This window comes from Alkalibaculum sporogenes, from assembly GCF_009362815.1.
Taxonomy (GTDB): Bacteria; Bacillota; Clostridia; order Eubacteriales; family Alkalibacteraceae; genus Alkalibaculum_A; species Alkalibaculum_A sporogenes.
Genome location: NZ_WHNX01000015.1, coordinates 1 through 83576 on the forward strand (window position 1 = coordinate 1; position 83576 = coordinate 83576).

Consider the following 83576-nt stretch of genomic DNA (forward strand, 5'->3'; position numbering starts at 1 on the left):
TTCGCTTCGCTCTGGATGACTCAGATATGTGTCTTGGGGCGAAGATCCTTCGCTTCGCTCTGGATGACTCAGATATGTGTCTTGGGGCGAAGATCCTTCGCTTCGCTCTGGATGACTCAGATATGTGTCTTGGGGCGAAGATCCTTCCCCGATAAACGGGGCACCGCGCTTCTTCGCTCTGGATGACTTGGTCATGGGCTAAGGTTGAAAAACCTCTACTGAATTAAGTTTCGCTTTTTTGTCATCCAGAGGAACGAAGTGACGAAGGATCTTGTGTCTGGATTTTCATTTAATAGATCACTATATTATACCATGCACCATACGAGCTTGCCTCTAGGGAGAAGATCCCACCCCGATAAACGGGGCATCGCGCTTCTTCGCTCTGGATGACTTGGGTAGTGGCTTGGGTAGAAAAAAACACTGAATTAAGTCACTTTTTTTGTCATCCAGAGGAGCTAGCGACGAAGGATCTTAGTCTCTAGATAATCCTTTACCAGCTATTAATAACTACCAATGTCTTTCAAAGAGCTTTTGATAACAGTATACCACATATTATCCCAAATATTATTGCAAAACCTGAGGTCCTCCCTTTCCATAGGACATTGGATTTAGGTATAATCTCTTGGCAGGTAATAAACAACATAGACCCTCCTGCGAATCCTAAACAAATACCTATAAAAGACTCTGAAATATTGCCGAAATATCCTCCGATTAATGCACCAACACCCATTGGTAGGCCTGCATATATTGTGTATAGTAACACTTTGAATTTTGATATACCACTAAGAGATAGAGGCGCTGCCATTGCCATACCTTCTGGAATATTATGCAGTAGTATGATAACGCTTAAGCTGATGCCTAAAGTTGAATTTGCAGCTAATCCTGAACCTATAGCTAATCCTTCAGGAAAATTATGTAGTGCTATGCTTACTCCCATTAAAGTACCTGTCTTTAAATAATTATTTTTTGAATGGTTAGCTGATAAATGAAAGGATAGCATTTGATCAAAAATAGTGATCATCACTACTCCAATAATAATTCCTATTAATGGCCAAAATAACCCTGTATTAAAGGCTTCTGGCAATAAATCAAAACACACTATTGCAATCATTAATCCCCCAGAAAACCCCAATATAAAACTAAAGAGATGATTTGATGGCTTGTTAAATATAAAAGTAGAAATTCCTCCTATACCTGTACCTACTGTACCCGCGAAAAAACCTAATAGTGTAACTCCTAATAATGTATCTATAATCATAGCAAAACCTCCGTATTTCTTCTGTTTAAATATATTCTCTTTGAATCTGAATTATGCAATTATTCAGTATTAAGCATGAAATGCACGTAGGTATTTACCATAAATAAAGTGAAACTTTATTCAGTAGGGGGTTTTCTTCATCCCTACTGAATATTAGTTTTCGTGAAACAACGAGCCAAGCGAAAATATGTTTTCGTAGTACCTTAATGACGGAGCAGTTAAATAGCTTGCTATTTTAACTGTATAGTATTAGGGTACGCAAATGAATGTTTGCTTTCATTTGGCGAGTGTCGCGACTTTTACAGGCACTTAACTCCCACATCTTGAAGTGGGAGTCTTAGTGCCTTTTAATGCGGGATAAACCACAAAAAACTTCCGATTTTACGGAAGTTTTCTTATATATTAGCGTTATAGATTTCTCTTAGTATTTATTCGCTTTGCATCTTAAGTTTTTCAGCTTGGTCTGTTGTAGTTAGAGATTCTACCATTTCTTCTATGTCTCCATCTAAAAATTGGTCTAATTTATACAAGGTCAAGCCTATGCGATGGTCAGTAATTCTACCTTGTGGAAAGTTATAAGTTCGTATTCTTTCACTTCTGTCTCCAGTACCTACTTGACTCTTCCTATCTTGCGCTACTTCAGCATTTTGCTTACTTTGTTCTAGTTCATATAGTTTAGCTTTTAAGATTGTCATAGCTTTATCTTTGTTTTTTAACTGTGACTTTCCATCTTGACACGTAACTACTAAACCAGTAGGTACATGGGTCACCCTAACTGCTGAATCAGTGGTATTAACACTTTGACCCCCATTACCTGAAGAACGATATACGTCTGTTCTTATATCGTTAGCTTTAATGTCAATTTCTACATCTTCTACTTCTGCTAATACAGCTACTGTAACTGTAGAAGTGTGAATACGTCCACCCGATTCTGTTGTGGGTATTCTTTGAACTCTATGAACTCCACTTTCATACTTTAACTTACTGTACGCACCATCTGCGTTAATCGAAAATACTATCTCCTTTATCCCTCCAATATCTGGAATATTTGAGCTCATTACTTCGTATTTCCATTTTTGTCTTTCTGCATACCGAGTATACATCCTAAATAAAGACCCAGCAAAAAGTGCTGCTTCACTTCCACCAGCTCCAGCTCTTATTTCTACAATTACGCTTTTATCATCATTAGGGTCTTGTGGTAAAAGCAATACTGTAAGTTCATCTTTTATTTTTTGTTCTTTTTCGTTCAATTCTTCTAATTCTAGCTCAACCATCTCTTTAAAATCTTTTTCAATTTTATCTTTAAGCATTTCTTTCGCTTCATCAATACCTTGAATAACAATTTTATACTCTCTGTATTTTTTAACTAATGTTTCTAGCTTTGAATGCTCTTTTACTAATTTTCTCCACTCATTTTGATTAGCAATGACTTCTGGATCGCTAACCTTTTCTTCTAGATCTATATATCTACTTTCAACTGATTCTAATTTATCTAACATAAAGTTTCCCTCCATAAATCTCACCACAGCACCTATGCTCATAGAATTCATGAGATTTTCTGTGTCTGCTAATTAAGGTAGTATATCATATTTACGTAAAAATTTAAATGTAAAGCTCTATTGGTAATTAATATATCAAAATTCCAGCTAATGCCGATCCTAATAATAGTAATATTGGATTTGTTCTCTTTTTTATTATTAGGAAAGTGACAATCAGAAGAATAATTACACTCTTATAATCTATTATTGCACCTTTAAAGAGAGTATAGGCTGCTGTAGCAATTATACCTGGTACTCCTTGCCTTATAAATGTCAGTATCTTTTGGATATAAATATTGTCTTTGAACTTCTTAAAATAATGGGATATTAAATATACTATTATTGATGATGGCAATACTACTCCAAGGGTAGCTACTATTCCGCCTATTATAGTTCCACTTGCTCTAGTTCCTAGAAATGTAGCCATATTAACTGCAATTACACCTGGTGTCATTTCTGATATAGCGATAATATCAATAAATTCTGCATGGCTTAACCATTGATATGTATCTATTACAGCTTCCTCCAGTATCGGAATCATGGCATATCCTCCACCAAATGTAAATAAGCCAACTCTAAAAAACACAATAAAAAGCAACATTATTATACCCATTATAACTTTTCCTTATCTATTATACTTTTAAAGAAACCTAATATACCTAGTGCAATAATTACGAAAACTGGACCTATATTGAATACTACAATTATGCAAAATGAAATAATAGGAACGATTAGCCAATATCCTTTTATCTTACTTTTTTTAACCATGTTATATACTGCCCCAATTATAAGACCTACCACTGCAGGTCTTATTCCCTGAAATACTTTATCTATGATCTCTAAGTCTCTAAACTGGGTATAGAATGGAATAATGCACAGTATAATCACAATAGGTGGTATGATAACACCTAAAACAGAAAATATGCTTCCCAGTAATCCAGCAACATGGTAGCCAGTATAGACAGCACTGTTTACTGCAAGCGGACCAGGTGCTGAAGTAATTATTGTAATCATATTCATATAGTCTTCATCTGTAAACCATTTTTTCTTGTGTACAAATTCAGTTTCAAATAATGGCAACATAGCATAACCTCCTCCCATTGTAAATGCACCTATGACAAAGAAGGTTTTAAATAATTCAAATATTTTATTAATAGAATTTCACCTCTCCTTATCTTGCTTATAAGTTCTTAAGTTTGGGTATAATTTATGTATAATGGTAAACATAATTTTACTCATATCCACTCAAATTTTCAATAAATAATCTTGATATAAATTTGTCAATATCGTTTTTATAGGTTATAATTATTATTATACTAAAGATTTTAATAAATAAAGTTTTTTTAAGTTATTTTTAATAATTTTCATCTATACTATAGTAGTAATAATATAATATTAAGAGGTGAATATTTATTTGAAAAATATTTTATTTTTTCTTCTACCCAAAAGAGATGTAGTCTTCTTAAATGTAAATTGTTCATTAAAGTTTGCTTTAGAAGTAATGGAAAAAAACGGCTATAGTGCTATTCCCTTAATTAGTGATAAAGGAAAATACGTTGGAACACTGACAGAAGGTGATCTGCTCTGGGGATTTAAAAACAATCCGGATATAAATTTTGATAACTGCTCTAGATTTGATTTAAAAGATTTAAAGTTAAGCCGAAGAATAAAGTCTGCTAAAATTGGTGAACCTCACGAAACTATTTTACATATGGCAAAGTACCAAAACTTTATTCCCGTAACAGACGATAATGGTGTTTTTATTGGGATTATAAGAAGACAAGAAATATTAGATTATTTACTCGGTGATGATTTACAATATGCCCTACATGATTCAGAATATAAAGTATAAAAATTAATTTAACACATAGCAGTTTTAGAAAAATCTCGTCCTTATTTGGTCGAGATTTTTGCTTACTATCTAGTGAAGTTTGAGAGCCTTTATATTACACCCCAATAAACAGGGCACCCTGATTGTTGGCTCTGGATGACTGGGGTAGTGAGTTAGGGTCTTAAGATCCCGCGCTTTGCTCTGGATGACTCGGGTGGTGAGCTTGGGTCTTAGATCCTTCCCCGATAAACGTGGCACCGGGTTTCTTCGCTCTGGATGACTGGGGTTGTGATTGGCATCTAATAATGTACCCTCACAAACCAATATTTAATTCCTTCTCTATTCCATCCTAAATCCCACGGAACTCTGTGTCGATCTACATTGTGGCAGTTTACTAAGGGGTATCCTTTTGAATCATATCCTGTTATTACAGATACGTGTTTAATATCACCTTTTTCCTCATAGGCAACAATGTCGCCTGGCTGTAATTTGTAGGCTGCTTGGTATACTGATTCATAACCACCTACAGCTATCCTCGAACCTCTACCACTGTTTAGTAAGTAGTGTGTTAAATTGTATGCTTTTATCCATGCTAAGCTACCACCTTTATCGTAGTTCCAAACACTGTTTTTCTTAAAACCTCCTCCTTCATGTAAAACTTGGGAAGCAAAATTAGCACAATCTCCTCCTACTGGGTTATAGTTTCTATATTTATCGTTATAACTATTATTTATAAGGGCACTGCTATATTTATCTGCGTATTTCACTGCATCTTTACGACGTCCTTCTAATTTATAATTATCATATTGGTAAGTATTTATATACTCTTTAATCTCTGGTTTCTTTTCTTCCTCTATTCCTAATGAATCACTCATGGGATCTGAGAACCAGTCTTTAGTTATGACCCATTTATCTTTTTTCATCTCAATTCTCATATAATGATATACCGCAATACTATAACTATTTGCCACTGTATCTCCATCTTTGTATTTATAATCGTATTGATCTATTGATTTAACAGTTAGATCAAAGGCTTGGTCAGACCCTGATACTTTAGTAAACTTGTAATCACTTTTGATATCTGTATATTCTATACCTTGTTTTTCACTCCATGTTTTTATATACTCCATTTTCTTTAATGCATATTCAAATGCCCATTTACCATAAAGTGTATCAACATCATATTGTTCCTTTAGCAGTTCTTCATCTCCATTTAAATAAGCTATATTCATATCATTTAGTAATTGCTTAGCCACTTTTTCTATCTCATCGCTCTTAAATAGTTTTGATGTCATACCTAATGCTATTGTAATAAAAGCAACAACTAGGAGCAAAGCTATTATCCGCCTTCTAATTGGCCACTTCAACATATTTTCCACACCATAATAAAATCACCTCATAAAGATTTATTCTATATAATTATTCTTTATCGAATGATTTCATTCATTTTTTTAAAGTATATGGATTGAATTCCAATCTAAATATGTTGACTTAAAACAAGATAATTACACCCTTGTATGTATAAAAAAGCTTTTAGCAGAGCTAAAAGCTTTTTTATACTAAATTAAGTTTTCTGGGTTTAGGGACTCTAGTTCGGGGATTACAAATTTACCATCTTTTCTAATTAATACATCGTCAAAATATATTTCTCCTCCACCGTATTCGGGAGTTTGAATACAAACTAAATCCCAATGTACTGATGATACGTTCCCATTGAATGCATCTTCATATGACATTCCCGGTGTAAAGTGAAAACTTCCCATTATTTTTTCATCAAATAACGTGTCTTTCATTGGATTTAATATATATGGGTTTACTCCAATGGCAAATTCACCTATATACCTAGCTCCATCGTCAGTATCTAAAACTTTGTTTAATCGTTCGCTATTGTTTGATGTAGCATTAATTATTTTTCCATTTTTAAATTCAAACTTAACATCTTGATAAGTGAAGCCTTGATATTCTGATAAAGTATTATAAGATAATACTCCATTAATTGAATCTTTTACTGGGGCTGTATACACTTCTCCATCAGGGATATTCATCTTACCATCACACTTTATTGCAGGTATATCTTTTATTGAAAAGGTGAGATCCGTATCTTGTCCTAGGATTCTTACTTTATCAGTTTTATTCATTAAATCAACTAATGAATTCATGGCTTTAGACATTTTTTCGTAATCCAAATTACATACATTAAAATAGAAATCTTCAAATGCTTCTAAACTAGTTGTAGCTAATTGCGCCATGGCGTTATTTGGATATCGTAATACTACCCATTTTGTTTTGTTAACTCTATAATCTGTAATAGGCCTTAAGACTTTTCCATTTAATACTATTTTATCAGTAGGTACATCTGACATTTCTGACGTGTTTTCGCTAGCCCTTATTGATATAAATGCGTCCATATGTTTCATTTGGTTTAATCCGTAGTCTAACATAACCTTTAATTGTTCCTCATCACAATCCATTAATATCTCTCTATTGATAGAGCTATCGCTAATATCAACAAATGGATAAGCACCTACTTTATATACTTCTTTGACTATCTGCCTTACCAATGGTTTTGCTGATTCACCAGATAATGCTATTAGAACTCTCTCGCCTTTTTTAACTTCGCAGGAATAATTTACTAAATTTGATGCCAATGTTTTAATTCTACTATCCATAGTTCCTCTCCTTTTCCAATATTTATTGCTTTAAATTAGTTTTATTATTAAACAAGCATAGCACTTAAGTCGTTAACTGGGGTCTAAGATCCTGCGCTTCGCTCTGGATGACTTGGGTGGGCACATAGTTATTCTAGGTTAGCGTGTCTTAAGTACATATTACTTCCATTTTTTTTCATTTTGTCCATTAGTGTTAATATAATTGCATCAAATAATATTAGTGAACTCTGTTCAAAAAGGGATCCCATAGGTTGAACTGTGGATTTGCTTTCGTCACCTTTAGATTGTGCATTTAATTCTATAACTATAGTTGAGTTTTGAGCTATACTAGATTCATTATTTGTTGTTATCATACTTACGGTAGCTCCAATATTTTTTGCTTTGTTTGAAGTATTGACTAAACTTGGTGTCTCTCCTGAACCAGATGCTATTATAAGTAGATCATCTTTATCTATACTAGGTGTTATTGTCTCTCCTACTACATATGAATCTATTCCTATATGCATAAGTCTCATAGCAAAACTCTTTATCATAAATCCTGATCGTCCCTGTCCCGATACGAATACTCTTTTGCTTTTCCCTATAGCTTCTACTAGTAAATTTACTTCTTCTTGCTTAACTTGTTTGATTACATCTGTAATTTCTGTAATTATTCTTTGTGCATTATTCATCGGTACACCTCATGTTTTCATTATTGTCTAACGTAACCACAAGAAACACGCTTTGCAAGTTTCTCGCAGTTACGCGGTAGTCGCCAAATGTCTGCAAGCAGCCACTTGGCTCATTACTTCGCGACGACCACAAGAAACACGCTTCGCGAATTTCTCGTGGTTACGCGGACAGTCGCCAAATGTCTGCAAGCAGACGCTTGGCTCATTACTTCGCGACGACCACAAGAAACACGCTTTGCAAATTTCTCGTGGTTACGCGGACAGTCGCCAAATGTCTGCAAGCAGACGCTTGGCTCATTACTTCGCGACGACCACAAGAAACACGCTTCGCGAATTTCTCGTAGTTACGCGGACAGTCGCCAAATGTCTGCAAGCAGACGCTTGGCTCATTGTCTTCGCGATAATTAGTATACAAAATAGGCACGTTAGCGTGCCTACTTTGTTTGTTTTTTTGATACATAATTATTTAATAAATTTTAATTCTTGATCTTCGACAGTTACTTTTAATACATTTCCTTTTTCTACATTGCCTTTCAGCATCTCTTCTGATAATTTATCTTCTACCTCTTTTTGAATTGTCCTTCTTAAAGGTCTTGCTCCGTATTCTAGATTGGTGCCCTTCTTAGCTATAAAATCTGTAGCACTTTCATCAAAGCTTATATGGATATCTAGTTCTTGTAATCTCTTTGCTAGTTGTTTAAACATTATATCTATTATAAAATGTATATCCTTATCTTCCAACTTATGGAATACTATTACTTCATCTAAACGATTTAAAAATTCTGGTTTAAATGTATTTCTTAGTTCTACCATAACATTGTCTTTCATTTTTTCGTACTCATTCTCAGCTGCATTATCACTTACTGTAAAGCCCAAATTCTTTTGTTTTTTTATAGTATGTGCCCCTACATTTGAAGTCATAATGATCACAGTATTTTTGAAATTAACTGTTCTCCCTTTTCCATCTGTAAGCCTTCCATCCTCTAATATTTGTAACAATATATTAAATACATCAGGATGTGCTTTTTCGATTTCGTCTAATAGGATTACTGAATATGGTTTTCTTCTAACTTTTTCAGTTAATTGACCACCTTCATCGTATCCTACATAACCTGGAGGTGAACCTATTAGTCTTGATACTGTATGCTTTTCCATATACTCTGACATATCTATACGTATCATAGAATCTTCTTCACCAAACATAATCTCTGCTAAAGCTTTGCTCAGTTCTGTTTTCCCTACTCCTGTTGGTCCTAAGAATACGAATGAACCAATAGGACGTTTTGGGTCTTTAAGCCCTACTCTAGCTCTTCTAATAGCTCTTGAGACTGCCTTTACTGCTTCTTCTTGCCCTATAACTCTTTTATGCAGTACATCTTCCATATCTAATAATTTCTGAGATTCTTCTTGGGCTAATTTCTTAACTGGAACACCTGTCCAACTAGCTACAATTCCCGCGATTTCTTCTGGTCCTACTTCTCCTCCAGTACCAATATGGTTTTTTTGTTGCCATGACTCTTTAATAGTCTTTAATTTTGTTTTAGCTTTATTTTCTTTATCTCGAATTTCTGCTGCTTTCTCAAAATCTTGAGAAGAAACTGCTTCTTCTTTCTCTTGTTCAAATTTTTCTATAGTTGTTTCTATTTCTTTAATATCAGGTGGCATAGTTAATATTCCTAATCTTACTTTTGAAGCTGCTTCGTCTATTAAATCTATTGCCTTATCAGGTAAGTAACGATCACTTATATAACGGTCTGATAATTCTACTGCTGCCACAAGGGCTTCATCTGTAATCTTAACTTTATGGTGGGCTTCATACCTATCTCTAAGACCTTTTAAAATTTCTATAGCTTCTTCTTTACTAGGTTCTCCTACATTAACTGGCTGAAATCTTCTTTCTAATGCCGCATCTTTTTCCACGTGTTTTTTATATTCATCAAGAGTCGTCGCTCCTATTGCTTGTAATTCTCCTCTTGCTAATGCAGGCTTCAATATATTTGATGCATCTATAGCACCTTCTGCTGCACCTGCTCCAATAATAGTGTGCATCTCATCTATAAATAATATAATATTATCTGCACTTCGTATCTCTTCCATTACGTTTTTTAATCTATCTTCAAATTCACCTCTATATTTTGCGCCTGCTACCATTGACGATAAATCTAGAGATACGACTCTTTTATCTTTAAGATTTTCTGATATATTACCGTCCACTATTTTTTGTGCTAAACCTTCTGCAATCGCAGTTTTACCTACTCCTGGTTCACCAATTAGACAAGGATTGTTTTTTGTCCTACGGCTTAATATCTGGATAACTCTTTCTATTTCTTTATCTCTCCCTATAACTGGGTCTAATTCTCCTTGTGCCGCCATTTGTGTCAGGTCACGTCCAAATTTATCGAGGTTCTTAGTATTAGTATTTTTAATCGCATTTGCTTTACTCGCTGAGCTAGGAGTACTATTCATAAGTTTTATAATTTCCTCACGAACTCTCTCAAAGTCAATCTTTATGTCTATAAGTATTTTAGCACCTACACCTTCACCTTCTCTTATAAGTCCAAGCAATATATGTTCTGTACCTATATAACTTTGATTTAGAGCCCTAGCTTCCATTAAGCTGAGTTCTAATATTTTTTTAGTTCTAGGAGTATAACCTATTATCTCGCTAACCTCTTCTTCTCCTTTACCTACTAATTCTTGAATCTCTTTTATTACACTTTCATACTTCACCCCTAATTCTTTAAGGGCAATAGCAGCTACTCCTTCTCCTTCTTGAATAAGCCCCAACAATAAATGTTCTGAACCAATATAATTATGATTCATTTTTTTTGCTTCATCTTGGGATAGTACCAACACTTTTTGTGATTTTTCAGTAAATCTTCCAAATATAGGCATTCTCTGCACCTCCTATGTATTTTTTATTAAACTCTTTCTTATAAAATTTGCACGTAGTTTATCTACGTCAAAACTTTGTAAATCTGCAGTATCGTATAAACTCAAAAGTATCCCTGGTTGAATAGTAATCATTAAATCGTTTATTTTTTTTATATCTTGATCTATTAACTCAAGGTCTGTACCTAACCTAACTAAAGATATTAACTTCATACTTTCTTCTACACTTATAGTTCTAGCATTTGTCAAGGTTCCTAATGCTCTAAATATCTTATCTTCTAAATAAGTTTTATTATTGTTTAACACTTCATACCTTAAATCTCTTTCTCTCTTAATTATCTCTTTTGCTACGCTATGGATATTTGATATAATATCTTGTTCTTTAATTCCTAAGGTAGTTTGGTTTGATATTTGATATAAGTCTCCCATAGCTTGTGTTCCTTCTCCATAAATTCCCCTTATGGTTATCCCAAACCTTGCTAAAGTCTGCATTAAATTATTCATTTGGTTACTGAGTGTTAAAGATGGTAAATGCAACATTACTGAAGCTCTCATACCAGTTCCTACATTACTTGGGCAAGCTGTTAAGTAGCCGTATTTTTCATCAAAAGCATATCTTATTTCTTCTTCTAATAAATCATCAATTTCATTTGCAATATCATAAGCATAATTTAATTGAAATCCATCTAAAATACATTGAATTCGAATATGATCTTCTTCATTTACCATTATACTTACTCTTTCATCTTCTCTGATAAATACTGCTGCATGATCATTTCTACCCCATTCTGGGCTAGTTAAGTGCTTTTCAACTAACATTTTTTTGTTGTTAGCAGTTATATCTTCAACTTTTATTTTATTAAAGGGTGTCAAGTTATTATTTTTATCATTTATAGATTTTTCTACTACCTCTACAATATCCTTAGCGCTGTCACTTTGTAGGTAAATAGGAAATGGCAAATTTCTTATATTCCTAGCTAACCGAACACGACTACTAATTACTATATCTTTTTCTTTATATTCATTTTTAGACATATTACACCCCATGTAATTAACTTTTTATATTGTCTTTTATTTGTTCTTTTAAGATTTTTATTTGATCTCTTAACAATGCGGCTTTTTCATATTCTTCTTTTTCAATGGCAAGTGATAAATTTCCATGTAATGATGTAAGTTCTCTTTTTAGCCTTATATTTTCTCCACCATATTTTACGATTTTCCCAATATGTTGTTCTTTACCATGCATTCTTTGTATCATTGGGTTAATTAACAATGAAAATGTTTCATAACACTTTTCACAACCAAATTTACCATGTTTTTTAAATGTGTCATAGTCCATACCACATTGTGGACAGTGATACTCCATGCTATGAGAATAATCTACTGCATGTGTATTCTCTTCTAAATCTAGTAGATTTGCAATAAAACCTTGAAAATTAAATGAACTGTTGAACATTTCATGTAAGGCACTGCATTGATCGCAAAGATGTATTTCTCGCTTTTCACCACTCATAATTTTAGTAATGTGGATTGACGCTGCTCTTTCGTTACAATTTTGGCAAAGCATACAATTCCCTCCTATCCATTCCAGAAAATAATTCTTATGTGTAATTACTCTTCTCCCTCATTATTATATTCTCTAAGAATGTTATATATAATACCTCTATTTAATTTTAATAAACTTCCAATCTTTCTTATAGATAATTTTCCTGTATTTTTTATCATTAAAACAAGATTAATCCTATGAACCTTATTTTTCTTATACCCAAGATCTTTTAATTCAATATTATTTTTACACAAATATCTTCGAATCATATTATTAATTTTATTTTCGATACCTTCTTCAATATCTAAAAAAATATCATCATTCTCAATCTTAGTATAATTAATAAAGTTATGAATTGACTCAGTCTCTTCATTACCAAATTCCGAAAAAGCAGATAAATTATATGACAAAAATTTTTCCATACTATCTTCTATATATTCGTTATAGCTACTCCACTTATATAATAATTGGTTACCTGATGGATTATTGTGTATGTATCTAATTATAGGTAATAGATACTGAGTATCTCTTATGCATTCACTTTTAAATCTATCATAAAATACATGGCCTTTACTATTATATTTAAAATTATAATAATTGGCATAAGAAATATTTATCTTTTTCATTATTGTTGAAATATCGTATTTATGAATCTCAATTAAAAAATGTGCATGGGTATCTAATACACAGTACGCGAGAAGGCTCAAAATATTATCTTCACTATATTTTTTTACTATAAGAAGGATTTTCTTTTTATCCATGTCTTCAATAAAAATATTCTTATTATCATTACCTACTACCATTACATGATAATAATTAGATTCACTAACTTCTCTTGGCATTCTTGACAAGTTATCACCTACTTACAGCATATTCCTATTTTGATTTTATCATCATTATATATAAAAGTAAATAAAAAGTTGACAAAAAGAACCGTCCCTTTTGTCAACTTTTTATTGTGTAGTTTATAACTTTTATTTAAGTTATAATTAGTTACTTCTGTTATTGTTGTTGTTGTTGCTTCTATTTGTTTCGTTATTATTGTTGTTATTGGTGTTGTTGTTGTTTCTGTTTTGTGTTCCTCTGTTATTTGTGTTGTTTGTGTTATTGTTGTTATTGTTGTTTGTGTTATTAGTGTTATTGTTATTGTTATTGTTATTCATTTTCATTCTCCTTTTCTTTCTTTATTTTAATTTCGTTTATTAGTATTAGCCTTTAATCCAGTAATTATTATTATTTTTTGTTTTTATTTGAACTATTTGTTTGTGTGTTATACATTGAGAGCATATCTCCCGTATCGGTCATTCCTGTTTCTTTTAATTGATCGTTTAAAAATTGACCTGTAGTTTTATCTCTCATCTGTTCTCGGAAAGTTTTATTGTTTTTACTTTTTTTCTTACTCATATTAATTAACTCCTTTCATAAAGACTATCTATATTTTTCGTAGTTAAGCATTTTTTATGCTAAAAAAATAAAAAAAAATCTGAATTTATTTCAGATTTTTCTTTATCTCAACTACAAGGAGCAAAGTAGTTACTTGCAAAAATTTTTACTTATTTTTTATTATTTGTCTCTTCTATTACTTTCTCTGCTAATATAGAAGGTACTTCTTCGTATCTTACAAATTCCATACTAAATTCACCTTTTGCATGTGTCATAGACCTAAGTTCTGTGGCATATTTAAACATTTCTGATAAAGGTGCTTCTGCTATAATCTTCTGACTTTCACCTTTTCCTTGTTCCATACCTATAATACGACCTCTTTTTTTATTTAAATCTCCGAGTATATCTCCCATAAAGTTTTCTGGCACATTTATCTCTATCTTATAAACTGGTTCTAGTAAAACAGGGTTTGCATTTTTCATTCCTTTTCTGTAAGCTAATGAAGCAGCCATTTTAAACGACATTTCATCAGAATCAACTGCATGATAAGAGCCATCAGTTAACGTAGCCTTTATGCCTACAACTGGAAATCCTGCTAATACTCCCTCTTTAGTACAATCAGCTAATCCTTTTTCAACGGCAGGTATAAAATTCCTAGGTACCGATCCACCTACTACTTTATCTACAAACAAAAATCCTTGGTCTGTTTCTCCTATTGGTTCAAAATCTATATACACGTGTCCATATTGCCCACGTCCACCAGATTGTTTTTTATGTTTTCCTTCTGATGATGCCTTGCTTTTAATAGTTTCTCTATATGGTATTTGTGGATCAATTAATTCTACTTCAACGCCAAACTTGGATTGCAATTTATCATGTAGAACCTCTATATGCATTTCACCCATTCCAGATATGAGAGTTTGTTTGGTCTCGTGATTTCGCTCAACTTTAAGGGTAGGATCTTCTTCTTGTAATCTTTGCAAACCATGACCTATTTTATCTTCATCGCCTTTTGTCTTAGGTTGTATAGCCATAGATATAATAGGTTTTGGAAATTCTATGTCATCGTATACAATTGGATTTTTGATATCACACAATGTATCTCCCGTAAATGTATCAGATAGCTTTGAAAAAGCACCAATATCTCCTGCTTCTAGTTTTTCAACTTCTATTTGTTTTTTTCCACGAAGTACATATATATGGTTTATTTTTTCTTTTTTATCCTTTTTTGAGTTTAAAAGCTCTTGACCACTTTGCAATGTTCCAGACATGATTCTAAATTGAGACAATCTTCCTACATAAGGATCTACAATAGTTTTAAATACAAAAACAGATAAAGGCTCTTGTGCCGAGATTTTTCTTTCGATAATTTTGTCGGATTTAACATCTTTTCCAACTACTACTTTTTTTTCATCAGGTGCTGGAAAAAACTCGATTATCATATTTGCTAAGGTTTCAATACCAATATTATTTACTCCAGATGTACATAAGACAGGAATTAGATCTCCCTCTAAAACACCTTTTCTGAGACCTTTGTGTATCTCATCATTGCTTATTTCTTCTCCATTGAAGAATTTTTCCATTAGTTCTTCTGTGCTTTGGGCTACTGATTCTATAATCATCTCTCTATATGGTGTTATATCGTCTTTTAATTCTTCAGGAAGTTCAATATCAATACATTTATCTCCTAAACGTTCTCTACCAGTCATATCTACCACATTTAAAACACCTTTAAAGTCAAGTGCTTCTCCGTATGGCATTTCAAAAGGCACCACTTTATTACCTAGTTGGTTTTTCAAGTTTTCCATTACTACATTAAATCTAACATTTTCTCTATCCATTTTATTTACAACAATTATTGAGGGTATCTTTCTCTCTTTAACATATTCCCATGCTTTTTGAGCACCAACTTCTAATCCTGCAAGTGCATCTATTACAATCACTGCACTGTCAGCTACTCTCAAAGCACTAAATGTCTCACCAGAAAAATCAAAGTAGCCTGGAACATCCATAATATTTAATTTATGGCCATCAAGCTCAATAGGTACTATAGAAGAACTTATGGAAATACCTCTTTTAATTTCTTCCTGATTGTAGTCAGATATGGTATTGCCGTCTTCTATTTTACCCATTCTATCAATTATATCCACATTGTATGCCATTGCTTCTACTATTGATGTCTTTCCACTTCCACCATGTCCTAATAATACTACATTTCTAATTTTGTTAGTTGGATATGTTTTCATTTAACTTCCCCCTCATAATTTTGTGGTTGTATCAATGAAAAAATCTGTATTACAATATCAAAACATACTACTATTTTATAATATTTTTTTAGTTTAATCTATATTTTAGAAAATAAAAAAAATGACTTGGCAATCAAATCATTTTTTGTCATTATTACAAAGCAGTCGAAGTTATACGTTGATTTTTTCCCTTAACCTACTTAATATTTTCTTTTCTAATCTAGAAACTGTCATTTGTGAAACTCCTAAATCAGTAGCAATTTCATTTTGACTTTTATTATTATAAAATCTATCTACTATAATTTTTTTATCATACTCAGACAAGTTAGTAAAAATAGTACGAAGAAAATCTTTATCTTCTACTTCTTTAATGTGATTATCTTCTATACCTAATATTTCAAATAGCGATATATCACTGTCATCACTGGAGTTAGTTATTTTTACGTCTAAGGAAGATGGTGCATAGGCATAACTTCCTTCCATAGCCTCTATTACTTCTTCAGTAGAGAGGTCAAGATACTTGGCAATATCATCTACATTAGGCACTCTCATTAATTTATGTTGTAAAGCTTCTTTTGCTTGGTTTATCTTTCTATATGAATCTTGAATTCGTCTAGGAACTTTTATAATCCACTCTTTATCTCTAAAATACTTTTTTATCTCACCTAATATGGTTGGAGTGGCGAAACTAGAAAACTCATATCCTTTACTCGGATCGAATCTCTCAATAGCATAAATCAAACCTAAGCTAGCTACTTGATAAATATCTTCAAAGTCTACACCCTTATTGACGTACTTCTTTGATAATATCTCTGCTATATACATATATTCTTCGAATATTTGATTTCTTAAATTTGTGTCTTTTTTATCTATGTACTCTTTGAATAATAATTCAATACGTTTTTTTCGCTTTGCGGCTTTGTTCTCTTGAGTAATCGATAAATTTTTATTCATTTTTACTCCCCTAATCTTTTTGTCATACGTATGGTAGTTCCATTATTGTCTCCCTTAAAAATTTTCACTTCATCCATAAGAGTTTCAATAATGTATAAACCTAATCCGCTTTCCTTAGGATTATCTAGATCGGGAGTTTTTAGTTTTTCAAATTCTATTCCCTTACCATCGTCACATACATCAATTATAAGGTTTTTTTCGTCAATTGTATAGTGTACAAAATACTTGCTACAATCATTTCCACCTCCATATTTTAAGGCGTTTGTACACGCTTCAGATATTGCAACTTTCAAATCCTCAATATCGTCGATATTGAATCCCATTCTATTTGCAACACCAGACAAGGTAAGTCTTGCGACACTTACGTATTCAGGTATATTCGGCAATGTGAGGCTTATAGTAACTTTATTGTTTTCCATATTATGATTCCTCCACTTATTTAACTAGAAAGATTTTAGTCAACCCAGTAATATCAAATAATCTTTTAACATTTGATTTTAAATTAACTATTTCTATTTCTATGTCTTTATATTTACCTCGTATACCAATTAACGCACCTAATCCAGTACTGTCAATATACTCTAATTCTATAAAGTCAAACAAAATATTTTTAATTTCTTTATCCATTAATTCATTTACTGATTTTTTTAAATTGTCAACTGTATAAATATCTACTTCTCCAATTAACTTTACGTCGTACGATCCGTTTATGCTTTTAGTTATTATTGATAACAAAAATGTCTCCCCCTTGTTTCTTTAAAAATTTATAACAAGCTTAAGAAGGAAAACTTCTGTTCTCCTCCGCCTTTGTTTACCTAAGGAATTTATTAGTTCCCCTTAATCTTATACTTTGCTCTTAGACTTTTTAGTAAATTTTTTTATTATTTTTAATATAAAATGAGAATAATTTAATGTTTTTAGAACTGGTTTTAACATAAAATTTTTAGTTGTTGTAACTGTCTTTTCAACGTTTAAAACAGAATGTTTTAAAGATCCTACGGATTCTTGAACATCTTCCATTACCCCTGAAGAACTCTTAGTTATTACTTCGATATCTGCTATAATGGCATCAATATTTTGCTTATTGCTTAACATTAATTCATCCATGTCTTCTATAGTCTTTGCAAGGTTTTTCATTGTCTTTGCAATATAGATTGCTCCCACAATAAATGCTATACCTATAAAGAGTATTCCTACTTCCCATAAATGTATCTGTGCAAACACTTCTTCACCTTCTTGTCTTGTGTATATTATTTATATTTGAGTATCTTGTGGATCCGGGTCTTGATCTAAATCTGTTTCAAGATCATCTATCGCATCTTCGACAGAATCCTTGATTTCCTCTAACTTGCTTTCTAATTCACTTCTATAAGACTTCACTTTATCGGAAACTTTACTGCTTAAACTTTCTACTTTTTCATTTATATCTTCTTTATATTCCGTCATTTGTTCCATAGCGTCGCTACTTAAGTCTTTTACATTGTCAACTAAATCTTCACTTGCATCTTTCAATTTTTTCATTGTATCTTTTCCGGATTCAGGAGCTAATAATATTCCTGCTATTCCACCAATAATAGTACCTAATAATACTCCACTCATAAAGTCTGAACTTTTAGACATAATCATTCCTCCTACTGTTTATTGTAATTAATTATACCCCATAACAATTCTATTAATCACTTTTTTTCAAAAAAAACTATTCAAAATAGATTTACTCTACTTTTGAATAGCTTTTTTAAAGTTATTATTATTACTCTTCTCCAAATTTACTTTCTACTAATCCTACTAAAGCATCTAGTGCCGCTTGTTCATCGTCACCGTCAGTTTCAATAGTAATTACTGTATCTTTTGAAAGTCCACCAGCCATAATACCCATAATACTTTTAGCATTAATCCTTTTATCGCCTTTTATGATATTGATTTCTGATTTGTATTTTCCTGCCTCTTGCACAAACATAGAAGCTGGTCTTGCGTGTAATCCTGTAGCGTTTAATATTGTTATCTCTTTACTTATCATTTTAATTTCCTCCTAGACTATTTCAATATTTAATTTATTTAATTCTAATTGTACCATTTGTTTAACTTCGTCTGCCGTAGCAAGATCTAAAGCTTTTTTAGCGATTTCTTGAGCTTCTTTTAGCGTAACACTTCTAATTATTTTTTTAATCTGTGGTATTGATGAGGCACTCATGCTAAATTCATCTAATCCAAGTCCTAATAGTATTAATGCTGCAAGAGGTTCTCCGGCCATTTCGCCACACATCCCTGTGAATTTTCCTTTATGAGCATGAGATGCATCGATTACATTTTTTACCAACCTAAGTATTGCAGGATTGAATGGTTGATATAAATAAGACACATTTTCATTCATTCTATCAACAGCAAGTGTATACTGACATAAATCATTAGTACCTATACTAAAAAAGTCTACTTCTTTAGCTATAATGTCTGCACATACTGCTGCTGATGGTATTTCTACCATAATACCTACTTTAATTTCTTTGTCATATGCAATTTGTTCTGTATCTAATTCGCTTTTACATTCTTCTAATATTACTTTAGCTTGTCTTACTTCTTCAATATTAGATATCATGGGAAACATAATTAAAGCTTTTCCATGTGCACTTGCTCTTAATATGGCTCTTAATTGAGTTTTGAATAAATCTTTTTCAGCAAAGCATAATCTAATTGCACGTAATCCTAAGAATGGGTTTAATTCATCATCTAACTGTAGATATGGAAGTTTTTTGTCTCCACCTATATCTAAAGTTCTTATTATAATTGGCATATTCTCCATGCCTTCTACTACTTTTTTATAAGCGTCATATTGTTTTTCTTCACTTGGCATTTCGTGACTATCCATGTATAGGAATTCTGTTCTATATAAACCTACACCCTGTCCACCATTTCTATGAACACCTTCTATGTCATTTGGAGTACCGATGTTTCCAACAAGTTCAACTAAGTGACCATCTTTAGTTTCGGCATGTAAATCTTTTAACTCTTCTAGTTCTTTTCTAAAGTTTTCGTATTCATTTTTTTTATCTTCGTATTGTTTTAGAGTTGTTTTATCTGGATTTACTATAACTTCCCCAGTTAAACCATCTAAAATAATAATGTCGCCCTCTTGAGCCTTTGATGTGATATCTTTTAATCCAAGTACAGCCGGTATTTCTAGACTTCTAGCCATAATCGCAGTATGAGACGTTCTTCCACCGATATCAGTGGCAAAACCTTGTACTCTCTCTTTATTCATTTGTGCAGTATCAGAAGGAGTTAAATCCTTTGCAATAATTATTACATCTTCATTTATTTCACTTAGATTTTGACTTTTCACACCTAGAATATTTCTTATTAATCTACTACCAACATCTGATATATCTGCTGCTCTTTCTTTCATGTATTCATCATCCATGGAACCAAATATAGCCACAAATTGTTCTGTTACTTGATTAGTCGCGTTATCTGCAGCAATTTTGTCATTATTGATTATCTGTTCTATTTGTCCTGTATATTCAGGATCATCAAGAATCATTAGATGTGCATCGAAAATCTTTGCCTCTTCTTCACCTAATTCTTTAATTGCCTTTTCTTTTATTTCCCCTATTTGTATACTTGATACTTTAATAGCTTCTTTTAATCTTGATACCTCACTTTGTATATCTTGTATCTCCTTAGTGCTTATCTCAATATTCTGATGTTTCAATACATATGCCTTACTTATCGCTATGCCAGGAGATGCACCTATACCCTTCATACTTGTTCCTCCTCAGTAAATAATTACATTGTATATTATACTAATGCATAATATTTTTTTAATTCTATCACACTTCATATACCATTACTAGATGTAATGGTATGTAATGGTTTGCATTTTATGTTTGCATTTTTTTTGTATAAAGAAAAAACTTTACTAATTATTTAAGTAAAGTTTTAGCTATGACCATCATCAAAGTATCATCTTCAATATTATTAGCATTATTAATCCAGGTATACCTAATACTCCTATTGTCAAAGCGTTAAGAGGGTTAATTCCGATCTGGAAGTTGTATGCTTGACCAAATATGTTTAGTATAAACAATATTAGTCCACCTAAAATACTATTAATAAAAATTGTCATAATAATCTTAACTGGAACCTTGAATATTTTCATCAAAGAACTTCCCAGTAAATACAATAATAATAAACCAATGGAATATGCTAATACTGCATCAGTTTCTAATCCTATCCCCATTTTAATAATCACCATCCTAAGTTTCTTATATATAAGATATTTAAGACATGTGATAATTATTCTAAATTATACGTGAAAAGTTATATTTTCTGCCTTGGCTTTCTTTAACAGATATGCATAAAATGATTGATTTGCTAAAATTTTATGCGCTGCATAATCAACTAAATCCGGATCTGTTACATTAGCAAAATAATTTTTTGACTGTTCTAGATCTTTTTTAGCTTTCTGTATTAGTCTAATGGCACTATCATCGTGTAGTTTTGTTTTCATATTTATTTTTACACTTTGTCTATTTACATAAAAAATGTCTATTAGTCTTTTAACCCTACTCAACATAGATAGCTTAATTTTAATTGCTATTGTTATTAATGATTTGTACATAAAACAAACCCCCAACAAGTTTCTTTGATTGTATTATTAACCTATTAAGGGGAATTTTATTCACTACTTAAATAAAATTAATTATTCACAATAGCAAGTTAGATTTATTGATGTGTTCTGCCACCATCTAATAAAATTATTTGTCCATGTAGATATTTTGATTTATCTGATGCTAAAAATGACGCCAAATATGCAATGTCTTCCGGTTGTCCTATTTTTCTGATTGGTATTTTATTTAGCAATTCTTTTCTGCTTTGTTCATCAGGATATAAGTGATCTAATATATCTGTTTGAATTACTCTTGGAGCTATTGCATTTACATTTATACCTTTGGGTCCTAATTCTTTAGCAAGATTTAGAACCATAGCGTTTTGTCCTGCCTTAGACGCTGCATAATGTATGCCTCCACCAGTACCCGTTAGGGCAGAACCTGAAGATATTACTACAATTTTTCCATATTTACTTTCTTTTATATGGTTTAAAAAAGCCTTTACTGTTAAAAAGGATCCTTTTAAATTAATATCCAAAACCTTATCCCAAAGGGCTTCATCTATTTCTTCAAAAGACTTTTTAATTGATATGCCAGCGTTAACTACTAATATATCTATTTTCCCTAATTCTTTAGAAATTTCGTCGGCAGCTATATTTAAGGATTCATAATCAACTACATTTATTTGTTTAAATAAAGCTGTGCCACCCATTTTTTTTATTTCATCAACTGTTTTTTGTCCAGCCTCTTTAGAAATATCCGCTATAATTACTTTAGCACCTTCTTTACACATATCAATAGCGATAGCTTTTCCTATACCCATTGCACCACCAGTTACTAAAGCAATACGATCTTTCAATAACATTTTTGAATTCACTCCTTTTACATATTTATCCCGTATTTACAGGCACTAAGATTCCCGCTTCAAACCCCTACTGAATAAAGTTTCACTTTATCCCGCATTAACAGGCACTAAGATTCCCACTTGAAGATTTGAAGATGAAAAAAATGATAAGTGGGAGATTAACTGCCTGTAAAAGCCCGATTGGTTCAACTAATCTTCAATAGGGTAAACCCCTACTGAATAAAGTTTCACTTTATTTTAAGATTTTATACTATCACATTTATTAAAACAATGTTTTTTAGATAAAACGTATATATCTCATCTGCTAATGAGAATAAGCTCAATTACACTTGTTACTTGGGCTCTTTGTTTATATGCAATTATATCAATAGTTTCTTCGCAATTAGGAATATTACTTATAATCTTTTTCTTTATAATACAAAAGGATAATTTTTCTTAAAAAAAATAGCCCTCTTCTTCAAGGGGGCTGGGGAAATAATCACAAACACTTATTTAAACGTATGAAGGGCGTTTTAAGTGATGTCTATGATATACTCTATTTTACTATGCATTGCTTTTTTTGTCTATACTATTAGTTGCATTTAATCAATATTTTTTATATTAATTTGTATATTGTTACTCATACTACCTCTTTTATATTAATATAGTATGTCATAATTACAAGTTACATCTTATCTAAATAAATACTATTAGTACATTTATCATTGACAATAATCATACTATTTAGTACATCTTTACATAGTTCATTAGCAAATTGGATTGCTAATTCTCTACTTTGGAAATTCCCCATAATTTTATAGGTATTTCGATTTGTAACAGTCCAGACATTTCCCTTTCTATCTGCGGATTCAACATAATACTTTGTATACATAGAACACCTCCATTATTGCGAATACATCTATTATATGTAGTTGCTAGTAAAAAAAGACCAACTTTTTATACTTAAATAATTTTAAATATTAATTGTAAAATATGGGTGTATCACATCCGATGTTTTTTACATATACTACATATTAAGTTAGGGAATAAATATAGAGGTGATCTTTTTGTGTGGTATTGTTGGATGGATAGATACAATGGAAGATATTTCTTCTTATAATTTAGCAGTCAAGAAAATGATGGATACTTTGTCTTACAGAGGTCCTGATTCTTACGGTACTTATATACATGAAAATGCTCTTTTAGGTCACAGAAGACTCATAGTTATTGACCCTTCTGGTGGTCAACAGCCTATGACAAAAGTCGTAGACAATACACATTATACTATTGTGTATAATGGAGAGTTGTACAATACAGAAGACATACGTTCAGAATTAATAACTCATGGTTACTCATTTAATTCATATTCTGATACTGAAGTACTCCTTACTTCTTATATTCATTGGAAAGAAGAATGTGTTAATCACTTAAATGGTATTTTTGCTTTTTGCATATTTGATGAAAAGAATAAATCTGCTTTTTTAGCTCGTGATCACCTTGGAGTTAAGCCTTTATTTTATACCCAGTTAGGATCGTCATTAATATTTGCTTCTGAAATTAAAGGCCTTCTGTCTCACCCTGATGTGCATCCTATATTGGATGAACAAGGATTAATGGAAATTTTTGGGCTTGGTCCTGCAACAGATTTGGGCTCCGGTATTTTTAAAAACATTAATGAAATTCCTCCTGCACATGGGATGGTTTTTTCAAATGGGAATATAGATCTTAAAGAATACTGGGAATTAAAGGCTATAGAAAACAACGAGTCTCTTGAAGAAATTTTAGAACATACTCGATATCTTTTAGAAGATGCTATAACGAGGCAATTAATTAGCGATGTACCTATATGTACATTTTTATCAGGTGGATTAGATTCTAGTATCATATCTGCCGTAGCCTCTAAAAATGTGAACCATCTTAAAACTTTTTCTGTAGATTATACTGATAATGAATTGTATTTTAAATCTAGTTTATATCAACCAAATTCTGATAGTTACTATATCAAAGTTATGTCTGATTACTTAGGTACTAACCACAATAATATAATCCTTACCCAAGAGGCATTGGCTGAAGCCCTAAATGAATCAGTCCTTGCAAAGGATACTCCTGGCATGGCTGATGTGGATTCATCTTTACTTCTGTTTTGCAAAGAGATAAAGAAGCATGTCACTGTAGGATTATCTGGAGAGTGTGCAGATGAAATTTTTGGTGGATATCCATGGTTTACTAGAAATGAAGATCTATATGCAGATACTTTTCCTTGGGCAAAATCTGTAAATTATAGAAGTCGTATTTTAAATGATTCTCTCAAGAAGTTACCATTAGAAGAATACGTTCGAGGTAAGTTTAAAGACACTTTGTCTAAAGTTCCAAAACTAGATGGTGAACCTATTGAAGATACAAAAATAAGAGAAATGACTTACCTTAACATCAAGTGGTTTATGATTACCTTGTTAAATAGAAAAGATAGAATGAGCATGAGAAATAGTCTAGAAGTTAGAGTTCCTTTTGCCGATCATAGATTAGTTGAGTACGCTTATAATATCCCGGCAAAATATAAATTATTAGGTGGTAGAGAAAAAGGTCTACTACGTGAATCTGTAAAAGATTTACTTCCGGATGAGATAATTCATAGAAAAAAAAGTCCTTACCCTAAGACCCACAATCCAATTTACACAAATATTGTAAGAGATAATCTTTCTAAAATACTTAAAGATAAATCTTCACCTATTTTAGATATTATCGATACTAAGTACGTTAAAGAAATTGTAGATACTAATGGGTCAAACTTTGAAGTTCCTTGGTATGGCCAGCTTATGACCGGACCACAAGTAATGGCTCTATTAACTCAAATAGATTTTTGGTTAAAATCATATAATGTAAAAATCCTATAACCAGCATCCATTATATGTGGTGCTGTTCATATAGATATAGCCGGGTTCTAGTAACCCGGCTTATATATTATATGCTAGTTATCCAACTAAAGGAGTCTTCTAATTGACCATTTTGAATCTTGGTAATACTATTGTATAATCGTTGAGACAATTGACCTATTTCATTATTATTTATTGTTATCTCGTTGTCTTGCCAAGATAACGCACCAATCGGAGAAATTACTGCCGCTGTTCCTGTAGCAAACACTTCTTGCAACTCACCTTTTCTATGCCATTCAAATAACTGTTCAATAGTAAACCTCTCTTCTATAACTTCAATATCCCAACTTCTTAAAAGTTTTATCGCAGAATCACGCGTGATTCCTGAGAGAATACTGCCTTGTAAAGGAGGTGTATATATCTTATTACCTACTCTACAAAATACATTACTTGTGCCTACCTCTTCAACATACTTTCTTTCTATGCCATCTAACCACAAAACTTGTGAGTAACCTTTTTTACCTGCTTCCACTTGAGCCATAAGGCTTGCTGCATAATTGCCACCAGTTTTAGCAAAGCCTATACCTCCTGGTACTGCTCTTACATATTTATCTTCTACGTAAATCTTCACAGGGCTTATTCCTTCTTTATAATACGCTCCTACTGGGCTTAATATAATCATGAACAAGTAAGTTGACGAAGCTTTAACTCCTACAAATGGATCTGTTGCAATCACAAAAGGCCTTATGTATAAAGATGTGCCTTCAGCTTTAGGTATCCAATCTTGATCTACTTTTACAAGAGTAGCAATTGCTTGAATAACATCTTCTTCGTCCAATGTAGGAATACACATCCTTTCATTGGATTGGTTTAATCTAGCTGCATTGTCCTTGGCTCTAAATAACTGTATATCTCCACTATCTGTTTTATAAGCCTTTAATCCTTCAAAGGTTTCTTGAGCATAGTGAAAAACCATGGTAGATGGATCTAACTGTAATGGTCCATATGGTTCCACACGAGGATCATGCCAACCTTCTCCTTGTGTATAATTCATAATAAACATATGATCTGTAAAATCATGACCAAAGACTAAACTATTCTCGTCTGGTTTTTTCTTTGGATTACGTGTTCTAGTTATTCTTATCTCCATATTACCATCTCCCGATAAATTATCTTTTCATTATAACCTAATTATTTTTATTAGGTCAATTTTTTTTGCAATACTACACACTTGCTGCTATCAAATATGCACATTTAATTCCATCTATAGCTGCACTCATAATTCCTCCAGCATATCCTGCTCCTTCTCCTACAGGAAATAATCCTTTTACATTTATAGATTCTTTTGTTTCTTTATTTCTTACGATCCTCATTGGAGATGATGTTCTTGTTTCTACTCCTGTTAATACAGTCTCATAATCTGCAAAACCTTTTATTTTTTTATCAAAATACGGTAATGCATTTCTAATAGAACTAGATACGTACTCTGGTAATACTTGAGCTAAATCTGTGGGAGTTGTACCTGGTTTATAAGATGGTTTTATAGATGATGTATGTGTTGAAACTTTTCCCTTTAAAAAGTCACCTACAAGTTGAACTGGCGCATTGTAGTTCTTTCCACCTATTTCAAAAGCAAATTTTTCATATTTTCTCTGGAATGCAATTCCTTCAAGTGGATCGTTATTGAAATCTTGTGGATTAATATTTACCACCAAAGCACTATTTGCGTTTGTAAGGTTCCTAGCGTAGTAGCTCATCCCATTAGTAACCACACTTCCCTTTTCTGAAGAAGACGCAACTACTAAACCTCCTGGACACATACAAAAACTATAAACTCCTCTTTTACTTACATCATCTCTATAAGCTAGCTGATAATCAGCTGCTTTTAACTTAGGATGATCGTAATACTTTCCATATTGTATTTTATTTAGGTATTTTTGGTCATGTTCTATTCTAAGACCTATAGCAAAACCCTTTGCATCAACACTTATATCTCTTTTTATTATCATTTCATAAGTGTCTCTAGCGCTATGTCCTGTTGCTAAAATAAGTTGATTCGTGAAATAATTTTCTTTATTGTTTACTTCTACTCCTACTACTTGCCCTTTTTCTATCAGAATATCAGTTACACAGCTATTGAATAGGACTTGACCACCTAAATCTATAATCTGATTTCTCATGTTTTTAATTACTCCTCTGAGTTTATCTGTTCCAACATGAGGCTTATTTAGATACATGATTTCTTCTGGAGCTCCAGCATCTACAAATTTCCTTAATATTTCCTTGCAAGTGTAATCCTTAACCCTTGTAGTTAGCTTCCCATCAGAGAAAGCTCCTGCCCCACCTTCTCCAAATTGGACATTACTATCCTCATCGAGGTTCCTATCTTGCCAAAATTTGTTTATGTCTACCGTTCTTGCGTCAACATCTTTTCCACGCTCTAGAACTATGGGATTAAGTCCATATTCTGCTAATTTTAAAGCAGCAAAAATACCTGCAGGTCCAAATCCTACGATAATCGGAGCTTTATCAGAAAATTTTCTTTCTTTACTTTGAATTTGACTGCTTACATTAGCTATTTCGTCTTCTTTTCTAATCGTCCATTTTGTCTTGCCTTTTTTTATATCTTTCGAATAATTAAAAACAACAGAAAATATTATATTAATCTCATCTTGATGACTTTTCCTTGCATCTATGGACTTACTAGTAATATTAAATGCACTAATTTCATCTAATTTTATTTTTAAATTGTGACAGATATATTGAGCAAGATCATCTTTTAATTCTTCAATTGGTATTTTTATATTTTTAATTTCGTATCTCATTTGTTATCTCCTTCATAAAGTGAAACTCAGGGTTGGCGAGGCTTGTAGCAACCGAAAGGCGCTAGAAGCCCGCAACCTACGACGGGAATTTTAGTGCCTGTTAATGCGGGATAAAACCTAGACAATATTGTCTAGGTTTTCGTTAAGCAACTATCTCTTGATATATTATTAATATTACTACGGCATACTCTAATACCCTAAGGGCTAGTTTCTGTAGCAATTACTTGAATTGTTCCTGGTATTATTGACTGTATTGTCACGTCATCAATATCTTCCATCAATAATTTAACATCATTTTCTCCAATATCTATATCTTCTAAATCTAGAATCAACTTTAACTCTTGATTTTTAATACTATCCAATACTTCTGTTATTGCTCTAAGAGTTACAGTTATTGTTTGTTCTTCAAATGTTATATCTATGTCTTCTGGTTTATTTACCAGCTCTATATTATCAATACTATACTCTCGACTCTCAACCCTTTGTACAACCACCTTTACTAAAACAGTGGAATCGCCTTCTATTATCTTGATGTCACTTGGTAGAATCAACGACACTTCTTCTTCAAAACTATCGTTAATACCATCAAGATTAATCGCTTCTGTTACTATTTCTTCAATATTATCCAGCAAATTCTTTCTTGCCCCTACTACTATGCTCTTTGGCTCTATCACTATTTCTGAAACTACATACCCATCTGCAATTTTACCCTTTATTTCTGGCTTGATTTCTAGCTCTTTCGTTCCACCAATTTGTACAGTTACATTTGCTGTTTGAGTGTTTATAGAAACTCCTTCGACTTTCCTATCCTCTGAGTCAACTGGATACAACTCAACACTTTGATTTAAATTATCTTTAGCATCTTTAACATTTATATCACCTTTTATTTTACTTACATTATTTAATATGTCCTCCGGTCCGTCGATGGATACTATATCTGGATCTATCGAGTATCCTAGGATTACTAAACCCGACGCAGGCTCTCCTACAATATTTAGTTCCACTCGCCTCTCGTCTTCTGCTAACCGATCAACCTCTATAGCAATGCTATTCGGGTGTGTTTCTTGTAATTCAATATTATCAGGAATGCCGCTAATTTCAATATATAAATCGTATGTTCCTTTTTCAGTAATATCAGTAGCATCAATTGATGCTGTTATTCTATTACGCAATCCATACATGGTACTCGTTCTACCATATAGCGTTATATCAACAGTAAGATCTTCTTCTTTTGAGATAACAAGTCCATTTTCTTCAAGAACTTGTAGATTTTCTATTGTTACGGGTATATTATTGAATCTTTGCTTTACATTTGGATCTACTTCTCCAATTACGTATATCCATATTACAAAAGCAATTAATATCGAGCCAATTATACTTATATTTGTTTCTTTCTTCTTTAGCTTATTCACAATTATTATTCCCCCAAAATTTGAATTTCTTTGGTGTTTCTTCTTTTGGTAAGAACTCTTCATTTAAAAACTCAGTCATGCTTTTTATATCTAAGTACCGATACAGTCTACCTGCACTTGCGTATGAAATAACACCAGATTCTTCTGATACTATTATAACAATAGCATCAGAATTTTCAGACATACCAAGCCCTGCCCTGTGTCTAGTACCTAAGGTTTTACTCACATTCTTATTTTCTGTTAAAGGCAATAGGCATGAAGCTGCCTTTAACTTATTCTCGCTTATACGTATTATTACAGCTCCGTCATGAAGCGGTGTATTCGGTGTAAAAATATTTAGCAATAACTCACTAGTCACTTGTGCTTCTAAATAAGTACCGGTAGTAATTATATCATCTAGTCCCGTATCTTTTTCCATAACAATAAGAGCCCCAACCTTGGCATTGGACATTTCACTTATGGCTTCAATAGTTTCATCAATTATTTTCTTTGTCTCTTTAATATCTTGTACGTATTTTGTCCTAAAGAAACTAGTCCTTCCTATATGTTCAAGGGCTCTTCGCATCTCTGGTTGAAACACAATAATTAGTGCAATAAGTCCAACTGTCATTATATTCCTAAGTAAAAAATTTACTGCATGAAGCCCAAACCAGTCACTTATTTGAGTAGCAAGTAATAAAAAAACTATCCCCTTAGCTACTTGTTCTGCTTGGGTATACCTAATCCATCCAATCATTTTATACACAACAAATGCTACAATTAATATGTCAATTATACTTGCTGGTCTAATTAGTATTAAAATATTATCGAATATATCATATATCTGAGGCATCAATTCTTTCCCTACCTTCTTTACTACATATTCAGTATTATACACCATGTTTTTATCCCTATATACTATATATCGGATAATGTTATAATTTTTTTACTCTATTGTTACTTTATCAAGATGAAAAAAATGATTAGCGGGAGATTAACTGCCTGTAAAAGTCCGATTAGGTTCTACTAATACTTATTTCACCTAAATAATATGTGTTTGTACTTATGTTTTTTTAGGAAAACACCCACCTATTTGGTGGGTGTTTTCCTAAGTGGTTTATTAATTGGGATCCTTCTTATTCTTTTAAGGTGATAATTAGTTCACCTGATTGTACACTTTGACCAGCAGAAATGGATACATCATCTACAGTTCCTTTTATAGTGCTTACAACCTCTGTTTCCATTTTCATAGCTTCAATTATAGCGAGTGGCTGATTAATTTCAACACTATCGCCTTCTTTCACCATAACTTCTAATACTGTTCCAGGTATACTAGATCCAATATGAAGGGGATTGTTTTTATCAGCTTTAGTCAGAGTTTGTTTATTCTGAGCAGCAAATGATTTTTTATCTTCTATATATACGTCTCTTCTAAAACCATCTACTTCAAATACGACACATCTTTGTCCATTATCGTCAACATTGCCAATTTGCACTAACTTCACGACATAGCTCTTTCCTGTATCAATTTCAATCTGTGCTGTTTCTCCAACTTTTAGTCCAAAGAAGAACACATGACTTTCCATCCTCATATACTCGTCAAACTGCCCAAAATATTCTACATATTCTTTAAATACTTTAGGGTAGAGAGCTGCTGACACTGCATCCTTATCACTAATTTCTAGCCCATATTTTTCTTTGTACTCTTTTTTAATTAGTTCTAAATCCATATCTTCTAATAGAGTTCCTGGGCGAACCGTAATTGGATCTTCACCTTTTAATACTAATTTTTGTAGTTCAGGATTAAATCCACCTTCTGGCTGACCTATCATACCTTTAAAGAAATCTACTACAGAATCAGGGAAAGCCAAGCTTTTGCCTTTTTCAAATATATTTTCTGCGTCCATATCATTTTGCACCATAAATATTGCCATATCACCAATTGATTTAGATGATGGTGTAACTTTTACTATATCTCCAAATAGTCCATTCGATTCCATATATTTCTCTTTTACTTCTGTGAATTTATGCCCAAGTCCAAAACTTTCGACCTGTGCCTTCATATTTGAATATTGTCCTCCTGGTATTTCGTACTTATATATCTCTGCCGTACCAGATTTTAAACCAGATTCAAACTCTGTATATACGTCTCTAGCACTACTCCAGTAATCGGAAATCAACTGAAGCTCAGATAAATCCATATTTGTATCCCTAGGGGTATTTTCCATTGCAGCTACTATAGAATTTAATGCAGGTTGACTCGTTAGTCCACTCAAACCATTAAATGCCGTATCTACTATATCGACTCCTGCCATTGAAGCCATTAAAACTGTAGCTACTCCATTACCAGTAGTATCATGAGTATGGAGATGAATTGGTATATTAATTTCTTCTTTCAATGTTGTGATTAGCTTATACGCAGCAGCAGGCTTTAATAAAGCTGACATATCTTTTATGGCTAAAATATGCGCTCCCGTCTTTTCTATTTCTCTTGCCATTTTTACATAGTAGTCAAGATTATATTTTGTTTTAGATTCATCTAATATGTCGCCAGTATAACACATACACACTTCAGCAATTTTATTATACTTTTGCACTTCATCTATAGAGACCTTCATAGCTTCTAACCAATTTAGGGAATCAAATATTCTAAACACGTCTATGCCAGAATGTGCGGCTTGTTTAACGAATTCTTTAACTACATTATCAGGATAATTTTTATATCCTACAGCATTAGAACCCCTAAATAACATCTGCAACATAATATTTGGTATTCGCTCTCTAATTTCTTCTAATCTTTTCCAAGGTGATTCTCTTAAGTACCTATAGCTAACATCAAATGTTGCACCACCCCACATTTCTAGTGAGAATAAATCCTTTGCTAGTACAGATGTCGCCCTTGCTATCTTTATCATGTCTCTGCTCCTTACTCTCGTTGCGAGTAAAGATTGATGGGCATCTCTCATAGTTGTATCCGTAAGAAGTAATTTATCTTGACCTTTTATCCATTCTACTATTCCTTGTGGTCCTTTTTCATCGAGTATCTGTTTTGTACCATACAATTTTTGAGTGGCATCTACTACAGGTACAACTGCATCATCGTAATCTCTTTTATTTCCTAATGTTTCGTTTACAATTTTTTCACCTAGGAAATTTAATAATCGCTTCTCTTCATTAGCTCTAAATTGCAATTTAAAAAGTTCAGGATGGTTATCTATAAAGTTTGTATCACATTTTCCTTCTATAAAAGTAGGATGTTCTAAAACATTTATTAAGAAATCCTTGTTAGTTTTTACACCTTCTATTTCCATCTCTTTAATTGCTCTAACTGCTTTTTGTCTTGCATCTTGAAAGTTTCTTGCAAATGCAGTACTTTTAACTAACAAACTATCATAGTAAGGAGATATTTCAGCACCTGTAAAGCCATTACCTGAATCTAATCTGACTCCATAACCACCACCAGTTCTGTATACTTCTAGTTTTCCTGTGTCAGGCATAAAGTTATTATGTGGATCTTCTGTAGTTATTCTGCATTGTATCGCAGCACCAACCATCTTTATTGATTCTTGACTGTCAATACCAACTTCTGTAGAATTCAATGCATAACCTTGCGCTACTAGAATTTGACTTTGTACTAAGTCTATGCCCGTAACCATTTCTGTAACTGTATGTTCTACCTGTATTCTTGGATTCATCTCTATAAAAAAGTGATTTTCATTTTTATCTACTAAAAATTCTATAGTTCCAGCGTTTTTATACTTAACTGATTTTGCTATTTTAATTGCATCCATACATATTGCTTCTCTTTGTTCTTGAGTTATACTTAGTGACGGAGTGAATTCAATTAACTTTTGATGTCTCCTTTGTATGGAGCAGTCTCTCTCAAACAAATGTACGATATTACCGTAGTTATCACCTAACACTTGTACCTCGATATGTCTTGGCTCTTCTAGATATTTTTCTATAAAAATGTCGCCATTTCCAAAAGCTTTTAACGCCTCATTTTGAGCTGATTTAAACTCTTTGAGTATGCTATCTTCTGTTTTAACAATTCTCATGCCTCTTCCGCCACCACCTGCAGCAGCTTTCAACATAATAGGGTATCCTGCTATTTTAGCAAATTCAATTGCTTCCTCATCGGATCCTATGGGTTTTTCCACCCCTGGGATAGTAGGTACACCTACCTTATGTGCTACAATTTTAGACTGTATCTTGTCTCCTAATTGTCTCATCATAACATGTGATGGTCCAATGAATACGATTCCTTCTTTTTCGCACTTTTTTGCAAACTCTGCATTTTCAGACAAAAAACCATATCCTGGGTGAATGGCATCGACATTTTTCTTTTTGGCTAAACTTATAATTTTATCCATATTTAAGTATGCATCTACTGGACCTCTATGATCCTCTATTAGGTAAGCTTCATCTGCTTTCCTTCTAAATAATGATAGTTTATCTTCTTCTGCATAAATTGCTACTGTAGTTATTCCTAGTTCTTTACAAGCACGAATAATCCTAATAGCAATCTCGCCTCTATTAGCAATAAGTACTTTATTAAACTTTTGCATTTAAATGCCTCCTTTGAAAAAAGTGTTATTCCAAATATTTTATCAAATGTTTAGGTTAAATAAAAGATATTTCTGTAAAAGGTAAGTTCTTTTATTTAACATTTGTCGATTTAGACTGGATTTTTTTACTTATACGCATTATACACTGTACAAATTCTTCTACATATACTTTAAGCTCATCACTGACATGACTAATGTTATTCTCGATTACCTTCTTTTCTCTATCTTGATCGTAAATAGAAAGCCCGTTTTTTTCCTTGAATTCGGCAATTTCCCGGGAAATATTCATTCTTTCTTCAAATAACTTGATTAGTTCGGCATCAATACTGTCGATTTTAACCCTCAAATCATTTAGACTTTGCATTATTTATACCCTCCATCTGTATCAAGTAATCAAATATGTTTAAAGCAGCACAAGCTTCTACTACTGGAAGAGCCCTAGGTACGATACATGGATCATGCCTTCCCTTAATACTTAATATTTCGTCCTTGCACTGTTCAATATTTATAGTTCGTTGTGGAATTGCAATAGAGGGTGTCGGTTTTATGGCTACTCTGAAAACTATAGGCATGCCATTTGTAATACCCCCTGTAATACCACCATTGTTATTTGTGTAATTCTTGACCGTATTTCCATCGTAGCTCATTTCATCATTTGCTTGAGAACCTGATAGCTTCGTTATATCAAATCCTCTGCCAAATTCTATCCCTTTTACCGATGGAATTGAAAAAATTAGATGTGATAGGGAACTTTCAAATGATTCAAAAAAAGGAGAGCCTAGACCTGTGGGAACATTTATACATGTGCATTCTATTACTCCTCCTGTTGAATCTCCATTTTTTTTCATTTGTAAAATATACTCTTCCATTTCTAAAGATTTCTGTTCATTTATCGTTGGAAGTTTTTTAGTTCTTAGATTTTTAAGTAATATGGAGTCATTTATAAGGCCAAAATCAATTTGATCATCTACGATATCACCAATACTCTTTACTCTACTAAATATATAGATACCTTTTTTTTGCATTATATACTGTTTTGCAACAGATCCCATAAACACTAATGGAGCTGTCAATCGTCCAGAAAAATGTCCTCCACCTCTATAGTCGTTATACCCTCTATATCTCACATTTCCACTATAGTCTCCATGTCCAGGACGCATTAAGTTTTTCAGCTCATCATAATCAGATGATTTAGTGTTAGAATTTTTGATTATAAATGCCAAAGGTGTCCCTGTAGTGTAACCATTAAAATATCCACTTAGTATTTCTGGAATATCTCCTTCTTTTCTAGTCGTAGATAGATTACTTTTTCCTGGGGCTCTTCTATCCATATCTACCATAATTTCATCAAAATCAATTTTAATTCCAGCAGGTAGGCCGTCTAAAACTCCACCAATAGCATTGCTATGGGATTCTCCAAATATAGAGATCTTTATCCTATTCCCCCATATCGAGCTCATCTAATTTACCTCCTAAACCCACAAAATCCTCCCAAAAATTCGGATATGATTTTTCTATGCTCTGAGAGTTCGTTATTATTACCTTTTCTTCACATTTTATTGATGCAATAGCAACAGCCATGGCTATTCTATGATCATTATGACTATCTACTTCTCCACCAATTAATTTTTCTTTCCCTCTAATTATTAATCCATCTGTATACTCAACAATATCTGCACCTAATGTAGTCAGTACTTGTGTTATAGCTTGTAATCTATCTGATTCTTTTATCCTAAGTCTTTTGGCATTTACAATCTCTGTAATGCCTCCACTAGTTGCTCCGATAACACTTAATATTGGTACTAAATCTGGACACTGTGATGCATCAATCGTTACACCCTTCGTACTAGACATAGAGGTTTTGTATCCTAAAAGAAAACTTTCTATCTTTCCGCCCATCTCTTCTATTATGTCGACTATAACTTTATCGCCTTGTAGTGATTCCGCTTTTATATCATTACTATAGAGTTCGCCTCCTAGTATCCCCGCAGTTAGCCAGAATGCAGCCTGTGAGTAGTCTCCTTCTACAGTATAATCTGATGCTATATATTCTTGACTGCCCTTTATATAAAAATTTTGATAATCTTCATTTACAATATTAACTCCAAATTTCTTTAGCATTTCTATAGTCATATCTACATATGGTTTTGATTCTAACTCAGTAGTAATAATCAATTTAGAGTTCCCTTTTAGTAAAGGTAGTGCAAATAACATACCTGTTATAAATTGAGAGCTAACATCTCCTTGCATTGAATATTCTCCTGCAGTTAATCTCCCATTTATAGTGAGTGGTAATTCACCGTATTTATTAGTATAGTATATTTTATGTTCATCAAATATATGATAATAAGTATCTAATGGTCTAGATACTAATCTACCTTTCCCTGTAACTGTTACTTGATTGTTTAGAGTAGCTAAGAGTGGAATAATAAATCTTAGAGTAGAGCCTGATTCTTCACAATCAATTACTTCATTTATAAGCTTCATTTGTGGTCTACCTTGAATTCTAAGATTATATAATTCCTTATTTTCGTCGGCTTTCTTATATTTTATTTTACATCCGATTGCCTCTACAGCCTTGCATGTAGCTATAATATCTTTTGACATTAACACGTTCTTAATATTACTAATGCCATCAGAAAGTGCCGCGCAAAAAATCGCTCTATGGGACATACTCTTAGATGGAGGAATATTAACAGTTCCTCTTAAAATTGTTGGTGTTATCTCTACTTTTTTCATCAATTTATTCCCCCCTATTCAAAATATACTCTTCTATCTGGTAATTCTCTATAGTTTGTATTTTAGTTTTCCCAATACATTCTAATAAGACTAAATGTATATGAGATCCTTCGAATTTTTTATCCTTACTTACAATATCTAATACCTTATCTCTATCTAATTTAGGAAAATCAGTTGGTAATCCATACTTTTTTAAAATGGATTTAATAGAACTACTAGTCCCTACTTTTGTAATGCCCTTCTTTTCTCCTAGTTGGGCAAAAGCATACATTCCTAATGCAACACTCTCACCATGTGTATACTTTTCTAAATGAAAATAACTTTCTACAACATGTCCTAATGTATGACCAAAATTTAGAATCCTTCGCAGGTTTTTTTCCATTTCATCTTTCTCTACAACTTCTTTTTTAATATTACAACAAGTTTCGATTACTTCATCGATTATTTCCATCAAATTATTTTTATTAATTTTTAATAGTTTTTCAAACAATACGTCATCGTATATGCATCCATACTTGATAACTTCAGCCATCCCATCTGCAAAAACTCTCTCGGGTAATGTTTGTAGTGTATTAGAATCTATAATTACTAATTTAGGTTGATAAAAACTACCTATTAAATTTTTACCTTGCTTTAAATTAACACCAACTTTACCACCAACACTGCTATCTACCTGTGCCAATAGGCTAGTTGGTATTTGAATAAAGTCTAACCCTCTTAAATAAGTTGAAGCGCAGTATCCAGTTAAATCTCCAACTACACCACCGCCAAGAGCAATCATTAAATCGCCCCTAGTTGCGTTGTATTGTAATAATTTTTCGTATATGTCATAGGCTTTATCTAGAGTTTTACTTTTTTCACCAGAATCAATTATTATTTCATGGATCACACAACCCATAGATTTGATAGATTCCATGACATCATTTAAATATAGCTTAGCGACATTGGTATCCGATATTATTATAACCTTACCATAGTTATCAAATATGTCTTTAAAACAATCTAAGTTTTGAAGTAAACCTTTTTGAATTACGATATTATAGTTATAATCTCTATTTACATTCACTGTTATATCTTTGATAAAAATCACCTCCATTGTAATGATTGATTATTTTATCGTTCTTCTCTAAAGTAGGCATGACCTAATTCACTTGGGGCTTTATTTTCTTTGCTTTTTTTAATAGACATAATAATCAATACTATTATTGTAGATATATATGGCAACATATCTAGCAAGTATATTGATATGGGTAAATTAAAAGCTTGAAGTCTAAATCCGACTATGCTTAAACCTCCAAAAAAATAGGCTCCGAATATAGCTCTGTAGGGATTCCATACGGAGAAAATAACTAGTGCTACTGCAATCCATCCAACTCCAGAAGTAATATTTTCTTGCCATACTGGTACATATACTAAAGATAAATAGGCTCCACCTAAACCACATAGTGCACCACCTAATGTAATGAAAGTATATTTATACTTGACAATATTTATTCCATTAGCATCAGCAGCCGCAGCATTCTCACCTATCATTCTAATATTTAAACCTAAATTAGTTTTATACAAAAGAACACCTAATAATACTACTGCAAGATATCCAAAATATATAAAGATATTTTGATTAAATAATATCTCTCCTATAAACGGAATATCTTTTAGTAAAGGTATTGGTATTCTTAAAAAGAAATTATTTATCGCATCTGGTAATCTATATCCTACCACATTGTGTCCAAGGAAACTAGCAAAACCTGTGCCAAATATGGTTAAGGTAAGACCTGTAACTTCTTGATTTGCCTTTAATGTTACTGTAAGAAATGCATATATCAATGCACCTAATGCACCTGCTGCTGCCGCAGCTAATAGAGCTAGCATTGGATCTCCAGTATTGTATCCTACTATAAACCCCATTACTGAACCCATTATCATCATACCTTCTACTCCTAAATTTAAATTGCCTACCTTTTGTGATAAGATTTCACCCAATGTGGCAAATAAAAGTGGAGTTCCTGCTTGCACTGTTGCATGGAGAAAGGATACTAACATCAAATCCCCCCCTTACTTTTTTTAGTTGGTACTAATTTGTATTTTATATTAAATTCACTACCTAATACGAAAAATAGTATTAATGCTTGTAATATTTGAGCTACTGAAGATGGTATTTGATAAACAGTTTGTATAAATGAGCCACCTTGCTCCAAAATCGCAAATAATAATGAAGCGATAACTACTACTGGAGCACTTAATCCCGAAAGCCAAGTAGTAATAATAGCTGTAAATCCAACACCTCTACTTAATTCTACAGAGAGAGTCCCACTAATTCCAGCAACTTGAATCATACCAGCAAGTCCACAAATTCCGCCACCTATAAACATAGTTCTAATTATTGTCTTTTTTATATTGATACCTGCATACCTTGCAGTATCTTCACTTTCGCCAATGACTGATACTTCATAACCCGTCTTTGTATGGTTCATAAAAACGTATATAAATCCTACTAGGATAAGTGCAACAACCCATCCTATATGCACACCAAATAATTTTGGTAGCATTGCATTTTCAGTAAAATTTGCCATTCTAGGAAAGCCCATAGCATTAGGATCCTTCCATAAGCTAAATTGAAGAAATGTTATCCACTTAATTGCAACGTAGTTTAACATCAAAGTAAAAAGCGTTTCATTAGTACCGAATTTTGCTTTGAAAAGTGCAGGTATAAGCAGCCAAATCCCTCCCATTATCATTGCACCAAGAGCCATTAAAATTAGTAAAATTGGTTTTGGCAGATAAGAAAAATTCAGAGCAAAATATGTAGCACCAAATGCCCCCATATATATTTGCCCCTCAGCACCGATGTTCCAAAATTTCATCTTAAATGCTATCATAATACCTAATGATGTTACAAGAAGTGGAATAGTAGTATGTATGGTTTCTCTTATTCTAAATCCTGACCCCAAAGCTCCATCCACCATAGATATATATATTTGAAGTGGGTTTTCACCTACAATAATTAAAAATATACCACTTATAACTAGTGCTGCCAAAATTGCTAGTATTCGAATAATTGCTACACTCTTGCCTGTGAGTTCATCTCTTTTAGCTATTCTCATCCAAGTTATCCTCCACTACGCCTGACATAAGTAAACCCAATTGTTCTCTTGTAGATGTTTTTGCATCTACAATGCCAGTTATCGTTCCATTGTACAACACCATTATTCGATCACAAAGTTCCATTAGTACATCTAAATCTTCACCAATATACAGAATTGCTACTTCTTTTTGCTTTTGTTCATTTAGTAAATCGTAAACCAGCATAGAAGAACCTATATCTAATCCCCTCGATGGATATGCCGTAATAATTACCTCTGGATTAGCAGCAATCTCCCTACCTAACAATACCTTCTGAATATTTCCTCCAGAAAGCAACTTAACTGGATGTTTATCAGTACTAGGCGTAGAAATATTTAACGCATCTACAATGGTTTGAGCTTTTTCTTTCGATGTTCTTTTCTTTAACATAAATCCAATAGTCTTTTGATATTCTTTAAGTAGTACATTGTCAACTATATCCATAGATCCAACTAAACCCATTCCAAGTCTGTCCTCTGGAACAAAACTCATGCTTATACCCATCCTTATAATGTCTGCAGGATTTTTACCTTTTAAGCTATTTCCTCTGTAAATAACATCGCCACTGTGAATATGCATAAGTCCTGCTAAAGATTCACACAGTTCTTTTTGACCGCTTCCAGCAATGCCTGCTACTCCAAGTATTTCTCCACTTAACATATCAAAACTTATATTATCAACTGCTTTGGTTTTATCGAAATTTAATACAGTCATGTTTTTTATTTCCATAACTTTTTTTCTCTTACCTAATGGTGCTCTTTGTATGGATAAATCTACAGCTCTACCTACCATTAATTCAGTGAGTTCATTTACATCAGTTTCTTCTTTCAATACTGTTCTTATTGATTCACCTTTTCTTAATATAGTGATTTTATCACTTATTTCCATTACTTCATTTAACTTATGAGTGATAATAACTACAGCACATCCGTGTTTAGTCATATTCCTTACTATATCAAACAATCCTTCTGTTTCCTGAGGAGTAAGCACTGCTGTAGGTTCATCTAAAATTAATATATCTGCTCCTCTATATAGAACTTTTAGAATTTCAACTCTTTGTTTTTCTGCTACTGACATGTTATACACTTTTTTATCTGGGTCAATCTCTAATCCATACTTTGCAGATGTCTCTTTTATTTTTTTAGACAGTTCTTCGTGTTTAACAAAAATTCCTTTATTATACCCTGCGATAATATTTTCTTTAGCTGTTAACACTTCAACCAATTTGAAATGTTGATGTATCATCCCTATTCCTAAATCAATGGCATCCTTAGGTGAGCGTAATACTAAATCTTTTCCTTTAATACTTAGTTCGCCTTCATCAGGCATGTATATTCCAGAAAGAATATTCATAAGGGAACTCTTGCCTGCACCATTTTCACCCAATAACGAGTGGACTTCACCTTTGAACAATTCTAAATTAACCTTGTTTAAGGCTTTTACACTTCCAAAAGATTTTGATATATGATTCATTTTCACTATTATGTTTTCCATTGTCTCACCTTCGTCCACTATTGATGACATCTAATTTTAGTTTTAACTATTTAATTAATCTATACAAGTGAGGACAAGGTTAACCTTGTCCTCACTTGTATAATGATTTGCATTTTAAAGCTCTTTATATTCTACCTTAGTAGATTTATATTTAAAATGTTTCTCATTTAGGTCTATGAGCGACGTTAATTAATTTGAAGGTATTCTACCTACTACACCTTCTACAAACCAGTCAAAACTTAGTAATTCTTCATCAGAGAGTTCGTCTCCGTCTTTTACTCTTACTTCTCCATCTTGATCTTTTATCTCACCAGCAAATACTTTAAAATTCCCTGATATAATTTCTTGTTGAGCTTTTCCTACTTCATCTGATGCATTTTCAGGAGCCAATCCTGTCAATTCATCTAAGTATACAATACCAGAATCCATACCTTCCCAGTAAGGTGTATTAGTCCAAGTTCCATCAATTACATCTTGTACTGCATCTGCGTAATAGATTCCCCAGTTCCACATTGGCGCTGTAATATACGCGTCTGGCACTGATTCAGCTGCACTTACATTATATCCAATAGAAAATACTCCATTTTCTTGTGCCGCAATCATTGTCGCTGTTGAATCTTGATGTTGTGATGTCACGTCACTGCCTTCTGCAAGCAATGCATCAGCTGCAGCTTTTTCAGCAGCTGGATCATACCAAGTATTTGTCCATCTAACGTGAACTTCTGCATCAGGATTAACTGATTTAACTCCTAAAGTAAAAGCATTAATACCTCTAATAACTTCCGGTATTGGGAATGCTCCAACATATGCTATTTTGTTGCTTTCTGTTTTTAATCCTGCTACTATACCAGATAAATATCGTGCTTCATACATTCTTCCAAAATAGTTTGTCATATTTTCAGCTGTTTGATAGCCTGAACAGTGTGCAAACTGAACCTTTGGAAATTCTTTTGCTGCTTCTAATGTACCATCCATATGTCCAAAACTAGTAGTGAAAATGATATTAGCACCTTGATCTACCATTTCTCTAATAACTTTTACTACTTCACCTTTTTCTTCTGGAACATTTTCTTTATATATAGTCTTTACTTTATCACCTAGACGTTCTTCTAAGTAAATTCTTCCGTTATCATGGGCAGTAGTATAACCCCCATCATTTACTGGTCCTACATAAATAAATCCTGCTACAACTTCTTCTGCATCACTTCCTGCAGAATCTTGAGTACATCCTAATGAAGTAGCCGCTAATAGTGCTGCTATTAATAATAAAATACTAAATCTTTTCATTTTCTTCCCCCTTGTTTTAACTTATACGTCCCATATAATCACGTACATTTTTTAAGTATTGCATCTTAATATTCGACATTTCTATTATATGAGGTTTCTAATCATTTTTCAACTATTTTTTTCTAAGGTATTATATACAAAAGTTGGCAAAGTAACTCCCTGATTTATTCCAGATATTACCGCTTTTTGTCCTGCCCGGGATAAAATCCCTTTCATTTTGCCATTGTATACATACACACCCGTTATATTTTTAAATTCTTCGAGATACATTTTCCCATCTTTAAAAACAGGAAACTCCGACATATAAGGCGAATAATACTCTTGTATTAAATAATCTTTACCTATGCATTCTTTTATTTTTTTCTCCCAATCTAATGTCTGAAAATCTAGCCCTGCATAAACGCCTTTCGAACCATATAAATCTATAGGTTTTATAATCCACTTGTCCTTTTCTTTTATTACTTCTTCTACATCGACCTCATTATCACAAAGTATTTTAGTTAAAGGAATGTGCTTTTTAATGAAATTTATCTCTTTCTCATCTAAAAATTCAAAAGTTTCATTCATGTGCAGAATCTTAAAAATCATCTTATTATGAACAACTTGTGTTTTTATAGGCCCAACAATACAAACCTCACCACTTTTACACGCATTAATAAAACTACTAACTTGGGCATAATTTGTATTTATCTCTGTAGTCACAGCCCTACGATATACAAGATCAATAGCTTGTCCATTATGACTTAATTTTTTGCCATCAAAATCAACTTCTCTTATATCTGCAATTATCGCAGTAATTCCTCTTTTCTCAATGAATTCTTTAAATACGATAAATTCCTCTAAAGTTGCTTTATCTAAAAAATCTATAATAGCTATTACTGGTTTTTCTTTAGGATCTTTCGAAGTCTTATATATAGCTAACAGCTCGTCAATCCAACTATCGATAAGTTCAAATGGCTTTATACTATATGAGTTAGATAATTTCTCTAAAATAGTTGTTTCAGCAAATATCTCTGTTAATTCCCTATCTTCGTTCATAGCAGATGCACCGTCTGTGTTAAACTCACAAAACTTAAATTCTTCATTGTTTTCATTATAAAAAAAATCTATCCTAGATATAGGCACAGTACTAGTAAACCCATGTTCTATTAAAATTAACTCTTCTATTTGTTGTGTAAAAGGAAATAGTTTTCTATACATAGCATTATTTATATATTCTACAATAACTTTTTCTATTATCTCGATCATTTGAATTGTCAATATACGAAACTTTTCAATTTGATATTCACTAAAAAACTTGGGCATAAACAATGTATCGATTGGTACTCCATTGTATATAGCTGTAGAATTCTTTACTTTTTTTATTACTTCATCAAACTCTTTTTCGTATAAAGAAGGGTCTGTTTTTAATTCTTCTTTATATGCAATGTTTATATTCATATAATTCCTCTTCCATTAATATTCTTGATTGACAATGCATTTATCTCTAGTGCTGTAGGTATTCCATTTTTTAGTTCGCTTTTTATATAGGTAGCTAAATTATAATGATTTTTGTTGAGTTTTAATAATGGCTTTAAATACGCTTTATCTTCATCATCTAATGCATTCATGGACTTACTTAAAATATCGTTTATCATGTCATCTAATGTAACTAAGGCAATATCGTCGTTTTTAATCATACAATCTTTCAAACACTCTACTTGATGATCCGAGTAGTCTTTTGCCTGATTATAGAAATAGTTTAAATTCGTATCATCATATAATATTCCCTTCCATAAGGCTGCTGCTGCAATATTATATGGATAAGGTACACTATCTGTCATTCTAATTTCAATATACCTTTTAGTTCTAACATCTGGGAAGAACATCGATAATAAGTGCTCAATTTGTCTCTCATCTAGTTCTATATCCTTATAGACATCTTTTATTAGCTTTTCTCCTGTATATACATAATTTCCACCTAATAAAGATATAATACTTGGGCGGTTTAGAACATACTCTGCATAATCTTTATATCCAAATTCTTTTTCAAACACACCTGGAGCAATTCTACTACGATCATTATCCATGTTATTCCATATTTCTACCCTTGGTGTATTCCCATCGAATACTTCTCCTTCAAATATTGGCGTGTTATCAAACAACAACGATATAGCTGGCGAAAGATAGTTTGCCACCTTATTTTTTTTGATATAGTCTTCTTCATCAGTATAATCCACAGATAATTGAAGACTGGCAGACCCTTTCATCATATTTAGTGCATATTTCCCCTTTTGACTTAAATATTCAGACATATGTTTATAACGCAATTTTGGTATTATGGAAATATCTTTTATTTTTTCAATTGGTCGATAGCCAATGGACAACAAATAGTAATTGCTTTCGTCTAATATTGGAAGAATGTCATTAACAAAAGAAAAGTATCTCTCTTTGATTTCTTTTATTGTAGTACAATTTTTCATACTTAATTCAAACTGAGCACCTGGTTCTAATGAAATATTATCTTCATTTTTTACTAGATTTAACAACCATGGTTCATTATCTGATTTCTTCCATCCATGTAGCAATAACTTCTCCATAATAAATATAATGCCATCTTCAAAACTGATAGATTTAAAACTCTCTTTATCTACGATAATATGCTCGAATTCTAAACCAATAGTTAAATTATCTTTAGATTTTTCACCTTTTTTTATATATTCTACTATATTATGTAGATTGACTTCATAAAAGTTCATAGCAAGAACTCCCTTCAAAATATAATGCATTTCCACTTACAGCCTTCGTTTTACTATAATTTTCTCTTCTCTAGTTAAATCATACCATATTTTTTGTATAAGTAAATTTAGTTTAATATTATTCCCATATTTATTTTTCTTATAGTAAAGGTTATAATAATAGAATCGTATGTACTCTTATACTGTATATACATAATAAGGAGGAAAAAATGAACTTACTCAAACAAAAAATTCTTAAGGATGGTTGTGTATTTGGAGATGACATCATAAAGGTAGATTCTTTTCTTAATCATCAGATAGACGTTACTTTATATAATGAAATAGGAAAAGCATTTAAAGAGAGATTTTCTCAATATGATATTACAAAAATACTAACTATTGAAGCCTCTGGCATAGGTTTAGCTGCTATTACTGCACAGTATTTTAATAATATACCCGTTGTGTTTGCAAAAAAGACAGAATCCTTAAATTTAGATTCAGATATATATTCTAGTGAGGTCTTTTCCTTTACTAAAAACAAAAGCTATAAAATTATGGTATCAAAAAAGTACATAAATCCAAATGACAAATTGTTAATTATAGATGACTTCTTGGCAAATGGTAAAGCAATTCTCGGCATGAAGGAGATTATAGATCAGGCTAACGCCACTTTAGTGGGAGCAGGAATTGTAATAGAAAAAGGTTTTCAAGAAGGTGGTAGCATTCTTAGGAGCATGGGAATACAAGTTGAATCCCTTGCAAGCATTAAATCTATTAAAGATGGTATTATCACTTTTAATAATTGATTTTTATTCTATAATCCTATATAAATACTTGCTTATACTTTACTATTTAGGATAAATTTCATTTTTATGTACAACCTATTCATATCGTAATATGGTAGGTGATCTAGTGCATTATTATAATATTGCTATAGAATTAGTTGTCAGTTTTATCGCTCTATTCGCTATAACAAAAATCTTAGGCAAGACTTTAATTACTCAAATTACGCCTTTCGATTTTATATCAGCTATTGTATTAAGCGAACTAGTAGGTAACGCACTTTATGATAGTGAAGTAGGAGTTTCTAGCATCTTATTTGCACTGACATTATGGGGTTTGCTAATTTATATTACCGAGTGGATAACTCAAAAGTTTATAACTACTAGAGGTTTTCTAGAGGGCAAACCTTCTATACTCATAAATAAAGGAAAAATTTCCTTTAAAGAACTAAAAAAAAACCATCTTGATCTGAATCAATTACAGCACTTACTAAGGTCAAGAGACGTCTTTACTATGAGAGAAGTAGAATATGCAATTTTAGAAACAGATGGCACATTAAATGTTCTAAAAAAATATATATATGATACGCCTCGTAGACAAGATAAAAATGATGTTACTGATAAGGAAATTTATCTGCCACTTACACTCATATCAGATGGTGAAATTGTTTGGAAAAACTTAACTCTACTAGGTCATAGTAAATCGTGGCTTACCCTTGAGATAAATAAACAAGGTTACTCCTCAGTAGAAGAAGTTTTATTTGGAGAATGGCTAGAAGGAGAAGGTCTATATCTACAAGGATATTAGACCTTCTCTTTGTAAACTAATTAGGCTGATAGCATTTTAGAAAGTAGCCCGCCCTCTATTATAATATCTTGTATTGCATAGATTGGTATAATAGCATATGGAAAACCAACGTAATAGGGAGCTATTTCATATAACTGAAAATAGATTATTAAACTTTTATCTGCTATATAATAATCTTGATTAGAACTAATACCTGGATAATCGTCAAACAACGGTATCTCTTGAATTTCTAATTGTTCCAGTACCATTCTCGACAAAACTTCAATATAATTGCTATCGGGTTTAAAAAGCTCTCCTAGTTTATAGTTCTTCCCTGTATCAATATCAAAATTCAGAGAATTTATAATCGTCATAGGATGAGCTCCTCTAAAGTCTCCAAGTCCAATCAACGATAAACTAAGTACACCCTTTTGATTATTCTTGATTTCAAATGATCCATCAATATAAGTAGGTATGTCAGGAACAATAAGGTCTAGACTTAATCTTCTCATATTTTCATAAACAGCAAAATTCATACGATTTTGAGCTACAATATTCACATTATTAAATACGCTTGGATAATAGAAATTAATGTTATATGTAGTAAACAATTGATTTCTTATTCCAACAGGAAACTTTATTAACAACATTTTACTCACCACCTGAATATATTTAATTTAATATATTCTATAAAATCATGAATTGTTAAATATATTTGAATATTATTTTTTTTATGGTATAATATTATTTGCACTATAAAAATTACGCGCCCTTGGCTCAGCTGGATAGAGCATTCGGCTACGAACCGGGAGACCGCAGGTTCGAATCCTGCAGGGCGCACCATATCAATACATACAAGCATTTTTTACATAGTGGAATTTAAGTATTCCCACATTATTCCCACATCGAGATTACTAAGGCCAATTAGTAGTCTTTTTATTTTGCCTTTACGAACAAATCATTCATCCTATTTATTGCTTGTCCTGCATCTTCAATTGATACGTGAAGGTAAGTGTCTACTGTTGTTCTATACGTTTTATGCCCTATTAATTTAGATATCGTTTCTAGCGGAACACCTCTTGACTGCATTACACTTACAAAAGTATGACGGTAGGCGTGAAACTTCTTATGATCTACACCTGATTTTTTCAATATTTTTCTGTGAGCCTTCCCTACATTGCTTTCATCCATTAAGGTACCCGCGAGAGATGGAAACACTAGGTTGTTTTCTACGTACCCCTCCCCTTCTTTTAACTTCTCAATATTATTATTTATTCTTTGTTTCTTAATATCCCCTAATAATTCTGACGGAAATGGTATCTTTCTGTTAGAAGAGTAAGTTTTAGGATCATCAACTTTGATTTCGTATTCCCACTCATTTTCGTTCTTGAATATTTTATTCATTTTTGCACTTTTATTTATAACAACATTCGTATTATCTAAATCTAAGTCATCCCATGTAAGCGCCAACAATTCACCTAGCCTGGCGCCTGTTCCTAACGCTAATTTTGTTAGTACACCAATACGATCAGTCTCAAGTTTTTCCATAATATTTTTGATTTCTCCATTAGTAAATATCTCAATCTCAGATTCTACTTTTCTAACTGGAATATTCGTGCTCCTGCAGGGATTACCGATTAGGTATTTTTCATTGACGGCATAATTAAAGAATTTACTTAAGAACTTATTCAAGTTATTGATTTGAGAATAAGTCTTGTCCAATTCAGCAAGCTTATTATAATATCTTTGTAATGATAAGGCTCTAATATCTCCTACTTTCAAAGTAGCTATATCAGAACCTTTAATGTAATTTCTATAGATGCCTTCATATCTTTGAAATGTTGACGCTTTATGCCCGCTACTTTTCTCTATTTCCCATAACCAGGTATGCATCGCTTCATTTAAAGAGTGGTTTGCTAGATTTGGATCAATTCCTAATTCCTTCATTTTAATATACTCATTTCTTTTACTTTCAGCATCCCTCTTTGATGATCCGTAAAACTCTTTTCTGATAGGCTTGCCTTCTTCATTTCTTCCCGTGGTGAGAGTCACCCTAAAGTAGTCGTTTCCATTTTTAGTATAGTTAGTTTTTTTAGCCATCCATTCCACCTCTTATCTTTTTAATTACATGCAGCGGCTCAAACATTATAGTGTATTCCCCCATGTTGATATACAAACCATACTTTCCTTTATAATGCTCTAACGCTTCATTAATAAAGTCTTCAGTAACATCTAATAATTCCGCTAATTCATGCCTTCCTTGTAGTCTTCTTTCATACGCATTTATAAAGGAAGAAATCGGTACGAGTTTTTCATACGCCCATGCCCTAGCTCTCCTTTCTTGCCTGCGGTTATCCAAGATAGATTGATCTATTATTTCACCACACGTTGTATAGTAATGACCAAGTTCCTCTGCTAGAATACAAACTTTTTCATGAGATGTTTGGATAGCTTTGCTAATGCCTACTTTTCTGCCTTTGCAAAGCCCTTTAGCATCTGATTTAAAATACTTCTCTATTACAATTACTTTATTCTCTGCTTCATTAAGAAGTTTCTCGTATTTCCCCATAAGCTCCCCTTTCTATAATTCGTCAAGATCTTGTTTCATTAATTCTATTTGCTCTTCCGATTCGTTGTCGTTATGCGCAGCTATAGGTGTTAGGTGATTATGTTTTAGTAATTCTAAATCTTTTAAGTACTTTTGCTCCTCTCTAGTCACCCAATAAGGTAGAGCGTTTACCCAATTAGTTAAATTTTCAATACCTTTTTGCAATTCTTGTTTTAAAAATAATTCTTTAATCTCTTCGTCGCTTAGCGGGGCATCTTTTTCTTTATAAAATTTACTAAAACTTTCATTATCTCTATCCCAGCTCCGTTGAGCGTAGACATATTTCTCTATTAATTGTTTATATCTTAAAAACAGATCTGCCATATGACCTCTCATGATTGCCACTTCATGCTTTTTTAATAATTTATCTTCGCTCCAATTCATCAAACTCCTATAATGAGTATCAATTAAATTAGTTGAAAAGTCGCAATCTTCATCTATTTGATCCCACCCCATTAAATATGTTGGGGTAGCCTGCAGTGCGCTTGCTATCTTTTCAATTTTATCTGAAGGAATATTGGTTACTATATTATTTTCATATTTATATATATTTTGTTTGGTGGAATCTATATACTTAGCTAATTCCTCTTGGGTCATTCCTTTATCAGTTCTCATTTTTTTTATTCTATCGCCAACAGTCATACGAATCTCTCCTTCGGATTTGGTTTAAAGTAACTTAATTATATCACAAAAATGTTATTTGTAAATAGAAAAATGTCTTGACAAGTTACTTTTGGGTGGTATAATTAAAGTAACTTAATAAGTTACTGATAATAAGGAGGTGGAATAATTGATTAAAACAAATGAACTAAAAGGAATTATAACTAAAAATGGTCTCACCCAGAAACAGATTGCAGGAAAGATCGGAATCACGCCAAAAACATTTTATGAAAAGATGAAGAAAGGTGTATTTGGTAGTGATGAAATTCAAATAATGATTGATTTCCTTGGAATTGAAAACCCGAGTGAAATTTTTTTTACAAAACAAGTAACTTTAAAAGATACTAAAAATAATTAATGGAGTGTGGCTATGAATGAATTATTAATTAAAGACTATGGACTGACAGAAAGAAAAGGTGTTCCAGTAGTAAGCAGTAGAGTTGTAGCTGAAAAGTTCAATAAACGTCATGATCACTTATTAAGGGATATTTCAAGAGTTACTGCCCCTGATTCTGGGGTGAGCAAAGAGTTTTCATCCGCCAATTTTGGCGAGTCAAAATATAAAGATTCTACTGGAAGAAAATTGCCAGAGTATCTATTGACGAGAGATGGATTCACTATCTTGGCTATGGGATTCACAGGGAAAAAGGCAATGAGATTTAAAGAATCATACATTAACGCATTTAACCAAATGGCTAACTTTATCTACTCCTTACATACTGCCAAATTAGAACACCCTGCCTTTACCCAAGCGATTATGGAGGCACACGAAGAACCTAAGCATTACCACTTTAGCAATGAAGCTGACATGATCAATAGAATTGTGCTAGGAATGTCCGCAAGTAAGTACAGAAAAGAAAACAATATTCCAAAAGGCAAAAGTATAAGACCGCATCTGAATGGTGAACAAATTAAAGCTATAGAGACATTGCAAAGAGCAGATATAGGGTTAATACTTGCAATTCCAGAGTTTGAACAAAGAAAGAAAGTGCTTATAAGGTATTTTGATAAGGTGAGTGTTATACGAATCCCTGCGTAAGAAAGGAGATCTATCAATGAAACAACTATTATCTGTATCAGAGACCGCAAAAGTTTTTGGTATCAGTAGGAACAGATTGTATGAGTTAGTGCACAGCGATCCTACTCTCCCAGCATTACAAATTGGAGTATATAAAAAAATCAATACGGTCCTGTTTGCAGAGTGGTTAAATCAAGCAACAAGAGAAGGTAGAAAACTATAAGGAGGAAAAACAAATGAGTAAAGATTTACAAGTAACCGAATTTAACGAAATTAGAATTTTAACGACGCAACAATTATCAGAAAGTTATGTAACATCTACAGACACAATTACAAAGAATTTTAATCGTAATAAAGAAAGGTATCAAGAAGGTAAACATTATATTGCTTTAGAAGGCGAAGAAAAGAACACTTTCATCAACCAGGGACAATTTGACCGAGGTTTAAAAAATTCTAAAACTCTCTATCTCTGGACAGAAAAAGGAGCATTCCTCCATGCAAAATCATTAAATACTGATAAAGCGTGGGAAGTATACGACGAGTTAGTAGAAACTTATTTCAGAGGAAAAAAACTTGTAAGTGACTTAAACAATCTCAGTCCCCAATTACAGCTACTTATCAATATTGAACTTAAGCAAAAACAGCAAGACACTTTAATTGCAGAAAATAAACAAGAAATTCAAAATATGCGTGACGTGATTACATTGAGTCCTGCAAGTTGGAGGAAAGATACAACCGCATTAATCAATAAAATTGCAATGTCTATTGGCGGTTTTGACCACATCAAGGATGTAAGAGAAGAAAGTTACAAACTGCTAAATGAACGTTTTGGCGTAGACATAAAAACTAGATTAACTAACAAAAGGCGTAGAATGGCCGACGAGGGTGTTTGTAAGTCAAAGAGAGACAAGCTTACTCTACTTGATGTAATAGCCGATGATAAGAAGTTAATTGAGGGGTACATCGCCATAGTAAAAGAGATGTCAATTAAAAATAATGTAGCATAGGAGGGAAAACATGATTCATTTTAGGACAAGTACTAATCAAATAGGTATTGTTCTGACACATCGCACGAAAGAAGAAACAAAAATTAATCTTGCAATACAACTTGATCTACAACCAGAGGACGTAACAATCATTTCTAGACGGGAATACAATAAACTCGTAAAAGAAGTGACGTCATGAAAGCTAAAAACAAAGACAAGCTCCTTAAACATTTAACTGCTGATCAAAAACGTGTATTAAGATTTTATCGTTTAGACCCTCGACACTTCAAAGCTATAGAGCAAGGGGCGCGGTACATAAGATTTAAGAATATTCAAAACGGTATGGTTAGAGACATTGAATACTAAAAAGGAGGAATAGTAATGGCTGATATCTACACAAACACACCAAATAATCAAAAGAAGTTTGAAGAGTTTTGGGACGAGCCCCAACCGTTAGAGCCACCGCTTAGTTGCGACCAGATGGTTAGGCGAATATTAAAAGAACTTGATACTTTTAATCCGGATGATACATTCTCACTGGTTTTAGTAAAGGAGATGTTAATGGAATGTTTAAGAGGCTGCTGATGAAAATTTTATTAGGTGGAGGGATGAAGTACATATGAGCATTAATGATCTGGATTTAACTAATGAAGAACAATTAGAAATTATTAGAGACATGAAAACATCTTACCAAAGACTTTGCGCATTAGATGAAGATATCGCCCAGGATATCGAAGATGCTTTAGACCGGGCAGAACAATATTACGAAGAACAAGTTGAGTGTGGACCATCAAATTAAGAAGGAGTGAAGATATTGAAACACGGTAAAAAATTAACTCTAAAGGAAAAAGAATTACTTAAGGAGAAAGGGTATGATCCAGCTAAATTTTTAAGAATTAAACGAACAACTGAAAAACTCGAGTTTTTAAATATTGACACTAAACAGATTTTACCTGTGAGGTGCTGACAGATGGATTCAATATTTATCTTAGTAGTAATCGTACTAATGGGATCTCTAGTAAATGATTGGTACCAGGAGGAGATAGATAATGCAAGCAGTACACGAAAATGATTTGAACTTTGCAGCCTTTGCATTGGCTATATTTAAGCCACTTACTCCTGAACAGGCATTTGAATCCTTAGAATCTGGAAAAGTATATAACTATGTTTCCCTTTCAGATGATGATTTTGAGGAAATATTAAAAATGAGATCACAAGGAGAAAAATGGAAAGATATTAATTCTATGTATGGAGTCAGCAATGAATCATCAATGCTCCATAGGATTAAAAGATATAAAGAAAAAAAGTCCAGTCAGTTGGAGCTGAACAGGACCACTAAAAATATCACTTAATAGTATTATACCACAAAATAAAAGGAGGTACCTAAAAAATGAAACTAAGTGAAATTGCTAAAGGAGCACTAGAAGAACAATTTGAAGTAGAATTTCAAAGTCTGCTTGAAAATATCGCAGATCTTAACACAGAACCGAAAGCCGCAAGGAAGATAACGATCACGTTGACAGTAAAACCAGCCGAAAGTCGAAACATTGCTGATATAACCTTTCAGACAAAAGCATCACTCGTTCCAAGCAAATCAATAAGTACAAATGTATATATCGACAAGGACAAATCAGGAAAAATAATTGTAGGCGAGCTTGGCGGTCAAATACGTGGACAAGTATCAGTTGAAGAAGTTAATAATTTAAGAAAAATTGAAGGAGGAAAATAAAATGATTAAAGAAGCTATTAAGTACATAGTAGATCTAGGAAAAACGGAAATATTTGATATTGGAGATTTCAAATTTACTAATGATCAACTAAAGGTAATCTGTGATCCCCAAGCGGATTCATTAAGCATTAATACCCTTAACGGAGTTGTAGATTATGTTAATAACCAGGTAGACAATGAAAGCATAGTAACACGAATAGTAATTAATGTGCTGTCTTATAAAGAGGTTCATGTAATGTCGGAACTATTTGGAGCACAACAAAGGGAAACATACCTAAAAGCTATTCCCTGTAATCCTAATATAATATTAGACAAATTTATGGACATAGAATCTTTCAACATTCAACTGCAGTCCGGATTTGTAACCACCCCATTCATCGAAACTATATTAAAGGTAACAGGAAATATTACAGATTCACAAGTAACTAATTTTAGCGATGATGGTGTTTCTCAATCAGTTACAGCTAAAGCAGGTATTGCAAGAGTAGGAGAAGTAGTCGTACCAAATCCAGTAATACTTAGACCTTATAGAACCTTCCCGGAAATCGAACAACCTGAAAGCCCTTTTATCCTTCGTATGGCCGATGGTCCAAGAGCCGCACTCTTTTGTGCCGATGGTGGAGCATGGAAATTGCAAGCTATTAGAAGTATAAAAGAATATTTATCTGAGAAACTCGAGAAAGAAATAGCAGCTGAAGAAGTAATTATCATCGCATAAATATAAAAAAGGCTCCTGCTCTAACAGGGGCCGAATACTAAAATACTTACGTAAATTATAACACAAGGAGGCGGCGTTGTGAATACAGAAACAATTGTTAAGCGTAATATAGGAGAATTTTTAGAATACAGAGAAAAAAACAAGCAGTTAGTACAAGAAATTGAAGACAATAAGGCATCTATGCGCGATCTCGCACGTCAGATTGTAGAATTAAAGGAGGAACCAACATGCAAATAAAATTATTAGAACTTAGCCTAAGTAATTTTAAGGGGTTAAAAGACTTTAGACTAAAGTGCAATGGCAATGATATAGAAGTCCATGGAGACAATGCCACGGGTAAAACAACAATTTACGATGGGTTCCTATGGCTTATGTTTGACAAGGACAGTGAGGGTAAAAAAGACTTTGAAATCAAGACTCTTGATATTAATAACAATCCTATCCATAAGTTAGAACACACGGTAGAAACCAAACTAGAAATAGATGGTACAGTGACAAGTTTTAAAAAAGTCTACAAGGAAAATTGGGTTAAAAAGCGTGGATCATTGGAACCAGAGCTCACTGGACACACTACAGATTATTGGATTGATGATGTGCCTACCAAGAAAAAAGACTATGACGCTTACATAAATAACACTATAGATGAAACCACATTTAAGTTACTAACTGATGTTAGATACTTTACCGAAAAAATCAATTGGAAAGACCGCAGAACTATCCTTACAAGTATTGCGTCAGATTATATGGTTCCAGTAGAGGTACCTCCAACATTATTACAACTAATCGGAAATAAATCCTTAGAAGATTTTAAGAAGATCATTGCAGAGAAGAAGAAAAAGCTTAATAAAGAAAAAGAAGCAATCCCGATTAGGATTGATGAACTAAATAAAAACCTTCCTGACATCCAGGGAATAGATTTTGAAGGATTAAAAAAATATATAAAGACCGCAGAAAATGCCTTAGAGAATCTAAATAACGAAGGTAGACAGATTATTGAACACAACAATAAACTCTTTGATTTTAAGTCCCAACTGAGACAGAAAGAATCGTTTAAGCGAGAACTAGAAGAGCAGTTGAGCGAAGATGCTAATAAGGAGTATGAACAAGCTTTAAAGGATAAAACAGATACTACGAACGATTTAGATAGACAAAAAAACCTTTTAGCTATACACAAAACATCACTTGTAGAAGATAAGAAAAGCTATGAATCTCTTCATAAAAGAGTTTTGGCTCTTAGAGAAGAATGGAACAGTGTTAATGTAAAACAATTTGAAGTTAATGTTGATGGTAACTGCCCTACTTGTAATCAAAAGCTACCTGGAGAGGAAATTGAAAAGCTTGTAGAGGATGCAAAAAATAAGTTCGATGATAGTAAAAAATCAGAATTAGAAGCTATTAGTTCAACTGGAAAATCTTTTGCAAATATGCTTGAAAAAACTAAATTATCAATAAACACTACTGAAAAAGATATAGAAAATGTTGAAAGGAATATTCAAGAATATGAATCCAAACTCAAAGATCTTGAGGATATTTTATCCCAAGATCAACAAACTGTTAATTTTGCAGACTCCAAAGCATGGACGACCCTAGAATCTGAAATCAACGACTTAAACATCCAAATAACTGACTTTAAAGAATTAGATAATAGTAGCTTAGACTCCAAGAAAAACAGCTTGAAACTAGAGATACAGTCCCACAACGAGACATTAAGCAAGCGAACTCAATTTGATATAGCTATGGATAGACAAAAGGAACTCTTAAAAGAAGAAAAGACCCTTGCAAACAGTTTAAATGAGTTAGAGAATCAAGAATTTAAGATACAAGAATTCACTACAAATAAAATTAATGCTCTTGAATCCACGGTAAATGGAATGTTCAATAATGTGAAATTCAAAATGTTTAAAGATCAAATGAATGAGGGTGTTAAAGAGGATTGTATAATCTTAATAAATGGAGTCCCATACCCCTCTGCAAACTACGCAGGACGCATCAATGCAGGACTGGACATTATAAACACACTATCAAAGGAATATGACATCATGGCACCAGTATTTGTGGATAATTCAGAAAGTGTTACAAACTTAATGGACTTAGAACAACAGATGATCAAGTTAATAGTAGATAAGAACTATAAAAAATTAACCATAATGGAGGAAATATAGATGAGTAATGAAATAACAACACAAAATCAAACGCCAGTAACACAAAGTGAGAGGTTTACAAATAAAGTACTAACAGAGTTCGGAAGCGCTGCAGGACAAATTGAAGTTAGTAATTATCAAAAACAACTCATCCAAGGTTATTTTATATCCATAGATCGAGCTTTAAAAATTGCCGAAGAAAACAGGATTAGAAAGAATTCAAATAATAAAGACCATAAATATGATAACAACCTCCCTACCACTTGGGAAAATGTCAATCTCAATGATTTGGCTCTTGATGTAGTCCATAATGCAAGACTAGGACTAGATATGATGCAGCCTAATCATATAAGCGCAATCCCTTTTAGAAATAAAAAAACAAATAAATATGACATTGCCTTGATGATGGGTTATGTCGGGAAACAGTACATTGCTGAGAAGTACGCTCTTAATAAGCCAATAGCAGTTACAACTGAGTTAGTTTATGATACAGATTCATTCAAACCCTTTAAAAAATCAAGAGAAAATCAAGTTGAAAGTTACGAATTTGAGATAGTGAATGCCTTTGACAGAGGCAAAGTAGTTGGTGGATTTGGATATCTAGAATTTGAGGACCCTAAGCAAAATAAACTCATCATCATGACTATGAAAGATATTGAAAAAAGAAAACCTAAATTTGCAGCTGCTGAATTTTGGGGTGGTACGAAAAAAGAGTGGGTTAATGGTAAGCAACAAGAAGTTGAAACAGATGGATGGTTTGAAGAAATGTGTTTAAAGACTATCAAACGTGAAGTTTACAGCACTAAGCATATTACCTTAGATCCTAAAAAGATTGATGATGATTACCAAAGGATGAAAAAGAGAGAAACGCAACTCAATAGTCCCGAGGTTCAATATGACCTCCTAGATGAAGAGATAGAAAAACACCAAGCTACCGTGCTTATAGATGTTGATGTAGAGACTGGTGAGGTTAGTGGACCAATAGAGATGGATAATCCAGAAGTCACAAATGGTCCAGACTTTTAAGTATTGCAGATTCTGAATATTATGCGTAATAACAATTTTGAGAGGGGATTAAATAATGAGAGTTAAATTTGGAAGTAGCATTTATTTATGCACATCCGTTTCGCATATTAAAGAAAGTAAACTATTATTATGTACCACTTCTAATGGTGTGTACACTGTAGAGATGCTCACTTGCGAACAAGCGGACAAGGCATATGGCGATTTATTGATAAATGGTTATTGTGATGCTTCAGGCTGTAAATACTGTAATTAAGTATAAACATTTATTTAATGTGTAATCCAAACAAAGTACGCAACAAATAAGAGGTGATAAAAATTAAACTAAAAGTATTAGCGAGTGGGTCAAGCGGAAACGCTTACCTCCTCACTTCCTCCGGGAGGTCTATACTGCTCGAGTGCGGTATAAGATTTGAAGAAATAAAAAAGAAACTCAACTTTAATTTTGATAATATTCTAGGCTGTTTACTAACTCATGAACATATGGACCATGCAAAGTCTGTAACAAACGTACTCGCGCATGGCATCGACTGTTACATGAGCCAAGGAACCGCTGATGCCCTACAACTAAATCACCACAGATTACATATAGCAAACGAACAATTTACACTAGATAATTTTACAATAATGCCTTTTAAGGTAGAGCATGACGTAAAAGAACCATTAGGATTTCTGATCTATGACAATATTACTAAGGAAAAATTAGTCTTTGCAACAGATACTCCCTACCTCATATATAGATTTAATAACGTTAACTACTACATGATTGAGTGCAACTACGATAGGGATAAATTAGAAGAAAACATAGAGACAGGCGTAATTAATCACTCAATGAGAAACAGGCTCTTAAACTCCCATTTTGAGATTAACAGCTTGATTGAATATTTTAGGTTTACAGATTTAAAGAGCTGTAGGAAGATCGTTTTGATTCATCTTTCTAGTAATAATTCTAGTGATGATTTTCAAGCTAGGATACAAAATGCAACAGGAATCGATACAGAAATTGCATGGAATCAAAATATTGAATTAAGGTTATATCCTTTTTAAGGGTAGGTGGTAAGGATTGAATGAAGGTTGGATAAAACTTCATAGGAAAACATTAGAGAACCCAATTGTATGCAAAGATTCAGATCATCTCGCTTTATGGATATATCTTCTGGCTAATGCTACTCATACAGAGTACGGCAGTATGTTTAAGGGTGAGAGGATTACTTTGCAACCAGGTCAACTTTTAGCAGGCAGAAAGTCAATAGCTTCGTTTTTAAAGGTTAATGAAAATAAAGTGCAAAGAATGTTAAAGTCATTCGAAATTGAACAACAGATTAAACAACAAACAAGTAACCAAAATAGGTTAATATCAATACTTAATTGGACTTTATATCAATCAAGTGAACAACAAAGTGAACAACAAGTGAACAACAAGCGAACAACGAGTGAACAACAAGTGAACACAAACAAGAATGTAAAGAATATAGAGAATGTAAAGAATGATAAGAATTATAAATACATAGTCGAGTATCTGAATCAGAAAACCGGTAAAAGCTTTTCCACCAAGACAAAGTCAACGACGGCTAAGATACATGCAAGATTAGAAGAGGGGTTCACTGTAGATGATTTTAAAAAAGTCATCGATATCAAAACAAGTGAATGGCTCAGTGACGCTAATATGCAGAAATATCTAAGACCAGAGACGTTGTTCGGGAACAAGTTTGAAAGTTACTTAAACCAGAAACTAAAAACTCAACAACAATCTAGTAACCCTTTTCTAGAAATGCTTAAAGACGAGATGGTGAAAGGAGAGCATGATGAATAAAACTGAGACTATAGGTATAATGGCAATCTTAAAAGAGGCCTATCCCATGTACTACAAAAACAAAACAAAAGAAGAACTTAATACAGCAGTAAATCTATGGGTTGAAATGTTTTCAGACGAAGATATTAATTTAGTAAAAGCGGCAGTTAAAGCTTACCTAGCAAACGACATAAAGGGATTTCCGCCAGTAATAGGTCAGATTAAAAATAGTGTATATAATCTGACGAACCCAGGGCAAATGACTGAGCAAGAAGCATGGGGGTTAGTTTATAAAGCAGTTGGCAATGGTTATTACAATTCAGTCGAAGAATTTAAAAAATTACCGTTAACGATTCAAAATGTTTTAGGCAGTCATACACAACTAATTCAATGGTCACAGATGGACTCGACAACGCTTCAATCGGTAGTGGCTTCAAATTTTATGAGAAGTTATAAGGCGAGATCACAAACCGAGCGAGAGTATCAAAAATTACCTAACGATATTAAAAATTTAATAGATAGCACATTGTTAAAGATTGAGGGGTGATTAATTCATGGACGGCTTCACTGAGATAAAAACATGTGACATTTGTGAAGGCAAAGGATGGATCATGGTAGAAAAAAGGCATTATAAAAAAATAACACTACGTGACGAAGCGCCTAAAAGTGTATTCGCCGGAGCTTGCAACACTGTTTATAACTGCACATGCAAAAATGAATATATCCCAAATGCTAAAAATTACCGAGAAGCAGGCATCAATCTTGGGACATACGAAAAGGATTACGCAGGAAAATACATGGCTAGGAGGTCAGCGTGATGGAATTAGTATTAAGCGACAAGTATCAAATATCGACAGATCAATTTAACTACATACTCCAGGAGAAATCCGTTGTTAAAGACGGGAATAATGCTGGACAGGAATACACTAAAAATATAGGCTACTATGGCAAATTGGAACAAGCATTAAAAGTTGTTTTAGACCTCAAGATAAAGGACGTCGATAAAGCAAATATAAAGCAGCTACATGATCACCTGGCGCTTATAAATGACGTTATGAAGGATATGGTTAAGAGGCTAGAGACGCAAATGGAGGGATTGAAGTGAGTAATAAAGAAGTTGATATAAGTGTCTATAAGTTTAAGATTGATGATATTCCTAAGAGTTTAAATCATTACGCAGGTAGGGCTAACTCATGGGAGTATCGAGAGGATAAAAAGAACTGGACAGCACTTGTATATTATAACTGTATAGGGAAAAGACCTAAGAATCCTATAACAAAAGCTCTCGTAACTATTACATACTTCTTCCCTACACAAAGTAGACGTGACCCGGATAACTATAGCGGTAAGATGATCATGGACGGACTAGTCACTGCTGGAGTGTTGGAAGATGATTCATTTGGATGCATTGAACTAAGGTTGAGGGGTGAATATGACAAGGTTGAACCCAGGACTGAGATAGTAGTGGAGGTTATGTGATGATTAAAGTTATACATAAAACAGGCTATAAAGCCACAGCAGACGATGTTAGACGTGATCAAAACGGAAAGGTAATTGCAGTACACATACCAATTATGGGATGGAAAGATGTTAAAATATTTATTCCTGAAATACCAAAAGAGTGGGAACAACGAACACGTAGTGGTCACACAAATATCTGGAATGACAATTTTCACAAAAATGGATTACCTGAAATTAGATTAGAACCACCTATGCGAGGCTTATATGCTGAAAGATTTGAGGATGGTTGGTATTGGGTTTGTGGATGCAATAAATGCTTAAAGAACAATGAGCCATATTCTTATATTGTTTGCGAGGAACATGACCGATGCACTACGTGTGGAACTCACAGAAAAGAACTCACTGAAACACCTTGGGGGCATCGGGATGGTTTTCAATGCAAACCTTGTTACGAAAGAGAACATGAAGAGAAAAAAGAAAAAGCATTAAGAGTAGCGAAAGAGAGAAAACATTCTAAATATGACTGTTGTAATACGAGTGAAATTATATGCCCAATATGTGCTTCAGAATGCTCGAGTGACGACATGTATGAGCAAGGAGAACACGAAGTAGAATGTTATGTGTGTGACACTGAATTTATTGTGGAAATCGAGTACGATGTGAACTATACGTCTAAACTTAAAAAAAATACTGCGTAATTCCAAGAATAATCCGTAATAGATCTTAATATACAAAACGAACATAAGGAGGGTTGCCTTTGACTAAAGATATCCTACTACAATACCGAGATCAGAAAGAAGAAATAAAAGATTTACGATGCCGAATCGAAAGGTTACAAAAGCAAATAGAAAAAATCGAGCAAGAAGGTAGTGTTATTGACAGCGTAAAAGGCGGAGCAGGAGGAACTAGACGCTACGTAATCGAAGGTTTCCCCTATCCCGAATATAGTAAGAAAAAATCTAGATTAAGGTTAAATAAAGCACAGTTAGAGCTTGCAGAACTTGAATTGCTTGAAGTAACAGTGGAAGTCGAGGAATACATACAGTCCGTAAAAGATAGCAGGATTAGGCGGATACTAAGGTTAAAGTATATAGACAATTTAACCTGGTTGCAAGTTGCTAGGAGTATGAGAGGAACAGCGACAGCAGATAGCGTAAGAATGGAACATAATCGTTTTTTAGGAATATAGAAAGTTTGTTCGTTTTGTTCGTTTTGAATGTGCTACACTTGTATTATGAAGAACTGCGATTATAGCCCTTGAAAGACATACAGAGGGAGACGCAGTTCTTTTTTCTCACCCTCCTTTGCCCTGGGCGACTCGCGCCTGGGGATTTATAATTATTTTACAGAAAATAAAGGTATTTGGAATATTTTGTAGAATTAGATTAGTATCAAAGAAGAAAAAGGAGCGATAGTTTGAAATGGATAATTATATACAGATGATTCTCGAGTATTTTGACACACATGAAAAGAGTTTAATAGACAATGAGAAGTATGAAGAACTCAAAGAGAAAATAAAAAAAGATATAGCATTAGGGAAAAAGGAAATATTTGAAGTTGTTAAAGGGTTAAAGACTGAAGACATTGAAGATAGTGTAAAGTTGACTTCAACTATTAATAAAGTATCAAATTTAAAAGTGAAATTAAACTATTTAAGCTTTATAATGAGAAAGAAGAAATTACCTTGTGGTATTTCAAAACTAAAGAATGTATTTTACGGCGACGATGAGGAAGAAATAACATTTGATTATGCTCATCTTAGGGTAGAGGATGATGAAGATGGGGAACACTGGTATGTGCTTTTTGGAAATGCAGAAAATAAGGAGCTATTATTTTCACTAACGTATCATAAGCCGTTAAAAATAATATTGGTACTTGGAGAAAATGAAAAATACCAAGGGAAAGCCATCTTGAGATCATCGAACTTAACTGAGGTAGAATTGTCAGGTAGTAGCAAGTTAGAAAAAATATAAAACTTAAATGCATCCATAAGGGTGCTTTTTTAATACCGCAAAACAAACGACAAGTAGGTGGTGGTGTGGAAGATCAACTAAAAGAAGTTAGAAATAAAGCAAAGATCGAGTACATAAAAGGCACTAAGCAGAAAGACATATGTAATCTGCTTGATATACCATTCAACACCCTACAAAGCTGGATAAAGCGTGGAGGTTGGAAGGAAGAAAAGAAATTAAAAAATAGTGCACAAAAAAAAGAAAATAGTGCACTAAAAAAAATAGGTGCGCCAATTGGAAATATGAACGCTAAAGGTAATAAAGGCGGCTCCCCTGCTCCTGGTAATAAGAATGCAGAGAAACATGGATTCTTTTCTAAGTACCTCCCCCAGGACACTCTTGATCTCATAAATGGGATTGAAACTATGAATCCTTTGGACATTCTTTGGGGGAATATACAGATTCAGTATGCTGCTATTATTCGGGCGCAGAAGATCATGTATGTTGAGGACCAGGAAGATGTAACCACTACACAAATAGCAAAAGGCTACAGTGATTCTGGCAGTAGTGAAAAATGGGAAGTGCAGCAAGCCTGGGATAAGCATGCGACTTTCTTAAATGCACAGTCTCGAGCAATGAAAACAATAGAAGGCATGATTAAGCAATATGACGGGCTTTGTAAGTCCGATTTAGCTACTGAGGAACAAAGATTAAGGATTGATAAGTTGAAAGTAGAGATAGACGCATTGAAGGGTGAAAAGAAAGATACATCACTCATGGACGCATTAATAGAGGGGCGAAAGAAATATGAAGAAGGTAATTAGTTTTTCGCCTAAACAATTAGAATGCATATATCGCCCTTACGATTACACCTTTGACGTACTAGAGGGGACACCCAGATCTGGGAAGACAACCGCTGCACACTTTAGGTATGCCGACTACCTAATTGGGTCTAGAGACCAAAATCATTTAGTGAGTGCCTATAACCAAGAACAAGCCTTTCGGCTTTTTATAGATGGTGACGGCACAGGACTAATGCATATATTCGATGGTTATTGTGATGTTAAGCATGATGAGCACGGCGATCACTTGCTAATACATACTCCCCTTGGAAAAAAGAAAGTGTACTACAAAGGTGGAGCAAAGGTAAATAGTGTTGGAGCTATCACAGGAATGTCCTTAGGATCAGTAATGTTTTGTGAAATCAACTTATTACATATGGATTTTATCCAGGAATGTTTCAGAAGGACCTTTGCCGCGCAGGATAGGTACTTCTTAGCAGATCTTAACCCTCCCTCCCCTAATCATCCAGTCATCAAGGATGTATTTGGCATTCAGAATACAAGATGGACGCATTGGACAATGAAAGACAATCCAATTATCACAGAAGAAAGAAAGTTAGAAATCTATAATACGTTAAAAAACTCAAAGTATCTCCTTGAACGAGACTGGCATGGTAACAGAGTATTGCCGGCAGGTGTTATATATTCAATGCTTGATATGAATAAGCATGTTAAGCAAACTCTTTTAGGAAATCCTTACGAAATGTATTTTTCTGCTGATGGCGGTCAATCTGATGCGACATCTTGCAGCTGCAATATCGTTACTAACTACGAAAAGAAATTCAGACTAAACCGTGTAGCAAATTATTATCATTCGGGTAAAGACACAGGTCAAACAAAGGCGATGAGCGTATATGCAAGAGAAATAAAAATATTTGTGCAATGGTGCAGAGATAAATACGAAATGAACTTTAGTGAATTCTTCGTTGATCCAGCTTGCAAGTCTTTACGCGAGGAACTGCATTTAGTCGGGATACAAACAAGACCTGCAGACAATAACGGACATGACATAAAGGGCAGTTTAAAAGGCATTGAAGTCGGGATTGAAAGGTTACAAAATTCAATCGATAGCGAACAATTTTTATTAGTGGATAATGACAAATATAGCCACTACGATTTTATACAAGAGGTCGGCATGTATTGCAGAGACGATAATGGTAAACCGGTCGATGCTTACAATCATAGTCTTGATGAAGCACGCTATGCAAACAATTATTTTTATCGAAGATATGTACTATAAGGCGGTGAATTCATGTTTAAAAATATAATCTCTAAGGTAAGGGGGTTGCTCTATAAAATGGGTCTAATTAAAGGGATTAAGAAAATAACTCAACATAAAAATATAATTGCCGATGATGAGTTTTATGATCGCATGAATATTTGGCATGTATTGTATAAAGGATATTATGAAGAATGGCATAAAGTAAAATATCATACAATTGAGAGCGGTGAGCAGACTAGGCGAATGCACACGCTTAATATGCCTAAAGTCTTATCTGAGGAAATGGCCAAACTTATATTTAACGAAAAATGCGAGATCAATATATCTGATGGAGGGCTCAAGGAAAAGATAGACAAAGTTTTAAAAGATAATAAGTTTTATCATCAATTCCAGAGGTATTTAGAGTACATGTTTGCTCTAGGTGGCATGGCTATAAAAGTTTATGCTGATGAAAATGATAAAATTTGCATTGGTTTTGTCTCAGCAGATTGTTTTATCCCGATAAGACAAAACAACTCAGATATCCAAGAGGGCTTATTTGTGAATCAATCTAAAAAAGCCATGAACGGTAAAAATATATATTACACTCTTTTAGAGTGGCACACATGGGAGAATGGAGATTACGTTATCTCTAATGAGCTTTATAAAAGTGAGATGTGCGGAGAAATAGGATATAAAACAAGTCTCGCTGAGTTATATCCTAGCTTGGCTGAGACCGTAACTATTAAGGATATAAAACGACCTTTGTTTATCTATTCTAAGCCTAATGTTGCGAATAACTTTGATACCCAATCACCGCTTGGTATCTCTATATATGCAAATTGTCTTGATACCATAAAGGCGTTGGACGTAGCTTTTGATAGTTTTATGCGTGAATTTAAATTAGGGAAAAAGAGAATAATAGTCCCCCAGTCAGCAGTTAAAACTGTTATTGACCCGATTACTGGTTCACCACGAAGGTATTTTGACGCAAACGATGAGGTATATGAGGCTCTTAACTTTGAAATGGATTCAACAGCTAAAAATATTCAAGATATATCAGTGGAATTAAGAGTAGAAGAACATATATCTGCAATACAAGCCTTTTTAGATATTTTGTCTATGCAAGTAGGCTTTAGCGCTGGCACCTTTACATTTGACGGTAAAGGAGTTAAAACAGCAACAGAAGTTATAAGTGAAAATTCTAAAACATTTAGAACGATGACTAGCCATGAGTCTCTCGTAGAAGAAGCTATAAGAGATTTAGTCCGTGCAATAGTTGATGTAGCAGCTCTTTATAAGATATTCACAGTAACCGAGGATTTTGAAGTAAACGTTGATTTTGACGATAGTATTATTGAGGACACAGAAGCCGTTGCTAAGAGAGCTATGCTTGAACTAAACAGTGGGATTATTGATAAGGTAATATACTATCAAAGAGTTTATAAATACACAAAAGAGCAAGCAGTCGACCTAGTAGCAGAAATTGAAGCACGCTCCCCTCCTCCTGACGAAGGTGATTTTATACCCGGAGGTGACGGTGATGAATAGTGCTTAGTAATAAAGAAATCCAATCCTTAAGTGAAGACATTATACGGTTATACGTGGCCATAGAAGATGATCTCCTGGTTAACGTGGCTAAACGCTTTGAGTTAGCCGATGAGGTAACACCTGAAACTGTAGGCGCCTGGCAAGTGAAAAAGCTAGAACAACTAGGAGCATTACGCAAAGAGAACTTAAAGGCATTATCAAAGAGAAGTAAGTTAACCTTAAAGCAAATAACACGCATTATCACAGATGCAGGATTTAAGGCATTACAATTTGACGAACAAATATATAATGCTGCTTACTCTGCAGGTCTTTTAGTTAGCATGCCGGTACCAATGAAGACATCTCCGGCTTTAAACCAAATACTTAAAGGTGCAATTGATAATACCAGGAAGTACTTTAACCTCATCAATACTACAGCCTTAGAGAGTGCTCAAGATGGCTTTTTAGAGATTATCAACCAGGTATATCTAGAAACTTCCTTGGGAATTACAGACTACAATGCGGCAATCAAAAAAGGGGTTAGGAACTTATCTGACAAAGGCATCACCGGAGCAACTTACAAGAGTGCTGCAGGTAGAAAAACACGTAATCATATTGACACAGCTATTAGACGTTGTATTGTGACAAGCACATCTCAAGCTGCAGGACAAATGCAAATCCAGCGTGCAAAAGAATGGGGATCTAATTTAGTTGAGGCTACAAGCCATATGGGATCTCGCCCTGATCATGCAAAGTGGCAAGGCAAGATTTACAGTTTAGTTGGCGAGACAAAAGAATATCCTAATCTAGTTAAAGTAACAGGCTATGGTACTGTTACTGGCTTAAAGGGTGCTAACTGTGATCATGACTTCTATCCGTTTTTTGAAGGCATAAGTGAACAGACCTACAAGCCTTACAATCTCAGAGAAAACGAAAAGGTATATAAGCAAAGTCAACAACAAGGAAAGCTTGAAAGAGATGTAAGAAAGCAGAAACGACGCATCTTAACAGCTGAACAAATTGGAGATACAGATAATAAACTTAAAGCGCAGTTGAAACTCAAAGAAAAAGAAGCTCAACTTAAAGCGTTTACCAAGAAGACTGGCAGAACTCAAAGGACAAATAGGCAACAGGTTCAGGACTTTGGCCATAGCGAAGCTGGTAAGGCAGTATGGGCTGGAAGGAAAGTTGATTTTCTTAAGAATGATGCTATAATAAAAGCACAAAGTAATTTACCAAAACGTGTATATCTACCTGATGAAAAATTAAAACATACTATTGATGTAAGCATTGAAAAAGGCAAAGCATTATTAAGCAATGGACTCTCCGGTGTGGTTCCCATGAATTCCACATTATCGGATGTCTATGTAATGGCTGGTAAGAATACAAGCGTACCAATTAGAGACCTAAAACGCCTATATAGTACCTATGGATATAGTCCGCAAAACTGGCAAAAAAAATCTGGAAAATCCAAGGGTGCAAATTACGAATATGTTGTTCATTGGTATGAAAATAATGGATTTGTTCCTGTAGATGAAATGAAATTGAAAGGAGTTGGAACCGCAAAATGAAAGTTAAATATATAGGACCCGATATTGGGATTGATGGCTTGTTTAATGATAATATTTATGAAGTTTTAGGAATTGACGAATTAACTGGAATGTTACGAATTATTGATGAAAGCGGTGAAGACTACTTATACTCACCTAAAGAACCGAAATCAATAGCCAGTGAATATAAAGGCGGTAAATTTGAGATCGTTGAAGATAAAAGCGAACAACTGAAACAAGCAATATTTAATTAAGCCACTCTTAACTGTAAATGTGAGGGTGGTTTTTTAATGCTTATTATTAATAACTTGGAGGTGATCTCTTATCTTCCTCAAGACTTGGGTTAAAGTCTTATTTTTATGCCCTAAGCAAGGCTTTAAAAGGTTTATTTTTATTGGCTCTGATTTAGTATTTACGGAGCATAAACGTAAAGAACCCTAACAGGTACAAACCTGTATAAAAATGTATGGAGGTTATAGAAAATGGAATGGATAAAAGCAATAATGAAGAAACACATAAAGGCAGATGGTACAGTCGACATGGAAGCGGCAATGAAAGAGATTGATATAGAATCTCCAAAACATGCTGTGCCAAAGACAGCGTTCTTAGACATTGACAAGCAACTAAAAGAAGCATCAACAACAATCAAAGAAAGAGATGTACAAATTAGTGAGCTGACAAAAGTGGACCCTGAGAAACTTCAAGAAACCATCAACACTTTGCAAGCTGATAACAAGAAAAAAGACGATGACTACAAATCACAATTAAAAGAGTTAAAAATTTCAAATGCAATCAAACTGGCCATTGCTGACAAAGCACAAGATGCAGATCTAGTAGCAGGATTATTTGACAAAGAAAAACTTGTGCTTGATGGTGACAAAATTGTGGGACTAGATGATCAATTGAAAGGCCTTCAGGAATCAAAGAGCTTTCTATTCAAACAAGATGATACACAAACAGAAAGTAAACCTACATTTTCACAGGCTAATTTTCAAAAGCAACCGGCTGCTGATCAAGACGTATGGAATGCTGCGTTTGCACCGCCAAGCGTAGGTAATGAAAAATAATAATAAAATAGGAGATGATTTAATTGGCAACTTTAAATTACGCACAACAATATTTACAAGCACTACAACAAAGATTCGCAACGGGATTAAGATTTAATGATCTATACAATACCCCAAACAATCAAACTATCAAATTCGTAAATGCAAAAACAATTCAGATTCCACGTATTGACGTATCTGGAATGGTAGACGTTAATAGGGATGCTGTAGGGTCATTTACAAGAGCGGTAGACAACGATTATGAGACTAAGACACTAGGACATGATCGTGAGTTTAGGACTTTAGTAGACCCTGTGGACATTGACGAAGCAAACATGGCTATCTCAATAGCTAACATCACAAGAGTATTCAATGACGAGCAAAAGATCCCTGAAATTGATAAATACATGGCATCTAAGCTTTTTTCTGAATTTGTTGATTTTGGAGGAACCGTTGATGAAACCGTACCATCGGAAGCTAACATTTTGGCTATCTATGACTCCATGATGGAAGAGATGGACGACGCGGAAGTACCTCAAGAAGGTAGGATCCTTTACGTGACATCAGGAATAAATAAAATCTTAAAAAATGCGCAGGAAATGTCCAGGTATATAAGGGTAGATCAAAACACCAACAACATTAATAGAAACGTAAGGTCACTTGATGATGTAAAAATTGAACTTGTTCCATCTGTTCGAATGAAATCAGTGTATGATTTTACAGTAGGCGCTGTAGCAGATGCATCTGCCGTACAAGTCAACATGATTTTAGTACACCCAATGTCCTTGATCGCTCCAATGAAGTATGAATTTGTGTCGCTAGACCCGCCATCTGCTACCACTGGTGGTAAATACTTGTACTACGAAAGATCATACTGGGACGTATTCTTGATCGAGAGAAAGGTCAATGGTGTGAAAATTAATGCCGCAGCAGCAGTTATTTAAGGGAGAGAATTATTTTTCTCTCTTTAATTTATTTTAGGAGGTAACAAATTATGATAAAAGTAAAAAAAGGCAATAAGGTTGTGCAGGTACAAGAATCTGTATTGCCTTATTATTTGAAAAATGGATTTGATCAAATCGACAAAGAAGGCAAGATTATTGAACGTGCTACCGGGGGAAAGAACGTATCTGTAGCAGAATATAATAAGGCACTAGATGCAATTAAACAGCTTAATGTAGAAAACAAAAGTTTAAAATCTGACAATAAATTGAAAGATATGAAGTCTAAAGTCAAAGAACTTGAAAATATCAAGAAAGAACTTGTTGATGAAAATAAAAAAATAAGTGAAGAGCTAGAAAAAACAAAGATAGAAGCCAAGTAGGACGGTGGTATAAATGACTTATATAGATAAAGCCTACTTCGAAGAATACTCAGATATGGTCATTGACGATGACGAATTTGGCGTCTTATCAAAACGATCTGAGGATATTATAAATAGTCTGACTGGAGATTTGCAGGGGGTAGAGTTTATTTCCCTCCCCTCTTCCTTTCAAGAGAAAGTAAAAAAAGCTACAGCTGCACAAGTTGAGACATTGTACCTGCAGGGCGGTACTGAATCAATGGTAGGTGGAAACATTTCAGGCGCATCAATAGGTAAGTTTAGCTATAATACAGGTGGTTCTCAAAGTAATATGCCTGTCTCCCCTCTTATCTCTATGTATTTAGGGCGCACAGGACTCTTATACCAAGGAGTGACTGTAATATGAGACCAATACCCAAGAAAGTACTAATTCATGATGCTTCCCACAAATATGACGGAACAAAAGATACTTGGGGAAATATAACTTACCCTAATACAAGAGATCTAAAGAGAGTAAGAATCGAACCTACCTCAAAACGTGTACTAAGCAAAGACAATACAGAGGTACAGCTTAATAGCCTTATGTTTTATGATTGTGTGAATAGCAAGCCTGTAGGCGTGACATTTGAAATTGGAGATGCGATTGTCTTTGGAGGTGCCACTTACATAGTTGTGTCACCAGATCCGTTATATGACAACTCGAAAATTCATCACTATGAGATAGGACTGGTGTAGATGGGAGTTACGGTTACTTTTAACAAGCAAGCGGTAAAGGCAAGAATAAGTACCGCAACTGAAAAAGGTACTTACATCTTAGCGAATGAACTACTTAAAGACTCAAATTACTATGCCCGGGAAGACTCGGGTGAATTAATCAGATCTAGTATTAGAGCGAGCAATATAAAAAAAGGTACTCTTATATGGGATACTCCCTACGCAAAAAAAATGTATTACGTTGGGAGCCCTTCACGAGATAAGAATCCTAATGCTAGCACTCTATGGGCGCAAAAGGCAGCGGATGAAAACAAAGAAAAGTACTTAAGAATAGTACAAAAAGTAATGGATAACGAGGTGTAATTATGTATGAAGATATTTTAAACTCTGTATTAAGTCTATTGAGTGATTATACGATTTCCATAGGGTCATTGCCTCCCAATAACGGAATAGCAATGTACATTGGTTCAGGTGCTCAAGATACTATGTTTCTAAATAAAGGATCTGAAAACAATATATCCTTAGTGGTCAATGCTAAAAACTCTAATCATTCAATATGCCTTGAAAGTTTATCAAACATACATAGCCACCTCACTAAGCTAAAGGACTATCCTAATAGTGATACATTCCAGATTTTAAACATTAGAACGAGTTCGGCACCTAGCTGGATAGGGAAAGAACAAAATAGTCAACACCTTTATGGATCAATCCTAGAGGTATCATTTTATGTTAAGGGAGTGAATTAGATGAAACTTGGATTAAATTATAAAAACGTATTAGAAATGAACATAACTCCAAAAGAGGCTTCTCCTACATGGGCACGAGTGGGCGAAGGATTTGCTAATGTAACAGAGGCGTTAAACGAGGTACTTTATCAAGCTAGCTATTTGAACAACGCTGGATGGGGATCAACGGAAGTTACCGGCGGTCAATATATCGCAACCTTAACAGGCGTTAGAGCATATGGAGACCTAGCTCAGGATTATATCTTTAGCCATGCAGTTATGTTTGCGTTTGGTGAAGCAAGAAAAACAACTTTTAGAGTTACGAGAGATAATCAAACAGTATTGGAGTGGGACGTTACTCTTGCTAATATTACCGATGGCGGTGGCGACAGCCAACAGCCAAGTGCAATTACAGTAGCCATCCACGGAAATGGAGAACCTAGAGTGCTTACTGATGCATTATTAGGTAGCCTTACTGTAGTATCTGTAGCCGGGGCTATTGCAGGCGATACTGCAATTTATGTAAACCCAGTTAAAGGAGCTTCAAACAGTTACAAATACAAGAGTGCTCCTGGTGTAGCCTTACCATTGTTTGATGAAGTACTTACCACAGGCTGGACTGAATGGAACGGTGCAGATGAGATTACGTCAACTACAGGATATCAAATTGTAATAGTAGAGGTTGAAACATCTACAAATAAAGCTAAAAAAGCAGGTATTGCAACTATAACTACCGCTTAGGAGGAATAAAAATGAGAGAACTCAAAAGAAGTTCCAAAGTCGTTGAAGAAATCAAGTTAGGGGATAAGACATTAAAAATCAATCTTAATTTTGATGATATTTTAAACAATTACCGAAAAACACAACTTGAGATAGTAAAAGCTGAGCAAGAGGTTAGAAGATTGCAAACAGAAGGTGTGCAGAAAGAAAAACTTAGCGAGTCAATTACCATATATGGTGAATCGATCATTGCTATGTTTAAACTGGTATTTGGCGAAGAGAACACAGCTGACATACTTGAATTTTACGAAGACAACTATACAGAGATGGCCCAAGAGGTCATCCCATTTATAACAGAAGTAATATCTCCTAAAATTCAAGAGGTTGCAAAAGAGAGAAAGAGCAAATTGAAGCAGAAATATAAACCTAATAGGAAGTTTGGAAGATGATCGCCTACCCTACTGTAAGTGGTTTCAAAGCTTATGGTAAAAATATTAAGCTCAATCTTTCATTCGATAGAGTCCTCCGGGTGTTTGATCTATTAAAAGAGGATATAGACGAAATAGACAAGTTAGAACTATCACTAGATATTTTAATTAAAAACTATTGGAATATAAAAAGTCTGTCATATCCAAAGAAGGTTAAGATACGAGAGATCATATTCAATGAGTATATCTCCCCTGGTAAAAAGTCCTCTTCTAAAGACGAAAAAGTATTAGATTTTAAGCAAGATGCTAGTTATATCTACTCATCATTTATGCTTGATTATGGGATAGACCTTACAGAGCAACAAGGGAAACTTGATTGGCGAAAGTTTATCGCTTTATTCCAAGGCTTGTCTCCAAACACTAAAATAGTTGAAGTTATCGGTATTAGATCTAGAGAGATACCGGCACCTAACAAGCATAACCAAAAGGAAATTGAAGCCTTACTTAAAGCAAAAGCTTATTACGCTTTAGAAATGACAGAAGAAGAAAGAGAAGATCAATTCCAACGAGGTTTAGACAAATTAGTAAATGCCTTAGAACAGAGGGCGGTGAGTCAAAATGCAAAAGGTTAAATGTCCTTATTGTGGGCAGACCTTATTATTTGCAAGGACAGCAGATATCGAAGTAAAGTGCCAAAGATGTAAGAAAGTAATAGAAATCAAAATCAAGGAACAGAGCGAGCCACACGTCAAGTAGTGAGCCAATGCCTGTCTTTTTTTTATAAAAGGCAGGTGAAATAATTGTCTGACGGTAAAGTAATAGTTGAAGCAAGAGTTGTCGATGATAAAGTTGACAAGGACCTCAATCAAATTGAAAAGAAATTAAAAGACAGTGGCAAAGACATGAGTGAAGAAGCCAAGAAATCCGGTGGTAAAATTGGCGAGTCTTTGTCAGGTGCTATTGCTGATAAATTTGGAGCTGGCGCAAGTAAAATTGAGTCCGTGGCTAGTAGTATGGGCCTAAAAGTTGGCGCTGGTGCTTTAGTAGCAGGTGCAGCTGTAGCAGGAATTGGTATAGCCGCTGTTAATGTCGCAGCTGATATGGATAAAGCCATGGGCGGTTATATTGCTGCAACTGGTAAAGGTGTGGAAGAAACTGAAAGGTACCAAGACGTATTAGAAGATATATATGGTAATAACTATGGTGACAGTTTTGAAGATATAGCAGGATCAATGGCACTTGTTACTCAACAAATGGGTGATATGGATGATGCTAGCCTACAGAAAATAACCGAAAGTGCCTACCTGCTTAGAGACACTTTTGATATGGATATACAAGAATCTTTACGTGGTGCTAACTCTATGATGAAAGAGTTTGGTCTAGGTGGAGAGGAAGCATATAACCTTATCGCTCAAGGTGCTCAAAACGGATTAAACCAAAATCAAGATCTAGCAGATCAATTAGCTGAATACAGTGTTTACTATGCTGATATGGGATTTAGTGCTGAGGAAATGTTTAACGCTATGGCCAATGGTATTGAGACTGGTGCTTATCAAGTTGATTATCTGAATGATGCAATGAAAGAGTTTGGTATCAGGTCAAAAGACGGCAGTAAAGCAAGCATGGAAGCGTTTGACGCTCTAGGGCTAAATGCCGATGATATGACAAAGAAATTTGCACAAGGTGGCGAAGGAGCAAAAGAAGCTTTTAACCAGGTATCTGAAGCTCTTATTGGTGTAGATGATCAGGTTCTCCAGAATCAGATAGGAGTATCTTTATTTGGTACAAAATGGGAAGACTTAGGTGTTGACGCAATAAAAGCTTTAACTGATACAGATGGAGCGATTGATAGTACAAAAGATAAATTAGGCGAAATGGAAGAGGTTAAGTACGATAATTTAGGAGATATGTTCCAAGCCTTAAAAAGAAGCGTAGAATTACTCCTATTGCCTTTAGGTGAGGCTTTGATGCCTATATTACTAGATTTAATCGACGTAGTACTCCCTTTGTTCCAGGACGTCCTTGCTCCTATCATTGAAGCTTTTTCTATGCTACTAGAACCTATTATGCTATTAGTGGATGCTTTATTGCCTCCTCTGATTGAGATGTTCACGTCGCTCATGGAACCGTTAATGTTATTACTAGAGGAGATCATAACTCCATTAATTGACGTTTTAATGCTGTTGCTAGAACCTATTTTTGTCCTTGTTGATGAGCTATTGCCGATATTAAATGAACTGTTCACTGCACTAATAGAACCACTAACCGAACTGTTTAGCTCAATAATCCCTCCGGTTATGGAAGTATTGACAGCTCTGATTGATAACGCTATATCCCCTTTAATAGATATCATTAAAGGTAATTTAATACCGATCATAAAAACTTTACTGAATGTATTTACAGCCGTATTTGGAGGGGTCGCAGACGTCGTAGGAATTGCAATCGACACAGTAATGGACATCATGGGTGAGATTATAGAGTTTATCGTAAATGTATTTACTGGCAACTGGAAGGGTGCTTGGAAGAACATTGCTAATATATTCAAGAGTTATTTCGGCGGGATCGGTAATATATTCAAAGGAATTATAAACACTGTTATAGACGCCATAAATGCTTTTACGAAAAGTCTTGGTAAGATAGATATACCTGACTGGGTACCAAGCATTGGCGGTAAAACTCTTGCAATCCCGGCTATCCCCCGTTTAAAAGTAGGTATGGATTATGTACCTAGCGACGACTTCCCGGCTTTTTTACATAAAGGTGAAGCAGTCTTAACGGCCAGTGAAGCGGAAATATACAGGTCACTCGGTGGTAATCTAGGTAATTTATCAGGTATGAGCAACAATAACAGTGTATATGACAATAGTTCCGTAACCACTAATGATTTTAGTGGTATTTTTGACGGTGCAAATTTTTACGTACGAGATGATCAGGATATAACAAAAATAGCAAGAGAGTTAAATGACTTATTAAAAACAACGGCTAGAGGCAAGGGGGTTAAGCGGTGATAACGTTAGATGATACATATAGATTTGAAGAAGACTTTGGATTACAGGCCTTAATAGAACATCAAAATCCAATTATCCCAGAGATTTCACCTAAGACGATAAAGATACCAAGCGTTCCAGGGTTACAAGATTTTGGTGTAGAGCTAGGTACCAAACCTTTTTTAATTACCTTAGATGTAATTGAATCCGATCCTATAGAGTTGCAACGGAAACTAACTGATTTTGTTGCTTTTTTATTTGATCAATACGGACAACCTCGAAGCATTAAAGCTGTATTAGATTATGAACCTGATAAATTTTTCATGATAAAGGTTAATTCAACCGTTACACCACAAAGAATGATTAGTGTTAGTCAGTTTACACTCCCCTTTATTGCCTATGATCCTCTTAAGTATTCAACTGTTTATGCGGATGAAATTATGTGGGGCAGTGAAGTTTTGACATTTGAGTCTCATTATTTATTAGGACATGAGGGTACTGCAGGCGCAGTAAACATAACAGAGCCACAAATAATTGATGTAACTGTAGTCGGTTTAGCTGTAAAACCTGTCATTGAAATTACAGGAAGTGCTACTAGTCTTGTTATAAGTGCAAATAGCTATTCTATAACCTTCCCTACCTTCAACAATGTTAGTTGGATTATAGATTGTGAAAAGTATTCAGTTCTCAAAAATAGTATTAATGCTTTTGACGAAGTTGATTTAAAAGATTTCATATTGTTTCGTGGAATTAATCACGTATCAATAACAGGGAGTGAAATAGATGTTGATCTACGGATTAAATACAGAGATAAATACATGTAAAGAGGTGCAGGATGGCAAATTTAATAGACGTAAACGATAGTCTTAATCAAGGTAGGGTTAAACTAAATACAGCGATAGTGCAGTCTGAGGATGCAATTAATAAGTCTACGACTGCTTTATCAAACTCAGAAAGCACACAAGAGCAACTAAATCAAGTTGTCATCGACGGCGATTCCTCAGTAGAAGCAGCACAAGCAAGAGTCAATTCAGATAATACTGTTTCATATTCTACTTTAAAAGAAAGATTAGATACTGAACATGATGCAGTCACGTCGAATTTGACACAAATTTCAACGAATTTGGTAGAGATTACAACAAAAATAATTGGGGAAGTAAATGTTAAATCATATGAACATTTAAAAGTTGGTGATGATTGGACACTAGCTTTTGACCAATTGATTTTAGATACTCCTGAAGGGTATAAAGTTAGATTCCCTACAGACACATATCATGGACACTTTATATCTAATAAATCTTTTTACTTAGACCTTCAAGACTCAATCATAATACCTACTGATATATTGAAACCTGTAATTAAATTTGAAGGGGCAGTTGAAAGTTTACCTAGGAATGTAACAGGTAACCCAGTATACGGAGACACAAGTTTTATTATAAATGATGTAACAGGGTTAGCTATTGATGATATTGGTTACATTGTTGACGCAACTGTTCGACCTAGTGATGGGACAACAGATATTAATGTTGAATTGGTAAAAATTAAATCAATAAATACTACAACAAAATCAATCACAGTTTATGACATGATTCGTTCCCACCAAACTACAGGACCTGTTCGGTTTTACAAAGTAGATAGTGTTATTAAAAATCCAAAAGTAAAAAATTTGCATGGTGTAATAGAAATGAATCACAATTTACCTTTTGTTTGGTTTTATGGTTGTGAAAATGCTATTGCTGACAACATATTAGGAACAAATACATTAGGACATTGTGTTAGATTCGAGAACTGTTACAATTTTATTTCCAATAATATAAGAATTGAACATCCACAAGGTATTGGGAGTGGCGAAGGTTATGGAATTTGTGCATTAGATTCTCGAAATGGTTACATAGAGAAATCTTATGGTAACGGTAGTAGACATGTCGTTGATATTAATTCGGCGTATACTGTTACAATAAAAGATGTGAAAGAAGTGGACAGTAAAAGCACCCCCGTTGTACTAGCTCACAATGGGTTTGGGGGTAATATTAGCCTTGATACTCTTGACTGTGTTTGTGATACTTATGCTGTTGTATATTCTGGACAAGGTATTACCGATTTTGACACACAAATTGCACATGATATAAAAATTAAAAATATCACACAAATAGTTCCAACTAAGAAAGCAAACGAATTTAATATTTCAGTTTATATCCAAGCTGATTATGATAATGTAATAATCGATAATGTTAAAACAAAATACATCGATACAAGTGTTGCCCCAACGGGTAACTCTAAGGTTGTAAGGCTTACAGGTAATCAACGTGGAACACTTGAAATAACAAATATAAAAGCAAATCATATAGGTATATTAGTTGAATTTGCTAGGAGAAGTACGTTTGGCTTACAAGATTATTTATTTAAGTTAAATGGTTTGCAGGCAGAAACAGTTCACACCATAGCATTATTACGGGGTATCAATAGTGTAGATATTGATAATGTGTCATCAATAAATGCACCAATTAATGCTATGTTTGAGATATCAGATTTAGCTAATGTTGTTCCATTTAGGGTAACAATTGGAAGAAATATTCATACACAAGGTAAAATAATGACTTACAGTGGCTTACCGTTAGCCGGTTTAAGAGGGATGGCAGATAAATTGAACAATGGATCAACCTCCGGTGTCATGATTACAGATGGAACAACATTAACTATGGATAAAATTCTTACATCTGGTGAGTATATAACATTAATTGCTCCTGTGGGCGCAGATGCTACATTAAACAGTTTAATCCCTTTTGAAGCTCCTGTTTGGTTAGGGCAAGAAATGGTTTTAATCGTTAATAATTTAGGCGACATAGGGACAAGAGGGAATGTAATTATTCCTAGTGGTTCAACCACTTATGCTGACACGGGGGTTACCACTACTTTAACAAAAGGCAATGCTTACAAGTTTAAAGGTTACAATGGCAAATGGAGAAAAATATTATAGTATTAAAACTCAAAGAGACTTCTCACGAGGTCTTTTTTTAAATACCAAAAGGAGGGTTATGATATATGATACTAGTAAAAAATAAAACCTTAAACAACATAGGCATCCTAGAAAATGCCTATGATCAATCAGTAAAGAGGACAGTCAACGAGCTTTGGCAAGCCTCTTTTTCTTTACCCAAAAGCGACCCAAAGAATGAGTTATGCAGCCACTTAAACTTTATAGACATCACAGGAGATAGTGGCAGGTATTACGGTCTATACCGCATCATGCCAACAAGCACAACAAAGAACGAATCTACCGATAGTATTACATACACTTGTGAACACGTATTAGCAACACTCCTGGACGACGTCATGGATGGATACCACCAATACACGAATTACACAACTAGACAAGTTTTGGAGTACATTTTAAGTCTCCAGGAAGCACCCCACTGGGTATTAGGTCAAGTAGATTTTACCAGGTACTTTCATTATAGTTTTGAAAATGAAAATGGCTTACTCGCTCCCCTACTCTCAATACCTAAACCGTTCAATGAGGCGTATGAGTTTACCTTTGACACTCAAGTTTATCCTTGGGTACTTAATCTGAAAAGTGTTAGTGATAAAGTTAAATCAGAGATTCGCTGGGGCAAGGATATGATTGATTTTAGCGAGGTATCTGACCCAACCGATATAGTTAACTACATAATCCCAAAAGGCTCAGGAGAAGGCGTTAATCAAGTTACAATAGCGAGTGTCAATGGTGGGCTCAAGTACTTGAAGGATGATGAGTCAATCGCCAAATGGGGCAAGATGTCATACATTTGGATTGATCAAAGGTTCGAAGATGCCGAAAGCTTAAAAGCAAATGCACAATCCTTACTAGATCAGTGGAAAGAACCTAAAGTGTCATTTGAAATTGATAGTGCTGATCTATCTATTAAGCCTGAGTATTCACACGAAAGAAAAGTACTAAACGGAATTACTAGAATCATAGTTGAGGATAAGGAATACCTGGCCAGAATTGTTGGCGATAACATTGCAGATCTATCCAGGGAGTTTGAGGTTAAGTATCAGATTAATAATAAACTAGACGATATTGCAACAACGCAAGCTGATCTAGAACGTAAGCAACAGGTCAATGAAGCTTATTCACAAGGGGCAACTAATATAATGAACTTTGGATACCAGGATAATTGCGATAGCGACCACCCTGCAATCTTGCCGATTTACGTTGATGATGACGTAGTAAATATTAATACGTGCGAGTTGACTTTTAGGACTAAAAAATTTAGAGCATATTCAAAATCAATAGAAGGCGGAGGTGCTACGGTAAAATCAACAAGTGCAGGCGGAGGTACAAATACAAGTACAGAAAGCGGTGGAGGTGCAACAGAAACAACTACAGTCAAAAATTTTACTAGCTTAACCCTAGTAAGTGACATTCCAAGCGTTCCCGATTACAACACTCACAAGCACGAGTCAATTCTATATGGAGACCGGATTGAACATGACCACAATGTAATAATTCCGTCTCATTCTCATAATTTTACGGTGGCGACTCACTCTCACGAATTTACATTAGAAGATCATACCCACGGTATTTTGTATGGGATATACGAGCTCGACGAATTGCCCGAAATTGTTACTGTCAAGGTTGACGGGAATACAGTAACAATTAACAGTACCTCTGAGAATAGATTGAATTTAATAGATTATCTAGACAAAGATTCTAATGGAAAAGTTACGAGGGGTAGACATGAAGTTGAAATTTTACCTAGTGATTTGGCTAGAATTGAAGCAGATGTTATATTGAGAGTGTTTATACAAAGCAGACTTGGGGGAAATTATTAATAACCGTTTAATTTATCCTTATTATGGTATATTATATATCTATAGGAGGGATGAATTTGAAACGTATATTATTAATCATCTTCTTTGTAGTACTATTTACAAGTGGATGTGGCGTGTCCGAATCGGAGAAAGAAAAAATAAAAGAAGAAGTTAAAGCAGAAATAAAACAGGAAGAGCAAGCAGAAATAGAGAGTGCTAAAGAACTAGGAGACATTATCATAGAGAGAGGTAGAAAGGAAGATACAGACGGAAACTTTATACCTACAATTATAACTGAAAATAGCGAAGGGGCACAAAAAAGAATAATTGTTGACGAAGAGACCTATGAAAAAGCATTTGACATCGAGTATATTGACTCATCGAAATACGAAGAATTTAAAGAGTAGACCGCCTACTCTTTTTTTATTACAGAAATACAGAAGCAATAGCACCTTAAAGGGTGCTTTTTTAATACAAAATATAAATGAGAGGAGAAATTTATGGATTATTTACTTAATATAAAAGCAGGAGTTTTGACAACAATTGGTATAGCAGGAAGCATGTTTTTACAGAAGTTAGGGGGATGGGATATGGCTTTGCAAACATTAGTTTTTTTCATGGTCATTGATTATCTCACCGGATTAGTTGTTGCAGGAGTTTTCAATAATAGCACAAAAACAGTTAATGGAAAACTTGAATCAAGAGCAGGATTTAAAGGGTTATTTCGTAAAGGTATGACTCTTTTAATCGTCTTTGTAGCAGCTCAACTTGACCTATTAACAGGCACGCAATTTATACGGAACGCAGTAATAATTGCATATGTAGTCAATGAGGCGATAAGTATCGTCGAAAATGCCGGTTATATGGGGATAGATATACCTGCACCACTATCTAAGGCGATTGAATCCCTAAATAATAAAGAAGTTAAAGGTACAGGAATAATAGAAACAGAGGATGCATTATCGAAAGTTATAGATGCTATTAATAAGCCGGAGGGAGAATAATAATGGGATATATAATAGATATTAGTCACCACCAGGTACCAAGTAAAATTAATTACGATAAGTTGGCCAAAGAAGTAGTGCTTGCTATTATCCGTACTCAGTATGGATCTAGAACTTTAGATAGACACTATAAAACGCACCATGCAGAATTTAAAAAACGTGAGATACCTACTGCTGCTTATGCCTGGGTAAGAGGATTTAACATAAAAGATATGGAAAAGGAAGCAACGGATTTCTATAACAGGACCAAAGATTTAGATCCTGTGTTCTGGTTTCTTGACGTAGAAGAAAAATCAATGTCAGACATGAGGTCTGGTATTTCTGCTTATATAAAAAAACTTAGATCCCTAGGTGCTAAAAAAGTTGGAATTTACATTGCTCATCACTTATATAAATCCTTCAATCTTAATCTAGATGAAGCAGATGCCGTTTGGATTCCTCGTTATGGAATCAATAATGGTAAAGTTAATGTTGCTCCTGCTTATGCATGTGACTTACATCAATACACTAGTGTTGGTAAATTGAACGGTTATAGTGGCAATCTAGACCTTAATAGACTTATGAATGGTAAATCATTAGATTATTTCACAGGTAAAAAAGCCGAACCATCAGGAGCAACAGTTACGCCTAAACCTGCACAAACGTCAACCGTGACGATTTATACAGTTAAAAAAGGTGATACATTATCTGAAATCGCGACAAAATATAAAACTACTGTTGCCAAGCTTGCAGATCTTAATGATATTAAGAATGTTAATAAGATATATGTAGGAGAAAAACTAAAGGTACCTGGTAGTAGTACAAACTCCAAACAATCTATTTTGTACATAGTCAAAAGAGGTGATACATTATCTGAAATTGCAACTAAGTATAATACTACTGTATATAAACTTGTTAAGGATAATAATATTAAGAATAGAAATCTTATTTATCCAGGACAAAAAATTAAGATACTTTAAAATGTAGAGGGCGTACTCGAAAATGAGTATACCCTCTTATTTTTTATTTATATTAATGCAGCTGAAACAAAAAAGCAGGTGACACAAACATAGCGTTAGAAAATAAAAACGATACATAGCTAGTATATGGAGTTTCAATAAAAGTGTGCACTAAAAAAGCACAAGTCTTTCAACCCATGCTTTCGTTAATTTTAATCATTCCCACACTATTCCCACTTTAGTTTTGCATTAGGTAGAAAATCATAGGTAAGCATAGGTAAACTGACCTCTTTAAACCCATTGGCACAAGTGAGTTTCGGGAATCATGGGTAAACTTAAGTAAATTTTCTTATGTGCTTTATACGAACCGGGAGATCGCAGGTTCGAATCCTGCAGGGCGCACCAAAAAAAGCTTCCTCTGTTTAAGAGGGAGTTTTTTTTGATGTGTTCTGCGTTTAGGATTCGAACCTCGAGGAGGACGAGGAACGGTGCATTGCATTGTAATATGCTAAATGCATATTACAAAGTGACGAGATTGCGAAGGAGACTATGCGACTGAGCAACTGTCGCCCCGGCGACAACTGCAGGGCGCACCAAAAAAAGCTTCCTCTGTTTAAGAGGGAGTTTTTTTTGATGTGTTCTGCGTTTAGGATTCGAACCTCGAGGAGGACGAGGAACGGTGCA

At 33.8% G+C, this 83576-nt stretch carries 94 protein-coding genes and 1 tRNA gene; 52 read left to right on the plus strand and 43 right to left on the minus strand.

Annotated elements, in window-relative coordinates; translation table 11 throughout:
- Positions 1-520: 520 nt before the first annotated feature.
- From GC105_RS10315 to GC105_RS10330, 4 genes are all read right to left on the minus strand, one after another.
- Complete coding sequence (locus tag GC105_RS10315; protein WP_152804444.1) at positions 521-1258, minus strand: ZIP family metal transporter; 738 nt, start codon at positions 1256-1258, stop codon at positions 521-523.
- A 428-nt stretch (positions 1259-1686) separates the two neighbouring features.
- Positions 1687-2757, minus strand: a complete 1071-nt coding sequence (prfA, locus tag GC105_RS10320) for a peptide chain release factor 1 (protein WP_152804446.1) — start codon at positions 2755-2757, stop codon at positions 1687-1689.
- A gap of 127 nt (positions 2758-2884) precedes the next feature.
- A complete protein-coding gene (locus tag GC105_RS10325) occupies positions 2885-3409 on the minus strand; it encodes a chromate transporter (protein WP_152804447.1) in 525 nt (174 codons plus the stop codon).
- On the minus strand, positions 3409-3951 hold the full coding sequence (locus tag GC105_RS10330; RefSeq protein WP_343030013.1) for a chromate transporter: 543 nt from the start codon (positions 3949-3951) through the stop codon (positions 3409-3411). Before GC105_RS10330 ends, GC105_RS10325 begins: the two co-directional genes overlap by 1 nt.
- Before the next feature lie 259 nt (positions 3952-4210).
- Between GC105_RS10330 and GC105_RS10335 the strand changes: the two genes are divergently transcribed.
- On the plus strand, positions 4211-4648 hold the full coding sequence (locus GC105_RS10335) for a CBS domain-containing protein (protein ID WP_246169821.1): 438 nt from the start codon (positions 4211-4213) through the stop codon (positions 4646-4648).
- Between the two features lie 278 nt (positions 4649-4926).
- On the opposite strand, the gene GC105_RS10340 is transcribed toward GC105_RS10335, so the two are convergent.
- The 20 genes from GC105_RS10340 to GC105_RS10435 all read right to left on the minus strand — a co-directional run bounded on the left by GC105_RS10340 (position 4927) and on the right by GC105_RS10435 (position 23328).
- Complete coding sequence (locus tag GC105_RS10340) at positions 4927-5997, minus strand: amidase domain-containing protein (RefSeq protein WP_152804451.1); 1071 nt, start codon at positions 5995-5997, stop codon at positions 4927-4929.
- A 189-nt stretch (positions 5998-6186) separates the two neighbouring features.
- The gene (locus GC105_RS10345) at positions 6187-7296 is read right to left on the minus strand and encodes an aminopeptidase (protein ID WP_152804453.1); all 1110 of its coding nucleotides are present in this window, start codon (positions 7294-7296) and stop codon (positions 6187-6189) included.
- Between the two features lie 128 nt (positions 7297-7424).
- Positions 7425-7967: a 6-phospho-3-hexuloisomerase gene (gene hxlB, locus GC105_RS10350; protein WP_152804456.1), complete on the minus strand. Its 543-nt coding sequence runs from the start codon at positions 7965-7967 to the stop codon at positions 7425-7427.
- A gap of 462 nt (positions 7968-8429) precedes the next feature.
- A complete protein-coding gene (locus tag GC105_RS10355; RefSeq protein WP_152804458.1) occupies positions 8430-10862 on the minus strand; it encodes an ATP-dependent Clp protease ATP-binding subunit in 2433 nt (810 codons plus the stop codon).
- A 12-nt stretch (positions 10863-10874) separates the two neighbouring features.
- Positions 10875-11894: a protein arginine kinase gene (locus GC105_RS10360; protein ID WP_193708373.1), complete on the minus strand. Its 1020-nt coding sequence runs from the start codon at positions 11892-11894 to the stop codon at positions 10875-10877.
- 16 nt (positions 11895-11910) lie between these two features.
- On the minus strand, positions 11911-12426 hold the full coding sequence (locus GC105_RS10365) for a UvrB/UvrC motif-containing protein (protein ID WP_152804462.1): 516 nt from the start codon (positions 12424-12426) through the stop codon (positions 11911-11913).
- Between the two features lie 44 nt (positions 12427-12470).
- A complete protein-coding gene (locus tag GC105_RS10370; RefSeq protein WP_246169825.1) occupies positions 12471-13247 on the minus strand; it encodes a transposase in 777 nt (258 codons plus the stop codon).
- A 391-nt stretch (positions 13248-13638) separates the two neighbouring features.
- A complete protein-coding gene (locus GC105_RS16900; protein WP_193708375.1) occupies positions 13639-13809 on the minus strand; it encodes a hypothetical protein in 171 nt (56 codons plus the stop codon).
- A 149-nt stretch (positions 13810-13958) separates the two neighbouring features.
- Positions 13959-16034: an elongation factor G gene (gene fusA, locus GC105_RS10380; RefSeq protein WP_152804468.1), complete on the minus strand. Its 2076-nt coding sequence runs from the start codon at positions 16032-16034 to the stop codon at positions 13959-13961.
- A 171-nt stretch (positions 16035-16205) separates the two neighbouring features.
- Positions 16206-16988: a SigB/SigF/SigG family RNA polymerase sigma factor gene (locus tag GC105_RS10385; protein WP_152804470.1), complete on the minus strand. Its 783-nt coding sequence runs from the start codon at positions 16986-16988 to the stop codon at positions 16206-16208.
- A gap of 2 nt (positions 16989-16990) precedes the next feature.
- On the minus strand, positions 16991-17407 hold the full coding sequence (locus GC105_RS10390; RefSeq protein WP_152804472.1) for an ATP-binding protein: 417 nt from the start codon (positions 17405-17407) through the stop codon (positions 16991-16993).
- 16 nt (positions 17408-17423) lie between these two features.
- Positions 17424-17723 (minus strand): STAS domain-containing protein, encoded by a 300-nt coding sequence (locus GC105_RS10395; protein ID WP_152804480.1) that lies wholly within the window; start codon positions 17721-17723, stop codon positions 17424-17426.
- 108 nt (positions 17724-17831) lie between these two features.
- Complete coding sequence (locus GC105_RS10400) at positions 17832-18212, minus strand: DUF948 domain-containing protein (RefSeq protein WP_152804482.1); 381 nt, start codon at positions 18210-18212, stop codon at positions 17832-17834.
- Between the two features lie 30 nt (positions 18213-18242).
- A complete protein-coding gene (locus tag GC105_RS10405; protein ID WP_193708376.1) occupies positions 18243-18608 on the minus strand; it encodes a YtxH domain-containing protein in 366 nt (121 codons plus the stop codon).
- Between the two features lie 130 nt (positions 18609-18738).
- Positions 18739-19005: an HPr family phosphocarrier protein gene (locus GC105_RS10410; protein ID WP_152804486.1), complete on the minus strand. Its 267-nt coding sequence runs from the start codon at positions 19003-19005 to the stop codon at positions 18739-18741.
- A gap of 12 nt (positions 19006-19017) precedes the next feature.
- Positions 19018-20745, minus strand: a complete 1728-nt coding sequence (ptsP, locus tag GC105_RS10415) for a phosphoenolpyruvate--protein phosphotransferase (RefSeq protein WP_152804487.1) — start codon at positions 20743-20745, stop codon at positions 19018-19020.
- Positions 20746-20937: 192 nt separating this feature from the next.
- Positions 20938-21222: a pro-sigmaK processing inhibitor BofA family protein gene (locus GC105_RS10420; protein ID WP_152804489.1), complete on the minus strand. Its 285-nt coding sequence runs from the start codon at positions 21220-21222 to the stop codon at positions 20938-20940.
- 66 nt (positions 21223-21288) lie between these two features.
- A complete protein-coding gene (locus GC105_RS10425) occupies positions 21289-21603 on the minus strand; it encodes a DUF2508 family protein (protein WP_152804491.1) in 315 nt (104 codons plus the stop codon).
- A 104-nt stretch (positions 21604-21707) separates the two neighbouring features.
- Positions 21708-22457 (minus strand): SDR family NAD(P)-dependent oxidoreductase, encoded by a 750-nt coding sequence (locus GC105_RS10430; protein WP_207706972.1) that lies wholly within the window; start codon positions 22455-22457, stop codon positions 21708-21710.
- Positions 22458-23121: 664 nt separating this feature from the next.
- Entirely contained in the window at positions 23122-23328 is a 207-nt protein-coding gene (locus GC105_RS10435) for a hypothetical protein (protein ID WP_152804493.1), read from the minus strand.
- Between the two features lie 175 nt (positions 23329-23503).
- Between GC105_RS10435 and asnB the strand changes: the two genes are divergently transcribed.
- Positions 23504-25330 carry an asparagine synthase (glutamine-hydrolyzing) gene (gene asnB / locus GC105_RS10440; RefSeq protein WP_152804495.1) on the plus strand — a complete coding sequence of 609 codons (1827 nt, stop codon included), beginning with the start codon at positions 23504-23506 and terminating at the stop codon, positions 25328-25330.
- Positions 25331-25397: 67 nt separating this feature from the next.
- Here asnB and GC105_RS10445 read toward each other — a convergent pair whose 3' ends face one another.
- The 15 genes from GC105_RS10445 to GC105_RS10515 all read right to left on the minus strand — a co-directional run bounded on the left by GC105_RS10445 (position 25398) and on the right by GC105_RS10515 (position 45474).
- Entirely contained in the window at positions 25398-26459 is a 1062-nt protein-coding gene (locus tag GC105_RS10445; protein WP_152804496.1) for a branched-chain amino acid aminotransferase, read from the minus strand.
- Positions 26460-26532: 73 nt separating this feature from the next.
- On the minus strand, positions 26533-28134 hold the full coding sequence (locus GC105_RS10450) for an NAD(P)/FAD-dependent oxidoreductase (RefSeq protein ID WP_152804498.1): 1602 nt from the start codon (positions 28132-28134) through the stop codon (positions 26533-26535).
- A 197-nt stretch (positions 28135-28331) separates the two neighbouring features.
- The gene (locus GC105_RS10455) at positions 28332-29546 is read right to left on the minus strand and encodes a CdaR family protein (RefSeq protein ID WP_193708377.1); all 1215 of its coding nucleotides are present in this window, start codon (positions 29544-29546) and stop codon (positions 28332-28334) included.
- Complete coding sequence (gene cdaA, locus GC105_RS10460) at positions 29539-30426, minus strand: diadenylate cyclase CdaA (RefSeq protein ID WP_246169822.1); 888 nt, start codon at positions 30424-30426, stop codon at positions 29539-29541. Before cdaA ends, GC105_RS10455 begins: the two co-directional genes overlap by 8 nt.
- A 235-nt stretch (positions 30427-30661) precedes the next feature.
- Positions 30662-34093 carry a pyruvate carboxylase gene (locus tag GC105_RS10465; RefSeq protein ID WP_152804502.1) on the minus strand — a complete coding sequence of 1144 codons (3432 nt, stop codon included), beginning with the start codon at positions 34091-34093 and terminating at the stop codon, positions 30662-30664.
- Between the two features lie 91 nt (positions 34094-34184).
- Complete coding sequence (locus GC105_RS10470) at positions 34185-34457, minus strand: chorismate mutase (RefSeq protein ID WP_152804504.1); 273 nt, start codon at positions 34455-34457, stop codon at positions 34185-34187.
- Positions 34441-35553 (minus strand): chorismate synthase, encoded by a 1113-nt coding sequence (gene aroC / locus GC105_RS10475; RefSeq protein WP_152804506.1) that lies wholly within the window; start codon positions 35551-35553, stop codon positions 34441-34443. The genes GC105_RS10470 and aroC overlap by 17 nt, the downstream gene beginning before the upstream one ends.
- The gene (aroA, locus tag GC105_RS10480; RefSeq protein ID WP_152804614.1) at positions 35531-36832 is read right to left on the minus strand and encodes a 3-phosphoshikimate 1-carboxyvinyltransferase; all 1302 of its coding nucleotides are present in this window, start codon (positions 36830-36832) and stop codon (positions 35531-35533) included. The genes aroC and aroA overlap by 23 nt, the downstream gene beginning before the upstream one ends.
- A 4-nt stretch (positions 36833-36836) precedes the next feature.
- Positions 36837-37928 (minus strand): 3-dehydroquinate synthase, encoded by a 1092-nt coding sequence (gene aroB, locus GC105_RS10485; protein WP_152804508.1) that lies wholly within the window; start codon positions 37926-37928, stop codon positions 36837-36839.
- Positions 37929-37945: 17 nt separating this feature from the next.
- Positions 37946-38875 (minus strand): ABC transporter permease, encoded by a 930-nt coding sequence (locus GC105_RS10490; RefSeq protein WP_152804510.1) that lies wholly within the window; start codon positions 38873-38875, stop codon positions 37946-37948.
- Positions 38875-39936 carry an ABC transporter permease gene (locus tag GC105_RS10495; protein ID WP_152804512.1) on the minus strand — a complete coding sequence of 354 codons (1062 nt, stop codon included), beginning with the start codon at positions 39934-39936 and terminating at the stop codon, positions 38875-38877. The genes GC105_RS10490 and GC105_RS10495 overlap by 1 nt, the downstream gene beginning before the upstream one ends.
- Positions 39923-41479, minus strand: coding sequence for an ABC transporter ATP-binding protein (locus GC105_RS10500; protein ID WP_425481531.1), 1557 nt, complete (start codon positions 41477-41479; stop codon positions 39923-39925). Before GC105_RS10500 ends, GC105_RS10495 begins: the two co-directional genes overlap by 14 nt.
- A 159-nt stretch (positions 41480-41638) precedes the next feature.
- Positions 41639-42736, minus strand: coding sequence for a BMP family ABC transporter substrate-binding protein (locus GC105_RS10505; protein WP_152804516.1), 1098 nt, complete (start codon positions 42734-42736; stop codon positions 41639-41641).
- A 108-nt stretch (positions 42737-42844) separates the two neighbouring features.
- Entirely contained in the window at positions 42845-44176 is a 1332-nt protein-coding gene (locus tag GC105_RS10510) for a glutathionylspermidine synthase family protein (protein ID WP_152804518.1), read from the minus strand.
- On the minus strand, positions 44173-45474 hold the full coding sequence (locus GC105_RS10515) for a glutamate-cysteine ligase family protein (protein WP_193708378.1): 1302 nt from the start codon (positions 45472-45474) through the stop codon (positions 44173-44175). Before GC105_RS10515 ends, GC105_RS10510 begins: the two co-directional genes overlap by 4 nt.
- A gap of 209 nt (positions 45475-45683) precedes the next feature.
- Here GC105_RS10515 and GC105_RS10520 point away from each other — a divergent pair, with 209 nt between their 5' ends.
- Positions 45684-46259 (plus strand): xanthine phosphoribosyltransferase, encoded by a 576-nt coding sequence (locus GC105_RS10520; RefSeq protein ID WP_152804522.1) that lies wholly within the window; start codon positions 45684-45686, stop codon positions 46257-46259.
- A gap of 106 nt (positions 46260-46365) precedes the next feature.
- Complete coding sequence (locus tag GC105_RS10525) at positions 46366-47043, plus strand: YetF domain-containing protein (protein WP_207706973.1); 678 nt, start codon at positions 46366-46368, stop codon at positions 47041-47043.
- A gap of 20 nt (positions 47044-47063) precedes the next feature.
- Here GC105_RS10525 and GC105_RS10530 read toward each other — a convergent pair whose 3' ends face one another.
- Positions 47064-47672, minus strand: a complete 609-nt coding sequence (locus GC105_RS10530; protein WP_152804526.1) for an RsiV family protein — start codon at positions 47670-47672, stop codon at positions 47064-47066.
- A gap of 116 nt (positions 47673-47788) precedes the next feature.
- On the opposite strand from GC105_RS10530, the gene GC105_RS10535 reads away from it, so the two are divergent.
- Positions 47789-47865: transfer RNA gene (locus GC105_RS10535), tRNA-Arg, on the plus strand.
- 93 nt (positions 47866-47958) lie between these two features.
- On the opposite strand, the gene GC105_RS10540 is transcribed toward GC105_RS10535, so the two are convergent.
- From GC105_RS10540 to GC105_RS17255, 3 genes are read right to left on the minus strand one after another with little or no spacing between them, the layout of a single operon-like run.
- Entirely contained in the window at positions 47959-49122 is a 1164-nt protein-coding gene (locus GC105_RS10540) for a tyrosine-type recombinase/integrase (RefSeq protein WP_152804528.1), read from the minus strand.
- The gene (locus GC105_RS10545) at positions 49115-49591 is read right to left on the minus strand and encodes an ImmA/IrrE family metallo-endopeptidase (protein ID WP_152804530.1); all 477 of its coding nucleotides are present in this window, start codon (positions 49589-49591) and stop codon (positions 49115-49117) included. Before GC105_RS10545 ends, GC105_RS10540 begins: the two co-directional genes overlap by 8 nt.
- A 12-nt stretch (positions 49592-49603) precedes the next feature.
- Positions 49604-50272, minus strand: coding sequence for a helix-turn-helix domain-containing protein (locus GC105_RS17255; protein ID WP_246169823.1), 669 nt, complete (start codon positions 50270-50272; stop codon positions 49604-49606).
- Positions 50273-50420: 148 nt separating this feature from the next.
- Here GC105_RS17255 and GC105_RS10555 point away from each other — a divergent pair, with 148 nt between their 5' ends.
- The 47 genes from GC105_RS10555 (at position 50421) to GC105_RS10765 (ending at position 82913) form a co-directional block, all read left to right on the plus strand.
- On the plus strand, positions 50421-50648 hold the full coding sequence (locus GC105_RS10555) for a helix-turn-helix domain-containing protein (protein WP_152804532.1): 228 nt from the start codon (positions 50421-50423) through the stop codon (positions 50646-50648).
- Positions 50649-50660: 12 nt separating this feature from the next.
- On the plus strand, positions 50661-51329 hold the full coding sequence (locus tag GC105_RS10560) for a Rha family transcriptional regulator (protein ID WP_152804534.1): 669 nt from the start codon (positions 50661-50663) through the stop codon (positions 51327-51329).
- A 16-nt stretch (positions 51330-51345) separates the two neighbouring features.
- A complete protein-coding gene (locus GC105_RS10565; protein ID WP_152804536.1) occupies positions 51346-51531 on the plus strand; it encodes a helix-turn-helix domain-containing protein in 186 nt (61 codons plus the stop codon).
- Positions 51532-51544: 13 nt separating this feature from the next.
- Positions 51545-52315: an ORF6N domain-containing protein gene (locus tag GC105_RS10570; protein WP_152804538.1), complete on the plus strand. Its 771-nt coding sequence runs from the start codon at positions 51545-51547 to the stop codon at positions 52313-52315.
- Between the two features lie 10 nt (positions 52316-52325).
- A complete protein-coding gene (locus tag GC105_RS16905; protein WP_193708379.1) occupies positions 52326-52493 on the plus strand; it encodes a hypothetical protein in 168 nt (55 codons plus the stop codon).
- A gap of 182 nt (positions 52494-52675) precedes the next feature.
- Entirely contained in the window at positions 52676-52879 is a 204-nt protein-coding gene (locus GC105_RS10575) for a hypothetical protein (RefSeq protein WP_152804540.1), read from the plus strand.
- Positions 52880-52913: 34 nt separating this feature from the next.
- Positions 52914-53093 (plus strand): hypothetical protein, encoded by a 180-nt coding sequence (locus GC105_RS10580; RefSeq protein WP_152804542.1) that lies wholly within the window; start codon positions 52914-52916, stop codon positions 53091-53093.
- 15 nt (positions 53094-53108) lie between these two features.
- Positions 53109-53261, plus strand: coding sequence for a DUF6906 family protein (locus GC105_RS16910; protein WP_193708380.1), 153 nt, complete (start codon positions 53109-53111; stop codon positions 53259-53261).
- Positions 53262-53343: 82 nt separating this feature from the next.
- Positions 53344-53646, plus strand: a complete 303-nt coding sequence (locus tag GC105_RS10585; RefSeq protein ID WP_152804544.1) for a helix-turn-helix domain-containing protein — start codon at positions 53344-53346, stop codon at positions 53644-53646.
- A gap of 38 nt (positions 53647-53684) precedes the next feature.
- Positions 53685-54023, plus strand: coding sequence for a hypothetical protein (locus tag GC105_RS10590; protein ID WP_152804546.1), 339 nt, complete (start codon positions 53685-53687; stop codon positions 54021-54023).
- Position 54024: 1 nt separating this feature from the next.
- Positions 54025-54741, plus strand: coding sequence for a hypothetical protein (locus GC105_RS10595; RefSeq protein ID WP_152804548.1), 717 nt, complete (start codon positions 54025-54027; stop codon positions 54739-54741).
- A gap of 78 nt (positions 54742-54819) precedes the next feature.
- Positions 54820-54978: a hypothetical protein gene (locus GC105_RS16915; RefSeq protein ID WP_193708381.1), complete on the plus strand. Its 159-nt coding sequence runs from the start codon at positions 54820-54822 to the stop codon at positions 54976-54978.
- A complete protein-coding gene (locus GC105_RS10600) occupies positions 54969-56903 on the plus strand; it encodes an AAA family ATPase (protein WP_152804550.1) in 1935 nt (644 codons plus the stop codon). The genes GC105_RS16915 and GC105_RS10600 overlap by 10 nt, the downstream gene beginning before the upstream one ends.
- On the plus strand, positions 56904-57908 hold the full coding sequence (locus GC105_RS10605) for a recombinase RecT (RefSeq protein WP_152804552.1): 1005 nt from the start codon (positions 56904-56906) through the stop codon (positions 57906-57908).
- A 55-nt stretch (positions 57909-57963) separates the two neighbouring features.
- Positions 57964-58161: a hypothetical protein gene (locus tag GC105_RS10610; protein ID WP_152804554.1), complete on the plus strand. Its 198-nt coding sequence runs from the start codon at positions 57964-57966 to the stop codon at positions 58159-58161.
- Between the two features lie 53 nt (positions 58162-58214).
- Positions 58215-58952, plus strand: a complete 738-nt coding sequence (locus GC105_RS10615) for an MBL fold metallo-hydrolase (RefSeq protein ID WP_343030012.1) — start codon at positions 58215-58217, stop codon at positions 58950-58952.
- A gap of 16 nt (positions 58953-58968) precedes the next feature.
- A complete protein-coding gene (locus GC105_RS10620) occupies positions 58969-59718 on the plus strand; it encodes a conserved phage C-terminal domain-containing protein (protein WP_246169824.1) in 750 nt (249 codons plus the stop codon).
- Positions 59711-60244: a replicative helicase loader/inhibitor gene (locus GC105_RS10625; protein ID WP_193708382.1), complete on the plus strand. Its 534-nt coding sequence runs from the start codon at positions 59711-59713 to the stop codon at positions 60242-60244. The genes GC105_RS10620 and GC105_RS10625 overlap by 8 nt, the downstream gene beginning before the upstream one ends.
- A gap of 7 nt (positions 60245-60251) precedes the next feature.
- Positions 60252-60515: a hypothetical protein gene (locus GC105_RS10630; protein WP_152804558.1), complete on the plus strand. Its 264-nt coding sequence runs from the start codon at positions 60252-60254 to the stop codon at positions 60513-60515.
- Positions 60515-60802, plus strand: a complete 288-nt coding sequence (locus tag GC105_RS10635) for a hypothetical protein (RefSeq protein ID WP_152804560.1) — start codon at positions 60515-60517, stop codon at positions 60800-60802. The genes GC105_RS10630 and GC105_RS10635 overlap by 1 nt, the downstream gene beginning before the upstream one ends.
- Entirely contained in the window at positions 60799-61176 is a 378-nt protein-coding gene (locus GC105_RS10640; RefSeq protein WP_152804562.1) for a RusA family crossover junction endodeoxyribonuclease, read from the plus strand. Before GC105_RS10635 ends, GC105_RS10640 begins: the two co-directional genes overlap by 4 nt.
- A complete protein-coding gene (locus GC105_RS10645) occupies positions 61176-61856 on the plus strand; it encodes a hypothetical protein (RefSeq protein ID WP_152804564.1) in 681 nt (226 codons plus the stop codon). The genes GC105_RS10640 and GC105_RS10645 overlap by 1 nt, the downstream gene beginning before the upstream one ends.
- A gap of 59 nt (positions 61857-61915) precedes the next feature.
- Positions 61916-62347, plus strand: coding sequence for a hypothetical protein (locus GC105_RS10650; protein WP_152804565.1), 432 nt, complete (start codon positions 61916-61918; stop codon positions 62345-62347).
- A 232-nt stretch (positions 62348-62579) separates the two neighbouring features.
- A complete protein-coding gene (locus GC105_RS10655; RefSeq protein ID WP_152804568.1) occupies positions 62580-63131 on the plus strand; it encodes a hypothetical protein in 552 nt (183 codons plus the stop codon).
- A 65-nt stretch (positions 63132-63196) separates the two neighbouring features.
- On the plus strand, positions 63197-63934 hold the full coding sequence (gene terS, locus GC105_RS10660) for a phage terminase small subunit (RefSeq protein ID WP_193708383.1): 738 nt from the start codon (positions 63197-63199) through the stop codon (positions 63932-63934).
- Positions 63918-65192, plus strand: coding sequence for a PBSX family phage terminase large subunit (locus GC105_RS10665; protein ID WP_152804570.1), 1275 nt, complete (start codon positions 63918-63920; stop codon positions 65190-65192). Before terS ends, GC105_RS10665 begins: the two co-directional genes overlap by 17 nt.
- A 12-nt stretch (positions 65193-65204) precedes the next feature.
- Positions 65205-66704, plus strand: coding sequence for a phage portal protein (locus GC105_RS10670; RefSeq protein ID WP_152804572.1), 1500 nt, complete (start codon positions 65205-65207; stop codon positions 66702-66704).
- Positions 66704-68254 carry a phage minor capsid protein gene (locus GC105_RS10675; protein ID WP_152804574.1) on the plus strand — a complete coding sequence of 517 codons (1551 nt, stop codon included), beginning with the start codon at positions 66704-66706 and terminating at the stop codon, positions 68252-68254. The genes GC105_RS10670 and GC105_RS10675 overlap by 1 nt, the downstream gene beginning before the upstream one ends.
- Positions 68251-68487, plus strand: coding sequence for a hypothetical protein (locus GC105_RS10680; protein ID WP_152804576.1), 237 nt, complete (start codon positions 68251-68253; stop codon positions 68485-68487). Before GC105_RS10675 ends, GC105_RS10680 begins: the two co-directional genes overlap by 4 nt.
- A gap of 228 nt (positions 68488-68715) precedes the next feature.
- A complete protein-coding gene (locus tag GC105_RS10685) occupies positions 68716-69300 on the plus strand; it encodes a phage scaffolding protein (RefSeq protein WP_152804578.1) in 585 nt (194 codons plus the stop codon).
- Between the two features lie 23 nt (positions 69301-69323).
- Positions 69324-70223 carry a capsid protein gene (locus tag GC105_RS10690; RefSeq protein WP_152804580.1) on the plus strand — a complete coding sequence of 300 codons (900 nt, stop codon included), beginning with the start codon at positions 69324-69326 and terminating at the stop codon, positions 70221-70223.
- 50 nt (positions 70224-70273) lie between these two features.
- A complete protein-coding gene (locus tag GC105_RS17035) occupies positions 70274-70603 on the plus strand; it encodes a hypothetical protein (RefSeq protein ID WP_207706974.1) in 330 nt (109 codons plus the stop codon).
- A gap of 13 nt (positions 70604-70616) precedes the next feature.
- Positions 70617-70988 carry a head-tail connector protein gene (locus GC105_RS10700; protein ID WP_152804582.1) on the plus strand — a complete coding sequence of 124 codons (372 nt, stop codon included), beginning with the start codon at positions 70617-70619 and terminating at the stop codon, positions 70986-70988.
- Positions 70985-71317 (plus strand): putative minor capsid protein, encoded by a 333-nt coding sequence (locus GC105_RS10705; RefSeq protein WP_152804584.1) that lies wholly within the window; start codon positions 70985-70987, stop codon positions 71315-71317. The genes GC105_RS10700 and GC105_RS10705 overlap by 4 nt, the downstream gene beginning before the upstream one ends.
- Complete coding sequence (locus tag GC105_RS10710) at positions 71318-71659, plus strand: minor capsid protein (RefSeq protein WP_152804585.1); 342 nt, start codon at positions 71318-71320, stop codon at positions 71657-71659.
- 2 nt (positions 71660-71661) lie between these two features.
- Positions 71662-72042 carry a hypothetical protein gene (locus GC105_RS10715; protein ID WP_152804587.1) on the plus strand — a complete coding sequence of 127 codons (381 nt, stop codon included), beginning with the start codon at positions 71662-71664 and terminating at the stop codon, positions 72040-72042.
- The gene (locus tag GC105_RS10720; RefSeq protein ID WP_152804589.1) at positions 72043-72762 is read left to right on the plus strand and encodes a phage tail tube protein; all 720 of its coding nucleotides are present in this window, start codon (positions 72043-72045) and stop codon (positions 72760-72762) included. It begins immediately after the preceding gene.
- Between the two features lie 11 nt (positions 72763-72773).
- The gene (locus tag GC105_RS10725; RefSeq protein WP_152804591.1) at positions 72774-73190 is read left to right on the plus strand and encodes a hypothetical protein; all 417 of its coding nucleotides are present in this window, start codon (positions 72774-72776) and stop codon (positions 73188-73190) included.
- Positions 73187-73801: a Gp15 family bacteriophage protein gene (locus GC105_RS10730; RefSeq protein WP_152804593.1), complete on the plus strand. Its 615-nt coding sequence runs from the start codon at positions 73187-73189 to the stop codon at positions 73799-73801. Before GC105_RS10725 ends, GC105_RS10730 begins: the two co-directional genes overlap by 4 nt.
- A complete protein-coding gene (locus tag GC105_RS17040; RefSeq protein WP_207706975.1) occupies positions 73788-73925 on the plus strand; it encodes a Com family DNA-binding transcriptional regulator in 138 nt (45 codons plus the stop codon). Before GC105_RS10730 ends, GC105_RS17040 begins: the two co-directional genes overlap by 14 nt.
- Positions 73926-73969: 44 nt before the next feature.
- Positions 73970-76177, plus strand: coding sequence for a phage tail tape measure protein (locus tag GC105_RS10735; protein WP_152804595.1), 2208 nt, complete (start codon positions 73970-73972; stop codon positions 76175-76177).
- A complete protein-coding gene (locus tag GC105_RS10740) occupies positions 76174-76980 on the plus strand; it encodes a distal tail protein Dit (RefSeq protein WP_152804597.1) in 807 nt (268 codons plus the stop codon). The genes GC105_RS10735 and GC105_RS10740 overlap by 4 nt, the downstream gene beginning before the upstream one ends.
- A gap of 11 nt (positions 76981-76991) precedes the next feature.
- Entirely contained in the window at positions 76992-79133 is a 2142-nt protein-coding gene (locus GC105_RS10745) for a hypothetical protein (RefSeq protein WP_152804599.1), read from the plus strand.
- Between the two features lie 65 nt (positions 79134-79198).
- Complete coding sequence (locus GC105_RS10750; protein WP_152804601.1) at positions 79199-80971, plus strand: phage tail spike protein; 1773 nt, start codon at positions 79199-79201, stop codon at positions 80969-80971.
- A gap of 56 nt (positions 80972-81027) precedes the next feature.
- Entirely contained in the window at positions 81028-81357 is a 330-nt protein-coding gene (locus tag GC105_RS10755; RefSeq protein ID WP_152804603.1) for a hypothetical protein, read from the plus strand.
- A gap of 93 nt (positions 81358-81450) precedes the next feature.
- The gene (locus GC105_RS10760; RefSeq protein WP_152804605.1) at positions 81451-81954 is read left to right on the plus strand and encodes a phage holin family protein; all 504 of its coding nucleotides are present in this window, start codon (positions 81451-81453) and stop codon (positions 81952-81954) included.
- A 2-nt stretch (positions 81955-81956) separates the two neighbouring features.
- Positions 81957-82913, plus strand: a complete 957-nt coding sequence (locus tag GC105_RS10765) for a glycoside hydrolase family 25 protein (protein WP_152804608.1) — start codon at positions 81957-81959, stop codon at positions 82911-82913.
- The last annotated feature ends 663 nt before the right edge of the window (positions 82914-83576 follow it).

Coding starts and splice junctions, on each gene's coding strand:
- GC105_RS10410 (WP_152804486.1), bottom strand. CDS start 19,005: ATGATAAGTAAAGAGATAACAATATTAAACGCTACAGGATTACACGCA.
- GC105_RS10745 (WP_152804599.1), top strand. CDS start 76,992: ATGGCAAATTTAATAGACGTAAACGATAGTCTTAATCAAGGTAGGGTT.
- GC105_RS10405 (WP_193708376.1), bottom strand. CDS start 18,608: ATGTCTAAAAGTTCAGACTTTATGAGTGGAGTATTATTAGGTACTATT.
- GC105_RS10570 (WP_152804538.1), top strand. CDS start 51,545: ATGAGTAAAGATTTACAAGTAACCGAATTTAACGAAATTAGAATTTTA.
- GC105_RS10610 (WP_152804554.1), top strand. CDS start 57,964: ATGAGAGTTAAATTTGGAAGTAGCATTTATTTATGCACATCCGTTTCG.
- GC105_RS10355 (WP_152804458.1), bottom strand. CDS start 10,862: ATGCCTATATTTGGAAGATTTACTGAAAAATCACAAAAAGTGTTGGTA.
- fusA (WP_152804468.1), bottom strand. CDS start 16,034: ATGAAAACATATCCAACTAACAAAATTAGAAATGTAGTATTATTAGGA.
- GC105_RS10590 (WP_152804546.1), top strand. CDS start 53,685: ATGAAACTAAGTGAAATTGCTAAAGGAGCACTAGAAGAACAATTTGAA.
- GC105_RS10435 (WP_152804493.1), bottom strand. CDS start 23,328: ATGTATACAAAGTATTATGTTGAATCCGCAGATAGAAAGGGAAATGTC.
- GC105_RS10490 (WP_152804510.1), bottom strand. CDS start 38,875: ATGTTAGTATCCTTTCTCCATGCAACAGTGCAAGCAGGAACTCCACTT.
- GC105_RS10630 (WP_152804558.1), top strand. CDS start 60,252: ATGGACGGCTTCACTGAGATAAAAACATGTGACATTTGTGAAGGCAAA.
- aroB (WP_152804508.1), bottom strand. CDS start 37,928: ATGGAGGTGATTTTTATCAAAGATATAACAGTGAATGTAAATAGAGAT.
- GC105_RS10540 (WP_152804528.1), bottom strand. CDS start 49,122: ATGGCTAAAAAAACTAACTATACTAAAAATGGAAACGACTACTTTAGG.
- GC105_RS10560 (WP_152804534.1), top strand. CDS start 50,661: ATGAATGAATTATTAATTAAAGACTATGGACTGACAGAAAGAAAAGGT.
- GC105_RS10710 (WP_152804585.1), top strand. CDS start 71,318: ATGGGAGTTACGGTTACTTTTAACAAGCAAGCGGTAAAGGCAAGAATA.
- GC105_RS10450 (WP_152804498.1), bottom strand. CDS start 28,134: ATGAGATACGAAATTAAAAATATAAAAATACCAATTGAAGAATTAAAA.
- GC105_RS10315 (WP_152804444.1), bottom strand. CDS start 1,258: ATGATTATAGATACATTATTAGGAGTTACACTATTAGGTTTTTTCGCG.
- GC105_RS10715 (WP_152804587.1), top strand. CDS start 71,662: ATGTATGAAGATATTTTAAACTCTGTATTAAGTCTATTGAGTGATTAT.
- GC105_RS17255 (WP_246169823.1), bottom strand. CDS start 50,272: ATGACTGTTGGCGATAGAATAAAAAAAATGAGAACTGATAAAGGAATG.
- GC105_RS10595 (WP_152804548.1), top strand. CDS start 54,025: ATGATTAAAGAAGCTATTAAGTACATAGTAGATCTAGGAAAAACGGAA.
- GC105_RS10390 (WP_152804472.1), bottom strand. CDS start 17,407: ATGGAAAACAATAAAGTTACTATAAGCCTCACATTGCCGAATATACCT.
- GC105_RS10585 (WP_152804544.1), top strand. CDS start 53,344: ATGCAAGCAGTACACGAAAATGATTTGAACTTTGCAGCCTTTGCATTG.
- GC105_RS10385 (WP_152804470.1), bottom strand. CDS start 16,988: ATGAATAAAAATTTATCGATTACTCAAGAGAACAAAGCCGCAAAGCGA.
- GC105_RS10760 (WP_152804605.1), top strand. CDS start 81,451: ATGGATTATTTACTTAATATAAAAGCAGGAGTTTTGACAACAATTGGT.
- GC105_RS10325 (WP_152804447.1), bottom strand. CDS start 3,409: ATGGGTATAATAATGTTGCTTTTTATTGTGTTTTTTAGAGTTGGCTTA.
- GC105_RS10645 (WP_152804564.1), top strand. CDS start 61,176: ATGATTAAAGTTATACATAAAACAGGCTATAAAGCCACAGCAGACGAT.
- GC105_RS10340 (WP_152804451.1), bottom strand. CDS start 5,997: ATGTTGAAGTGGCCAATTAGAAGGCGGATAATAGCTTTGCTCCTAGTT.
- GC105_RS10580 (WP_152804542.1), top strand. CDS start 52,914: ATGAGCATTAATGATCTGGATTTAACTAATGAAGAACAATTAGAAATT.
- GC105_RS10665 (WP_152804570.1), top strand. CDS start 63,918: ATGAAGAAGGTAATTAGTTTTTCGCCTAAACAATTAGAATGCATATAT.
- GC105_RS10750 (WP_152804601.1), top strand. CDS start 79,199: ATGATACTAGTAAAAAATAAAACCTTAAACAACATAGGCATCCTAGAA.
- GC105_RS10465 (WP_152804502.1), bottom strand. CDS start 34,093: ATGCAAAAGTTTAATAAAGTACTTATTGCTAATAGAGGCGAGATTGCT.
- GC105_RS10500 (WP_425481531.1), bottom strand. CDS start 41,479: ATGTCATCAATAGTGGACGAAGGTGAGACAATGGAAAACATAATAGTG.
- GC105_RS10655 (WP_152804568.1), top strand. CDS start 62,580: ATGGATAATTATATACAGATGATTCTCGAGTATTTTGACACACATGAA.
- GC105_RS10565 (WP_152804536.1), top strand. CDS start 51,346: ATGAAACAACTATTATCTGTATCAGAGACCGCAAAAGTTTTTGGTATC.
- GC105_RS10515 (WP_193708378.1), bottom strand. CDS start 45,474: ATGAACTTTTATGAAGTCAATCTACATAATATAGTAGAATATATAAAA.
- GC105_RS10720 (WP_152804589.1), top strand. CDS start 72,043: ATGAAACTTGGATTAAATTATAAAAACGTATTAGAAATGAACATAACT.
- GC105_RS10420 (WP_152804489.1), bottom strand. CDS start 21,222: ATGGGGATAGGATTAGAAACTGATGCAGTATTAGCATATTCCATTGGT.
- GC105_RS16905 (WP_193708379.1), top strand. CDS start 52,326: ATGATTCATTTTAGGACAAGTACTAATCAAATAGGTATTGTTCTGACA.
- aroC (WP_152804506.1), bottom strand. CDS start 35,553: ATGAGCTCGATATGGGGGAATAGGATAAAGATCTCTATATTTGGAGAA.
- GC105_RS10505 (WP_152804516.1), bottom strand. CDS start 42,736: ATGAAAAGATTTAGTATTTTATTATTAATAGCAGCACTATTAGCGGCT.
- GC105_RS10700 (WP_152804582.1), top strand. CDS start 70,617: ATGACTTATATAGATAAAGCCTACTTCGAAGAATACTCAGATATGGTC.
- prfA (WP_152804446.1), bottom strand. CDS start 2,757: ATGTTAGATAAATTAGAATCAGTTGAAAGTAGATATATAGATCTAGAA.
- GC105_RS17040 (WP_207706975.1), top strand. CDS start 73,788: ATGCAAAAGGTTAAATGTCCTTATTGTGGGCAGACCTTATTATTTGCA.
- GC105_RS10360 (WP_193708373.1), bottom strand. CDS start 11,894: ATGTCTAAAAATGAATATAAAGAAAAAGATATAGTAATTAGTAGTCGT.
- GC105_RS16900 (WP_193708375.1), bottom strand. CDS start 13,809: ATGAGTAAGAAAAAAAGTAAAAACAATAAAACTTTCCGAGAACAGATG.
- GC105_RS10370 (WP_246169825.1), bottom strand. CDS start 13,247: ATGCCAAGAGAAGTTAGTGAATCTAATTATTATCATGTAATGGTAGTA.
- GC105_RS10725 (WP_152804591.1), top strand. CDS start 72,774: ATGAGAGAACTCAAAAGAAGTTCCAAAGTCGTTGAAGAAATCAAGTTA.
- GC105_RS10730 (WP_152804593.1), top strand. CDS start 73,187: ATGATCGCCTACCCTACTGTAAGTGGTTTCAAAGCTTATGGTAAAAAT.
- GC105_RS10470 (WP_152804504.1), bottom strand. CDS start 34,457: ATGCAAAGTCTAAATGATTTGAGGGTTAAAATCGACAGTATTGATGCC.
- GC105_RS10345 (WP_152804453.1), bottom strand. CDS start 7,296: ATGGATAGTAGAATTAAAACATTGGCATCAAATTTAGTAAATTATTCC.
- GC105_RS10680 (WP_152804576.1), top strand. CDS start 68,251: ATGAAAGTTAAATATATAGGACCCGATATTGGGATTGATGGCTTGTTT.
- GC105_RS10495 (WP_152804512.1), bottom strand. CDS start 39,936: ATGAGAATAGCTAAAAGAGATGAACTCACAGGCAAGAGTGTAGCAATT.
- GC105_RS10685 (WP_152804578.1), top strand. CDS start 68,716: ATGGAATGGATAAAAGCAATAATGAAGAAACACATAAAGGCAGATGGT.
- GC105_RS10530 (WP_152804526.1), bottom strand. CDS start 47,672: ATGTTGTTAATAAAGTTTCCTGTTGGAATAAGAAATCAATTGTTTACT.
- GC105_RS10705 (WP_152804584.1), top strand. CDS start 70,985: ATGAGACCAATACCCAAGAAAGTACTAATTCATGATGCTTCCCACAAA.
- GC105_RS10765 (WP_152804608.1), top strand. CDS start 81,957: ATGGGATATATAATAGATATTAGTCACCACCAGGTACCAAGTAAAATT.
- GC105_RS10425 (WP_152804491.1), bottom strand. CDS start 21,603: ATGTACAAATCATTAATAACAATAGCAATTAAAATTAAGCTATCTATG.
- aroA (WP_152804614.1), bottom strand. CDS start 36,832: ATGAAAAAAGTAGAGATAACACCAACAATTTTAAGAGGAACTGTTAAT.
- GC105_RS10600 (WP_152804550.1), top strand. CDS start 54,969: ATGCAAATAAAATTATTAGAACTTAGCCTAAGTAATTTTAAGGGGTTA.
- GC105_RS10625 (WP_193708382.1), top strand. CDS start 59,711: ATGAATAAAACTGAGACTATAGGTATAATGGCAATCTTAAAAGAGGCC.
- GC105_RS10365 (WP_152804462.1), bottom strand. CDS start 12,426: ATGCTTTGCCAAAATTGTAACGAAAGAGCAGCGTCAATCCACATTACT.
- GC105_RS17035 (WP_207706974.1), top strand. CDS start 70,274: ATGATAAAAGTAAAAAAAGGCAATAAGGTTGTGCAGGTACAAGAATCT.
- GC105_RS10670 (WP_152804572.1), top strand. CDS start 65,205: ATGTTTAAAAATATAATCTCTAAGGTAAGGGGGTTGCTCTATAAAATG.
- GC105_RS10575 (WP_152804540.1), top strand. CDS start 52,676: ATGGCTGATATCTACACAAACACACCAAATAATCAAAAGAAGTTTGAA.
- GC105_RS10445 (WP_152804496.1), bottom strand. CDS start 26,459: ATGGAGATAAGAATAACTAGAACACGTAATCCAAAGAAAAAACCAGAC.
- hxlB (WP_152804456.1), bottom strand. CDS start 7,967: ATGAATAATGCACAAAGAATAATTACAGAAATTACAGATGTAATCAAA.
- ptsP (WP_152804487.1), bottom strand. CDS start 20,745: ATGAAGGGTATAGGTGCATCTCCTGGCATAGCGATAAGTAAGGCATAT.
- GC105_RS10510 (WP_152804518.1), bottom strand. CDS start 44,176: ATGAATATAAACATTGCATATAAAGAAGAATTAAAAACAGACCCTTCT.
- cdaA (WP_246169822.1), bottom strand. CDS start 30,426: ATGGTGTATAATACTGAATATGTAGTAAAGAAGGTAGGGAAAGAATTG.
- GC105_RS10520 (WP_152804522.1), top strand. CDS start 45,684: ATGAACTTACTCAAACAAAAAATTCTTAAGGATGGTTGTGTATTTGGA.
- GC105_RS10605 (WP_152804552.1), top strand. CDS start 56,904: ATGAGTAATGAAATAACAACACAAAATCAAACGCCAGTAACACAAAGT.
- GC105_RS10430 (WP_207706972.1), bottom strand. CDS start 22,457: ATGTTATTGAAAGATCGTATTGCTTTAGTAACTGGTGGTGCAATGGGT.
- GC105_RS10635 (WP_152804560.1), top strand. CDS start 60,515: ATGGAATTAGTATTAAGCGACAAGTATCAAATATCGACAGATCAATTT.
- GC105_RS10545 (WP_152804530.1), bottom strand. CDS start 49,591: ATGGGGAAATACGAGAAACTTCTTAATGAAGCAGAGAATAAAGTAATT.